Consider the following 111062-nt stretch of genomic DNA (forward strand, 5'->3'; position numbering starts at 1 on the left):
CCAGACCCTCGAAGCCGTCGGCGAGGGAGGAGCCCGTCCAGACCTCCCGGGTCGACGTGACGTCGGCGACGAGTGAGGCGTCAGTCATCGCGCCGTCCTCACCCGTCCAACCGGCTTCCCGCTCTGCTGATCAGGGTGGCGGCATCGTCGTCGACCGAGTCGTAGCTCTCGGCCGTCCGGCGAAGTCCCTCGACGGCCAGCTGCAAGTTCTCCTCGACGTAGGCGATCAGCTCGTCCTGCCGGACGTGCCTGCTCTCGAGGATCCCGGAGATCCAGCCGCACAGCAGCCCGTACGCCGCGTCGTCCTGCCTGACCTGCGCGCTGGCGGCCTTGACCGACCCAAAGCGCGCCTTGAGCGCCTCGATGTGGTGAGCGTGCGTGCGGATCTGCTCCGCGTCGACCGCGAATCCGTCGCCCATCAGCCTGATCACCAGCTTCGGTCGGTGTCGGTGCTGTCCGCGACCGGATCCGGGCCGCGCAACTGCTGCCCGACTCGCTCGGCGATCGCGCGCGCTGCCGTCGACTCGGTCCCCATGGTCTCCGCGATGATCTCCTGCGACCGGGCGGCCAGGTTCACCTTCGCCTCACGAATCGTGTCCATGATCGTCCTCGCGACGACATCAGGTGCGACCCGCTGAATTTGCCGGCCCAACCGCAGGTCTACCAGCGCACCAGCGGAATCGATCGTGACCTCGACCAGCCCGTTGCTGTCGACCGCGGTCACCCGCAGTTGCTGAAGGCGGTCGCTCATGGCCTTGGTGTCGGCCGCTGCCTTGTCGATCCGCCCCTTCCAGGCCGACAGTCGGTCCATGGCACCGTCGGGGTCCAGCACACCGCCACCGCCCGCAACGCCGGCGTCCATGATCCCTCCCCGCGATGATCGTGGATGGCGGAGCTTAGCAAGGGCGAGCCGCCGAGGCGTTCCCGTAGCCTATGAGGACTGTCGCCCTTCCCACTATGGACACTTTCCACGGGTGCGGGTCTCTCCGACGGTTGACCGGATGGGATTTCACAGGTCCGGGCGGTGGAGGAGTGCAGCGCCTGCCATGGATCTCGATGAGAAGAGCTGTCGGGGGTAGGGTTTGCGGTACGAGATCCACTTCGAGAGGGAACTGCCCGCGGAGGCTCTGCGTCGCTTCCTCCATGAGGACTACGGCATCGCTCCGGACTCCCTCTACGTCGGGCGGATCCGGGACCGAGCGGCGGATGATGCCCGACCGGTCGCCATGCTGACGCCGCCCGACGAGGATGAGGGCTTCGGCTGGATCCTCAGCGGTGACACCGAGCTCGCGGACGCCACGGGCTTGAACGAACGCGATCTCGCTGTCGCCCTGGCCCGCACCTTCGGGGTGCGGGCCCTGGTCGACGACGGCAGCCTCTTTCCCAACCAGTGGCTGCTGGTCAGCGCGGACGGAAGCAGCGGGCGGGTCACCATCGACGAGGACGCGGCGACCGACGGGGACCTCCGCATCGTCCACGCGTGGGCGCCCATCAGTGGTGAGCCGCAGCTGGCCGTGGTGCCACCACCGGACTGGGCGCGGGACTGGTAGGTCGCAGGCGAGCGGCGGTGCGATAGCCCGGTGGGAATCGTGGCGGAGCACGTGGGATGCTGCTGCCCATGCGTCAGCCCGGGAGCGTGGTCTCCGTCATCAACTACAAGGGCGGCGTGGGCAAGACGACGTTGACGGCGAACATCGGGGCGGAGCTGGCGACGCGCGGCCTCACCGTACTCCTGATCGACCTGGACCCGCAGGCGAGCCTGACGTTCTCCTTCTACCAGCCGCATCAGTGGGAGCAGGAACTCGCCGACGAGCGCACCATCCTCCAGTGGTTCGGCGACGTGCTCGGCAACGGCGGCTCCCAGCCGCTTGATCCGTACGTGGTGACCCCGCCCGCCGTGAACGACGTGATCGCCCGCAGCGGCTCGGGCCGGCTCGACCTGGTCCCGTCGCACCTCATGCTGGTCGACGCAGACCTGGATTTCGCCTACCAGTTGGGCGGCTCCCGGTTTCAGCACGGAAGTCCGCGCTATCTGCCGCTGCACCGAGCGCTGGCCGACGCGCTCGACGGAAAGGCCTTCCAGGCGTACGACGCCATCCTGATCGACTGCCCGCCCAACTTCACGATGGTCACCCGGACCGGGATCGTCGCCAGCGATCACGTCCTGATCCCGGCAAAGGCGGATTACCTTTCCACGCTCGGCATCGACTATCTCCGCAAGAAGCTCTCCGAACTGGTGCGGGACTACAACCGGGTCGCGGGCGGCGTCGTTCCGCAGATCAATCCCACCATTCTCGGTGTGGTTCTTACGATGATCCAGTACGCCGGCACCGGGCCGATCATCGCCCAGCGCAACTTCATCGACCAGCCCAGCAGCGTCGAGCTGCCGGTGTTCCGGCAGATGATCCGGGACAACAAGACCCTCTTCGCCCCCGCCGGCGAGCACGGAATACCCGCCGTCCTCCTGCCGAACGCGAACCCTACCGTCCAGTACGAGCTGCAGCAGCTCGCCAGCGAGTTTCTCGCCCGGATCCGGAACTAGGAGCACCCGTGACCAGCCCAGCCGACCTCAGCCACGCCGTACTTGTGCGGGTGGCGGAGTTCCTCCGTACCCTTCCGGCGGACCAACTGGCCGCGCTGGCCGACGGGTCCGCCCGGCTGCAGATCGCGGCGACCGGCCCGACGTCCGACCGGCCGTCGGTGGCGCCCGAGAGCAGGGGTACGGCGAAGGCCGCGCCGGCGCCGGCGGTGGAACCGGAGAGGGTCCGCGCTGATCTGGCCGCGATCGACGACCGGGCGGCCGCCGGGCGCTACCTCGACGACCTGCGGATGACCGTGCCGCAGCTCAAGGGGCTCGCCAAGAACCTCGGCATCGCCGTGCCGAGCCGGGCGACCAAGGCCGACGTGCGGCGCGACATCGTGCAGTGGACGGTCGGGCGCCGGCTCGACTCCTCGGCGATCAGCAGGCCGGCGCCGACGCGCGGCTGATCGCAGAGCGGGGTCAGTCCGTCGCCTCCAGCACTCGGCGTACCTCGTCAAGGACCGCACCCCACGACGCGCGCGGCGCCGCGCCGCGCACCTGGCCGGCGAGATGGTCGGCGAGCCGGCGGAGCGCTCGGTCGGTGAACAGTGCTGGCCCCTCGTCCGCAGCCGGTGGCCTCCGCTGCGGCGGCACGGTCAACGGCAGCGGATCGGCGACACAGACGATGTCCAGATATGCCGTGGTACGGGTCAAGGCCACGTAGAGCAGCCGGTGCCCGCGATCGTCCTCGGCCACGATCTGTTCCGGCTCGACCACGACTACTGCGTCGAACTCCAGCCCTTTCGCCTCCTGCGGACTCACCAGGTTGACCGAGCCGCCCAGCTCACCGCGTTGCGCGCTGCTCCAGCCGACGCCGTTGTCAGCCAGCGCCGCCTCCACCTCGCGGCGACAGCGTGCCGGGCAGACGATCCCGACGAAGGCGCCCTTGTCGACGTGAGCGGCGGCCAGAGCGACCACCCGCCCGGCCCGCTCGGTCAGCGAAACCCGGTGGATCTCGGGCTCGGCCGGACCCGTCCGCACCACCTCCGGAGGCGTCACGCCGGCAGCGGCCACCGGCAGCAGCCGGGCGGCGAGCCGGTACGCCTGTGCGGGCACCCGGTAGCCGTACCGCAGCGGGGCGATCACCACGGGATGGACCGCAGGCAGGTGATCGGTCACCTCGGCCCAGTCGTCACGGGCCCACGAGCCGGTGGACTGAGCGAGATCACCCACCAGGGTGAGTGAGCCGCCCGCGCAGCGGCGGCCGATGGCCCGCAGCTGCATCGGGGACAGGTCCTGTGCCTCGTCGATCACCACGTGCGCGTACTGGCGTCCCGGACCGTCGATGAGCTGTTCCAGCTCGTCGAGGAGCGGCAGGTCCGCTGCGGACCAGACCTCCTCGGAGAGCCGGTCCGCGCCCTGGCGGTGCAACTGGCCGACCTCCTCAACGGTGAACTCCGTGCCGGCCGCGGCGCTCAGCCGCGCCCGCGAGCCGAACAACTCGCGCAGGAACGCCGCCGCCGACTGCTGCGGCCACAGCCGCTCGACGAGATTCGCCACCGCCGGCGTCCCGGCCGCTTCGACGCCGGCGCGCTGACCTACCAGGTGACTCACCCGGTCTGAGAAGAGGCGCCGCTGCTGGGAGTACGGCAGCTTGGCCGCGCTCGCCACCGCCATCGCCTCGGCCAGTTCCGTCCCGGGCACGGTGACGAACCGCCCGCCCAGCAGGAGCCGTTCGGCCGTCTCGGACACACCCACCCGGCTGCGCAGTGCGCGGGAGAGCAGGCCGGCCATCCGTGCCTCGCCCTTGAGCCGGCTCACACTGGCCGGCTCGGTCCGGCCCCGGCGTACGTCGGGTGCCAGTCGGGCGATGTCACGCATCAACACCTCGGCGTCGCCCAGATCGGGCAGCACCCGGCCGATGTAGCGCATGAAGGTCGGGTTCGGTCCGACCACCAGCACGTCCTCCGGTACGAGGTCGGGGTTGTTGAAGAGCAGCCAGGAGACGCGGTGCAGGGCGACCGCTGTCTTGCCGGTGCCCGGCCCGCCCTCGATCACCAGCACCTGCTCCATCGGCGCCCGGATCAGCTCGAACTGGGCCGCCTGGATCGTCGCCACGATGTCGCGCATCTCGCCGGTACGCGCCCGGGCCAGTTCGTCGAGCAGGCGCTGGTCAGGCCCGTCGATCGCGGCCGCCAGCTGGGCGAAGAGCACGTCGGTGAAGTCCTGGATCGTGTTGCCGTCGCACTGGTAGCTGCGCTTGCGTACCAGGCCCCGACGGTCGACATGGGTCGCCTCGAAGTAGGGTGCGGCCGCCGGCGCCTGCCAGTTCGCGATCAGCACCTCGCTGCGTTCGTTGAGCACCACGTGCCGGCCGATGTAGAGCACATCGTCCGACTCGTCGTCGGTCCGGCCGAACGCCACCGCCTCGTCGTTGTCGCCGAGGATTTCGCCGGCCTTCTCGGCGTACCGCTTCAGGTGCAGGGCGGCGCCGGGATGCGCCGCCGCCGCGATCACCTCGGCCAGCCCGTCCCGTCGGCGGGCCCGATGCCGGGCCGCCGCGTCGAAGAAGGTCTGCTCGCTGGCGATCTCCGGCGAATTGCTGCCCACGTATGCTCCTGACTCCGGCGGAACCGCCACACCCTAACCGGACCGGCAGCTTGACGAACGTGGCGATCGCCACGACAGCCACGACTGGTCGGTGAGTGAGCAACCTGTGCGGCGGCGGTGAAGGCGGACCATGCCCGCGGTGCGAAGGTCAGCGCCGGGTCGTCCGGGTCCTTGGAGTCGGGTACGGCGACGATGAGGGGAAGGTTCGCAGACGACTCTGCTCGTCGTAGCAAGATGCCGCCGCAAGCTGCGACTGCGTCGGAGCCGACACCGGCCCCTGCGGCGCCGACGCCAGCGGCCTCAGATGGATCCCGTTGCTACGGCCGATGGAGGTGTCTTCATGCCCAGGACGAAGGTCATCTGGGCGGCGATGCCTCGGGTGCGTCCCGCGTGCGGATAATGACGTGTTCCAGGTGGACATCAGCCAGTAGGGCAGATTGTCCTGAGTGAGGACAGCCGTGGGAACACGTGGACGATGGCGCCGACCGCTCCAGCAGCCAGGCATTCCTCAAGAGCTGCTTGAGCTCACGCACGTCGTACCGTTCCAACGGTCATCCCTGCTTCGGCGGGAACGAGATCGTGAACATGAGCGGCACGGACGCGTCGTCCTTGAGCAACCAGCCGGATCTTCTGCGACCGGCTGATGCCCGGCGGAGACCACCGTCTCCGCCGAAGACGACCAGAACGTACGCCATCGGGTCTCGACCCGCTGATGCCCGGCGGCCGGCGCTGCCTGCTCCGCGTTGCAGTTGACGATTCGCCCGATCGGGATGAGGCAGGGTCACCCCCCGTCCCGGAAGGCTGTCGAGGTACCACTTCGCTGCGCGACAACCAGGCGAGGATGACGAACCGAACTGCAGCGCATTGGGGTCAGAGGCTCGTAACTGGCGGTTCGACGGCGATCAGGCCGGAGAGGGGAATCAGGTGGAATACGAGGACTTCATCAACGCGGTGGCCACGCGGGCTAAGGTGTCGACCGATCAGGCGGCGACACTCACCCGCGCGACGTTGGAGACATTGGGAGACCGGATCAGCGCCGGCAAGGCTGACGACCTCGCCTATCAGCTTCCCGAGGGGCTTGACGACCTCCTGCGCAAACCGCCACCGCTTCAGGGCAGAACCGAACACGCGAAGTCGTTCGGGTTCGAGGAGTTCGTGCGGCGGGTGGCGGACCGCCACACCGTCGACCGTTCCCTCGCCGGTGTCGGGGTCGGCGCGGTGCTCACCACGCTACGTGAGGCCGTCTCCCGTGACGACTTCGAGAACGCGATGGCCCAGCTTCCGAAGGAGTTTCGCCAGCTGGTCGAACCGGTGGGTGCCGCTGGCGGGCGGCGCCCCGGCTCGTAGCGCGCACAGCTGAGGCAGAAGCCGCGGGCACGACGCTGCCGACTGAACTGGGACGCGACGCACGGCCCGGAAGGAGAACGCGTGAACCACGCCGAGTTTCTGGAAGCGGTGGGCAAGCGGGCGGGAATCCCGGCGGCGGAGGCGGCGAACGCCATCCGAGCCACGCTCACCACACTGGGGGAAGGAATCAGTGGCGGCGAGGCCCGCCACCTGGCCACCCAGCTCCCTGAGGAGTTTCGGGGCTACCTGTACAAGGAGGTGGACTTCGCCGAGCAGCTCGATCTCGTGGAGTTCCTCAACGAGGTACAGGCGCGCGCGGGAGTGGATGACCAGCGGGCCGCCGAGAGCGCCCGCGCGGTAATGACGACCCTGCGCGAGGCGGTGACCGCCGAAGAACTTCAGACCCTGGAAGCCGAGCTGTCGAAGGACATCCGGCGGCTGCTTCATCCGGTGGGTCGCGGAGTCGGCGCCTGACCCGGGACGTTCGCACTCGGCAGCCGGCATCACGGAAGGGTCGTCGGCCTCGACTTCGATCCGGAGATCGGCTCACCCCGCGCCGACGCGCAGGCGTCGCTGCGCCGGGCTGACGAGGTGCTCGACGCCCTCGCTCCGGCCCGCTGACACCTCCGGTCGGCGCTCACCCGGCCGGGTCGGCTGCCGCGTCCGCCGCGGACCACGCCGACCAGGCGGTCACCGTCACCGCGATCACCGGCCCGGCCGGTGGTCGCTGGACGTACTGCGGGTACTTGTCGGCCAGCGCCGCGCGGGCCGCGGTCTCCTCCGCGCGGTCCTCCACCAGCCGGCCGTGCCCGTCCAGGCGGACCCACCACAGCCGCGACCAGTCCTCGTCGTACTCGTCGACGAGCAGGCAGGCATGCCCCGTCGCCCGGATGTTCTCCAGCCGGCGTAGCCGCCGGTGGCGCTTGGGCTTCTCGTCCACCGCGTGGTAGACGACGTCGTCGAGCAGGACGAAGCACACCGGCACCAGGTGGGGACGCCCATCCGCTCCGACGGTGGTCAGCCGGGCCACCCGGGCCGACCGGACCCGATGCCGGATTTCGTCGGCGGGCACAAATCCGACCGTAACAGTGGGCTGTCGCCGTCGTCAGCGCGGCGGGACGGTGAGGCTGGCCCGCCTCGTCCGCGACCAGCAGCTTGCGCTGCCCGGACGGCTGCCCGTTTTGCTGCTCTTCGGGGCCGTCCGCCACGGAAACGTGCGCCTCGGCGGGGCCGGATCGCAGCCCGCACCGGCGCACGCCATCGGCCTTTCCGGCAGTGGTTCATCCAATTATTGGTGGGGCCGCTCCCCGCGATTCAATCGAAATTGATCTGTCACCGACCTGATAGACCCGGCTGCGGATCTGCGTAAGCTGTAGATCGCTGAATCGGCCGATTCACTTTCCTGATCCCAGGCTTTCACCTCACACGTTCTCAACTTCGATGGACAGGACAAGGAGGTGGTGCTGTTGTGATTACCCAGGCGATGTGGACTCACGGACACACCATGCGGGTCGAAAATCCGGCAGCGTTGGCCAGCACGTGGCGCGCTGGATTCTTCGTCCGGGCGGTAGGAAAGCCCAATACGACCAACTGGTTCCATTTCGCGATACCGACGCCGGTCATCGTGAAGGACAAGCGACAGATGACGGATTCGGTCATGCTGCGCTTTCGCGCCGGCTCCACCGCCGCGGTGGTGACGAACGTGCACGTGTACGACGGTGAGCGCCGCATCGCCACGCACGACGGGCTCAACCTCTCACCCTCGGCGTTCGGCCTGAACAGGTTCGACGTGCCCGGAAAGCCCGATGTGCTGTGGGGAGTGGGGATCTCGGTCGGTGTCCGCTTCTCCGGCGGCAGCGACGCGCAGAACACCCTGGAGTTCACGGCCGCGGGCTGCGACTTCAAGCTGCTCGAGACAGTCCGGCTGCACGTCAAGGTCCTCACCGCGCCGACGGAGTTCACGATCGACCAGATGGTCGCCGGCATGCGGGAGTCGTACGAGCCGGCGGGTTTCCGGGTGGTTCGCGCGAGCGACGAGAACCTCAACCTACCGGCGCTCAACGTCGTCGACGTCGGCGAATGCCGGCGGGGGGCGACGACGGAAGAGCAGCGCACGCTGTTCGGCAACCGCAACAACGTCGGTGCGAACGACGTCGTCGTGTACTTCGTGCAGGCGACGAACCCGCCGTTGAACGGCTGCGCGGCGCACCCCGACGGGCGCCCGGGCGCGGTGGTGGCCAGCGGCGCGAGCCGGTGGACGCTCGGGCACGAGGTCGGGCACGTCCTGGGCCTCGGCCACGTCAACGACAACAACCGGCTCATGACGGGCAACGGCACGGACAACATCACCAACCCGCCCCCTGACCTCGCCAGCTCGGAGGTCACCACCATGCGCGGCAGCGCACTGACGATCAACCCGTGAGGCGGGAGAAGACATGGCGATTTCCCTTGACGAACTGCGCCGTCGGCTGGGCGCGGACGAGCCGGACTACCCGGCCATCGCCTCCGCCGCCGGTCCGGAGGCGGCCGAGCACCTGCGGGCCCTGGCCCGGGACGAGAACGTGATGCTGGCCAGCAAGGCCGTCTACGCCGCCAGCCTCCTCGACGACGCCGCCGCGCAGGAGGTGGTCGACGAGGCGGCCGCGAGCGACAAGCCACTTCTGCGGATCGCGTCCGCGTCCGCTCTGGTGAACCTGCCGGAGGACGCCCGCAACCGGGTGGCGGAGCGGCTCATCGACGCCGGCGACGTCGGTGTCGAGAAGCTGGTCATCCGCTCGCTCGGCCCGTCGCTCACGCCGACGCTCGAGCGATCCCTGGAGCGGCTGGCCGACACCAGTGACTCGGAAACCATCCGCGATCTGTCTCGCGGCAAGCTGAGCGACCGCTGAGCGACGACCAGGAACGCGACGAGAGGGACGGCAATGGCTTTGGAAAAGGCGATGTGGGCCCACGGTCACAGTCTGGCCGTCGAATTCCCCGACCGCATCAAGAGCGAATGGCGGGCCGGTTTCTTCGTACGGCTGATCGGCAAGCCCGGGACGACGAACTGGCTGCATTTCGGCATCCCGACCCCCGTGATCGTCAACGGCAACCGGCTCACGTTCGATTCGGTGCTCGTGCGGCTGCGATGCGAGTCGAACCAGGCCGCGGTGACCAACGTCCACGTATTCGACGGCGAGAGGAGAATCGCCGCCCACGACGGGTTGTCGCTCGCGCCGTCGGGCTGGGGAATGCATCGGTTCGGTGTCCCGAATCGGCCCGAGGTCTTCTGGGGTGCCGGGGTGACGCTCGGGGTTAGGTTCAGTGGTTCGACCGACCAGCAGAACACCATGGAGATCAGCGCTGCCGGCGTGGACTTCCTGCCCTAGCCGGCTGATCCTCGCCCGTCGGCGTAGCCGGCTCTGATACCTCCATACGCGACGGCCACCACCTGACGCGCCTTCGGCGAACGTGAAGGACCGGGCGGTGGCCGCCGCCGCGCGTGGCGCGGGGTCTGATGCGGGGAACCCAGCCCGGGGTAGCCACGTCGTAGGGGGCATGACGGGTAGCAGCGCCCACGTACTCCCTCCACCGGCCGCCACCGGCGTCCCCCGAGTCATGACTCCAGCTCGCGTCGTGGGACTGGCCCTGGTCGCCAGCCTGGCGCTGGTCACCGGCTGTACGGCGGAGCCGGTCCCCGCGCCGCCCCGTGACCGGGGAGTGCCGGCCGGCGGGTTCCGGCTCGTCGCGTTCGACTCCTGCCCGGAGGCGCTACGGCAGCTGAAGACGGCTGCCAAGGCCTACGTCGGGCCCTGGGGGTTCGGGTCGAACGGGGACCTCCGTACCTTCGGCCGCGCCGAAGCGGCTGCCGCGCCCGCCGCGGCGGGCGCGGCGGGGCGGGCGGACGCGGCGGCCAAGGGTTACTCGGGCACCAACACGCACGAGGCCGGGGTCGATGAACCGGACCTGGTCAAGACCGACGGCAGGCGGATCGTCTCCGTGAGCCACGGCAAGCTGTACGTGGTCGACCCGGCCACTCGCCGGCTGACCGGAGAGCTGGAACTGGCGCCGGGTGCCGATGAATCTGGCGGGGCCGAGGACGGCCTGCTGCTGCGCGGTGACCGGGCGCTGGTGCTGCGCCGCGACGGGTGGGCCGGGATGGGGAAACCGGCCGTCCGCGAGGGCGGCCCGCGCGACGCCCCGTTGCCGGACGGCATCGTCGGTCCCCGGCTGATCATGGTCGACCTGTCCCGCGAGCCGAAGATCATTGGCGAGTACCGGATCGACGGCGATCTGGTGGACGCCCGCCAGGTGGGCACGACTGTCCGGGTCGTGGTCCGCTCCGCGCCCCGGCTGAACTTCCCGTATCGGGAACGGGCCACCGATGCGCAGCGCACCGCGGCAAACCGCGAGATCATCGACAACGCCACCGCCGACGACTGGCTGCCCCGGTACGAGGTCACCTCCGGCGGGCGAACCAGCGCGGGACGGGTCGGCTGCGAACGGGTGAGCCGGCCGGCCGCCTACTCCGGCACGTCGCTGGTGACCGTACTCAGCTTCGACCTCGGCGCGGCCACGCTCGGCGCCGGCGACCCGGTCACCGTGATCGCCGACGGCGACACCGTCTACAGCAACGGACCCCGGCTGTACGTCGCCAACGACCAGCGCTGGCGGGTACTGCCGATGCTGACCGCGCGGAACGTCGCACCCGATCCCAGGGACGAGAGCACCGAGATCTATCAGTTCGACATCTCGGGCGCGGGTGCCCCGCGGTACGTCGCCGCCGCGTCCGTACCGGGCTGGCTCGTCAACCAGTACGCCATGTCGGAGTGGGACGGGCACTTGAGGGTGGCCACCACCAGGGGCCGTACCTGGGGCGACAAGCCGAACTCGACGTCGAGCGTCTACGTCCTGCGCGCCGACGGCACGGCGTTGACGCAGGTCGGCAAGGTCACCGGACTGGGCAAGGGGGAACGGATCTACGCGGTGCGGTTCGTCGGCGGCACCGGGTACGTCGTCACCTTCCGGCAGACCGACCCGCTCTACACCGTCGATCTGCGTGATCCGGGGGCGCCGACGGTGAGCGGCGAACTGAAGATCAACGGGTACTCGGCGTACCTGCACCCGGCCGGCGAAGGACGGCTGCTCGGTGTCGGGCAGGAGGCCTCCGACCAGGGCCGTGTCCAGGGCACCCAGCTCTCGCTCTTCGACGTCTCCGAGCCGGCCGAGCCGACCCGGATCGCCCAGCATCACGTCGAGCAGGGGCACTCCGAGGCGGAGTTCGACCCGCACGCGTTCCTATACTGGCCGCCCGAACGACTGGTCGTGGTCCCACTGACCGTCCATGACGCGGGCGCCGTGGGCGAGCCTGGTGCGGTGAACGACCAGCGGGTGGCGGGCAGCCCGGGCCTGCCGAGCAACGTGGCGCTGGCGCTGCGAGTCGGCGACGGCGGGTTCACCGAGGTCGGCACGGTCGACCACACGCTGGGCTCGGGGCGTCCCGAGGCTCTGACGCCGATCCGCCGGTCACTGGTGGTCGACGGCGTCCTCTGGACCGTTTCCGACGCCGGCCTCAAGGCGACCAGCCTCTCCACCATGAAGACCCTCGGCTGGCTGCGTACGGCGTGACCGGCAGGGTGGTGTCCGGGTCGGGCGGGACCGCGAGCGCGCGGGTGAGCGCGAGGAGGTCGCCCGGCACGGCTGGCACGGCGCGCCAGGTTTGTTCGTCACGATTCGGGTCATTCGTGAGCCCGGGCAACATCAGGTCGGGGAGACGGTGAGGTGACTGGTTGTGAGCCTCGAGCTGATCGCGTGGATCATCGGCTGGGACCTCATCCTGGAGTTCGTCCTCGCCGCCGCGGTGGTGGCCGTGGGCTGGTCGCTTCCCGATGAAGGACCAGTGCGTCGCAGGCAGGGCCAGGCACCGAGAGGCGGCTGCCGCCGGGGCGCCCTCCGCGGCCTGAGCGTGACCACAGCCATACGCCGTACGGTGGCGCGGCTGGGCCGACCGGGGGACCAGGGCACAACGGCGTTCAGCCGAGATCCAGGCCAGGCTCACGGCCCTCCCTCGGCGACCCGAGGCGCGACCTCGGGCACCATCGCCGGCATGCAGCGGCATCAGCGGGCGCTTCGGCGGCGAGCCGGCGTACCGCAGACACGACCAGGGCGCCTCGGCCCGGCGGCCCCGCTTCTGCGGAAGCCACAAGCTTGACAGAGTTTCAGACGCAGTGATGGAGGTGGCAGTGACGAACGAGGCACCCCGCACCTACGACGTGGTCGTCATCGGCGCTGGCCCGGTCGGCGAGAACGTCGCCGACCGGGCCAGCGCCGCCGGGCTCAGCACCGTGATCGTGGAGCGCGAACTGCTCGGCGGCGAGTGCTCGTACTGGGCCTGCGAGCCCAGCAAGGCGCTGCTGCGGCCGGTGCTGGCACGCGCCGACGCCCGCCGCGTCCCCGGGCTGCGCCAGGCGGTGGCCGGGCCGCTGGACGTCGAGGCGGTCCTCGCGCACCGTGACAAGATGTCCGCGTACTGGAACGACGAGAACCAGGTCGAGTGGCTGGATGCGGTTTCCGTCGACCTGATTCGCGGCCACGGCCGGCTCGACGGTCCCCGCCAGGTGGCGGTGCAGACCCCTGACGGCGACACCGTCCGGCTGAACGCACGGCACGCCGTCGCCATCTGCACCGGCACCAGCGCGGCCCTGCCCGACACACCCGGACTCGACACCGTACGTCCCTGGACCAGCCGTGAGGCCACCAGCGCCGACCACGTACCAGGCCGTCTCGCGATCGTCGGCGGCGGCGTCGTGGCCGTCGAGATGGCAACCGCCTGGCAGGCGCTCGGCGCCCAGGTGACCATGCTGGTCCGCGGCGACGCCGGGCTGCTGCCGAGGATGGAGCCGTTCGCCGGCGAGCTGGTCGCGGACGGGCTTCGGGAGGCCGGCGTTGACGTCCGGTTCGGGGCCTCGTTGACAGCCGTGGCGCGCGAGGACGGCGAGGTGCGGATGACGCTGGCCGACGGCGCAGAACTGGTCGCCGACGAGATCCTGTTCGCCACGGGCCGAGCCCCGCGGACGGCGGACCTCGGCCTGGAGACCGTCGGTCTCACCGCGGGCGACTGGCTGACCGTGGACGACACCGGCCGGGTGACCGCCGTCGCCGACGGCTGGCTCTACGCCGCCGGCGATGTCAACCACCGGGCACTGCTGACCCATCAGGGCAAGTACCAGGCGCGGATCGTCGGCGCAGCCATCGGCGCCCGCGCCAAGGGAGAGCCGGTCGACGACGCCAGGTGGGGCGCGCACGCCACGACCGCCGACGGCGCGGCCGTGCCGCAGGTCGTCTTCACCGATCCGGAGGTCGCGTCCGTCGGCCTGACCACGCGCGAGGCGGATCGGGCCGGACGCCGGGTCGATGTGGTCGACTACGACATCGCACGCGTCGCGGGCGCGCACCAGTATGGCGAGGGCTATCGCGGCCAGGCCCGCATGCTGGTGGATGTGGACCGTGGCACGGTGGCGGGAGTCACCTTCGTCGGGCCCGGCGTCGGGGAACTGCTGCACTCGGCCACCGTCACGGTCGCAGGCGAAGTGCCGGTGGAACGGCTCTGGCATGCCGTGCCCGCGTTCCCGACGATCAGTGAGGTCTGGCTGAGGCTGCTGGAGACCTACCGGGGTCGGCAGCAGGATCAGATGCTGCCCCCGGAAGCCTGAGTTGTTGCCGGCTCTGTTCGACCGCGAGCATGTGTTGGATGTCGACTTGGTGCGCCACTGTGACCAGCGCAGACGGTGAGCGAGGTCGCGGATCGGCTGGATGATGAAGGTGTTGATCAGACGGCGGACTTCGTTGACGGTCAGCTTGATCAATGTGCTGTCGGTGGGATCGTCGGCTCCGTCGGTGGCGGCGCAGACCGCCAGGACGGCGAGGGCGGCCAGGGCGAGGGTGGCGTGGCGGTGCCAGGAGTCCCAGCGGCGGACCTGGGATGTTCGAATCACCCGCCTGCCGCTGGCCGGCCGATCAGCCGCCCCACGATGTCCCGCAGTGCCCGGCGGTGACTGCCGTCGCGTCATCACCCGGCGCCAACCGGACAGCCTCCAAACGGCGCGGCCCACGAACCAGGGCCTCACTCCAACGCCACGACCATCGACCACGGCCAGCCAGGGACCATGACGGTCTGGTCCGTGCCGCTGACACGTGCGGCGGCACGGCCGGCGCGTCAGACCTGCGTGATCACGTTCTTGCCGTACGAGGTGAGGGTCCTCTCCTTGTCGTCGTGCATGAGGTAGAGGGCGAAGTTGTGCACGCCGAGCTCCTTGAGCTCCTGGAGCCGGTCGACGTGAGCCGATTCGGGGCCGACGAGGCAGAACCGGTCGACGATCTCGTCGGGCACGAAGTCGGTGGACGGATTGCCGGCGCGGCCGTGGTGTGCGTAGTCGTAGCCCTCGCGGCCCCTGATGTAGTCGGTGAGCGCCTTCGGCACGACCCCGGAGTCGCCGTAGCGGGCGACCAGGTCGGCCACGTGGTTGCCGACCATGCCGCCGAACCAGCGCAGCTGATCCCGTTGGTGCGCGAGGTCCGTGCCCACGTAGGCCGGCGCGGCCACGCACATGGTGATCGAGTCGGGATCCCGAGCCGCTGCGCTGGCCGCGTCGCGCACCGCGCCGATCGTCCAGCGGGCGATGTCGGGATCGGCCGTCTGCAGAATGAAACCGTCGGCCTGCTCGCCGACCAGCCGCAGCGCTCTCGGCCCGTAGGCGGCCATCCAGATCTCCAGCCGGCCGTTCCGCACCCACGGGATGCGCACCGGCGTGCCGTGGTGTGCGACCTCGTTGCCCTCGGCCAGCTCTTTGATCACGTGCATCGCTTCTTTCAGCGTGGCCAGGCTCGCCGGCGGCTGGCCGATGACCCGCCGGGCCGAGTCGCCGCGGCCGATACCGCACACCGTGCGGTTGCCGAACATGTCGTTGAGCGTGGCGAAGAGCGACGCGGTGACCGACCAGTCGCGGGTGCTCGGGTTGGTCACCATCGGCCCGACGACCAGGTGCTTGGTCGCGGCGAGGACCTGCGAGTAGATGACGAACGGCTCCTGCCACAGCACGCAGGAGTCGAACGTCCACCCGTAGCGGAACCCGTTGTCCTCGGCGGCGGTGAGGCCGGCGACGACGTCGCGAGCCGGCGGGTCGGTCTGCAGTACGACACCGAAGTCCACCGCTCCTCCTTCTCAAACCAGGTACTGACTGAGATCGCGCTTCAGGAACCTGCCGTGTCCGGCGGCGCCGTGGAAGGCGTTGTCGTCGACCACGACCCGACCTCGGGACAGCACGGTGGAGACCTTCCCGGTCAGCTCCATGCCCTCGTACGCGGAATAGTCCACGTTCATGTGGTGCGTGCTGGCCGATATGGTCTGCTGGGCCGTGGGGTCGTACACCGTGATGTCCGCGTCGGCGCCCGGCGCGATGACGCCCTTGCGCGGGTAGAGGCCGAACATCCGGGCGGGCGTGGTGGAGCTGATCTCCACCCAGCGCGGCAGGGTGATCTCGCCCTTCACGACGCCCTGATAGAGCAGGTCCATCCGGTGCTCGACGCCGGGCATCCCGTTAGGGATCTTGGAGAAGTCTCCCCGGCCCAGCTCCTTCTGGTCCTTGAAGCAGAAGGGGCAGTGGTCGGTGGAGACCAGCGACAGGTCGTTGGTGCGCAGGCCCCGCCACAACTCCGCCTGGTGCTCCCGGGGGCGCAGCGGGGGAGAGGCGACGTACTTCGCGCCCTCGAAGCCGGGCCTGGCCAGATCCTCGAGTGAGAGGAACAGGTACTGCGGGCAGGTCTCGGCGAACACGTTCTGCCCGGTGTCGCGGGCCTGGGTGACGGCGTCCAGGGCGTGCGCGGCGGACAGGTGCACGATGTACAGCGGCGCGCCGGTGACCTTGGCCAGCGCGATCGCCCGCGAGGTGGCCTCGCCCTCCAGCTCGGGCGGCCGGGTCAGGCCGTGCTGCACCGGGTCGGTCTGGCCGTTGGCCAGCGCCTGCGCGACGAGCTGGTCGATGGCGATGCCGTTCTCCGCGTGCATCATGATCATCGACCCGGTGTCCCGGGCCTTCTGCATCGCCCGCAGGATCTCCCCGTCGGTGGCGTAGAAGACCCCCGGATAGGCCATGAACATCTTGAACGTGTTGACGCCCGCGTCGACGCAGGCCTCCATCTCCTTCAGCGACGTGTCGTTGACGTCCGACACGATCATGTGGAACGCGTAGTCGATCGCGCAGTTGCCGTCGGCCTTGCTGTGCCACTTGTCCAGCGCGGACAGCACGGACGTGCCCTTGCCCTGTACGGCGAAGTCGACGATGGTCGTCGTGCCGCCCCAGGCTGCGGCGATCGTCCCGGTCTCGAAATTGTCCGCCGAGAACGTGCCGCCGAACGGCATCTCCATGTGGGTGTGGCCGTCGATGCCGCCCGGCACCACGTACTTCCCGGCGGCGTCGATCACGCGCTCGGCACCAGCCGCCCACTGCTCGGCCAGACCCGAGTCGGGCGCGGCGAGCGCCGCTATCCGCTCGCCCTCGACCAGCACGTCCGCCGGGTACGCCCCGGTGGCGTTGACGATCGTTCCGTTGCGGATGACGATGCTCACGGCGTCACCAGCGATTCGTACGTGTCGGGACGGCGGTCGCGGTAGAAGGCCCACAGGTCGCGGACCTCGGCCAGCCTGTCCATGTCGAGGTCGCGGACGACGACCTCCTCCTCGGTGTCCGAGGCGGCGTCGCCGACCAACTGACCCCGCGGGTCGACGAAGTAGGACTGGCCGTAGAAGTCGTTGTCGCCCAGCGGCTCCACACCAACCCGGTTGATGGTGCCGACGTAGTACTCGTTCGCCACCGCCGCCGCCGGCTGCTCCAGCCGCCACAGGTACTCCGACAGGCCGCGGCTGGTCGCCGACGGGTTGAAAACGATCTTCGCACCGGCCAGGCCGAGCGCCCGCCAGCCCTCGGGGAAGTGCCGCTCGTAACAGATGTAGACGCCGATGCGCCCCACGGCGGTGTCGAACACCGGATAGCCGAGGTTTCCCGGCCGGAAGTAGAACTTCTCCCAGAACCCCTTCACCTGCGGAATGTGGTTCTTCCGGTGCTTGCCGAGGTAGGTGCCGTCGGCGTCGATCACCGCGGCGGTGTTGTAGTAGACCCCGGGCTGCTCCTGCTCGTACATCGGCACGATCAGCACCACGCCGTGCTGCTCGGCGACCTCGCGCATCAGCGCGGTCGTCGGCCCGTCCGGGATGGCCTCCGTGTACGAGTAGTAGTCCGCGTCCTGGATCTGGCAGAAGTACGGGCCGTAGAACAACTCCTGCAGGCAGACCACCTGTGCGCCCTGCGAGGCGGCGGTGCGGATGGCCTCGACCGCTCCTGCGATCATCGACTCCTTGTCGCCGGTCCACTTCTGCTGCACCAGCCCGGCTCGGATGATGTTGCTCATTTCTCCCCCTTCGCGTGCGCGGTGCGCGGCATCGACAGCGCCAGGTAGACGAGGAACCCGGCGATCAGGCCGACCACCCAGCTGTAGTCGTAGAGCGGCTTGAGAAACGGGATGAGCCCGTCGGACGGGAACGGCCCCTTACCGGGTGCGGAGTAGGCGCCACCCACCGCGAGGACCGCGCCGACGACGGTGGCGACGATGGCGGCCCGGTTCCACCCGCCGGAGAACCAGTACCTGCCCTCGGGGCGGTAGAGGGCCGGCAGGTGGAGGCTGGTGCGGTAGCGGATCCAGTACCCGGCGATGAGTACGCCGGCGACCGCGCCGAGCAGGCCGCCGTAGAACCCGAGCCAGACGAAGATGTAGATGTTGGGGTCCTGCACCAGGCGCCACGGCTGGATCAGGATGCCGAGCACGCCGGTGATCAGGCCCCCGGTCCGGAAGCTCACCAGTCGGGGCGCGGCGTTGGAGAAGTCGTACGCCGGGCTGACGGTGTTCGCCGCGACGTTCACCGACAGCGTGGCGACCACGACGGTGAACAGGCCGAGCGCCACGACCACCGGGTTCTCGAACTTGGCCGCGAGCTGGATGGGGTCCCAGATCGCCTCACCGTAGATGACGGCCGTGCCCGAGGTGATCATGATCGACAGGATGGCGAAGAACGACATCGTGGTCGGCAGGCCGAGGACCTGGCCGTACGCCTGCTGCCGCTGACTGCCGCCGAACCGGGTGAAGTCGGGGATGTTCAGCGACAACGTCGCCCAGAAGGCGATCATCCCCATCAGTGACGGCGCGAACAGCTTCCAGAAGTCGGCGCCCCACCCCAGCTTCGACGGCTCGGACAGGATCGGGCCGAGCCCGCCCGCCTCGACCAGCACCCAGATCAGCAGGGCGACGGCGACCACGATGACGAACGGGGCGGCCCAGTTCTCGAAGCGCCGCAGGGTGTCCATGCCCCGCCAGATGATCGCCATCTCGATCGCCCAGAACAGGAGGAACGAGGCCCACAGCGTCCACGGGTAGTCCATCACCGTCGCCGCGTCGACCCACCAGGAGCCCAGCAGCTTGCCGGCGATCGCGTAGATCGCCTCGCCGCCGATCCAGGTCTGGATGCCGAACCAGCCGCACGCGATGAAGGCGCGGAGCAGGGCCGGGACGTTCGCGCCGCGGACGCCGTAGAACGCGCGGGCGAAGACCGGGAAGGGGATCCCGTACTTCGTGCCCGCGTGGCTGTTCAACAGCATCGGGATCAGGACGAGCAGATTGCCCAGCGTGATCGTGAGGAACGCCTGCACCCAGTTCATGCCGAGCTGGATGAGCCCGGCGGCGAGCAGATAGGTGGGGATGTTGTGCGCCATGCCGATCCACAGCGCCGCGAAGTTGTACGTGTTCCAGGTGCGCTTCTCGATGGGAACCGGGGCGAGTTCCTCGTTGAAGTAGCGGCTGTCGGCGATCGTCGAGAAGTCACGCAACTCGACTCGGCCGTCCGGATGGGTGATCTGTGTGCCCGGCTCGGCCGCGGTGGTTTCGGCGGGGGGCAGGGGTTCAACGGCCATCGGTCACCTCCCTGTCACGCTGCCGCAACAGTGGCCGTCGAACCGGCGCGTGCTGCGGGTGGGGGCGGATCAGCACGATCTTTACCGGAATGGTGGGTGTCCCGGACCCGTCACGGGCAGCGGCAAAGTGTCCACGCTTGCCATGATCAGGGCACACTCTGTCCACGGGCACGTCCGCGCGGAGCTGTCAATCGCCGCGGTGGATGGATTCGGGCCTCCTGCCGGACCCTTGACCTGTCAGGCGTCGTCGAGTTCGTGCACCAGCAGCGCCACGTACAACGACAACATCGACTCCGGGTCCTCCAGCGACACCCCGAGCACCTGCGCGATCCGCGACAGCTGCTGGTAGTAGGCCGTACGCGACAGGTGCGCCACGGCGGCCGCCGCCGACTTGTTCCCGCCCTGCTCGCAGAAGCAGCGCAGCAGCTCCACCAGCCGGCTGCCCTGGCTGTCGTCGCGCGCCAACAGGGGTCCGAGCTCCCGGTGCGCGAAGGCCCGGACGCGCTCGTCCTCGCGCAGCAGGTGCAGCAGGCCACGCAGTCGCACGTCATCCAAACGGTGGTAGAGCTGGGTGCCGGGGGAGCGCAGCGCGGCACCGGCGACGTGCGCGGCCTCTCCCAGACTGCGCCGCACGTCCGACACCTGCGACACCGTCGTCCCTACGGCCACCACCACGGCACTGGCCGCCGAGCGGTGCACCTCTCTGGCCAGGCGCCGCAGGACCGCGTCGACCGCCGCCTGCGCGGGCAACGACAACAATGCGCGCACGCTGGTGTCGTCCACGACGCCCACCAACGCCGGCACACTCACCCGCCGCGCGGCCAACGCGGTGGCCTCCGCGAGGTCCCGCAACACCTCCTGCGTGGCCAGTGCGGGGGCGCGCGGCGTGATGCTCCCCGGCCGGATCGCCACCCCGACCAGTTTCCGCCGCTCCAGCGCGACGCCCAACGCGGCGGCGCGGGTGGTCAGATCAGGAGGAGGCAGGGCCTGGCCGAGCAGTTGCGCGAGCAACATCCGGTGCGTCTGCCGCTCCAGGCTCTCCCGATCCCGTGCCACGAGCCGGTGCACCGCCAGTGCCGACGCGGCCCGCTCCGCGACCACCACGTGACGGTGCGGGGGAGGGGCGGGCGAGAGCAGCACCAGCCGTCCCCAGTCGGCGCCCTGCGCGCCGACCGCGGTGATCAGCCAGCCGGCTTCCTCGTCGTAGGCGGTCCGTTGGGACACCGCCACGGACCGGGATCGCCGCCCCCAGTCGGTCAGCAGCTCGATCGGGTCCTGCCCGGCCGCGTCGTACGCGAGCACGTCGTGCCCGAGCGTCTCCAGGACGACCGGCAGCCCGGAGATTCTCGCGACCTCGCGCAACACCTCGGCCGGCTCCGCCCCGGCGACCGTGAGCGCGGTGAACGTCTCGTGCACCTGCTCAGCCGCCCGCAGCTCGGCGAGCTGCGCGTCCACGATCAACGCCACGACCGCCTCCGTGACGGAGACGAACTGGGTCTCCCGCGCCAGGGTGATCAGCGGAAGCCCGTGTCGTTCCGCGGCCGCCACCAGCGCGTCCGGCACGTGGTCGCTCCAGCGCCGGACCAACTCCACCACGAGCCCCGCCGCGCCGACCGCGGCCAGGTCGTCCACGTACGCCGTCAGGGCCGTTTCCTCGTCCGGCAGCGCGATGCCGGTGGTCAGCACGAGCTCGCCGCCGCGCAGCAGATGAGCGATGTCGGCGACCTCCGCCGCGTGGACCCAGCGGACGGGTCGCTGCATGCCGGCGGACCCCGCGACGACGCGGGGCCGACCGCGCCGGATCACGGGCAGCGCCACCGCTTCTGCGACCGTGGGGTACATGCCGCCTCCCCTGCGACGGTTGCACACAACGTAGCGCCATCGATACCGACCCGTACAGGTTGTCGGTGGCGGCGGACACCGAAGTCTCGGGACACTCGGCTGAGGTACGAGATACGGAGGACGCGATGGCGCATCGGGAGCTGCTGCATCGACACCGGTCCGTGCTGCCGAAGTGGCTGGCCCTCTACTACGAGGAGCCGATCGAGATCGCCAGCGCGCGCGGTCGCCGGGTGACCGATCGCGAGGGCCGCACCTACCTCGACTTCTTCGGCGGCATTCTCACCAACTCGGTCGGCTACGACGTGGCCGAGATCAGCGACGCGGTCCGCGCGCAGATCGACACCGGCGTGCTGCACTCCTCGACGCTGTACCTGATCGAGTCGCAGGTCGCGCTCGCCGAGAGGATCGCGCAGCTGTCCGGGATCCCGGACGCGAAGGTGTTCTTCACGAACTCGGGCACCGAGGCCAACGAGACCGCGTTGATGCTCGCCACGCAGTACCGGCGCAGCGGGCAGGTGCTCGCGCTGCGCAACTCGTACCACGGGCGCGCGTTCGCCACCGTCGCGATCACCGGCATCCGCGGCTGGTCGGCCAGTGAGCTCAGCCCGGTCAGGGTGAGCTGGGTGCACGGTGGCTACCGGTACCGCAGCCCCTTCAAGGACCTGTCGGACGCTGATTACGTCAAGGCGTGCGTCGCCGACCTGCGCGAGGTGATCGAGACCGCGACCGCCGGCGACGTGGCGTGCATGATCGTCGAGCCGATCCAGGGCGTGGGCGGCTTCGCCTCCCCGCCCGACGGCCTGTTCCGCGAGTTCAAGAAGGTGCTCGACGAGTACGGCATCCTGCTCGTCTCCGACGAGGTCCAGACCGGTTGGGGCCGCACCGGCGAGCACTTCTGGGGCATCCAGGCGCACGACGTCGTGCCGGACGCGATGACCTTCGCCAAAGGACTCGGCAACGGCCTGGCGATCGGCGGTGTCGTCGCGCGCGCGGAACTCATGGACTGCCTGCAGGCCAACTCGATCTCCACCTTCGGTGGCAACCCGATCTCCACCGCGGGGGCCCTCGCCACCCTCGACTACCTCCTCGACCACGACCTGCAGGCGAACGCCGCGAAGCTGGGAAACCGCCTGATCCACGGCCTTCGCTCGGTCGCCGCGACGCATCCGGTGGTCGGCGACGTACGCGGCAAGGGCCTGATGCTCGCCCTCGAACTCGTCGGCCCGGCCGGCGAACCCCACCCCGCGGCCGCGACCGCCCTGTTGGAGGAGACGCGCAGTCGCGGACTGCTGGTCGGCAAGGGCGGCCTGCACGGCAACGTGATCCGGCTGGCGCCGCCGATGACGCTCACCGAGGACGAGGCCGACGAGGCGCTGGGCATCCTCGCCGAGGCGGTCGAGACGGTGTCGACATGAGGATCACGCACCGGATCGGCGGCAAGGCATGGACCGGCACCGCCCAGCGCACGGGCGACGTGTACGACCCCGCGACGGGTCAGGTCGGCGGGCAGGTCGACTTCGCCAGCGCCTCGGACGTCGACGAGGCGGTCCGCGCCGCCGGCGAAGCCTTCTCCCGGTGGCGCAACGCCTCCCTCGCCCAACGGGCGAACGTGATGTTCTCGTTCCGCGAACTGCTCAACGCCCGGAAGTCCGACCTCGCCGAGATCATCACCGCCGAGCACGGCAAGGTGCTCTCCGACGCGGCGGGGGAAATACAGCGTGCGCTGGAGGCGGTGGAGTTCGCCTGCGGCATCCCGCAGTTGCTCAAGGGCGGGTTCAGCGAGAACGCCTCGACCCAGGTGGACGTGTACTCGATCCAGCAGCCGCTCGGCGTGGTCGGGGTGATCTCCCCGTTCAACTTCCCGGCGATGGTGCCGCTGTGGTTCGTGCCCAACGCCATCGCCTGCGGCAACACCGTGGTGCTGAAGCCGAGCGAGAAGGACCCCTCCGCAGCGAATTTCCTGGCGGAGCTCTTCGCCGAGGCCGGGCTGCCGGACGGCGTGTTCAACGTCGTGCACGGCGACAAGGAGGCGGTCGACCGGATCCTCGAGCATCCGGAGATCAAGGCGGTCTCGTTCGTCGGGTCGACGCCGATCGCCCGGTACGTCTACGAGACCGGAACGCGTAACGGCAAGCGGGTGCAGGCGCTCGGCGGCGCGAAGAACCACATGGTCGTGCTGCCCGACGCCGACCTCGACCTCGCCGCGGACGCCGCCGTCTCGGCCGGTTTCGGCTCGGCCGGTGAGCGCTGCATGGCGATCTCCGTCGTCGTGGCGGTGGATCCGGTCGGCGATGAGCTGGTCGGCAAGATCAGCGAGCGGATCGCCGGGGTGCGTGTCGGCGACGGTCGCCGCCCGGGCTGCGAGATGGGACCGTTGGTCACCGGGGCGCACCGTGACCGGGTGCGGTCATATCTGGACGCCGGCCGGTCCGCGGGCGCGAAGCTGGTGGTCGACGGACGGGGTCATCCGATCGACGGTGACGACGCCGGCTTCTGGCTGGGGCCGACCCTCTTCGACCACGTCGACGTGGACATGTCCATCTACACCGACGAGATCTTCGGTCCGGTGCTCTCGGTGGTACGGGTCCCCAGCTACGACGCGGCGGTCGAGGTGGTGAACGCCAACCCGTACGGCAACGGCACCGCCATCTTCACCAACGACGGCGGCGCCGCGCGGCGGTACCAGAACGAGATCGAGGTCGGCATGGTCGGCGTCAACGTGGCGATCCCGGTTCCGGTCTCGTACTACTCGTTCGGGGGTTGGAAGGACTCCCTGTTCGGTGACTCGCACGCGTACGGGCCGCACGGCGTGCACTTCTTCACCAGGGCCAAGGTGGTCACCAGCCGGTGGCTCGATCCGTCCCACGGCGGCGTGAACCTCGGCTTCCCACAGAACAGCTGAGCGGGCTCGTCGGCGGACCGGGGCCGCTGGGCCGATCCACGCCCGGGCAGCCTGCCGGTGGGCCAGACTGCACGGGTGAGAGTCACCGCGCTCACCACCAGGTGGACGCCGTGGCGGTTCGTGACCGCCTTCGGTGTCGTCAGCCTGCTGTCGGACGTGGTGTACGAGGGCGCCCGGTCGGTCATCGGCCCGTATCTGGCCACCTTCGGCGCGTCCGCGACGGTCGTCGGGCTGGTCACCGGCGCCGGCGAGGCGACCGCCCTGGCCGGGCGGCTGGCCACCGGACCCCTCGCGGACCGGACCCGCGCCTACTGGCCGCTCGTCCTGGTCGGCTATGCCGTGACCATGGTCGCCGTGCCCGCCCTCGGGCTGGCCACCGCGTTGTGGCTGGCCGCGGCGCTGTTCATCGCCGAGCGTGCCGGCAAGGCGATCCGTGGTCCGGCGCGGGATGTCATGCTCTCGAACGCCGCTGCGGCAGTGGGCCGTGGCAAGGGCTTCGCCGTCCACGAGGCCCTCGACCAGGCCGGCGCCGTTGTCGGGCCGCTACTGGTGGCCGCCGTACTGGCCGCCACCGCTCAGAACTACCGACCCGCGTTCCTCACCCTGGCCGTACCCGGCGTGGCGGGAGTGCTCCTGCTGCTGTGGCTACGCGCCGGCGTGCCCGACCCGCGTCGCTTCGAGCCGGGCCCGCGACCCGGCGCAGCGCCGGCCCCGCCGTCCGCCCGGCTGCCCCGCGTGTTCTGGACCTACCTGGCGTTCACGGTGCTGACCACGGCCGGCTTCGCCACCTTCGGCGTGCTCAGCTTCCACCTCGCCACCCGACACGTCGTACCGGTGGCGGCGGTGCCGGTCGTGTACGCCGCCGCGATGGGCATCGACGCGATCGCCGCGCTGGCCTCCGGGTGGCTGTACGACCGGGCCGGTTTCCGGGTACTGGCCGCCGTACCCGTCCTGACCGCCCTGATCCCGCTGGCGGCGTTCACCACCACCACGGCGACCGCGGTCGTCGGGGTCCTGGCCTGGGGCGCCGTGCTCGGCATCCAGGAATCGACCATGCGTGCGGCCATCGCCGACATCGTCCCCGCCGCTCGACGGGGCACCGCGTACGGCGTCTTCGCCGCCGGGTTGGGCGGGGCGACCCTGGTCGGTGGGCTGCTCACCGGCGCCCTCTACGACTACTCGATCACCGCCGTGATCGTCACCGTCGCCGCCATCCAGGTCGTCGCCCTGGCCATGTTCCTCGTCGTTGTTCGACCGGGCGCGCAGGCCCGAGTTGTTCGCCGGTGATGCCAGTGGTCGGCGCTGCCTGCTCCGCGCCGACCACGACGGCCTTCGCACCCGCGGCCAGGGCCGCTGACCAAACCCGCCGGCGTCGCGTCGGGATGCCCGCCTCCACCACGGCCTCAACAGTCGTAGCGGTGTTCCCGCAGCAGTCGCCGTACCGTCTCCGGGCCGGGACTCTCCCCGCCCCAGCCCTCGACGTCCTCGTCGTTGACCTCCTCGATGTTCCAGTGGTCCCCCCGCAGGCTGCCGGACGAGTAGGCGGGATGCCGGAGGGTGACCTCGCAGGTGGCCGGGTCGGCGTCGGTGTTCGCGGTCCAGGTGAAGTTGTAGGCGATGGTCTTCGTGCGCTTCCGGTTCTTGCGCATCGACGTCTTCGTCTCGGGGGACACCTTCACCGAGTCGAACCCGGCCTTGGTCAGCTTTTTGACGTACTCCTTCTCCGCGTCGCCGTCGCTGCCGCATCCCGTGAGGGCCACGAGGGCGATGGCTGTCGCCACGGAACTGAACTTCCTGCTTCTCACCGGGGGCTCCTGATACGTCCATCTCGGGGTGGGCCTGCCGTCCGAGATCGACCACCCGGGACGGCAGCGCCATCACGGTAGGAGGTGCCAGCAAGCGTCCCCGCTGACCGGAGACTCGGGATCCTGGCGCATGTTGACGCCGGGAAGACCAGCCTGACCGAACGCCTGCTGCACGCCGTCGGCGACATCGGCGAGCTCGGCACCGTCCGCGACCGTCGTCGGGCTGGTCACCGTCGCCGCCATCCAGGTCGTCGCCCTGGCCATGTTCCTCGTCACCGTTCGACCGGCCGCGCAGGCCGCAGTCCTTCGCCGGTGACTTTCCGGTCGACTCGGCACCCCCGGACGCGGGGATGCCCACGTCAGGCCAGCCCGTGCAGGCCGACGAGGCGGGGGACGGCGACGCGGCCCAGTTCGGTGCCGGTGCCGGGATCGTGCCAGCTCACGCCGGCGTTCTGGCCCACGTAGAGGCGTCTGCCGTCCCGGCTCAGCACGAGGCCGGAAACGGGTTCGCGGGCCCGCCAGTCAGCCGCGCGGCCGGGGCGCGTGAGATCCGTCGTCCGTACCGCCGTGCCGGCGCCGATGAAGAGGCGGTCGCTGTCGGCGGCGGCGTGTGCGGTCCCGACGCCCCTGGGCTGCGTGTCCGTCCGGCGTACGCTCAGCTCCGCGGTGTCGATCTCGGCGATGGTGCCCGACGTGACGTCGGCGACGAAGAGCCGACCGCCGTCGGGGCTGATCGTCATGGCGTGGCCGATCGCCGCCGCCGCACCGAACGGATGGGGCAGGTCGATGCAGTACGCCCAGCGCTCGCTGAGGTGCAGCGTGTGGACGAATGCGTGCACGTCGCCCGGCCGCCCGCTGACCAGGTCGCGGGTGTGCCGGTGGTCGGGCTGGTGGGTGTAGAGCGTGTAGAGGGTGGTGCGGTCCGGCGAGAGCACGGCCTGGCGTCCGTCGCCGCGCATCTCCTCCTCGGCGCCGGGCGGCACCGGCGCCTTGGCACGGGTGTGGAGCGGGCCGGGCGCCCCGGTGGCGAGATCGACGACGCGGACCCGGTAGCGGTCCGGCGCCGTCGCCGGGAGCCACTCGAGGACGAAGAGCCCGCCGAGATCCGCGGTGAACGTCTCCGGTACGAAGTTGCCCCGCAACTCCAGCCGGTGTCGGACGCCGGTGACGTCGGCGATCAGCACGGGGGTGACGTCCCGCCCCGCCGGGCGCCCCTCGGTGGCGCTCACCTCGTTCGACGTGAGCGCCACCGTACCGTTGGCCGAGACGGCCTGCGGCACCCAGCGTCCGGGCAGCTTGACCCGGGTGGAGGTGCCGCCCGTGGCGGTGTCGATCCGCCACAGGGCTGTGTCGGCGCGCTCGGGCGCGGTCGCGTAGATCGCCCGCCCGTCGGCGGTGGCGAGAGCACGCGGGAACGTCTGCCGGTCCGCACCACGCAGCAGGCCGAGCCCGTCGTCGACCTCGACGAGCAGTGGGTCGGGGATCGTGACGGCACCGGCCTGACCCGGGTGCCGAGCTCGATCGCAGCCGACCAACGCCGCGGTGCCCGCACCGGCGAGCACGGTCAGAAGTGTGCGACGCGAGATCCTTGTCGTTGCCAGCATGTCCCGGTGACACCGCCACACCCGCCGAGGTTCCACCCCCGTCCCTGGAACCCGTCAGGCGCGGGCGGTGTCATGAGTGTGATCCAACTGGAGGTTCCACTGGACGACGAAGAGCTCGTCACCGGCGCTCGGGCAGGTGACCTGGGGGCGTACGACCTCCTGGTCGCCCGGCACACCGCGTCCGCCTACCGGACGGCGGTGCTGCTCGGCGCGGGTTCGGACGCGGAGGACGTCATCCAGGAGGCGTTCGTGAAGGCATACCGCAAGCTGTCCCGCTATCGGGGAGAGTCGTCCTTCCGCGCGTGGCTCCTCGCGATCGTCGCCAACGAGACCCGCAACATGCACCGCTCACGCAGCCGGCGGGACGGACTCGTCCTGCGCGCGGCGGCGGCGAACCCGGAGTCGCAGATCGCCGAGGACGGCGCGGTGGGGGGCGTCCTCGCCGCCGAGCGCCGGGCCACGCTGGTGCGGGCCCTGCGGCTGCTGCCGGTGAAGGACCGTGAGGTCATCGTCTGCCGGTTCCTCCTCGATCTCAGCGAGGAGGAGACCGTGACGATGCTGGGCTGGCCCAGAGGCACGGTGAAGTCGCGGACGTCCCGAGCGCTGACGAAGCTCCGCGCCCTGCTCGACCGCGAGGAGGTGCGCCGTGGATGACCTCGAACGGGAGTTGCGTGACCTCACCGAGTGGCTGGACACACCCGCCACGCCCGACGTGGCCGACCGCGTACGCGCCCGCCTGGCCGCGCCCGCGCGGAGGCGACGCCGGTGGCGCTACTACCTCGCCGTGGCGCTCGTCGCCCTGCTCGTCGCGGTGCTGCCGCCGGGGCGGGCCGCCCTCGCCGACGCCGTGGCGGGGCTGCTGCGCTTCTCCGGAATCATCATCGACACGTCGTCGGCGCCGATCTCGCCCACCGGCAGCCCGTCGCCGCTGCCGGCGCAGCGGCCCGCCTCCCTCCACGAGGCGCAGGAGAAGCTCCGCTTCCCGATCCGCCTGCCGGCGAAGCTGGGCCCGCCCGAGCAGGTGCTGGTCGCCGACGTCGACGGCGCCGGCTCCTACCGGGTGGTCACCCTGCTCTACCGCGGGGGAGCCCTGCGCGTCGATGCCTTCGACGGTCGCCTCGACCCGGTCTTCCAGAAGCAGGCCGCCGGGCCAGGAGTGGAATGGGTCCAGGTCGACGCGGGCTTCGCGGTCTGGATCGGCGGCCCGCACGCGCTGGCCTACGTGGATCGGGCGGGCACGGTCCGTGTGGAGAGCGCGCGGCTCGCCGCCTCGACCCTTATCTGGGAGGAGGCCGGCGTGAGCTACCGGCTCGAAGGCGACCTGACCAAGGGCGAGGCGATCGAGATCGTCAACTCGCTGAACTGAGCGAGGGACGGCGGTCGCTCTCGTGATGACGGGAACCCCGAGGGCCCGAGCGGTGTCCTGGATGGTGCGAGGCACGAACGGGACCGTTTGTCCGGAGGGGGCGAGATGGGTTCATGGGGCAGGGTGTTGCTGGGGTCGGCGGTCCTGCTGGCGGCCTGCACGACCACGGAACGGTCAGGCACGCCGGTCGGCGCTCCGGCCACCACGGCCCCGGCGAATCCTCCGGCGAGCGCCGCGTCGGGCTGCGGCTCACGGGTCGAGACGGGTGTCCTGCCGGACTGGGCGGACGCCGGGTTCAGCGGGGAGGCCCGGATCCCGCACGTCTTCGGCGCGAAGGGCGAGATCGTCGCGGTGCTGTTCGGTCACCCGCTGGCGCTGCGCCGGGACGAGGGGCCCACCAACAAGATCCTCTGGGTCTCCAAGCCGGCGGCGACGTCGTCCGACCCGGCGTCGCCCGCCACCCTGGCGATCACCGCGACGCTGGACGGCACCGACACGCGGGTGACCCGGGAGGTCGCCGGCGGCCCCGGCCCGTCGATCATCGACCTGCCGCGGGCCGGTTGCTGGCACCTCGAACTCCGCTGGTCGGGACACACCGACACCATGGACCTCGTCTACGCCGAAGGCTGACGTGACACCCAGCACCGGTGTCGACGGCGTGGCGGGAGGCGCAGAGCCCACGGCGGGCCGGCCCGCCCGTTCCTCGCCGGTGGTTTCGGGTACGCGGGGCGGATGGCGGAACTGCTCGAGGACGGCGACATCTACTTCCTCTACCGTCCCCGGATCGAGGAGGAGCACGTCGACTCCCTGGACGAGGTGCAGCGGCTGCTGGTGGTGATGCACCCGTGGCGGGGGCGGCACCTGCGACTGCTGGTGGTGGGGCGTAAACGGCTGCCGGGCATCGAGGAGCACGACCGTTTCTGGGCGTTCGTCGACGCGGTGGTGGACCGGCCGGAGCAGCTGCACGAGGCCCTGCGGGCGCACACGTACCGGACGAGGACCCGCGGCGAGCGGGAGCAGCCGCCGGCCCGACCCGTGGCGGAGGGCGCGTACGTGATCGCCCGGCACGACGACCACACCCATCTCGCGTACGAACTCGAACTTCCGCTGCGGCTCGGGGAGGCGCAGCACGAGCTGAGCATCGAGTCGGAGCCGAGCTACATCGTCACGGTGAAGAACCCGCAGGCACCCTCCCCGCCCGGGGTCGGGCTCGGCGGGTCCCGAAAGGTCACGCTGCCCGCCGCGCTGCGGGAGAAGTTCCACGGTCGTCGTTTCGCCCCGCTCGACCCGCCCGGCTTCCTCGATCACCCCGGAACCGAACTCGTGCTCATCGGCGCCGCCCACGACGCGTCCGAGGAGCTGCGGATCGACCTGGACGCGGAGGTCGAGCGCGCGGCCCGGAGCACCATCTTCGGGGATCTGCGGATCAGCCGCCGGGAGCGCCCGGTCGCGCCGCTGTACTCCGGCGAGTGGGCCTGACCCCGGTGTCAGCGATCCGGGCTGCCGGCCGGGGCCAGCACCCGCAGCGCGTTCGGGTCCACGGCGACCCGGATCGGCGTCGTCCCGCACAGCTCGCCGTCGACCTCGAAGCGGGCCGGCCGGTCGGTCTCCAGCCAGAGCTCGTCCACGGCGAGGAACGGCTCCTCGTGCAGGGTGCGGCGGTGGCCGGTCGCGGCGTTGCGGACGGTGGCGCGGACCAGGCCGCGGCGGGTCGCCCCGCCGACCGGGTACGCCACCAGCAGCCGGTCGTCGGCGTCGGCGTCGGCGGTGATCGGCCGGCCGGCGTGGAAACCGCCGTTGGCGACGTAGAGCTGGTGGGTGAGGAACTCGTAGGCGGTGCCGCCGGCCCGGACGGTGGCGCGCAGCGGCCGGTGCCCGCCGAGCAGCGCCAGCGCCGTCAACGGGTACGCCAGCCGGCCGGAGACCCGCTTCAGTCGGGGCGGGGTCCGGCGCATGATGTCGGCGGAGAGGCCGACGCCGAGCTGGTTGGTGAAGCGCATCCCGCCGGCGATCCCGAGGTCGACGTCGATCACCGTGCCGCCGGTGAGGACCGCGACCGCGTCGTCGAGGTCCAGCGGGAGGCCGATGGTCCGGGCGAAGTTGTTGGTGGTGCCCAGCGGCAGCGCGCCGAGCGCGATGTCCAGGTGGGCGAGCAGCCGCGCGGCGGTGCTGAGCGTGCCGTCGCCACCGCCCACGACGAGGACGTCCGGCCCCAGGTCGGTGGCGGCGGCGATGCTCTCCTCGAGCTGCCCGGGCCGGTGCACCGGGTACGTGCCGAGCAGGTCGAAGCCGGCCGCGGTCAGTCGGGTCCGGGCTCGCTCGAAGTTCTCCTGGCCGCGACGGGAGCGGGCGTTGATGACCAGGGCCGCTCTCCGGTCCCGCCGGATGGCCGCGGTCAACTCCTGCTTCGTCCGCATGAGGCCCGACCCTATCGCCCCGCCGTCCCGCCGCCCGTCCGCCTCGGGTCACCGGTCCTGTGACTCCGGGTACGGCCGGGGCGCGGTGCGCGCCCCCAGCGCCGTCGGGGTGTTGTCCCACCGGGTGCGCGGGGTGGCGGCGCGGCGCGTACGTCGATCGGGACCGTGGTCAGCGTCCGGTGAACGTCGCCCGGCCCGGCCCGTCGGTGAGGAACGAGCGCACCGCGTTGCGGAGGTCCTCGGTGCGGTAGAGCTCGGCGGCGATCTCCGTGACGTGCCGGTCGGCCTCGGACACGCCGCCGGCGGCGAAGTGGTCCAGCACCCGCTTCGTGGCGGCGTGGGCGCGGGTCGGCCCGGCGGCGAGCCGCCCGGCGAACTCCCGGGCCGCCTCGTCGAAGCCGTCGTCGGGCAGGACCCGGTTCACCACGTTCCAGCGCTCCAGCGCCGAGGCCGGATACCGCTCGCCGGTCATCACGAACTCCTTGGCCCGGCCCACCCCGGCACGTGCGGCGAGCCGTTGGGTGCCGCCCATGGTGGGTGTCAGCCCGACCACCCGCTCCACCAGGCCGAAGCTGGCCCGCTGTGCGGCCAGGATGATGTCGCAGGCCACCGCCACTTCGAACGCCCAGGTCAGGCAGAGGGCGTGCGCGGCGAAGACGGTGGGGAACTCGTACCCGGCGATCCGCTGCGGCAGCGTCAGCATCCGGTCGAAGAGCACCTTCGCCTGCTCCGGTGACTGCTGCGCGTCGAAGAGGCCCACGTCCACGCCGGCGCTGACCACCCGCCCGTCGAACCGGATCAGCAGAGCGCGGGTGTCGCTCGGCAGCCCGTCGAGCGCCGCGTCGATCCGCTCGTGCAGGTCGAGGGTGTAGAGGTTGAGCGGCCCGGCGTCGACGGTCAACACGGCCAGCCCGGAGGGCTCGACCTCCAGGCGCGTCAGGGCTGGCGGTTCGGTCACCGGCGCAGCCTAGCCGGGGTGACGCGGCCACGTCGGCGGCCCGGCCCGTCGGGGGGTGTGGCACCGGGGGCGCCGGGGTCCGTACAGTTCCCGGGTCGGTCGGTGGGTCGACCCAGTGGACGAGGACGAGACGGTAGTGGCAATGACGGTGGACAACGTCGCACAAACAGGTCACAACGGGGACCCGGTGGGCATCGACCGGGACCGGTTGCAGACCTGCCTGGACGTCTTCGAGGCGCTGGAGGCGTTGCCGCCCGAGCACCCGGACGTGGTGCGGGTGCAGCGCGCCACCGCCAAGCTCTACAAGATGATCAAGCAGCGGCGGCGCGAGGAGCGGCGCGACGCCGTCCTGGCCCACGACCGGGCCGTGACGGCCGCCACCGCCACCGGCGCGCCGGGGCGGATCGACGACGAGACGCGCGGCATCCCGCTCGCCTCGCCCACCGCGGGCGCCACCGCCGGCACCCTGATCAATCCGCGTGGCTGCTACATCTGCAAGGAGCGCTACCGCGAGGTGGACGCCTTCTACCACCAGCTCTGCCCGACCTGCGCCGCGCTGAACCGGGCCCGCCGCGACGCCCGCACCGACCTGACCGGCCGGCGGGCGCTGCTGACCGGCGGCCGCGCGAAGATCGGCATGTACATCGCGCTGCGGCTGCTGCGCGACGGCGCCCACACCACGATCACCACCCGGTTCTCGCACGACGCGGTCCGCCGGTTCACCGCGATGCCCGACAGCGCGGACTGGCTGCACCGGCTGCGGGTCGTCGGCATCGACCTGCGCGACCCGGCCCAGGTGGTGGCGCTCGCGGACTCGGTCGCCGCGCAGGGGCCGCTCGACATCCTGATCAACAACGCCGCGCAGACCGTACGCCGCAGCCCCGGCGCGTACGCCCATCTCGTCGCCGCCGAAGCGGCGGCCCTGCCGGACGGGCCGCTGCCGGAGCTGCTCACCTTCACCGGCCCCGCGAGCCGGGGCGACACCGCCGCGCTGCCGGAGGGCGCCCCGACGTCGCCCGCGCTGACCCCGCACGCCCTCACCGCGCTGGCGTTGACCAGCGGCTCGGCCTCGCCCGAGCGGATCGCGGCCGCCACCGCCGTCGACGCGGGCGGCCTGACCCCCGACCTCGCCCCGGTCAACAGCTGGGTGCAGCGGGTGCACGAGGTCGACCCGGTCGAGCTGCTGGAGGTGCAGCTCTGCAACGTGACCGCGCCGTTCGTCCTGGTCAGCCGGCTGCGACCGGCCCTGGCCGCGTCGCCCGCCGGGCGCGCCTACGTGGTGAACGTGTCGGCGATGGAGGGCCAGTTCGCCCGGGGCTACAAGGGGGCGGGGCACCCGCACACCAACATGGCCAAGGCGGCGTTGAACATGCTGACCCGCACCAGCGCCGAGGACATGCGCGCCGACGGGATCCTGATGACCAGCGTCGACACCGGGTGGATCACCGACGAGCGCCCGCACCCGACGAAGATGCGGCTGGCCGACGAGGGCTTCCACGCGCCGCTGGACCTGGTCGACGGGGCGGCCCGGGTGTACGACCCGATCGTCCGTGGCGAGCAGGGCGAGGAGCTCTACGGCTGCTTCCTGAAGGACTACGCCCCCTGCGCCTGGTGACCCGTCCGGGGTGACTGGTCGCGGGAGCCGCGCACCCGCCCGTCCCCGCCGAGGCCGATCGGTGCCCCGACCGGCCCGGCGGTGCGCCGTCGGCGGCGTACGGCGAGGTGCAGCGCGACCAGCGGCGCCACCCCGGCCGGGTACCAGGCCAGGTCCACCGGATCGAACTGCACTCCCAGCGCCAGCCGCGCGGCCACGCTGCGGGCCGACAGCTCCGCCGGAGCCCCGGTCAGCTGCGCGCACTCCACCAGCCAGCAGAACACCACCGCGACCACCCCGGCCGGCACCGGCGACAGCCGGGGCCGGACGAACAACACCCCGGCCCACACCATCGACGCGTACAGGGCGGTGCCGGAGTGCTGCCGCAGCGGCCCGTCGTCGACGGCCCGGATCGCCAGCGCGATCGCCAGGAACAGCGCCGCCGCCGGCGGGGTGAGCAGCCGTACCGTCCTCGGCGTGATCGACATTCGGGCGATGCTAGCCGCCGATCGCACAACGCTCGCTCAGGCGACCCGGGGCGGCGGCGCGACCGGCAGCGCGACCCGCCGCGCCGTACCGGAGATGTCGCCGGTCCGGACGACCTCCGTCGCCTCCGCCGGCACCGTGCCCCCGGCGGCGGCCCCGGCCCCGGGCCCGTCCGCCGGCGCGGCGGCGGCGAGCTCGATCGCCGTGAGCAGCTCCCGTAGCCGCCCGACGTCGTCGGCGGCGAGCCGGAAGGAGCCCCGGCAGATGGCCCCGCTCCACAGCGACAGCACCACGGCGCCGCGCTCAGGGTGGTAGCTGACCCGCATCGTCCGGTCCTCGCCCCGGGTGTCGGTGAACAGGTCACCGAAGCTGGGCATCGGAAGCACCTCTCCCATTTCCCCAGGATGCCCGACGGCGGCAGCGCGCGGAAGGCGCGGCGGGTGGGGGACGGGCGGACTAGAGGTCGCTGAAGGGCCGCGCGTACGCGAACTCGCCCCGGATGCCCGGCTCCCAGGCGCTCAACGTCCGCGCCATGAAGTACGCCGGCCCCCACGGACCCGGCGGGGTCACGCTCAGGTCCACCGCCGGCACGAACCCGAAGCGGGGGTAGTACCCGGGGTGTCCGAGCAGCACGACCAGGGGCACGGCCAGCGCGTCGGCGGCGCCGAGCACCGCGTGCATCAGCGCGGAACCCACCCCCCCGGCCCTGCCATGCCGGCAGCACGCCGAGCGGCCCGAGCCCGACGGCGACGGGCTGCCCGCCCACCGTGCCCCGGGTGGCGACCACGTGCCCGACGACCGTCCCGTCGGCGGCGACGGCGACGAGGGAGAGGGCGGGCAGCCAGCCCGCGTCGGCGCGGAGCGCGTCGACCAGGCCGGCTTCCACGGGTACGGCGTCCGGAGCGTCCGCCTTCGCGAAGGCGGCGGTGTGCACGGCGCGGACGGCGTCGACGTCGGCGGTGCTTTCTCGTCTGATCAGCATCGGTCGCAGATCATGCAGCAGCCGCCCGGCGGCGACCACCCGTTTCCGCTTGGCCGCCGCCGCCCGCCGGCGTGGCGATGAGCCGGGCCGGTCAGCCCTGCGCGGTGGCCGACGGGGTGGCGCTGCCGCCCTGCGGCGCCTCGCCAACCATCAGCCGGGCGATCTCGGCTCGGTCCGCCGCCGACGGCAGCCCCCACTCCGGCCGGTACCCGTAGACCTCACGCAGCGGGGTGGAGGCGGTCCGGCCGTCCAGGATCTCCACCGCGTCGGTGTCGATCAGGCCGGGATGCTCGACGCCGCACGCCTCGGCGACCTTCACCAGGTCCCGCCGGAGGGTGCGGAGGTAGTTGGCGGCGCGCACCGCCTTGAGGGTGGGGTCGAGGCCGCGGGCGAGCCACGGGTTCTGGGTGGCCACGCCGGTGGGGCAGGTGTCGGTGTGGCACTTCTGCGCCTGGATGCAACCGATCGCCAGCATCGCCTCCCGGCCCACGTTGACCATGTCGCAGCCCAGTGCGAACGCCACGATCGCGTTGTCGGGCAGGCCCAGCTTGCCGGCGCCGACGAAGACCACCTGCTCGTGCAGGTCCTTCTCGGCGAAGGTCCGGTAGACCCGGGCGAAGCCCTGCTGGAACGGCAGCGACACCGAGTCGGTGAAGATCAGCGGCGCGGCGCCGGTGCCGCCCTCGCCGCCGTCGACGGTCACAAAGTCCACGCCTCGGCCGGTGTCGCGCATCAGCGTGGTCAGCTCCTCCCAGAAGCCGAGGTCGCCGACGGCGGACTTGATGCCGACCGGCAGCCCGGTCTCGGCGGCGAGCAGCTCCACCCAGTCGAGCAGGCTGTCGCAGTCGGAGAACTCGGCGTGCCGGGACGGGCTCACGCAGTCCTTCCCCTGCGGGATGCCCCGGGTCGCGGAAATCTCCGCGGAAACCTTCGCCCCGGGCAGCAACCCGCCGAGGCTGGGCTTCGCGCCCTGGCTGAGCTTCACCTCCAGCGCCCGCACGGGGGCGCCGGCGACCAGCTCCTTGAGCTTGTCGAGGCTGAACCGGCCGCGGGAGTCCCGGCAGCCGAAGTACGCCGTGCCGAGCTGGAACACCAGGCCACCGCCGTTGCGATGGTACGGCGACAACCCGCCCTCGCCGGTGTTCTGCAGGCAGCCGGCGAGCGCCGCGCCCTTGTTCAACGCGGTGATCGCGTTGCCCGACAGCGAACCGAAGCTCATCCCGGAGATGTTGACCACCGACTCGGGCCGGAACGCGTGGGCACGGCCCCGCGCGCCGCCGAGCACCTTCGCCGCGGGCAGCCGTACGTCATGTCCCGCCGTGGGCGCCGACGGCGGCACCGCCCGGCCGAAGGTGCGGTGCTTGATGATCGGGTAGCCGGGCGTGTACTCGATGTCGTTGTCCGTGCCGAAGCCGAAGTAGTTGTTCTCCTGCTTCGCCGAGGCGTAGATCCAGCGTCGCTGGTCGCGGGTGAACGGCCGTTCCTCGTTGTTGCCGGCGACGATGTACTGCCGTAACTCCGGCCCGATCGCCTCCAGCAGGTAGCGGGCCCGCCCGATCAGCGGGAAGTTGCGCAGCAGCGCGTGGTCGCGCTGGAGGACGTCGCGCACGGCCAGGCCCGCGACGGCGGCGGCGACGACGGGTACGGCTCGACCGGTCCAGTTCATGCCCGGCACTCTTTCCGGTCCCGCCGCCGTCCAAACGGAAGCGGCGCGCGCGGTGGCGTCGATCCAGGGCCCCCCCGCCGTGCCGGCGGCGTCGGCAGGGGGCGCGGCCCTCAGCTCTGGGGCTGGGAGATGTTGACCATCCAGCCGACGCCGAAGCGGTCCTCGCACTGGCCGAACTCGTCGCCCCACATCTGCTTCTCCAGCGCCAGCGCCACGATGCCGCCCTCGGAGAGCCGCTGCCAGTAGCCGCGCAGCTCGTCGGCGTCGTCGCCGCTGAGGCTGATGGTGTTGCCGTTGCCCCGCCGCAGCTCCACGCCGGGTGGCAGGTCCGAGGCCATCAGCACGTGCCCGCTGGTGGTGCGGAGCAGGGCGTGCATGACCTGGCCGGCGAGCGCCGGGTCCTCGGTGCCGAACTCGCCGAACGTGGTCAGGTTCAGGTCACCGCCGAACACCTGCTGGTAGAACTCCATCGCCTCGCGGGCGTTGCCGGCGAAGGCGAGGTACGGGTTGAGCTGCGACGTCATTGCCGCCCCCTCGTGGTAGGTCGAGGACATCGTCGCACCGCAGCGGGGTGCCGTCGGGGCGTACGCGCCGGAAAGACAGCCGGCGGGTTCAGCGCCGTTCCAGCGCGCCCCGGTCCACCTCGCCGACCCGCGCCGCCCGCCGCGCGTCGCGCTCCGGGGCTCCCGTGGCGGTGCCGCTGTCCACCGCCGGGCTGCCGGCGGCGAGCCGGAAGTCGGCGTCGCCGGGGTCGACGAACCGGGGGTCGGCCGAGGTCAGGGCCCGGTCGGTGACGCCCAAGGTCCGCCCGACGAGCAGGTTGTGGTCGAAGGTGACCCCGGTGGAGCGGGACAGCGCGGCGGCGGGGCTGCCCGGGCCGGCGACCACCACGCTGTTGGCCACCCGGACGTCCCGGCACTCGGTGACCGTCAGGTCGATCTCGATGTCCGGGTGGGCGGCGTTGCGGTAGAGGGTGTTGTTGACGACGTCGACGTGGGCGGCCCGGTAGACGTTGACGCCCCGGCCGCCGTTGCGGTACGAGATGTTGTTCTCCACCAGCGTCCGCCCGGTGTAGGGGGTCTGGAACAGCGGCGCGCCCCGGACGTCCCGGTTGTCGTTCGACTCGACGATGATCCCGTTGCCGTCCTGGATCCTGCCGGTGGCGGCGGCCGGCACGAGGTTCTGGTTGTCGTGGCTGACGTTGCCCCGGACGATCATCTTGACGCCGGTGCCGGCGTCGGAGTTCCAGCTGCTGTGCACCGAGATGCCGCTGCCGGCGTACGGCGACCACCAGGCGTTGCGGGCGGTGACGTTGTGGGCGATCGTCACGTGGTCGGCGAACTGGGTCGAGATGCCGTTGAGCGTGCAGTCGGTCATGGTGTTGCCCCAGACCACCACGTGGTGCGGGCGCCGTGGGGTGGCGGCGTTCCTCAGCTCGCTCACGGACAGGCAGTTGGTGGAGAGCGCCGGGTCGGTGACGTCGCCGCGCCGGGCCGCGGCCCGCTGCGCCGCGGTCAGCTCCTCGCGCGGCCCGGTGATGGTGAAGCCGGACACGGTGACGTAGGAGGCGTGCACCCAGATGCCGTGCCAGGCGGTGGCCCGGACGACCGGACGGGCTCCGGGATGGGCGGCCCAGGTGATCCACTTCTGCGGGCTGCCGGAGCGTTCGATCGCCACCACCGCGAACCGGTCGGGCTCGCGGTACTCGCCGTCGTCGACCAGCACCGTGTCGCCGGGTTCGGTCAGCGCGGCGGCCCGGCCCAGCGTCCGCAGCGGCCGGTTGCGGCTGCGCCCACTGTTGCCGTCGTCGCCGGTGCCGGAGACGTACAGGTAGCGGCCGGTGGTGGGCGGCAACTGCCCGGCCGGCCAGGTCGGCCCGCCGATCCCGGCGCCCGCCGCGGGCCCGGCGGGCACGGTCGCGGGCGGGCGGGGCCGCGCCGACGGCGACAGCGACGGCGTCGGCGCGGCGGTCGGGCTCGCCGGGGGCGCGACCGCCGCGTCCCGCTGCGGCGGCCGGTCGCGCAGCGTCACCCCGACGCCGAGCGCCACTACCAGCACCGCCACCACGGCGGCGCCCGCGCGGACCAGCCGGGACGCCGCCGGGGCACCCGCCGCGCCGGCGGCGGTGAGCCGGCCGGAGACGGTGTCGGCCAGCTCGGCCGGCGGCGCCAGCAGGGGTACGGCGGCCAGCAGCCGCTCCGGTGGCAGCAGCGGGCCGCCCGCCGACCGGCAGCGCGGGCACTGGTCGAGGTGGCGGGCGAGTCGTTTGCGCCAGGCCGGCGTCGGCCGGCCGTCCCAGCGCCGCAGCAGCTCGCGCAGCGGCGGGCAGCCGTCCGGCCCACCGGCCCGGTCGACCGCCTCGGTGATCCGCCGCGCCGACTCCACCCGGGCGTGCAGCCGGTGCAGGCGGACCCGGGCGTGGGCGGGGGAGACGCCGAGGATCCGGGGCAGCTCGGCCCGTTCCAGGGCGCCGACCTCGGTCAACCACCACAGGTTGAGCAGCTCCCGGTCGCCGGCGTCGAGCCAGCGGGCGGCGGCGGCCATCCGCCGGCGTTGCCGGCTCAGCTCCACCCGGTGCACGGCCGTGTCGTCGGCGCCGCCGCGCTCGTCGGCGTCGTCGGCGTCCAGGGCGGTGAGGCGCTGCCGGTCCGCGCCGATCCGCCGCCCGTGCCGGCGGGTCTCCCGCAGCGCGATGGCCACCAGCCAGGAGCGGAAGCTCGTCGGTTGGCGCAGCCGCCGTAGCCCGGTGAGGGCGCGGATCAGCGTCTCCTGGGTGACGTCGTCGGCGTCGGCGGCGCCGAGGGTACGCGCGGCGACGTTGTGCACCAGCGGCAGGTGCTCGCGCAGCAGCCGGTCGAGCGCGCCGCGGTCACCGCCCTGCGCCGCGACGACCAGCCGTCCGGTCTCCTCGCCGGAACCGCCCGGCCGGACCGGCCGCTCGACGTCACTGGACACTCGCTCCCGCATCCGGTCTCGGTGGCGGGCAACCGCACCCGCCGGGGCGGCGAGCATAACCGTCCGATGTGTGCCGGAGGCCGGCCGAGAAGGCGACTTATGCGCTCGCTAAGGGTGACCGCGCCTCCGCCGCCGCCGTTCATGTCGGATCGAACATGACTGCGCGCGGCCCGGCCGTCCGGACAGGAACCGGCGACGGACCACCTTTGGGGATCACGCCGCTCCGACCGGTGAGCCGTTCCGTCCGCTGACGATGGAGTGCGGCGGGCGACGCGGCGCCCACCCGCCGGACACCGCCGGGTGGGGCGTTCCCGGCGCGGGGCAGGACGATGGACGGGCCCGTTGCCCGGCCGGTTCCTGGGCGACGGCGGCCCGCAGCGCGGCCTGGGCGCCCCGGGGGAGTGACTCGGGGACGGTCCGGGGGTTCCAGGCCAGTTCCAGGATCGGGCGGGGCGCGTGGCGGAACGGCCGGCGCACGGTTCCGGGTTCGGCGTCGGTCAGGGGACCGGCGAGGGCGATCGCGCCGCCGGCCGCGCCGGGCCCGGGCCCGTGGGTCAGCCGGGGTACGAAACCGCCCACCCGCAGGCACGTCTCGACCAGGGCGGCCCGCAGCCGGGCGTCGGGTCCGGCGGTCCACTCCTCGTCGGCCAGATCGGCCAGGTCGAGCAGCGTGGCGCCGGCGAGCCGGTGGCGCCGGGGCAGGACGACCCGCAGCGGCGTGCCGCCGATGGCGCTGCTGGCCAGCCCGGCCAGGTCGACCGTCTCGCCCGCCGGCCACCGGCACCACAGGGCGAGATCCACCCGGCCGCCGCGCAGCAGCGCGACCAGGTCGGCCGGTGACCCGCCCCGCCCCACCTGCCAGTCCGTCGCGGGGCGGGCCAGCAGGTCGGGCAGGCGGTCCGGCTCGACCCCGCAGATGCCCAGCCGGACCGTCCGCCGGGTCGCCGGTCCCGCCGCCGGTCGCCGGGCCGGCGGGGTGGCCCCTGGCGCGGTGGCCGCTGGCGGGGTGGCCGCCAGCGGGGTGGCCGCCGGCCCGCTCGCGGCTGCCGCGGTGGCCGCCGGCCGGGGGGCTGGTGGGGGCGCGGCCGGCGGCTGTGGATCCGTCCCGGCGGCGGCGTGCCGGGCGACCTCCGCCTGGACCCGCTGCCAGCCGGCGGCGGTCTCCGTGACCCAGTCGGCGAGGACCCGGCCGGCCGGCGTCAGCGACGTGCGCCGGGTGCTGCGGTCGAGCAGCCGCGCCCCCAGGGACGTCTCCAGCCGGCGGATCCGCACCGACAGGGCCGGCTGGGTGATGTGCAGCCGGGCCGCGGCCCGGGTGAAGTTCAGCTCCTCGGCCACCGCGCCGAACGCGACCAGGTCACCCCAGTTCACCGCCGCCTCCCGGTGGTCCGGTCGGCGGTACCGGGCCCGGCGGCCCACGCTGCTCGCACCCTGCGGTGTGTCACTTCTCCTCCTCCGGCCGGCGCCCGGGTAACCGGGCGGGTCGGATGGAGACCGCGGCGGACCGGGCCGCGTTACCGAAACCGGGAAATTCGTCGCGGCGCGACGGCGGTGTCGGCCCCAGCCGGCTCGCGGTTTGCGGCGTGTCGCCGTATCCGCTGGTAGGGACACCGCAACACACCGCAAACGGTGAGTCGGGCCGCGGGCGGGCGGGCCGGTGTGCCCCCGCCACCGTTCGCGGCATGTCGGGGTGACCGCGCGCGGGGCGGCCGCCGGCGTCCCGGGCGGGCCGGGACGCCGGCGGCGCTCAGCGCGCCGTCGCCGCGGCCGGCTCCCGCAGCCGCCCGTCCACCCGGCGGGGCAGGCCGAGCGGGTTGGCCTCGCGCAGCGCCTCGGGCAGCAGCGCGTCGGGCAGGTTCTGGTAGGCCACCGGCCGCAGGAAGCGGCGGATCGCGGCCACGCCCACGCTGGTGTGCAGCGGCGCGGTGGTCGACGGCCACGGCCCGCCGTGGTGCATGGCCCAGCCGACCGTGACACCGGTCGGCCAGCCGTTCCAGACCACCCGGCCGGCCCGCTCGGTGGCCAGGTCCAGCACGGCGCGCACCAGGTCGGCGTCGTCGCCGGACTCGCCGTGCACGGTGGCGGTCAGCGAGCCGGGGACGGCGGCGAGCGCCGCCAGCAGGTCGGCGCGGTCGGCGTACTCGATGACCAGCGACGCCGGGCCGAAGCACTCCTGGGCCGTCGCCGGCTCGGCGGCGAACCGGGCCGCCGGCACGGTGAGCAGCGCGGCCGACGCGGTGTGCCCGTCGCCCGGCGCGGGGGCGACCAGCCCCCGGACGCCGGGCAGCGCGGCGAGCGCGGCGAGCCGTTCGTCGAAGCCGGTACGGATCCACTCGCCCAGCAGCGGCCCCGGTCGCACCGCGGCCACGGCCTCGACCAGCGCCGCCTCCAGTCCGTGCCCGGCGGGCAGGAACAGCAGCCCCGGCTTGGTGCAGAACTGGCCGCTGCCCAGCGTGAAGGAGGCGACGAAGTCGCGGGCGACGGCCTCGCCGCGGGCGGCCACCGCGGCCGGCGTGACGACGACCGGGTTGAGCGAGCCCAGTTCGCCGTAGAAGGGGATCGGGTCCGGGCGGCCGGCGGCCAGGTCGAACAGCGCCCGGCCGCCGGTGAGCGAGCCGGTGAAGCCGACCGCCCGGATGGCCGGGTCGCGCACCAGGGCGCGGCCGGCCTCTCGGCCGTGCAGCACCGTGACCGCGCCGGCCGGCAGCACCGTGGCCAGCAGCCCGCCGACCAGGTCGGAGAGCCGGGGGTGGCCCTCGTGCGCCTTGACCACGACCGGGCAGCCGGCGGCCAGGGCGGACGCGGTGTCGCCGCCGGCGACGGAGAAGGCGAGCGGGAAGTTGCTGGCGGCGAAGACGGCGACCGGGCCCAGCGGCCGCATCATCCGGCGTACGTCGGGGCGGGGGACGTCCGGGTCGGCGTGGTCGATGGTGACGTCGAGGAAGGAGCCTTCCTCCACGGCGTCGGCGAAGAGCCGCAGCTGTCCGGTGGTGCGGGCCAGTTCGCCGGTGAGCCGGGCGGCGCCGAGGTGGGTCTCCTCGTCGGCGAGCCGGACGATCTCATCGACGTGCCCGTCCAGGACGTCGGCCGCGGCGCGCAGCCAACCGGCCCGGTCGGTGAGGGAGCTGTCGGCGAGCACGGCGGTCGCGGTGGTGCTGGTCAGAACGGCGGCGGGGGTGGGGGATGGGTGGTCCACGTCGGACTCCTGTGTCGAGGTGATGACGGGGCGGTGAGCGGTCCGTGAAGAAATTCCGCCTCGAAGGGTTGCCACTGGCATCGTGGTATACCACGATACTGCCATGCCGCGATCGCTCCTTCCGACCACAGCGGACCCCGCCGCCGCCCCGGTCACCGCACTGCCGCTGGAACAGCCCGCCTCCCGGGCCGACCGGGTCCGGGACGCGCTGCGCCGGGCCATTCTGGACGGCACCCTCCAACCCGGACGCCCCCTCGTCGAGCGGGAGCTCGCCGAGCTGCTCGGCGTCTCCAAGACCCCGGTCCGCGAGGCGCTCAAGCAGCTGCACTCCAGCGGCCTGGTCGAGATCAACGCCTACCAGGGGGTCAGCGTCCGCCGGATAGACGCCGAAACCGTCCGCCAGCTCTACACCGCCCGCGCCAGCGTCGAACCGGCCGCCGTCCGGCTGGGCGCCCAGGCCGCCGGCCGCTTCGACGCGGCCCGCACCGCCCTGGCCGACGCCGCCGCGCTGATCGGCACCGGGGAGACCGCCGGGCTCGGCATCGCCAACCGGCGCTTCCACCGGGAGCTCTACCTCGTCTGCGGCAACACCTTTCTCTGCGGCTTCCTCGACCAGCTCCAGGACCTGACCGCCTTCGTCGCCACCGCCGGCTGGCGGCTGCGGGCGACCTTCGAGCAGGAGTCCGCCGAGCACGAGGCGATGCTGGAGGCCGCCGAGTCCGGCGACGCCGAACTGGCCGAGCGGCTCACCCGGGCACACATCGAGAAGGCGGCGGCGACCCTGGTCGCGGTCCTCGGCGAACAGGCCGACCGATGAGACCCGAGGTCTACGCCCACCCGGTCTCGTTCCGCCGCGACGCCGCCGGGCAGGCCGCCCGGCTCGCCGACGCCGGCGTCTCCCGGGTCCGGCTCGCCCACGCCTACCACAGCGGACGCTGGCTGCTCAGCAGCAGCGACCCGGCGGCCGTGGTGGACCTCGACGCCGGACTGTGGTTCACCACCGGACCCGCCGCGTCGATCGGCGCCGGCCCGGCCGGCCGCCCGCCGCTCTGGCCGGCCACCGTCGCCGCTCTGGCCGACACCGCCACCGCAGCGCTGACCGCCCGCGGCGTCGAGGTCACCGCCTGGCTGGTCGGGCTGCACCAGTCCACCCTGGCCACCGCCCGCCCGGACCTCGCCCTGCGCAACGCCTTCGACCACCCGTACCGGCACGCGCTCTGCCCGGCCCACGGGGAGGTGGTCGACTATGCCGCGACGCTGGCCGGGCGGGCCGCCGCTGCGCCCGGCGTCACCGGGCTCGACCTGGAGGCGTTCAGCTGGCTCGGCTGGACGCACCAGGGCGCCCACGACAAGTTCGGCGTTGCGCTGCGCCCCGTCGACCGCTGGCTGCTCTCCCTCTGCCACTGCCCCGCCTGCGCCGCCGCGTACACCGGGGCCGGCGTCGACCCGGCGGAACTGGCCGGGCGGGTCCGCGCCGCCGTCCGGGCCCAGCTCGACCGGCCCCGGCCGGCGGCCCCGGAGATCGCCGCCGACGCCGCCGAGGCCCTCGGCGCGCAGCTGCGTGACGCGGTGCGGACCGTCCGCGCCCGCGTCGTGCGGCGCCTCGTCGGCGCGGCGGTCGCCGCCGCCGACGGCACCGGTGTCCAGCTGCGGGTTACCGCCGACCCGTACGCCACCGACGGCAAGGCCGGCGGCGACCTCGCCGCCCTGGCCGCCGTCGCCGGCGGGCTCACCGTGACCCACCTCGGCGGGGACCTGGCCGCCCTCACCGCCGACCTGGCCGCCGCCCGCCCGCACGCCCGCACCCTCACCGCCGGCTGGAACGGGGCCGGCACACCCGCCGAGGCGCGGGCGGCGATCGCCGCGGCCGGCCGCGCCGGCGCCGACTCGATCGCCCTCTACGCCTACGACCTGATGCCCGCCGACCGCGTCGACCTGCTGCGCGACGTCCACGCCCCACCGGCACGGCCCCCGGCGCGACGGCGGACGGAGGTGGCGGTCCGATGACCGGTTACCTGCTGCGCCGGGTAGCGCAGCTGATCCCCGTGCTGTTCATCGTCTCCGTGCTGCTCTTCGTCCTGCTGCGGCTGCTGCCCGGCGATCCGACCACCTCGATCCTCGGCCAGGAGGCCAGCGCCGCCGACCGGGCCGCCCTCCGCGCGGACCTGGGGCTCGACGCCCCGCTCTGGCGGCAGTTCGTCGAATGGATCGGCGGGGTCCTCACCGGCGACCTCGGCAGCTCCTGGCTGACCGGCGAACCCGTCGCCGGGGTGATCGTCGACCGGCTGCCCGCCACCGTCGAGCTCGGACTCATCGCGCTGCTGCTCGCCGTCGCGATCGGCATCCCCGCCGGCGTCCTCGCCGCGGTACGCCGCCGCACCGCCACCGACCACGCGCTGACCGGGATCGGCGTACTGGCGCTGTCCACCCCGCACTTCTACCTCGCCGCGCTGCTCATCGGGGTCTTCGCGATCTGGCTGCGGGTCGTTCCGCCGTCCGGGTACGTACCGTTCACCGAGGACCCGGCCGGCAACCTGGTACGGATGGTGCTGCCCGCCGTCACCGTCGGCTCCACCGTGGTCGCGGTGGTGCTGCGCCAGACCCGCGGCTCGCTGCTCGCCGCGCTCGGCGAGGACTACATCCGCACCGCCCAGGCCACCGGAATCGGCCGGCGCCGCATCGTCACCGTCTACGCGCTGCGCAACGCCATGGTCCCCGTCGTCACGGTCACCGCGTTGCAGATCGGCGCGCTGATGAGCGCCACCGTGGTCACCGAGACCATCTTCGCCCTGCCCGGCATGGGCACCCTCATCGTCAACGGGATCTTCAGCCGCGACCTGCCCGTGGTCCAGGGCGCCGTGCTGGTCGTCGTCACCTTCGTCCTGCTGGTCAACCTTGTCACCGACCTGATCTACGCCTGGCTCGACCCGCGCATCACCTACTGAGAGGAGGCCGCCATGCCCGTCGACACCACCCCCACCCGGGCCGCGCGCCGGCCCGTGCTCACCCGGCTGCTGCGCGACCGTCGCGCCCGCTTCGCCCTCCCGGTGCTGGCGGCCGTCGTTCTCGCCGCCGCGGCCAGCCCCCTGATCTCCGCCCGCAGCCGGGCCACCGACACCGAACGGCTGCTCGCCGGCCCGAGCGGCCGGCACCCGCTCGGCACCGACGAACTCGGCCGCGACGTGCTGGCCCGGATCGTCGACGGCGCCACCGTCACCGTCGCGGTCGCCACCGTCGCCGTCGGCGCCGCCCTCGTCCTCGGCACGCTGCTCGGCCTCTTCGCCGGCTACCGCGGCGGCTGGCTCGATGCGGTGCTGATGCGCACCGTCGACGGGCTGCTGGCCTTCCCGCTGCTGGTGCTGGCGCTGACCGTGGTCGCCGCGCTCGGTCCCGGGCTGCGCAACGCGCTGATCGCCATCGCGGTGGTCACCACCCCCCGCTTCGCCCGGGTGGTCCGGGCGGAGGTGCTCTCCCTGCGTACCCGGGAATGGGTCTCCGCCGCCCACATCGTCGGCCTGCCCACCCCCGCCCTGCTGCGCCGGCACCTGCTGCCCCACCTGGCCGGCACGCTGTTCGTCTTCGCCGCCCTCCAGGCCTCCACCGCGATCATCGCCGAGGCGTCGCTGAGCTTCCTCGGCCTCGGCGTCCAGCCGCCGCAGCCCAGCTGGGGCGCGATGGTCGCGGCCGGCACCGACCACCTCGACGCCAGCTGGTCGCTGAGCGTCTTCCCCGGCCTGGCGATCCTGCTCACCATCGCCGCGTTCAACCTGCTCGCCGACGCCCTGCGCGACGCGCTGGACGCCCACCGCCCGGACCTCACCCCGGCCCGGTAGCTCCCCCCACCCCGCAACCCCACCACTTCCTCCCGGAAGGGATCCCCCACCATGGCCGCACCTTCCTTCCCCCACCCGTCCCACCGGCCGGCGCTCACCCGCCGGACGCTGCTCGGCGGTGGCGTCGCCCTCATCGCGGCCGGCGCCCTCGCCGGCTGCGGCGGCAGCGGTGACAGCGCCGGCGCCAAGGGCCGCGGCGGCACCCTCACCGTCGGCTTCGACAACGAACCCACCACCCTGGACCCGGCGCTGAGCAGCGCCATCTCCTCCGACCGCAGCGTGCTCAACCTCTTCTACGACACCCTGCTGCGCCAGCAGCGCGACGGCTCGTTCGTCCCGGCGCTGGCCGAGAAGTGGACCGTCGAGGGCACCACCGTCACCTTCACCCTCCGCGCCGGGGTGACCTTCCACGACGGCACCCCGTTCGACGCCGAGGCCGCCGCGTTCAACCTGCGCCGGGTCATCGACCCGGCGACCAAGTCCACCAAGGCCGGCGCGTTGAAGAAACTCGCCGCCGTCGACGTGGTCGACCCGAGGACGCTGCGCCTGACCCTCAAGGCCACCGATCCGCTGCTGCTGGTCCAGCTCGCCCACGAACCCGGCATGATGGCCTCGCCCACCGCCGTCAAGGCCGGCGAGTACGGCCGCAAACCGGTCGGCACCGGCCCGTTCGTCTTCGACGCCTGGCGCTCCAAGGTCCAGCTCACCGGCAAGCGCAACCCGAAGTACTGGCGCAAGGCCGCCGACGGCACCGCCCTGCCCCGCCTCGACCAGGTCGTCTACCGCTTCGTCACCGACACCAAGGTGCTCCGCGCCGAGATCTCCACCGGTGGGGTGCAACTGCTCCGGGTGCTGCCGCCGGAGGAGTTCGGCCAGCTCAAGAGCGACCGGCAGGTGGTGCTGGAGGACATCGGCGTGCGCCGCTCCTACTACGTCGCGCTCAACACCACCCGCGCCCCCTTCAACGACCCGAAGCTGCGCGAGGCCTTCGCGATGGCCGTCGACCGGGCCGGGGTCGGCAAGGCCGCAGCGGCCGGCGAGTTCGACCTCGCCCCCTCCTTCGCCACCCGCAACGACTGGTTCTTCGACGGCTCCATCACCCCGCCGCCGCTGGACCCGGCGAAGGCGAAGGCCGCCCTCGGCGGCCGGCCGGTGCCGATCACCGTCGTGGCCCGGCGCCGGGCCCCCGACCCGACCATCGCCGAGCTGCTCCAGTCCCAGCTCACCGCCGCCGGCTTCGACCCGAAGGTCGAGGTGCTGGAGGCCCAGACCCAGCTCGACCGGATGCGCAAGCAGGACTTCGACGCCGCGCTGCTGGTCATCGACGTCCCCCGGCTCGACCCGTCGCTCTCCTTCGACCCGTACTTCGCGAGCAAGGGCTCCAACAACTGGTCCGGGCTGGCCGACGCCGAGCTGGACGGGCTGCTGGAGAAGGCGGTCGGCACCGAGGACCGGGCGGTGCGCAAGCAGGCGTACGTCGACGTGCAGCGGCGCATCGTCGGCCAGAACTACTGGGTGTTCCTGCACCAGCCCCGCTCGCCGCTGATCCACAGCGCCAAGCTCACCGGGATCGTGCTCAACGTCGACGGCCAGTGGCGCCTCGACGAAGCCGAGCTCGCCTCCTGAGGGCCGGCGCATGTCCCTGTTGGAGATCACCGGCCTGACCGTCACCTTCACCGGTGACGGCGGCCCGGTCCGCGCCGTCGACGGGGTGGACCTGCACGTCGAGGCGGGGGAGACCCTCGCCGTGGTGGGGGAGTCCGGGTCCGGCAAGACCGTCACCGCGCTCAGCGTCCTCGGCCTCACCCCGCGCCCGCCCGGCTGCGAGACCGGCGGCGCGATCCGGCTCGACGGCGTCGACCTCACCGGCCTGGACGCCCGCGGCTGGCGCTCCGTCCGCGGCGGCCGGGTGGCGATGGTGTTCCAGGACCCGTCCGCCGCGCTCAACCCGCTGCTCACCCTCGGTACCCAGATCGCCGACGCGGTCCGCGCCCACGAGCCGGTCTCCCGCGCTGCCGCCCGGGACCGGGCCGTGGCCGCCCTGGAGCTGGCCCGGCTGCCCGACCCGGCGTCCCGGCTCGGCCAGTACCCGCACCAGCTCTCCGGCGGCATGCGGCAGCGGGCGGCGATCGCCCTGGCCATCGCCGCCCGGCCGAAGCTGCTCATCGCCGACGAGCCCACCACCGCCCTCGACGTCGGCGTGCAGGCCGAGATCCTGGACATGCTCGACACGCTGCGCCGGGACCTCGGCATGGGGCTGGTCCTCATCACCCACGACCTGGGCACGGTGGCCAGCCACGCCGACCGGGTCGCGGTGATGTACGCCGGCAGGGTGGTGGAGACCGGCCCCACCCGGCAGGTCCTCGACGACCCCCGGATGCCCTACACCCGGGCGCTGCTCGACGCCACCCCCCGGCTCGACGCACCGGCCCGGCAACGGCTCGCCTCCATCGGGGGCCAGCCGCCCGACCTGAGCGTGCCGGTGCCCGGCTGCGCCTTCGCCCCCCGCTGCCCGGTCGTGCGGGACCGTTGCCACCACGAGCGGCCGGCGCTGGAACTGCACGCGCCCGAGCAGCGGGCGGCCTGCCTCAACCCGCTGCCGGCCGGCGCCGTGACCCTCGGGCCGGTCGGCGGGGAGCACGACGCGCCGGTCGACGCCGCCGCGCCGGACGGCGAGCCGATCGCCGAGTTCGACCGGGTGGCGCTGCACTACCCGGTCCGCAAGGGGCCGCTGCGCCGGGTCGTCGACCACGTCCGGGCCGTCGACGGGGTGAGCCTGCGGTTGCACCCCGGGCGGACCCTGGCCCTGGTCGGTGAGTCCGGTTCCGGCAAGACCAGCCTCACCCGCACCCTGCTGCGGCTGGAACGACCCACCGGCGGCGCCGTCCGCTACGACGGCATCGACGTCACCCGCCCCGACCGGGAACAGCTGCGCCGGTTGCAGCGCGAGGTCCAGGTGGTCTTCCAGAACCCGTACGCCAGCCTCGACCCCCGGATGACCGTCGGGCAGATCCTCGCCGAGCCGCTGCGGGTGCACGGCCTGGAGGCCGGCCGGGCCGAGCTGGCCCGGCTGCTGGCCCAGGTCGGCCTGGACGACGCCGCGCTGGACCGGTACCCGGCCGCCTTCTCCGGCGGGCAGCGCCAACGCGTCGCCATCGCCCGGGCGCTGGGCCTGCGCCCCCGGCTGATCGTCTGCGACGAGGCGGTCAGCGCGCTGGACGTCTCCATCCAGGCCCAGGTGCTCAACCTCCTCGCCGACCTGCAACGCGCACACGGGCTGGCGTACCTGTTCATCACCCACGACCTGGCGGTGGTCCGGTCGGTGGCGCACGACATCGCGGTGATGCGCGCCGGTGTCGTCGTCGAGCAGGGCCCCGCCGAACGCATCTACGACCGGCCCGCCCACGAGTACACCCGGCGGCTGCTGGCGATGGCCCCCGGCCACCCCACCCACGCCCGGACCGGAAGGACAGCGCAGTGGTCCAGATAACCCAGGTACGGCTCACCCCCGTCAACACCCCCCGGCACGGCAGCATCACCTGCGGACACGTGCTGGTCGAACTCCACACCGACGACGAACAGCTGGTCGGGGTGGGGGAGATGTCGGACTTCCAGCACCTGCCCCGCTACCACGTCGACGTGGCCGACCTCGAGGGCACGCTCAACGAGCTGCTGGTCGGCCTCGACGCGCTCGCCATCACCGAGGTCGAGGCGCGGCTGGAACGCAACTTCCCGCAGGCCGGCTACATCTACGACAAGAGCCGCACCATCAAGTGCGGGGTCGACGTGGCGATGTGGGACCTCGCCGCGAAGCGGCTCGGCGTCCGGGTGGTCGACCTGCTCGGCGGGCCGGTCCGCGACTCCGTCCCGATCGCCTACCCGGTGTTCCGGCAGCAGCGCGAGGACGACGTCGAGCGCAACCTCGCGATGGTCGCCCGCCGCGTCGCCGAGGGCTTCGACCACTTCCGGGTGTACGTGGGCCGCCGCCTCGACCTCGACGAGGCGTTCCTGCGCGCCGCCCGGGACCGGTTCGGCGACGCGATCACCCTCAAGTCGCTGGACTTCTCCAACCTGCTCGACCCCCGCGCCGCCTGCCGGTTCGTCGACCGGGTCGCCGACGTCGGCTTCGACCTGGTCGAGTCGCCGGCGCCGCACCACGACCTGCGCGGCCTGGCGTACGCCCGGGACCGGCTGCCGGTGCCGGTCAGCGAGCACGTCTACAGCTTCCGGTGGGCGCTGGACCTGGCCGCCGCCGACGCGGTGGACGTCTTCAACGTCAGCGTCATCGCCATCGGTGGGATCACCCCCGCCCGGCGGGTCTTCGCCATCGCCGAGGCGGCCGGGAAGTCCTGCCTGGTCGGCACCACCCAGGAGCTCTCCATCGGCACCGCCGCCGCGGCGCACGTGGCGATGGCGACGCCCTCGGTCACGCTGCCCAGCGACCCGGTCGGTCCGCTGCTCTACACCCGCGACGTGGTCCGCGAGCCGGTCAGCTACGTCGGCGGGCGGCTGCGCGTACCGGACGGTCCCGGCCTCGGCATGGTCCTCGACCCGGAGCGGGTGGCCGCCTGCGCCGGCCCGCTGACCTGGGCGGCCACCGACGCGGCGGCCGTGGTCGACCGCGCCCCGGCCGCCGGCCCGGCACCGGACGGCGCCGCGCAGGCCGGCGCGGCGGGCCGGGGCGGGCTGCCGCAGGCCGTCGTCGGGGCGGCCCGGTGAACCGGCTCGACGGGCGGGTCGCCCTGGTCACCGGAGGCGGGCGCAACATCGGCCTGGCCATCGCCCGCCGGCTCGCCGCCGACGGCGCCGCGGTCGCGGTCAACGGCCCCGACGCCGACGAACTCGCCGTCGCCGCCAAGGACCTCGGCGGGGACGCCGCGCCGTTCCCGGCCGACGTCTCCGACCCGGCCGCGGTGGAGGCGATGGTGGCGGCCGTGATCGACCGGTACGGCCGGCTCGACGTGCTGGTCAACAACGCGGCCGTACCGATGGCCGGCCGGGTGCCCCTGCTGGAGCTGGACCTGGCCGACTGGGACCGCAGCTTCGCCGTCAACGCCCGCGGCGTGTTCCTCTGCACCGTCGCCGCCGCCCGGGTGATGCCGGCCGGCGCGTCGGTGGTCAACATCTCCTCCGTCGGCGCCACCCGGGCCCACCGCAACGCGGTCGCCTACGACGCCACCAAGGGCGCCGTCGAGGCCGCCACCCGGGCCATCGCCCTGGACCTCGCCCCGCGCGGGATCCGGGTCAACGCCGTCGCCCCCGGCGCCATCGCCAACGACCGGTTCGACGCCCTCGACCCGGCCGCGAAGCGGGCCCGGGCGCTGCCCGTCCCGCTCGGGCGGGTCGGCACCGGCGCCGACATCGCCGCCGCCGTCTCCTTCCTCGCCTCGGACGACGCCGCCTACATCACCGGCCAGGTGATCACCGTCGACGGCGGCCTCTCCGTCCAGGCCCGACCACCGGGGATCGACTCGATCCTCGACTCCGCTCCCGCAGAAGGCCAGCAGCCATGACCAACCCGCCCCCCGCCCTCTCCGACCTCGCCCCGCTCGACCCGGACGACCTGGCCGCCCTCGGCGCCGCCAGCACCGCCACCATCACCACCCAGCTGTTCAAGCACGGCCTGCGCAACACGTTCCTGGCCGGGCTGCGCTGCCAGAGCCCGCACGCGCCGAGACTGCTCGGCGAGGCGTTCACGCTGCGCTACATCCCGGCCCGGGAGGACCTCGACGTCCTGGACGTCTACGCCGACTACGACCACCCGCAACGCCTGGCCGTGGAGTCCGTCGGTCCCGGCCAGGTCCTCGTCGTCGACTGCCGGGAGCAGGGCCGCGCCGCCTCCGCCGGGCACATCCTGCTCACCCGCCTGGCCGCGCGCGGCGCCGCCGGCATGGTCACCGACGGCACGCTGCGCGACATCGGCGGCATCGCCGAGCTGCGCCTGCCGGTCTTCGCCGCCGGCGCCGCGGCGATGACCAACCTGGCCCAGCACCACGCCGTCGACCTCCAGGTGCCGATCGGCTGCGCCGGGGTGGCCGTCTACCCGGGCGACGTCCTCGTCGGCGACGCCGACGGGGTGGTCTGCGTACCCCGGCACCTGGTCCCGGTGATCGCCCGGCCGGCCCGCGAGCAGGAGGAGCTGGAGACGTACCTGCAGCAGCAGGTCGCCCTCGGCGCGCCGCTGCGCGGCACCTACCCGCCGGACGCGCGGACCCTGCGCGCGTACGACGAGAGCCGATCCGTGGTCGAGCCTCGGTGACCCGGCGCCGTTGCCCGTCCGGCGCACCCCTGGCGGACCGGCGGACCACCGCGGGGGTCGCCCGGTAGTCCGTCCGGCAGCACCCGCAACACCCCACCCGTCCCGTCCCAGGAGGTACCTGTGCCCCGACACACACCCCTGCACCTCGCCCTGGCCCTCACCCTCGTCGGTGTCACCGTCGCCGTGCCCGCCGGCCCGGCGCACGCCGCCGACCTCGCCGACACCTTCGACGGCGCCACCGTCGGCACCACCCCCGCCGGCTGGACCGTCGGCGGGGGTGGCGGCGGCGCCACCGTCGCCGACGTCGCCGGCACCGTCGACCGGAGCCTGCGTCTGACCGACACCTCGACCGCCGCACCGGTCACCGCCACCCGGTCCTTCGGCGCCACCTCCGCCACCGTCGTGGCCAACGCCCGGCTGCGCGCCGCGCAGACCACCGCCGTCATCGGCCTGCACCTGGACAGCGCCGCCGGGCACACCGTCACCGTCGCCATGGACGGCGCCGGCCGCTTCTACACCTACTCCGGCGCCACCCGGGTCGACCTGGGCGCCTACACCGCCAACCGGTGGTACGACGTCCGCGTCGTCGCCCGCCCCGGCACGTCGACCGCCAGCGTGTGGATCGACGGGCAGCGGCGGGCCACCAACCTGTCGTTCCGGGTGGGCGCCACCAGCCTCGCCGCCGTGCAGGTCGGCGTGGCCGCCGGCGACACCGGCACGGCCTGGGTCGACGACGTGCGGACCAGGACCGAGCCGAACCCGGTGAGCTGGCCGCAGGTCGGCACGGTCGCGCCCCGCAGCGCCGCCCAGATCGGCTCCTCCAAACTGATCGTCGGCGCGGAGACCCTGGACCGCGACTACACCGACTACCAGTCCTACAAGGGCTACCTCGGCCCGCTGGGGGCGACCCGGGCCCGGTTCCAGGCCGGCTGGGCCAAGACCGAGAAGGTCAAGGGCAGCTACGACTGGGCCTGGCTGGACACGGTCGTGAACGACGCGGTCTCCCGGGGCGTCCGGCCGTGGTTGCAGACCTCCTACGGCAACCCGATCTACACCGGGGGCGGCGGCGCCGGCCTCGGCGGGCAGGTGCCCAGCTCGGCGGAGGCCCTGGCGGCCTGGGACGCCTGGGTCAGCGCCCTGGTGAACCGGTACAAGGATCGGGTCGACGAGTGGGAGATCTGGAACGAGCCGAACCTCGGCGGGGTCGACACCACGGTGTACGCCGACTTCCTCGTCCGTACCGCCACCCGGATCCGGGCGGCGCAACCGGCTGCGGTGATCTGGTGCTGCGCCCTGGCCGGCGTCGAGCGCTCCTACGCCGACGCGGTGCTGACCCGGGTGCGTTCCCTCGGCAAGCTCGACCTGATCGACGGCATCACCTACCACCCGTACAACCCCAACCCGGACGCCTCCTACGAGCAGGTGCGGCTGCTGCGGGTGACGGCGGACAGCTTCTCGCCCGACCTGCTGATCCGCCAGGGCGAGAACGGGGCGCCGAGCCGGCCGAACAGCTTCGGGGCGCTCGGCGAGCTGAACTGGACCGAGCTGGCGCAGGCCAAGTGGATGCTGCGCCGGACCATCGCCGACCTCGGTCGGGGAATCAGCACCAGCGTCTTCAGCATCTCCGACCTGCACTACCCGTCGAAGGTCAACTCCAAGGGCCTGGTCCGCACCGGCACCGACAGGAAGGTCCGCTACGCCAAGCCGTCCTACTACGCCATCCAGTCGGCGGCCGCGCTCTTCGACGACACGATGACCCCGATCAGCGGGTACGGCTACACCGACGACACCGCCTCCCCGGTGGCGGTGCAGGCGTTCCGCAAGTCCGGCACCGGACGGCAGTCGGTGGCGCTCTGGTTCAACTCGGCCACGCCCGGCGACGACAACACCCGTACGCCGGTCACGGTCACCTTCAGCGCTGGCAGCTTCGCCGACCCGGTCTACGTCGACCCGCGCACCGGCGCGGTCTACGACATCCCGGCGGCGAACTGGTCGCAGTCGGGCACCTCGTACACCTTCACCGGGGTGCCGCTCTACGACTCGCCGATCCTGATCGCCGACCGGTCCGTCATCGGCCTGTGACGGCCGCCGGCCCTCCGGCCGGCCCCCGCTGAGCCGGCGTGGCGGTCCCCGTGCCCACCCTCCACGGGGACCGCCACGCCATCGAGGGAGAGAGACCCGTGACCCTGTCCCCGCCCGTCCTGGCCGAACTGCGGGCGATCGTCGGCGCCGCGAACGTGCACGACGCCGACGGCGACCTCGTCGCCTACGCCCGCGACGCCACCCCGCTGTTCCACCACCGGCCCGACGTGGTCGTCTTCCCCGCCGACACCGCCCAGGTGGCGGCGGTGCTCGCCACCGCCACCCGGCACGGCGTGCCGGTGGTGCCGCGCGGCGCCGGCTCGAACCTCTGCGCGGCCACCGTGCCGCTGCACGGCGGAATCGTGCTGGTGCTGACCCGGCTCGACCGGATCCTGGAGGTCAGCGCCGACGAACTGCTGGCCCGGGTGCAGCCCGGCGTCACCAGCGCCCGGCTGGCCGACGCCGCCGCCGCGCGGGGGCTGCTCTGGGCGCCCGACCCGGGCAGCCGCACCGTCGCCACCGTGGGCGGCACCATCGCCACCTGCGCCGGCGGGCTGCGCGGCCTGAAGTACGGGGTGACCCGCAACTACGTCCTCGGGCTGGAGGCGGTGCTCGCCACCGGCGAGGTGATCCGCACCGGCGGCCGGCTCTGGAAGGACGTGGCCGGCTACGACCTGACCCGACTGCTGACCGGCTCGGAGGGCACCCTCGCGGTGATCACCGAGGCGACCGTGGCGCTGCTGCCCGCGCCTGCGGCGTCGAACACCGGGGTGGCCTACTTCCGTACCCTCGCCGAGGCCGGCGCGGCCGTCGCCGCCGTGATCCGCGCCGGGCTGGTCCCGGCGACCCTGGAGTTCCTCGACCGCGCCTGCATGGACGCGGTGGAGGACTTCGCCGGCCTCGGGCTGCGCGCCGACGCGGGTGCCCTGCTGCTCTTCGGCGACGACGGCTCGCCGGAGACCGTCGAGCGGCACCTGGCGCGGATCGGCGCGGCCTGCGCCGAGGCGGGCGCGATCGAGGTCACCACCGCCCGGGAGGTGGCCCAGGCGGAGGCGCTGCTCGCCGCCCGGCGGTGCGCCCTGCCCGCGCTGTCCCGCCGGGGCGGGGTGACCATCCTGGAGGACGCGACGGTGCCGCGTCCCCGGCTGGCCGAGATGGTCGACCGGATCGACGCGATCGCCGCCCGGCACGGCGTCGCCATCGCCACCTTCGGCCACGCCGGCGACGGCAACCTGCACCCCACCTGCGTGCTGGAGTCCGCCGGGGACGCCGACGCGGTCCGGCGGGCCGAGGCGGCCTTCGCCGACATCTTCGCCGCCGCCCTCGACCTGGGCGGAACGATCACCGGCGAGCACGGGGTGGGCGCGGCGAAGCTGCCGTTCCTCACCGCCCGGCTCGGCGCCGACCAGATGGCCCTGCTGCGGCGGATCAAGACCGCCTTCGACCCGGCCGGCATCCTCAACCCCGGAAAGGTGGGCTCGTGAGCGGGAACTTCTTCGACCCCGGGCAGTTGTCGCGCTGCATCTCCTGCGGCTTCTGCCTGCCGGCCTGCCCCACGTACGCGATGACCGGCGACGAGGCGTCCTCGCCGCGCGGGCGGATCACCCTGATGCGGGCCCTGGAGGAGGGCGTCCTGCCGCCGGACGACGAGACCCTGCGCGAGCAGGCCTCGTTCTGCCTGGGCTGCCGGGCCTGCGAGCCGGTCTGCCCGGCCGGGGTGGAGTACGGCAGCCTGCTGGAGCAGTGGCGGGTGCACCAGTGGCGGGGCCGACGGCGGCCGCTGCTCGCCCGGGCGCTGATCCTGGTCGCCGGGTGGCGTTGGTTGCTGCGCCTGCTCGGCGTGGTGCGCCGCGCGGCCCGCGGCGGCCCGGTGGCCCGGGACGGCGGCGCGCAGCTGATGCTCGGCTGCTTCGAGCGGGGTCTCTACCCCGGCGTCAGCCGGGCCGCCCGGACGCTCGACCCGGAGCTGGCCGTGCCCGCCGGGCAGGGCTGCTGCGGCGCGCTGCACGCGCACAACGGCGACCTGGCCGGCGGCGAGCGGCTGGCCCGCCGCCTCGGCGCGGACCTGCCCGGCACCATCGTGACCACCTCCGGCGGCTGCGCCGCCCACCTCGCCGCCGTGCTGGGCCGGGACCGGGTCCGTGAGCTGTCCACCTGGCTGGCGTCGGACCCGCCGGTGGGCCAGGTGCGGGTCGGCGACCGGCGGGCCCGGGTCGCTCTCCAGGACTCCTGCCACCTGCGCAACGGGTTGGGCGTGCACGCCCAGCCGCGGGCGCTGCTGCGCGCGGTGGCCGACCACGTCGAGCTGCCCTCGGCCGCCACCTGCTGCGGCGCCGCCGGCACCTACGCCCTGCTGCGACCGGCGGACTCCCGGCGGATCCTCGACGCCAAGATCGACGAGATCGAGGCCGCCGGGATCGACTACGTCGTCGCGGTCAACCCGGGCTGCCTGCGCCAGCTGCGGACCGGCCTGCGCCGGCGCCGCTCCGCCGTCCGCGCCGTGCACCTGGCCGAACTCCTCGCCGCCGCGCGCTGAACCCGCGCGCCGTTGTGACGGCGGCGGGCGGGCGTCCCGGTGAGCTGGGGCATCTGGCCAACCCGCGACGGCGGACCCGACGACCGTGCCAGAATCAGCTTCGCCGGCGGTGTGGCAGTCCGGCGGGGACGGCCGGCGCGTCATGCGAGACGCCCCGCGGCCACCGCGGCCCGCCGCTGCTCCCGGCTACCGGCCCGGTCTCGCCGACGGTGCGGCCGTCCACGACCGGTTCGCGCCCACACCTGATGACGGAGAGCCTGGTGGACACTCAGACCGCGACCGGCAGCATGCACGTCGACCTGCTCGTCATCGGCTTCGGCAAGGGCGGCAAGCTTGTGGCCGGGGCCATGGGCCGTCGCGGCAAGCGGGTGGTGATCGTCGAGCGGTCGGACCGGATGTACGGCGGTACCTGCCCCAACGTCGGCTGCATCCCCTCCAAGGGGCTCGTCCACCACTCCCGCAAGCGCCGCCCGGACGACCCCCCGCAGGAGTTCTACGAGCGGGCCGTGCACAAGGTCCAGGACGTCCGGGAGATGATGCGCAGCGGCAGCTTCGCGGCGTTCGACGGTGTGGACAACATCTCGGTCGTCACCGGTCCCGCCACCTTCGTCGATTCGCACACCGTCCGGGTGGACTCCGGTGGCGATCCGCTCACCATCAGCGCCGAGACGATCCTGATCAACACCGGTTCCGAGCCGATCATCCCCGACATCCCCGGCCTGCGCGCGAGCACCCACACCACGGACAGCACCGGTCTGATTGAGAACCCGACCCTGCCCGGCCGGCTGGCGATCATCGGCGGCGGATACCTCGGCCTCGAGTTCGCCTCCATCTACCGGCAGTTCGGCTCCCAGGTCACGGTCTTCGAGATGGCCCCGAAGATCCTGCTGCGCGAGGACGACGACGTCGCCGCCGCCGCCGAGGCCATCCTCACCGGCGAGGGCATCGAGATCGTGGCGGGCGCGCGGGTCACCGAGGTCCGCGACACCGACACCGGCGCCACCGTCAGCTACGAGCGGGACGGCCGGCAGCACACCCTGGAGGTCGACACCATCCTCGCCGCCCCCGGCCGCGCGCCGGCGACCCGTGGCCTCGGCCTGGACGCCGCCGGGCTGCGGACCACCGAACGGGGGGCGGTGGAGGTCGACCAGCACCTGCACACGAGCCAGCCGCACATCTACGCCCTCGGCGACGTCAACGGTGGCCAGCAGTTCACCTACATCTCCCACGACGACAGTCGGATCGTCCTGGACCAACTCGTCGGCGAGGGGCGTCGGTCGCTGCCCGACCGGGTCGCGATTCCCCACACCCTGTTCATGACCCCACCGCTGGCGACCGTGGGGCTGAAGGAGAAGGAGGCCGTCGCCGCCGGCCACCGCGTGAAGATCGCCAGCCGGCCGGTGGTCGACATCATCGGGATGCCTCGCGCCCCTGCCGTCGAGGAGACCCGGGGTTACATGAAGTTCGTGATCGACGCCGAGACCGACCAGATCCTCGGCGCCGCCCTGCTGAGCATCGACGCCCAGGAGCTGATCAACACGGTGGCGCTGGCCATCCGGCACGGCATCACCGCCACCGACCTGCGCGACGCGATCTACAGCCATCCCAGTTCGACCGAGGCGTTCAACGACCTGCTCGGCACCACCCTGCCGGCCGAGGAGCGGCTACCCGCCGGGGCCTGACGGCGACGCCCCGACCCTCCGCCGAGGATCGGGGCGCCGCGCACAGCCGGTCGATGCTGGGACGGGGCGGCGTCGCCGCCGCGGGCTCAGCGCTGGCGGAACGACTGCCGGACCACGCCGCCGACCAGCGCGCACCAGGTGCTGGTGCTGACCTTGCCGGTGAGCGGCAGGCCGTGCAGCCGCTGGATGTCCTCGACGGCCTTCTTCGTCGCGTGGTCGTACTCGCCGGTGACGGTGACCTCGGCGTAGCCCTTCCAGTTGAGGATGAACTGCACCGCCTCGACCGGCAGGCCGGTCGCGTCCTTCTCCAGCTCCGGGGCGAGCGTCTCCCAGGTGGGGCCGGTGATGGTGGCGTCGACGTCGACCGGGATGGCGTTGCGGGCCTGCCAGTCCTGCACGGCGGCGATGGTGGCGGCGTCGAAGGCGCTGTTCGGCGTGACCGCGTAGCCGCGGTGGGCGAGCAGGTACTGGGCGACCCGGACGGCGGGGGAGCTGACGAAGCGCCACAGGTCCGGCCAGCGGCGGGCCGGCACGTCGGCCAGGTCGGTGCCGAGCTTGCGGAACACCTGGCGGCGCACGTCCGGGAAGAGCCGGTAGAAGGCCGCGCCCGGGCAGAGGGTGGTGCGGAAGTCCCAGTGGCCGAAGATGTCGTGCGCGTGCAGGCCGTACTGCTGGCAGATGGTGGTGCAGAGCCGTACCAGCGAGTCGAGCAGCTCCTCCGGCGGCGTCTCGGTGACGTAGGTGCCCTCGTTCTCGATGCCGATCGACCGGCCGTTCTCCCCGGGGCAGTGGGCCGAGACCATCTGCCGGTCGCCGGCCTGGAGCCGCTCCAGGCTGCCGCGCCGCCCCTCCATCACGTAGCCGCCCCGGCTGATCGTGAAGTGCTGACCGGTGTCGGACCAGCCGTTGCCGTCCATGTGCAGGTCCTGGCAGTCCCGGGCGAGCTTGATCGCCTGCGCCTCGGAGTAGTCCGTGACGTTCGGGAAGGCCATGTGGTGCACGATGATCTTGTTGGTGGGGATGGCGCTGATCACCAGCGGGCTGGCCGGTGGGCGGGCGCCCCACTCGTCGCAGCTGTAGATCCAGTCGAGGTCCGCGCCGGGGTCGGCCTGCGCGGTGGCCGGAAAGGCCAGTTCGGACCCGACGACCGCGACGGTGGCCGCGCCCAGGCCGGCGCGGAGCAGGGTACGACGGTCGTATGCGGGCTGGTCGACGTGCATGGCATCTCCTCGGCGGGGGCCGGCGGGGCTGGGGGGGCGATGAAAAGGAACTCCAACGGTCGTGCGTGACGTGGAGGATATTGCCATCGACGGCCGGAGCGCTAGAGGCCCACGTTGATCAGTTGCGAATGGACCGACCCTGGCCCGCGAGGGTCGACGCGGCGCGGGATCGCGTCGCGGTGGAGGCTGGGGTCAGTCGCCGGCCGTCGCCGGCCGGGCGCGGCCGCGGCGGGCCAGGGAGGCTCGGCGCATCTTGACGTAGTTGCCGCACCCGGCCATGGAGCACCAGCGGCGGGCCTGGTTGCGGGAGGCGTCGTAGTAGGCCCAGCGGCACGTGTCGCGGTCGCACACCTTGAGCCGCGGCCACGTGTGGTCCTCGCCGCACCGCCGGATCGCGTTGACGAGCTGCGCCAGGGCCTGGTCGAAGGCGGTGGCTCCGGCGGCGACGAACTGGTGGCCGCCGTCGGTGAAGGTCAGCCGGACGGGCACCCCGGCCAGGGCCTGGTTGAGCGCCGCGACCGCCGTGGGATCGGTGGGGTGACCGGCGTGGCCCAGGAGTACCGCGCGCAGACCCTCCCGAATCGTCCTGGCGACGGCGAGGTCCGCCGGGCGCAGGCGCGCGTCGGCGCGGATCAGCCCCTGCGCCGCGAACCAGTCGCGCAGCCGGTCGGGCGTGGTCAGGGACTCCTCGTCGACCTGCGGCTCGAAGGTGTTGACGAAGTCGCGTACCAGTCGGGCGGCGGGCGGGACCGCTGCCTCCTCCGTCACGGGCGACCTCCCTCGTCACACCAGCGTAATGCCTTGACAGGTGTGACTGGCTCTTGCCATGGTCTCTTGTGTACACCGGCAAAACGGTTTCGCCGGTGTGAGATGCCGGGGCGGCACGGGCGGGAGGGGGAGTCATGGGTGCCACGCTCAGGGACGTGGCACGGCTCGCCGACGTGTCGGTGAAGACGGTCTCCAACGTCGTGAACGGCTATCCCCACGTCAGCGCGGCCGTCCGCCACCGGGTCCGGGCGGCGGTCGAGGAACTCGGCTACCGGCCCAACGCCGCCGCGCGCCACCTGCGCACCGGACGCAGCGGAATGCTCGCCCTGGTCGTGTCGGCGGTCGACCTGCCGTACGCCGACGAACTCGCGCGGGAGGTCACCGACGCCGCCGCGCGGCGCGGCTACCGGGTCAGCGTCGAACAGATCGCGGCCGACCCGGAGCCCTCACCCGCCCGCCCGACGCCGGTCGACGGGGTGCTGCTGGGCGCCGCTGCCCCGGCGCCCAGGCTGGTCGAGGCGCGCGCCGCGGCCGGGACCCCGGTCGTGCTGCTCGGCGAGAGCGGCGACGGGCGCTGCGACCACGTCGCGATCGACCACGCCCGCGCCGCCCGGGACGCGACCGAGCACCTCCTGGCCTCGGGCCGGCGCGACATCGCCGCCATCGGCGCCCACCCACCCGGCTCCGCCGCCACCGCCCAGCCGCGCACCGCCGGCTACCGGGCGGCGATGCGCCGCGCCGGGCTCGCACCGCCGCCGGGATACCTGCGACCGGCCCGGCGCCACCGGCGCGCCGACGGCTACCGCGCCGCGCGGGAGCTGCTGGACCACCGGCGGCGCCCGGACGCCCTCTTCTGCTTCTCGGACCTGTTGGCGATCGGCGCCATGCGGGCCGTCTTCGATGCCGGACTCAGCGTTCCCGAGGACCTCGCCGTCATCGGCGTCGGCGACCTCGAGGAGGGGCGCTACTCCCGCCCGGCCCTGAGCACCGTCTCGGCCGACACCGCCTTCATCGCCCGCGAGGCCGTCGCCCGGATCGTCGCCCGGATCAGCCACCCGGACGCCGCCGTCGTCCAGGTCACCGCCCCGCACGCGGTGCTGGCGCGGGAGAGCTGCGGCGTCACGGCCTCAGCGCGGGCGGGCCGTGGCGGTCCGGGGCGGGGCGGGCGCGGGTAGTCGCGGTCAGCCGCCGGCGGCGAACCGGTCCAGGGCGCGCACGACGTGGTGCCGCGTCTCGGCGGTGCCCAGGTGTCCCGCCTCCTCGACCACGATCAGCTCCGAGTCCGGCCAGGCCTGGTGGAGCTCCCACGCGGTGACGATCCCACCGCCCAGGTCGAGCCGGCCGTGGATCAGCACGCCGGGGATGCCGGCCAGCCGGTGCGCGTCGCGTAGCAGCTCGCCCTCCTCCAGCCAGACGCCGTGCGAGAAGTACCAGGAGCAGATCCGCACCATGGCGGTGCGGGCGGCCGACGGGCGGTCGCCGTACGGGTTGTGCGCGCCCTTCGTCTCCGCCGAGACCACCGCGTCCTCCCAGGCGCACCAGTCGATGGTGGCCCGCTCCCGCACCGCCGGGTCGGGGTCCTCCAGCAGCCGGGCGTACGCGGCCACCACGTCGCCGTCGCGCGGGGTGCCCGGGGCGCCGGCGAGGAAGCGGTCCCACTGCTCGGGGAAGAACCGGCCGACTCCCCGGTAGAGCCAGTCGATCTCCGAGCGGCGGCTCATGGTGACGGCGGCGATGACGATCGCGGAGACCCGGTCGGGGTGCCGCTCGGCGTACGCGAGGATGAGGGTGGACCCCCACGAGCCGCCGTGCAGCAGCCAGCGGTCGACGCCCAGGTGCTCGCGCAGCCGTTCCATGTCGGCGACCAGGTGGTGCGTGGTGTTGTGCCGCATCGGCGTGGCCGGGTCGCTCGCGTGCGGCGTGCTGCGGCCGCAGCCGCGCTGGTCGAACAGGATCACCCGGTAGCGGTCCGGGTCGAAGAAGCGGCGGACCTCGGTGCCGCAGCCCGACCCCGGCCCGCCGTGCACGACGAGGGCGGGTGTGCCGTGCGGGTTGCCGCAGGCCTCCCAGTGGACGGCGTTGCCGTCACCGACGTCGAGCATGCCGTGCTCGTACGGTTCGATCGGCGGATACCGCTCGTCCATCGCGCCTTCCCCTCGGCCAGATACAACAGCGCTGTTACATTACGCCACATGTCCGAACGCCCGCCCGGCCCGGAACTGCTCGGCACCCGGCTGCGCCACCTGCTGGAGCTGCTCGACGGGGCCGTCGCCGCCAGCTACGCCGATGTGGGCCTGCCCGGGTTCCGGCCCCGCTTCACCCCGGTGATCCGGGCGCTGGCCCGGACCGGCCCCGCCGCGATCCGCGACCTGGCCCGGGCCACCGGCGTGACGCACTCCGCCGCCAGCCAGACGGTGGCGCAGATGGCGAGGGAGGGCCTGGTCACCCTCGCTCCCGGGGACGACGGCCGGCAGCGCATCGTCCACCTGACCGGCCGCGCCGAGTCGCTGCTGCCGGTGCTCGACGCGGAGTGGGCGGCGACCACCGAGGCGGCCGGCAGGCTCGAGGCGGAGCTGTCGTACCCGCTGAGCCGGGTCGTCGACGAGGCGCTCGCCGCCCTGGGTCGGCGTCCGATGCGCCAGCGGATCGCCGACGTGCTGTCCGAGTCCACGACCTGACCGACCCGACGGCCGCACGGGCACACCGGACGTGGGCCGGCAGGATGCGGGCATGGCCGGTGCCGGGGTGGGTATGCGCGGCGCCGGGAGGCGGGCGCCTCCGGGATCGAGGGGGTCATGGGAGCCGCCACCGGTGTCGTCGGCCTGGTCATCGTCGTCGCCGTCGTCGCGCTGCTGCTGGCGCTGAGCGTACGGATGGTGCAGCAGTACCAGCGGGGCATCGTGTTCCGCTTCGGACGGGTGCTGGAGGGGATCCGGGAACCCGGGCTGCGGTTCATCGTGCCGATCGCCGACCGGATGGTCCGGGTCAGCATGCAGACCACCGTCATCGGGGTACCCGCCCAGGGCGCCATCACCCGCGACAACGTGACCCTCACCGTCGACGCGGTCGTCTACTACCGGGTCGTCGACCCGGTGAAGGCGCTGGTCAACGTCCACGACTACCCGTCGGCGGTGCTCCAGGTGGCGCAGACCGCGTTGCGGTCGGTCATCGGCAAGGCCGACCTGGACACGGTGCTCGGCGACCGGGACCGGGTCAACGCCGAACTCAAGGCCGTGATCGACGCGCCCACCGAGAAGCCGTGGGGGCTGCTGATCGAGCGGGTGGAGGTGAAGGACGTCTCGCTGCCGGAGGGGATGAAGCGCTCGATGTCCCGGCAGGCGGAGGCGGAGCGGGAACGCCGGGCCCGGGTCATCGCGGCCGACGGCGAGTTCCAGGCGTCGCGGCGGCTTGCCGACGCCTCGCGGGCGATGGCCGAGACGCCCGGGGCCTACCAGCTGCGGCTGCTGCAGACCGTGGTGGACGTGGCGGCGGAGAAGAACAGCACCCTGGTGATGCCCTTCCCGGTGGAGCTGCTGCGCTTCTTCGACCGGTTGGCGCCCGGCGGCGCCGGCCCGGTGGGTCCGGCGGAGTCGGCGGAGTCGGCGGAGCCGCCGCTGCCGAGCGTCGCCGGGGACGGCCACCGCCGCGAGGAGCGGCGCTGACGGGACAGCGCATATACCGGTAGCGGATATATGCTGTCGCCATGAGTGACGCCCCGATGCGGGAACCCACGTTCCTGATCCTCACCGCCCTGGCGGAAACCCCCCAGCACGGCTACGGCGTGGTGGAGGACGTCCTGCGCATCTCCGACGGCCGGGTCCGGCTCCGGGCCGGCACCCTCTACGCCGTGCTCGACCGGCTGCGCGCCGACGGACTGATCGAGGTGGACCGGGAGGAGGTCGTGCAGTCCCGGCTGCGCCGCTACTACCGGCTCACCGCGCTGGGCGCCCGCCGGCTGGCCGAGGAGGCCGCCCGGCTGCGGGCCAACGCCGACGCCGCCGCGGCCCGGCTGCGCCGCCGGGACCTGCTGCCCTCCGGCGGTGCCGCGTGACCCACCGCGACCTGGAGACCCGCTACCGTCGGCTGCTCGCCGTCCACCCCTGGGAACACCGCCGGGTGTACGAGGAGGAGATGCTCGCCGTGCTGCTGGCCGGCGCCCGACCGGGGCAACGCCGGCCCTCACCCGCCGAGACGGTCGACCTCGTCGCCGCCGGCCTGCGCGCCCGGCTGCGGATCACCGCGCGCGGGCTGACCGACCCCGCCTGGGCCGACGCCTCCGCCGTCACCGGCCTGGTCACCGGCCTGATGCTCCTCGCCCTGGCCGGGCACGCGCTGCTCACCCGGCTGGCCGTCGACCCCCGGCTGCCCCCGACCGCCGTCGTGCCCGGCGCCGACGCGGTCGACTGGCTACGGCTGCTCGGCTGGGCCGGGGTCTGCCTCGCCGCGCTGCTCGGCCGGCGGCGGGTCGCCGCCGCGCTCGCCGCCACCGGCGTGCTCGCCTGGGCGGTGCTGGTCGCGCCGCAGGTCACCGACAACCCCACCTACGTGGTCGACACCCTGCCGCAGCTCCTGCTCGCCGTGGTCACGGCCGGTGCCCTCGTCGTGTCGGCGCCCGGCCGCCGCGCCGTCGAGGTGCTGGGGGTGCGCCGGCTCGTCGTCCTCGCCGCCGCACCGCTGACCATGGCGGCGGTGCTGCTGCTCAACCGGCACACCAGCCCCGCGTTCGACAACACCGGCCCGACCACCCTGTACGTGCTTTACGGTCTCGAGGCCGGTGCCGAGTGGGTGATCTGGCTCTACGTCGCCGCCCTGGCCGGCGCCGCGCTCGCCCTGCTCGGCAGCCTCGCCACGCTCGCCCCGCCGGTACGACGACGCGTGGTCGTCCTGCTCATGCCGGTGCCGGCGCTGATCGTGTCCATCGACACGACGCTCGGCGGGTGGATGACGTCCACCCGGCACCTGGGTCACGCGATCCCGCTCGTGCCGGCCCAGTGGGCCCTGCTCGTGCTGGTGCCCCCGGTGACCTTCCTGGCCGGGGTGCTGATCGTCCGGCGTCGGGAGGAGACCCTGCGGATGCTGCGCCTCGGCCGGGCCGCGGACCGCGAGCGGCCCGCCGACTGAGCGGCCCGCCGACTGGGCGGCACCCGGTCCCGGCCCGCCGTCGTCCGGACCCGGGGAAGGCAACGGTTGCGTGAATGGACCACAATGCTCGGGTGCCCCTGATCCGTGTCCATTTCCGACCGAGTGGGGAGACCGTCGCGTGACCGGCGACTGGCAGCTGTCCGGCTACACCCCGGTCCGGCAACTCGGCGCCGGTGCCTCCGGCCGGGTGCTGCTGGCCACCCACGACGCGACCGGCACTCCCGTCGCGATCAAGTACCTGACCCGCGCCGTCGGTGACGACCCGTCGTTCCGGGAAGCCTTCCGCGCCGAGGCCCGCCTGCTCGTCGAGGTCGACGACCCGAACGTGTCCCGGCTCTACGAGTACGCCGAGTCGCCGGCCGGCGCGGCCATCGTGATGGAACTCGTCAACGGCGTCAGCCTGCGGCAGATGCTCCGCGCCCACGGCCCCACCGAGCCGGAGGCGGCGCTCTGCGTCCTCAAGGGCTCCCTCGCCGGGCTCGCCGCCGCGCACGCCCGTGGCGTGGTGCACCGCGACTACAAACCCGAGAACGTGCTGGTCGGCGTCGACGGGCGGAGCAAGCTCGCCGACTTCGGCATCGCCGTGCCGGTGGGCGAGGACTCCGGCGGGTCGGTCAGCGGCACCCCCCGTTACCTGGCCCCCGAACAGTGGACCGGCGCGCCGGCCGGTCCCGCCTGCGACATCTACGCCGCCACGGCCACCTTCTACGAGTGCCTCACCGGCCGCCCCCCGTACGACGGGCGGGACCTGATCACCCTGCGCGACCAGCACACGCAGGCGCCGATCCCCACCGATCCGGCCCCGCCGCCCGTGCACGACCTGCTCCGGCAGGGCATGGCCAAGCAGCCCGCCGACCGACCGCAACCGGCCGACGTCTTCCTCGCCCGGTTGGAACAGGCCGCCGGCGACGCGTACGGCGAGGACTGGGAGGAGCGGGGCCTGCGCGAGCTGGCTCGCCGGGCCGCCCTGCTCGCGGCGCTCTTCCCGTTCCCCGACCGGGTCGACGGCACCACCAGCCTGGCCAGCACCACCCTCGGTGCCGAGCAGCCGACGCCGGCGCGCGGCAGGGGCCGGGGCGCGCTGCTCGGGATCGGACTGGTTGCCGCCCTGCTCGTCGGGGGAGCGGGCCTGACCTACGCTGCCCGGAACGACTCGTCGGCGTTGACCGCGGCGGGCAAGGGCTCCTCCGCCATCACCCTGCTCACCCCGAGCCCGCCCACCGCCGCGCCGGCCAGCACGGGCGCGCCGTCCCCTTCCGGCGCCACCGCCGATTCCAGCGAGAGCGCCGGCGCCAGGGCGACGCCCACCCCCCGCCGCACCGCGATTTCCGGCTCGCTCCCGCCGGCCAGTCCGTCGGCGCCGCAGGACGCCACCGCGCCGATCGTCGGCAAGGTCGACGCCAGCCCCACCCAGCTCGAACCCCGGGGGTGCCCGTTCGGGGACCGGTCGAGCACGGTCACCGCGACCGTCTCCGACGACCGCACCACCGCGGACAAGCTGCGCGTCGTCTTCCGCTACACCCTGGAGGGCGTCACCCGTGAGGTGCCCATGGGGCCCGTCGGGAGCGACGTGTTCCAGGGCACCCTGGGCGACCTGCCCGCGCCGAGGTCGGACACCCGCATCCCGATCGAGGTGACCGCCGTTGACGCCGCCGGCAACGCCTCCCCGCCGGCGGGACCGGTGTACGTGTCGCTCGACTCGCTCTGCGTCCTCGGCTAGGGGACGGCCGTGCAACCACGACGGTCCGTGACGGAAGGTGAACCGGGATGACCACGCCGGACGAGCGGGGCGGGGCGCTGCCCGCCCGGGACGAACCCACCGCCCACCTGTCGGAGGTGCCGGAGCGGCCGACCGCACGGCCGACGCCCGGGCCACGGTCGGCCGGAGAACCCACCGTGCAGCTGGCAGCGGGCGAGCCGACCGCCCACGTCGCGGCGGGTGACCTCGCCGGTGACGCGACCGTGCGGCTGACGGCGGCGGAGGCCACCACCCTCGGCCGCGTCGACGAGACCGTGCGGCGGGAACCGGTCGCGGTCACCCACCTCGACGACACCACCGCCGGGGCGACCGCGTCGACGGTCGGCGCGGCGGCCACCGGCCGGGGCGTACCGGCTGCTGCGGCGCCGGTCACCCACGTCGGCGAGGTGCGGTTCGGGCCGGGCGTGCCGGCGGCTCCCGCCTGGCCGGTGGCGGCGCCGCGCCGGTCCCGCCCGCTGCGCCGGCGGATCACCGCCGTGCTCTCCGCGCTGCTCACCGTGGCGCTGGTCGCCGCGGTCGGGTTCTGGCTGTGGGAGCGGCTCAGCCCACTGGAGGTCACCGGTGTGCGGGTGGCCGTGCCGCAGCCCGCCGGCAACCGGTGCGACGTGACCGTGGAGGTGGTGGCCACCGTGGACACCAACGGCCGGGGCGGCGTCATCGAATACCAGTGGCTTCGCTCCGGCTCGTCGCCCGGCGCGATCCTCACCGAGCGCACCGGTTGGCGACAGCGGACCGCGACGTTCACCCTGAAGTGGACGTTCAGCGGCGTCGGCAGCACCACCGAGACGGCCACCGTCAACATCGTCTCGCCCACCCCGACCCAGGCCGCGACGCAGGTCAGCTACACCTGCCGCCGGCCGTGAGAACGTTTCCCCGGATCCGGGCCGGGGTAGGTCCCGGACCGACCGACCCGACGGACCGTGTGGAGGGCCTACATGAAAGACAACTTCGGCGACGCGGTAGGTGACGCCCTCCGCGCCGTGATGCTCTTCCTGCCCAAGGCCGTCGCCTTCGTGGCGATCCTGGTGGTGGGCTGGCTGATCGCCAAGGCCGTGCTGAAGATCGTGGACAAGGTGCTCGAGCGGGTGCACTTCGACAAGGCGGTCGAGCGGGGCGGTATCAAGACCGCGCTGGCCCGCTCCCGCTACGACGCCAGCGACATCGTGGCCAAGCTCGCCTACTACGGGGTCCTGCTGGTCACCCTCCAGCTCGCCTTCGGCATCTGGGGGCCGAACCCGATCTCCGACCTGATCGCGGGGGTCATCGCCTGGCTGCCGCGGGCGTTCGTCGCGATCGTCATCGTGGTGGTGGCCGCCGCGATCGCCACCGCCGTGAAGGACATCATCAGCAGCGCCCTCGGCGGCCTCTCCTACGGGCGGGTGCTGGCCAACATCGCCTCGGTGTTCCTCCTCGGCCTGGGCGTCATCGCCGCGCTCAACCAGATCGGTGTCGCCACCGCGGTGACCACCCCGGTGCTGATCGCCGTCCTCGCCACCATCGGCGGCATCCTGATCGTCGGTGTCGGCGGCGGGCTGGTCCGGCCGATGCAGAGCCGGTGGGAGTCCTGGCTGACCCGCGCCGAGCAGGAGTCGCAGCTGATCGCGACGCACGCCCGGGCGTACCAGGCCGGCAAGCGGGACGTGCGCGCCCACCTGGCGCCGCCGGTCACCGCGTACGACGAGGCCGAGCGCACCCAGCCGGTGCCCCGCGACGACGACGCGGACCGTACCCAGGTGGTGCCCCGCGCCGACGAGGCGGAGCTGACCCAGCCGGTCGCCCCGTACGCCGGCCCGGACGCCACCCAGCCGGTGGCGCCGCGGCAGTCGACCCCGACGCACGACGAGCCGACGCCGGCCGACAACGAGTCCACCATGATCATCCCGCAGGGGGACGTCGACAGGTCCCGCCGCTGACCGATCCGCGCCGACCGGGGTGGGGCCCAGCAGGGGTCCCACCCCGGTTCGCGTCCGGCCGGCGTCCCGCGTAACGGGATCGCCGCCGGGCCCGACGCCGTTTAGCATCGGCGGCATGACCTGGCGATGTTGATCCGTAACCGAAGGCCGCACCCGCGGGCCACCGCGGACGCCGTACCTCTCCGGCGTCCGTACCGTCCCGTGGAAAGGCCGTCATGCCCATCACCGCCACGCGGGTGTCCGACCCCCGCGTCCGCCGCCTCGCGGCCACGCTCTACGCCTACGCGTTCCTCACCGACTGCGTGCTGCTCTACCCGGTCTACGCGCTGCTGTTCAGCGACACCGGCCTGTCGATCGGCGAGATCTCCGCGCTCTTCGTGATCTGGTCGGCGACCAGCATCGTGCTGGAGGTGCCCTCCGGCGCCTGGGCCGACGCGGTCTCTCGCCGGCTGCTGGTCTGCCTGGGGCCGGTGCTCGCCGGCGCCGGCTTCGCCCTGTGGGTGCTGACGCCGTCCTGGTGGGCGTTCGCCGTCGGGTTCGTCCTCTGGGGAGCCGGCGGGGCGCTCACCTCCGGCGCCCTCGAAGCGCTGGTCTTCACCGAACTGGACCGCCTCGGCGCCGCCGGCCGGTACGCCCGCACCATGGGCCGGGCGAAGACGGCCGGGGTGCTCGGCGCCCTCGCCTCGATCGCCCTCGCCGGTCCGGTGCTCGCCCTCGGCGGCTACCCGGCCGTCGGCGCGGCCAGCGTCCTGGCCGGCCTGCTGGCCGCCGCCGTCGCCACCCGCCTGCCCGAACACCGCCCGGCAGCGGCCGCGCCGCCGGGCGCCCCGGACGACGGCGACGAGCTGGGCTGGCTCGCGAGCCTACGGGCCGGGCTCGCCGAAGCCCGGGCCGACCGACGGGTACGCGCCGCGCTGCTGCTGGTCCCGGCGGTGAGCGCCGTCTGGGGCGCCCTCGACGAGTACACGCCGCTGCTGGCCCGGGACACCGGCGTCGCCGGGTCGACGGTGCCGCTGCTGCTCCTGCTCCTCTGGGTCGGGGTCACCGCGGGTGGGCTGCTCGCCCCGGCGGGGGCGCGGCTGACCACCCGCGGGTACGCCGCGCTGGTTGCCGTCGCCGCTGGGGCGCTGGCCGCCGGAGCGCTGGTCCGGCACCCGGCCGGCTTCGCGCTGATCGGCGTCGCGTTCTGCGCCTTCCAGCTGGCGACGGTGCTCGCCGACGCCCGGTTGCAGGCCCGGATCGCCGGGCCCGGCCGGGCCACGGTCACCTCGGTGGCGGGAATGGCCACCGACGTCGCCGTCATCGCCGTCTACGGCGGCTACGCCCTGCTCGCCGCCGCGGGCGGCAACGCGTTCGCCTTCGCGGTGGCGGCCGTGCCGTACCTGGTGGTGGTGCTCTGGTTGCTGCGTCCGGCGGACGGGCAGCCGCCGCCTCGGGCGCTGCCGGAGCCGGTGGCCGGGCACGGCGGCCGGCCGGTCTGACCCGCAGCGTTCCGCTTTCGGCCCTCGGCCCCGCCTCGGCCTGGCCCCGCCCTGGCCCCGCCCCGGCCCTGGCGTCGGGGCGCGCGGTCGTCCTTGGCTGACCTGGTCGGTGCCTGCCGGCTGTTGGCAGGGACGGTGGTGCGTGCCGCGTCGACGGCGTGGGGAGGGGATGCCGGGTGAGGCGTGATACCTCAGGGGCATCAATATGCCTGTGAGGTATCACGCCTCTGCTGGTGTCCGATTCCGTTCGGGCCAGGGGGCGGAGCGGCCCTGGGCGCGCCCGGTCAGGCAGTCGCCGGCTGGTGCCGGTTCACTTCCCGGACTCCAGCAGTTGCTTGAGCGCGGCCAGCCGGTCCCGCCAGTAGCCCTTGAGCCGGGCCGCCTCCTCGGCGTCGGCGAGCTTCTCGTGCACCACCGCCACCTGTGCCTTCGCCTCGCCCTTCGCGGTGAACCCGGCCACGATCCGGGTCGGCCCGCCCGCCCAGTCGGCGCGGAAGGTCTTCGGCGCGGTCGCCGTCCGTACCCGGATCTCCACGTCGGGCAGCCACCGCCGGCGCAGCGTCTCGTCGGCGAACGCCTCGAACAGACGCTGCACCGGTACGGCCACCGTCCGGCTGCCGCCGGCCTCCCACCGGCCGTCGCGACGCTGCCCGGGGGCGCGGAGCCCGCGCGCCTGCTCGTACCCGACAGTGAGGGCCTGCGCCCACCAGCCGGGCACCTCGTGGGCGGTCACCAGCCAGCGGGCGATCTCGGTGTGGGTGCGCTGGGTCCCGCCCCACTCGTCGAGCAGGGTGAACCATCCGTCCCAGGTGCGGCCGGTGCGTTCCCGGATCATCGCCTCGGAGATCCGGTCGGTCTGTCCGGCCCCGGCGGCTGGCGCGGAGATCCCGGCCGCCGCCGGGCCCGACTCGGCGGAAGCGGCCGGGGCCGGTTCGACGGAACCGCCCGGCGTCGGGGCCGGTTCGGCGGGACCGGCCGGCGTCGGGACCGCCTCGGCCGGCGGCTGGCCCGCCTCGGCCGGCGTCGGGACCGCCTCGGACGGGGGCTGGGGCGACTCGGCGGGTGTGGCTCCGGTGAGCAGGTGCCGGCGGGCGGTCGTGTAGCTTTCGCCGGTCTTGTCCATCCGGGCGCGGATCCGGGACTTGAAGGTCTTCTGGCGCGTCATCACATGCTCCCTGTCGACGGCGCGGCCGTGGGACTCACGCTCCCGTTGACCCCGCCGTTGCCTGGGCATGCGGCACGGCGTCCCGAGGACCCGAGGTCCCCTCTGCCTCCGCGACGCCGGCGGCGTGAGCACCGGTAAGGAGGTTGGGCGCGGGACGGCGCCGAGGTCATGTTAACCCGGGGCCGGCGGCGTCGGCGAGCAGGTCGGCCCGTCAGTCGGGCAGGGCGTCCAGGTAGACCCAGCGGCCGTCCTCGCGGACGAATCGGCTGCGTTCGTCGAGCGTCCCCGCCCGTCCCGACTCGCGGTAGTGCGCCCGGAACCGCACGGTGCCGGTGGTGTCGAAGAGGCCACCGGCGTCGGTGTCCAGGATCTCCAGCCGGGTCCACCGCTCGCCGGGGTCCAGGCGCAGCCGGGCGGGCCGGGTCGTGGAGTGCCAGCTGCGCAGGAGGTAGTCGGCGTCGCCGACGGCGAAGGCGCTGAACCGGGAGCGCATCAGCGCCTCGGCCGTCCCGGCCGTGCCCTCGCCGCGGTGTACCGGGCCGCAGCAGTCGGCGTACGGCAGCCCGGAGCCGCACGGGCAGGGCCGGTTCGGGTCGTCGGCCGCGCTCCGGCGGGCTCCTCGTTTCGCCACCCGGCCATCCTGCCCCACCCGGCCCGCACCCGGACCGGCAGGCAGGCGGTTCCGGCGCTCCGGAACCGACGAGCGATGGCCGGGGCGGGCCCGCTCGGGCAGGGGCGGGCCAGGAGGACCGGTCAGCCGAAGACCGCGGCGAACGGGCGGCGGTTCGCCTCGTCCGGCACCGCGAAGACCACCAGGTCGAACCGGCCCGCGTACGGGCCGTCCGGGCCGAGCAGGGCGGCGAACGCGCCGGCCACCTGGACCGGGTCGTTGCGGAACATCCCGCACCCCCAGGCGCCGAGGACCAGCCGCCGGTGCCCGTGCGCCAGCGCCACGCCGAGCACCCGCCCGGCCCGGCGCCGCAGCATCCCACCCAGGTCGGCCGGCTCCCGCAGCGCGCCCGCGTTCGGCGCCGCCGCGGTCAGGAACGCCATCCGGTAGGGCGGCACCAGTCGCCCGGAGTCGTCCCGGAACACCGGCACGTCGGGGGAGTAGATCACCCGGTCGCTGTAGAGCGGGTCCCGGTGCTCCCGGTGGTACGCGTAGAACTCCGGCACCGTCCGCAGGGCGGCGGCCAGCGCCGACGACCGGGCGAGGCTCTCCTCCTGGGCGTGCGCGCCGGTGGCGTACCCGCCGCCCGGGTTCTTCGCCGAGGCGAAGTTCAGGCAGGCGACCTGGTCCGGGCCGGCCACGGCCAGCCGGTGGCCGGCGGCGAGGCTGGTCTCGCCGGTCACCTCCACGCTCGACGGTCCGGCCGGGCCCGGTTCGGGCAGCGGCTCATCGGGCAGGTGCAGGGTCGACGGCGGCACCGCGCCGTAGTCGCCCGCCGCGACGAGGCGGTCGGTCTCGGCGGCCAGCGCCGCCCGCTCGGTCCGGTTCACCGGCCCATCATGCCGGCCCGACCGAGAAAGGTCCGTCCCGGACCGGCGTGACCCGGTCCGCCACGGACCGGCGTGGCTCAGTCGAACGCCACCGGCAGCGGCACCGGTCGCTTCGCCACCCGGTCGTCGCCGGAGGAACGGCCCCGCAGGTGCCGGGCCACCCACGGCAGCAGATGCCGGCGACCCCAGGCCAGCTCGGCCCGCAGCACCTCTTGCCCGCGCCGACGCGGCGCGAGGTCCAGCGGGCGGGTCCACGAGTCGTCGTACCCAGGCAGGCCGGCGGTGTGGGCGAGCGCCGCGGCGATCCGCTCGTGTCCGGCGCTGTTGGCGTGCAACCGGTCCTCGCTCCACAGCCGCGGGTCCGACGCGACCGGGTGCGCGGCGAAGTCCAGCAGCGTGGCGCCGGTGTCGGCGGTGACCCGGCGCAGCGCCGCGTTGAGCGCGACGATGCGCCCGCGCAGCGGGCGGGCCAGCGGCATCACCGGCACCGGGTCGGGCAGGGTGAAGGTCAGCACGGTCGCGCCCTGACCGACCAGGGCCCGCTGCATCGTCGCCACGTCCGCGGCGATCCGGCCGGCGTCGAAGGAGGGGCGCAGCACGTCGTTCATCCCGGCCACCACCGTGCACAGGTCCGGGGCGAGGTCGAGGGCGACGGGCAGCTGCTCGGCGAGGATCTTCGCGGTGGTCCGGCCCCGGATGGCCAGGTTGGCGTACTCCAGCCCGCCCTGCGTGCGGGCGACGGCCTCGGCGAACCGGTCGGCCCAGCCCCGGTAGCCCCCGTCGCCGTCCGGGTCGTCGAGCCCCTCGGTGGTGCTGTCCCCGATCGCGACGTAGCGCTGCCACAACATGATCGTCAGCTTAGGCCCGCCCGTCGACGACCGGGCTCGCGCCTCCGCCCCTACCTCGGTAGCCTGGGCCGGTGCCCGGACATCCACGGACGTCACGCGCCGCGGCCGGATGAGCCCGACCCAGCGCCTCCTCGACCCGGACCAGGTCCGCCGGTACGTCGCCGCGTCCCTCGGCCCCCGGCCCCGGGTGACCGATTGCGGTCCGTTGACCGGCGGCGGCTTCGCCGCGGTCTGGTGGGTCACCCTCGACGACGGGCGCGGCGTCGTGCTGAAGGTCGGTCCGCCGCCGCGGGTGCCGCTGCTGCGCTACGAACGCGGCATGGTCGCCGCCGAGGCGCGCTACCTGCGCCTGGTCGCCGCGCGCGCCCCGCAGGTGCCGGTGCCGCCGCTGCTGTACCACGGCAGCGACCCGGTCCTCGGCGACTGGCTGCTCACCGCCCTGCTCCCGGGCCGGGCCCTGCCCGCCCTCGCCGCCGACGGCGTCGATGTGGCCGGGGTACGCGCCGAACTCGGCGCCGCGCTCGTCGCGCTGCACCGGGTCACCGGCGAGCGCTACGGCTACGACGGGCAGCGGGCGACCGGTCCGACCTGGCGGTCGGCGTTCACCGCGATGCTGGACGACCTGCTCGCCGACGCGGCCGACTGGCAGGTCCCGCTGCCCGTGCCGGCGGCCCGGCTGCGGGCCCTGGTCGACCGGCACGGGCCCGTCCTCGACGCGGTACGCCGCCCGGCGCTGCTGCACTTCGACGGCTGGGCCGGCAACGTGCTGGCCGTCGCCGACGTGGACGGCCGGTGGCGGCTCAGCGGGCTGGTCGACGGGGAGCGTCACCTGCACGGCGATCCGCTGCTGGACCTGGTGTCGCCGCTGCTGTTCCGGCGGGCCGAGGACGAGCCCGACGACCCGTTCCTGCACGGCTACCGGGCCGGCACGCCGGTCGACCTGGGCGACGAAGGGGTGCGCCGGCGGCTGGGCCTGTACCGGCTGTACCTGTACCTGCTGATGACCGTCGAGATGCCCAGCCGCGGGATGACCGCGCACTCCCACCCGGAGCGCTCCCGCCTACTGGCGGAGCTGCTCGACCGTGAGCTGACCGACCTCGGCCGGCCCTGACGCCGTCGCGCGGCGGCGGCCGGCCGGGGCGGCGCCGCTCAGAGCCAGCCGGAGCGGCGGAACAGCCGGTACAGGGTGACCGCGGCGCTCGCCATCAGCAGCAGCGCCGCCGGATACCCGTACTTCCAGGTCAGCTCGGGCATGTGCGCGAAGTTCATGCCGTAGACGCCGGCGACGGCGGTCTGCGTGGCGGCGATCGCCGCCCAGGCGGCGATCTTGCGCATGTCGTTGTTCTGCTCCACGGCGAGCTGCGTCAGCCGGGACTGGAGGATCGAGTTGAGCAGGTCGTCGTACGCGGCGACCCGGTCGACCGCCCGGGTCAGCCGCGCCTCGACGTCGGCGAACCAGCGGCGCAGCCCCGGTGGCGGTCCGTCCGTGCGCTGCTCGACCAGTCCGCGCAGCGGCCCGTGCAGCGGCAGCACCGCCCGTTTGAACTCCACCAGCTCCCGTTTGAGCTGGTAGATGTGCTGGATGTCGGCGTCCCGTTCGCGGGCGAAGACGCTCTCCTCGACGCGTTCCAGGTCGTGCTCCAGGTGGGCGGCGACCTCCAGGTAGAGGTCGACCATCCGGGCGGCGACGGCGTACGCCACGGCCCACGGTCCCTCGGCGAGCAGCGTCGGACGGTTCTGGATGTCCTCGCGGACCGGGGCCAGGGCGCCCGAGGCGCCGTGCCGCACGGTGACGACGAACCGGTCGCCGAGAAAGACCATCACGTCTCCGGTGTCGACCACCTCGGAGGTGGCGGTCAACTCGGCGTGCTCGACGTAGCTGGCGGTGCGCAGCACCAGCAGGGTGACCTGGCCGTGTCGCTGCACGGTCGGGCGGTGTCCGTCGGCGAGCGCCTGCTCCACGGTGAGTTCGTCCAGGCCGAAGGTGCGGCCGACCGCCGCCATCACCGCCGCGTCGGGCTCGTGCAGCCCCAGCCAGGCGAAGGAGTTGCGGCCGTGGCGGGCGCGGGCGTACGCGTCGGCGTAGTGCGGCCGGCCGGGCTCGCGGCGGCCGTTGACGTACACGGCGCAGTCCACCACGGCGTCCGGGTTGGACCGTCGGGGGCGGGGCGGGGTGACCTCGGCGTCGCGGCCGAGCAGCCGGCCGACCACGGATTCCAGCCGGGGCACCAGTCGTGCCACACCCGGTCGCCGATCCACCCTGCCTCCTCCGCCTCGCCCGGACCCGAGGGCCCACCGTAGTACGGCGGTGCCGGTGGGGGTGGAGGCGGTGTCAGGCGACGGCGGTGGCGCGCACCACCACGTTGTCGGAGTAGTCGCGGGCGCGAGCGTCGAAGCGGCCCCCGCAGGTCACCAGGCGCAGCGCCGCGCCCGGCCCGCCGGGACCGTAGACCAGCGCGGTGGGGAAGTTCTTCTTCGGGTACGCCGCGACGCCGTCCACCGCGAACGTCGCCACCCGCCCGTCGGCGCGGGTGATCCGGATGGTGTCGCCGGGCCGCAGCCGCCCGAGGTCGAAGAAGACGGCCGGCCCGTCGTGGGTGTCGACGTGTCCGACGACGACCGCGTTGCCGGCCTCGCCGGGGCTGACGCCGGGGCGGTACCAGCCGGCGACGGTGGGCCGGTCCAGCGGCGGCACCTCCAGGGTGCCGTTCGGGTCGCCGGCCACCGCGACGAGCTCGGCGTGCACGCCGATCGCCGGGATCTCCAGGCGGACCGGCTCGGACCGGGTGAGCACCGGCACGGGGGAGCGGCTGCGGCCGTCGCCGGTGGCGTCGGCCCCGGGCTGCGGCGGCCCGGCCGGCGTGGCGGTCAGCCCCACCGTGATCAGGGTCAGGCCGGCGGTGCCGGCCACCGCCAGCGCCGCCACCGCGGCCCTGGCCCGCGTGAACCTCGTCGCTACGCCCATCGCCTGACCTCCCCGACGGCGATGCGGTCCGGGTGCCCGCCCCGGTCCTCACCGGTGCGGGCACCCGTCCCAAGGGATGGTGTGTGTGTCAGTGGTCAGGCGACGGTGGCCGCCGCCCGACGCCGGCGGCGGATCAGCACCGTCGCTCCGAGCGCGGCCGCGCCGGCGAGTACGCCGCCCGCGGCCAGCAGGCCGGTGGGGTCGCCGTCGCCACCGGCACCGGCGGGAGCCGCGCCGATCGGGGTGACGGTGAAGGTGGCGGTGCCACCGGGGGTGCCGTCACCGCAGGTGGTGGTGACGGTGTAGGTGCCGAGCGTGAAGCCGGCGGTGAAGAGTTCCGCGCTCAGCCCACCACCGGCCCGGGCGGTGGTGGAGCGGACGTTCTGGTCCCGGTTCGGCCCGGTGACGCGGAAGATCGCGTCGCCGGTCCTCGGGTTGCAGGTGGTCGTGGTCAGCACGACCGTCCCCCCGACCGGCGTGGTGGCCGGTGACACGGTGGTCTGCGCCAGTGCGGCGGCCGGGAGCAGAAGCGTGCCGAGTCCCACGCCGAGCGCCGTCGATACGAGAACTGACTGTGCCTTCATCCGTCTTCCCTCACTTTTCGTCCGCTGTCTGCGTGGGACGTCGTTCGGGTGGCCAACTCCGTGACTAGCACCGGTGTGGCCAACACTAGGAGGGATGGCACCTCGGTCCGGTGTAAATGAGAAATCTTCGTTGCCGTCACGTGTTTTCCCTCCCGCCGGGGAGGTGCGGATATGCCCGCACAGGACCGCCCACACTGCCCGCTGGCGGGTCCGACCCGGTACCGGCCGTCCGGTTCGGGGCGCGCCGGGCCGTCCGGGGGCGACGTACCAGTTGGTGAAATGCCGTCCGGTAGGTCCCAATCCGGCATGGCGGGCCGGGTGACCGGACGATGCGCCAGCATCGGGCACGGCCGGGGCGGACGCCGCGAAGGGGATGGTCGGCGCTGCCCGGGAGGAACGGGGCGGTGCCCTCCACTGTGGTGGCCGGCGCGCCGGGGCGCTCGCGGTCACCGGGGATCGGCGCGCACCAGACCCGTCTCGTACGCGAAGACCACCGCCTGCACCCGGTCGCGCAGGCCGAGCTTGGCGAGGATCGCCGACAGGTGGGTCTTCACGGTCGCGGTGCTCAGGTGCAGCCGTGCGGCGATCTCGGCGTTGGACAGCGCGCGGGCGGTCAGGGTGAGCACCTCGACCTCCCGGGCGGTCAGCGTCTCCAGGCCGGCGATGACGGCCGGCGTGCCGGGCAGACGGTCGGCGAACCGGTCCAGCAGCCGCCGGGTCACGGTGGGGGCGAGCAACGCCTCGCCGCGCGCCACCACCCGGACCGCCTCGGCCAGGTCCGCCGGACGGGTGTCCTTGAGCAGGAACCCGCTGGCCCCGGCGCGCAGCGCCGCGTACACCGGCTCGTCGAGGTCGAAGGTGGTGAGCATGACGATCCGGGCCGGGTTGCCGGCGGCCACCAGGTCCCGGGTGGCGGCGATGCCGTCCCGGCGCGGCATCCGGACGTCCATCAGCACCACGTCGGGCCGGGTCCGCCGGGCGACCGCGACCGCCTCCACCCCGTCGGCGGCCTCGCCGACCACGGTCAGGTCGGCCCGCGAGTCGATGATCATCGCCAGGCCGGCGCGGACCAGGTCCTGGTCGTCGGCGACCACCACCCGGATCGTCATCGTTCCTCCCGTACCGGCAGCCGGGCCCGGACCCGGAAGCCCCCGGTGGCCAGCGGCCCGGCGTCGAGGTCCCCGCCGAGCAGCCGGGCCCGCTCCCGCATGCCGAGGATGCCCTGACCGTCGGCGTGGTCGGGCCGCCGTGGCGGCGCCGTGCCGTCGTCGACGACCTCCAGTCGCAGCTGGCCGTCGGCGTAGCGGACGGTGACGTCGGCCCGCCGGGCCCGGCCGTGTCTCAGCGCGTTGGTCAGCGACTCCTGCACGATCCGGTACGCCGACAGCTCCACCCCGTCGGGCAGGGCCCCGCCGACGCGGTCACGGTGCAGCTCCACCCGCAGGCCGACGCTCCGGACCGCCTCGGCCAGAGCGTCGAGCTGCGCCAGCCCGGGTTGCGGCCCGGCCGCGTCCACCTCGTCGCCGGAGGCCAGTGTGTGCAGCATGGCGCGCAGCTCGGTCAGCGCCGACCGGGCGGCCGTGCCGATCGAGCCGAGCGCGGCCTGGGCCCGATCGGGGTGCAGGTCGAAGACGTCCTCGGCGGCGGCGGCCTGTACGGCGATGACGGAGACGTGGTGGGCCACGACGTCGTGCAGCTCCCGGGAGATCCGTTCCCGCTCCCGCACGACGGCCCGGCGACGCTGGTCCTCCCGGCGTCGGGCCTGGCCACGTTGCAGCTCACCGAGCGCCCAGCCGAGGGTCACCCCGGTCACCGCGAGCAGCAGGTCCCGCCTGTCACCGGTGACCAGCTTCCACGGGGTGGGGGCGACCAGCAGTGCCAACGCCGGCACGGAGACCCGGGGCGGGCGCAGCCGGGCGTAGTAGCTCAGCGGCACCGCGACCAGGCCGAGCCAGCCCAGCTCGGGGCAGACCAGCTCCAGGCCGACGCCGGCCAGCGCCGCCGCCGTCAGGGCGTACTCCGGTCGGCGCCGGAACCACAGCAGGCAGCCGGCCTGCGCCACGGCGAGCCCGACCCCGACGGCGGTCGCGGCCGGGCCCGCCCCCGAGGCGGCCAGCACGCCCAGCATGACGCCGAGGGTCACGGTGGCGATCCCGCCGTCGATCAGCAGGTGGACGGTGGCTCCGGTCCGGCGACACATACCCGGATGCTAGGCCGGCACGTCCCCGGTCCTCATCGGTCGCGGGACGGAGATCGCGGCGGCGGCTGGTCCGCTGGTCGTACCCGGGAACCCCACCGCGGCCCGATCCGGCGGCGGCCCGCGCGGGCATAGCGTGCGGTCAGCGCCGCCACACCGGTAAAGGCCAGTCCTGAAAGGTGGATCCGATGAGCACCCTCACCAGTGGAGTGTCCCGCACCGACCGTGCCCGGCGTCGACGGGACCGGCTGCTGGCGGTCGTGGCCGCCACCGTCGCCGCACTCGCCGTCTGGGTGGTGGCCGTCCCGCTCGGCGGGGTCGACCTGGTCGCCCGCAGCGGCGGCACGGATCGCCGGATCGGCCCGGTCGCGGTCGTCCTCACCGCGCTGGCGACCGGCCTGGCCGGGTGGGCGCTGCTCGCCGTGCTGGAGAGGTTCACCCGACGCGCGCTCACGGTTTGGACGGTGGTCGCCGTGGTGGTGCTGCTGGTGTCGCTGCTCGGCCCGCTGACCGCCCGGGCGGGCGCGGCGGCGACGGTGACCCTGGTGGCCCTGCACGCCGCGGCGGCTGTGCTGATCCCGGCGCTGCGCCGCACCCACCTGCCGACCGGGCCGGTCGGAGAGCGTGTCGGGGCACCGACGGCTCCCTGACCAGGCCCGGCCCCCGCACGCTCCTGACCCGCCGTGACCGCGGAGGAACCGGACACCTCAACAAGCCTGATACCTCAGAGGCATCACGATGCCTCTGAGGTATCAGGCTTCATCGGACATCTGCCTACCGTGCGTCGACGACGCTCCGATCCAGGCGCTGACCCCGGATAACTAGCCTCCTAGGACGCCCTACGGATGGTGACGTGATCGGGAGAGACACGGCTCGACCTCGACCGGTACGTCTACTGAGCGGCCCAGAGGAACCGGCGGGGGCGTGGCCGGGACGCCACGCCCACCACCGGTAGCATCACCGTTTGCGGGCCTGGAGGGTGTACGTCTGCGCGAGCCGCCAGGGCCGGTCGGTCAGCCGCCACTCGCCGTCGGCGTCGCGGACCTGCCGACCCGGCAGCGCGTCCCACGGGGCGGAGTCGTGTTCCTGGAGCATCGTCAGGTCGAGGCCGGCCTCGATCAGCGCCGTCACCACCTCGCCGAGGCCGTGGTTCCACTCGTGGGTGGTGTTGTGCTGGAACGTCGCGTCCGTCTCGACGTAGGTGCCCGGTTCCTCCCACACCAGCGGCTCGGATCGCTCGAAGTAGGAGTGTTCCACCGTCAGGAGCCCGTCCGGGTGCGTCTCGTCCAGCGCCCAGAGCATCGGGTGGCCCTCCCGCAGGAACAGCCGGCCACCGGGGCGCAGCAGGGCGGCGACCACCCGGGCCCAGCGGCGGATGTCCGGCAGCCAGCACAGCGCGCCGACGCCGGTGTAGACCAGGTCGAAGCCGCCGGCCGGCAGCACGTCGGGCGCGTCGTACACGTCGGACTCGACGAAGTCGACGGCGGCGCCGGCCCGGTCGGCGAGGGCGCGGGCCTGCGCGAGGGACGCCGGCGAGAAGTCCAGCCCGGTCATCCGCGCGCCGAGCCGGTGCAGCGAGACGGTGTCGGTGCCGATGTGGCACTGCAGGTGCACCCCGCGCAGCCCGGCGACGTCACCCAGGCGCGGCAGGTCGAAGCGGACCACGTCGCTGAGGTATTCGGGGTCGACGGCGAACCGGTCCACCGCGTAGTCGGGGGAGGCGGCGTGGGCGGGCGCCCGCTCGTCCCAGTTGGCGCGGTTGAGGGTGCGGTAGTCGGTCACCGGCAGACCGTCGCACACACCCCCGCCGCCGCTCAACGGCAATTCAGCCGGACGTGACCGCTACGACCTCGCCCCGAGCGGCGGACCGGTGCGCCAGCTCGATCAGCGCCACGGTGTCGACGGCGTCGCGCGGGTCGACCGGCAGTGGCGTGCCGTCCCGCAGCGCCGTCGCCACCTCGGCGTAGAAGTCCTGGTAGCGGCCGGGTGCGGTGGGCACCGGGCGCAGCTCGCCGTCGACGCCGAGCTGGCCGTACCGGTCGGGGGTGACCTCGCCCCAGCCCGGCCGGTCCGGCCGGCCGCCGTCGCGCAGCGCCTCCTCCTGCACGTCGAGGCCGTAGGTGGTGTACGCGGCGCGGTCGCCGAGGATCCGCAGGCGCGGTCCGAGCTGCGCGGCGACGGCGCTCATCCACAGGTGCGAGCGGACCCCGCCGGTGTGGGTGAGCGCCACGAACGCGTCGTCGTCGACCTGTGCGCCCGGCCGCCGGCGGTCCACCTCGGCGTACACCGATCGGACCGGCCCGAACAGCTGCACCGCCTGGTCGACGAGGTGGGCGCCGAGGTCGTAGAGGACGCCGCCGGCCTCCTCCGGGGCGCCGAGCTCCCGCCAGCCCGGCTTGATCGCCGGCCGCCAGCGCTCGAAGCGGGACTCGAAGCGGGTCACCCGGCCCAGCTCGCCCTGTTCGACCAGGCGGCGGGCGGTCAGGAAGTCGCCGTCCCAGCGGCGGTTCTGGAACACCGTCAACGGCACGCCCCGCCGTTCCGCCTCGTCGACCAGTTCCCGGCCCTGCGCGGCGGTCGGCGCGAGCGGCTTGTCCACGACCACCGGCAGGCCCGCGGCGATGGCCGCCCGGGCCATCGGCACGTGCTGGCTGTTCGGGGTGGCCACCACGACCAGGTCCAGCGCCTCGGCGGAGCGCCACAGCAGGTCGGCGTCGTCGACGAGGCGGGCGTCCGGGTGCTCACGCCGGGCCTGCTCGCGCCGTTCGGGGCTGGCCGTGACGATGGCGTGCAGCCGCAGTCCGGGGGTCGCGGCGATCAGCGGGGCGTGGAACACCCGCCCGGCGATGCCGTACCCGAGCAGCCCGACCCGCAGTGGTGCCCGCGTCGTGTCCGCCATGATGCCCCGCCTTCCGTTCCGTCGCTCTGCTCAAGAACCTACGCGGCGGGCCGGGCGGCCCGACGTGAGGGACGCCGGTCAGCTCCGGGTCGGGTCGGTGACCCACCCGGCGACCAGCACCAGCCCGGTGCGGCGGTGCACGGCGAGGAACCCGAACGGGCGGTCGACGTCGAGGCGGACCCGCCGCTTGCGCACGGTGGCCGGTGGCGGCGCGGAGCCGGCCAGGAAGCCGAGCGCGGTGACCGCGGCGGCCCGGAACCCGGTGTCGCTGAACTCCGCCTTCGCGCTCTGCCGCGCCTGGGAGATGGAGAGCAGCGGGCAGATGCCGGGGAAGTGGTCGCCGTCGGCGTCGCTGGCGGCGGCGAGGCCGAACAGCTCGGCCCGCTCCAGCAGGTCGTGGTCGGCGTCGACGGTGAACGCGACGGTGTTGACCAGCAGCTCGGGGCGGTCGTCGAAGGCCTGGACCAGCTCGTCGGTGACGCCCGGCCCGCTGCCCTGCGGCAGCGTCGGGGCGCCGGCGAGGGCGCCGATCGCGGCCGGCAGCACCGCCGACGCCGGGCGCCGCGACTCGCCGAGGGCCAGCACCACGTCGACGTCGGCGTTCCCGGCGACGGTCAGCAGGCTAAGCGGGCCGGCCGGCGTGTCGGCCACCCGCAACGCCCCCAGGTCGGCGGTGACCCGGTGCAGGCCCACCAGGTCGCGCCCTCGCCACGGCCCGTCCGTCGGCGCGCACCACCCGCGGATGAACGGATCCGCCCAGTCGAGGAGCACCGACAGGGCGCTGGCCAGCACCATCGCCGTGTCGGGCCCGGCGGTGACCGGCATCCGTCCGATCATGCCGGCGGTCTCCTCGCTGGCCCAGTGGTCCAGCACCGGCTGGTCCACCACCGGGTCGCCGGTCAGCTCGCCGCGCATCGACGCCGGGATCTCGTCCCGCCACCGCCGGCTCAGGGGCAGGCCGCGCTGGGACCAGAAGCCCACCGCGAGGCGGGTGCCGGGGGAGTCGGCCAGGTCGTACGGGGTGGGATCGGGGGCGACGGCCAGCAGTTCGTCGCGGGCGGGCCCGGCCGCGTACCGGGCGAGCCGGGCCAGCAGGGGGTACGCCCCGGCGCCCGAGAGGACCGTCTGCCGGTCCTCCAGGTGGGCGGCCCAACGGGCGGTGAGGGCGTTGGCGTGCCGGGTGCTCATGGGGCCCTCCGTCGGGGTGGTTGTGATCATCGGCACCGTACCGGTCGGTCGGCCGCGCCGTGGGCCCCCCGCCGGGCGGCGGGCCGGGTGTGACAGCGTGGGCCGGTGAACGAAGTCGACCTCGTCCTGGTCGGGGGCGGCGGCGCGGGTTCGCTGCTGCTCGCCGCGCTCGACCGGCACGACGTGCGGGGCCTACGGGTCGCCGTCGTCGACCCGGTGCGCAAGCGCGGCCAGGACCGCACCTGGGCGTTCTGGGGCAGCCCCGACGCCGACCTGGACCCGATGCTCAGCGCCAGCTGGCAGCGGGTGGAGGTGACCACCTCGGCGGGGCGGCGGCTGCTGGACCTGGCGCCGCTGCGCTACGCGATGGTGCGCTCGGCCCCGGTCTACGAGCGGGCCGCCGAGGCGGAGCGGCGGCTCGGCGTGACCCGGATCGACGCGCCGGTCGGCGCCCTCGACGACGACGGAACCACGGTGACCGTCCGGGACGACGACGGGCGTACGCTGCTGCGGGCCGGCTGGGTCCTCGACTCCCGGCCGCGACCGCCCCGCCGGCCGGGGCGGACCAGCTGGTTGCAGCACTTCCGCGGCTGGTGGCTGGAGTCGGCCACCCCGGTGTTCGACCCGGACCGGGCGGTGCTGATGGATTTCCGCACCCCGCAGCCGGCCCGGGGCGTCTCCTTCGGCTACGTGCTGCCGGTCAGCGACCGGTACGCCCTGGTCGAGTACACCGAGTTCTCCCCGGAGCTGCTCGGCGACGCCGGGTACGACGCCGGGCTGCGCGGCTACGCCGACCTGCTCGGCCTGGACCTCGCCGCGCTCACCGTGCGGGAGGTGGAGAACGGGGTGATCCCGATGACCGACGCCCCGTTCGACGGCCGGCCGTCGCCCCGGGTGGTACGCCTCGGCACCGCCGGCGGCGCCACCCGACCCTCCACCGGCTTCACCTTCGCCGCGATGCACCGGCAGGCCGACGAGGTGGCCCGGGCGCTGGCCGCCGGCCGGGCGCCGGTGCCCCGGCCGGCGTACCCCCGTCGTCACCTGTGGATGGACGCGGTGGCGCTGCGGGCGCTGGACCGCGGCGCGGTCGGCGGCCCGGAGTTCTTCGACCGGCTCTTCGACCGCAACCCCGCCGAGCGGGTGCTGCGGTTCCTCGACGGCGCCACCTCCCCGGCGGAGGACCTGGCGGTGATGCGGTCCAGCCCGCTGCTGCCGATGACCTCGGCGGTCCTCGGTGACGCCGCCGGCCGGCTGCGCGCCCGACTGCGGCCCTCGTCGGCGGATCTTGCGGAGTAGCTTCCTCCGGACACGGCGAGACATCGGGAGGCGGGCATGCGGCGGAGCTGGGTCATCGTCACGGTCGTGGGTGGGGTCGTCGTCACGCTGCTCTGCTGCCTGGGACTCGCGGTCGGTGCGGTGGTGCTGTGGTGGCGGCCCGACAACGCGCACGCCCTCGCGTACGCGGACCGGTTGACCGTCGGGCAGGGCTACCAGCGGCTCCCCGGTTCGGACTCGAGTGACGGCACCTGCGGCTGCAACCTGGTCCGGTTCTACGTCGGTCCCGCCGGTGCCGACCCGACAGCGGTTTTCTCCGGGCCCGGGCTGACCCTCGGACCGGCCAGCCGGGGCCCGGAACGAGGCTGGGACCACCTGGTCGAGGGTGAGGGGCGTACCACGGACACCGGCGCCTGCGAGGTGGTGGTGAAACGGCTGCGCCACGGGGGGAGCCTGGGCCGGGTCACGGGGCTCTCGGCCGAGCAGGCGCGGGACTGGTACGCCGGCGCGGTGGACGTCCTCAGGGTCTACGTCGACTGCGCACGGGACCACGGCGGTGCCTGGTGAGGTGATCCCCCCGGTGGGCCGCGCCGTCGCGGGCCCGGCGGCGGGCGGTAGGTTCTGCGGCATGGTGGACGCGACGGCCGGCAGGGTCGTGGAGATCTGGACCGACGGGGCGTGCAGCGGCAACCCCGGCCCGGGCGGCTGGGGCGCGGTGCTGCGCTACGGCGGCCACGAGCGGGAGATCTGCGGCGGGGAGGCCACCCCCACCACCAACAACCGGATGGAGCTGACCGCCGCCATCGAGGCGTTGGAGACGCTGACCCGGCCGGTCACGGTCCGGCTGCACACCGACAGCACGTACGTGCGCAACGGCATCACCAGCTGGCTGGCCTCGTGGAAGCGCAACGGCTGGCGTACGGCGGCGAAGCAACCCGTGAAGAACGCCGACCTGTGGCAGCGGCTGGAGGCGGCCTGCGCCCGGCACGAGGTGAGCTGGCACTGGGTGAAGGGGCACAACGGCCACCCGGAGAACGAGCGGGCCGACGCCCTGGCCAACCGGGGGATGACCGAGGCACGGTCGGCGGTCGGCGCGACCCGCTGACCAGCGGCGGCTGCTACACCTCCCGGGACGGGTGGTCGGCCTCCTCCTGCGCCGGGTCGACCGCGCCGGAGAACTCGTCCACGTCGTAGCCGGCGCGGCTGGTCGCCCGCGCCGGCAGGTGCTCCTCGGCGGGCAGGTCGGCGAAGTCGTCGCCGGTGTCGTCGGTGCTGTGCAGCGTTTCACCCGGCGGGCGCAACGACGCCCCGTACGCCGGCACGCCGTCCGGCTCGTCGGTGCTGGCCAGGTCGGTGCGTCGCCTATCCCTCATGCCGCCCTACCTGCCCGCCACGCCGGTCGGCAAACCCGCCGGGGGTGTGGTCAGCGGCGGGGACCACGTTCCCGCCGGGCTCCGGCGGCGGCCCGCCGGTCACCGCGTGGCGCGCGGGACTGTCGCACGGGGGTGAGGGTGAGCCCCGACCAGTGCCCGGGTCGGCGCAGCGCCGCCGGCAGCCCGGTGCGCTGGTCACCGCGGGCCGCGTCGAGCTGCGACTGGTGCAGGAAGAGGGTGCCGGACAGGTCGGTGCCGCGCAGGTCGGCGCCGCGCAGGTCCGCCCCGGTGACGTCGGCCAGCCGCAGGTCGACTCCGCGCAGGTCCGCGCCGACCAGGCACGCGCCGCGCAGGTTCGCGCCCACCAGGCGGGCGGCGCGCAGGTCGGCGCCGAGCAGCATCGCCCCGCGGCGGTCGACCCCGCCGGTCCCGGCCCGGGCCCGGTCGCCGGCCCGCGACAGCAGCGGGTTGACCCGGTTGCGGTAGCCGTCGACGTCGACGGCGCGCAGCTCGTCGGGGCCGGCCCCGACCAGGCGGCGGGTCTCGGCCACGGCGGCGCGCAGCTCGTCGCGCAGCGCCCCGGGCGGGGTGAGGGCCACCGCCTCGGTGAGGTACCAGAGCAGCTCGTGCAGCGGCCGGGCGACGGTGAACGCGGCGAACATGGCCGCCGCGGTGGCCGGGTCGTCGCGCCAGTTCCGGCCGGGGAAGGTGACCTGGGTGACCCGCTGGCCGGCGCCGAAGCAGTCGAAGACCGTGCAGCCGGGGAAGCGCCGTTCGCGGAGCTGGTCGTGGATGCCGCAGCGGGAGTCCGGGCGCAGGTTCGGGCAGGGCTGACCGGCCGGCTTGTCCAGGGCGAAGTCCGACGAGGCGGTGAAGGCCGGCGCGACGCAGCACAACCCGACGCAGCGGGCGCAGTCGGCGCGCAGCTCCGCGTCGACCCGGGGTGTTTCCGACACGCTGACCGTTCTCCCGGTGTTCTCCGCGCCCGCCGGAGCGCGGGCTGACGGGACCATTGTCCCCGCCCGCTGGCGGGCCTGACGTGACGGGGCGCGGCGCCCGTACCCCCAGGTACGGGCGCCGCGCCCCGCCGGGTCAGAAGGCGAACAACGTCCCGGTGTCGCGCAGCATCCGGCACCGGTTGTCGTACGTCTCCGACCAGGCCACCGGCCGGTCCTGCCAGAACCCCCAGGCGTGGACCATGACCGGGGCGTACTCGAGGGTGCAGGGGCCGTCGTCGACGGCGAGGGCGGCGAGGTCGCCATTGACGCGGGCCACGGTGCGGCAGGCGGTGGCGGCGTCGGGGTGGGTGCCGCCGGCGGGGTCGCAGATCAGCACCGCCGTGCGGTGCGCCGCGGTGGCCGGTCCTTCGGTGCGCAGGACCAGCACCGACGGGGTCTGCGCGCCCGACCGGGGCGCGGCCTCGGCGGTGCGGGGCAGCAGGGTCGCCTCGGTGGCGAGGCCGGCGGCGGTGAGGGCGGCGGCCGCGGTGAGCGCGGCGGCGCGTCGGGTGAAGGGCATCGTGGTGTCCTCCCGGTTGCGGGGCCCCGGGTGGGGGCCGGTGGACGGCCCGGTCGTCGTGTGTCCGGGCCGTCGAGAACCCTAGGTGGACGGTGTGAACGCGAAGCGTCACCGCTTGTTACAGCACCCGTCGCCCGGAAGGCATCGGGTGTGACAACCTGCGCGGTTGGCGCACGCCCACCGGCCCCACCGTCGCAAAGGTCGCGGCCTCGACCAACACGTTGCCGCCGTGTTACCGCCGACCCACGCCGCCGACCGGCCGGGTCAGACCGACCGCCAGTCGTTCGAGGTGAGCGCCGCCGCCTGCGGCCCCATCAGCAGCATGCCGCCGTCGACCGGCCAGGACGCCCCGGTCACGTACGCGGCGGCGGGGGAGGCGAGCAGCGCCACCACCGCGGCGACCTCCCGCGCGTCGCCGGGCCGCCCCACCGGCACGCCCGGGCGCTCCTCGGTGAACGGGTCGACGTCCTCCTGGCCGGTCATCGGGGTGGTGATCTCGCCGGGGGCGACCGCGTTGACGGTGATGCCGTCGGCGGCCAGCTCCTGGGCCATCACCCGGGTCAGCAGCCCCAGCCCACCCTTCGCCGCGCAGTACGCGGCCGAGCCGACCCGCGGCGCGTGCTCGTGCACGCTGGTGATGTTGATGATCCGGCCACCCGCCCCGGCGGCCCGCATCCGCCGGGCGGCCCGCTGCGAGCAGAGGAACGGTCCGTCCAGGTCCACCGCCAGCACCTCGCGCCACTGCTCCCACGAGGTGTCCACGAACGGGGCCGACGCGCCCACGCCAGCGTTGTTGACCAGCACCCCGAGCCCGCCGAGCCGGTCGGCCAACTCGTCGACCACGGCGGCGGCCCCCGGCAGCCGGGTCAGGTCCAGCTCGGCGACCTCGCAGCGGCGCCCGGTCGCGCGCACCTCCGTGGCGGTGCCCTGCGCGCCCTCCGGGTCGCCGTACCAGGTGATGCCGATGTCGAAGCCGGCCTCGGCCAGCGCCACCGCGCAGGCCCGGCCGATCCCGGAGTCCGCGCCGGTGACGACGGCGATCCGCGGATAGTTCTCGTAGCGCTGCGGCATGCTGGCGCACTACCCGGCGCGGACCGGACCAACCATGTCAGGTGTGACGGGCGGCGCGACGGGTAGCCGCGGGGCGTGGAACTGGTCGAGGAGTCGCCGTACCGGTTCCGGATCGACCGGCACGATCCGATGCGGGTGCCCGGCGTGGTGTTCGCATCCCGGTCGCTGCTGCCCGATGCCGGAGCGGACAAGTCGTTGGAGCAGGTGGCGAACGTGGCCACGCTGCCGGGGATCGTCGGCGCCTCGTACGCCATGCCCGACATCCACTGGGGTTACGGCTTCCCGATCGGTGGGGTGGCCGCCACCGACGTGGACCACGGCGGGGTGGTCTCGCCCGGCGGGGTGGGCTTCGACATCTCCTGCGGCGTCCGGCTGCTCGCCGCCGACCTGCACCGCGACGAGCTGGACGGGACGCTCAAAGAGGTGATGGACGGCCTCGGCGCGTCCACGCCCCGAGGGATGGGCCGGGGCGCGGTGTGGCACCTCAGCGGCCGGGCCGAGCTGGACGCGGTGCTGCGCGGCGGCTCCCGGTACGCGGTGGAGCGCGGCCACGGGGTGGAGCGTGACCTGACCCGGTGCGAGGACACCGGCGCGGTCGACGACGCCGACCCCGCGCACGTCAGCGAGCGGGCGGTGCAACGCGGGCAGCAGCAGGTCGGCAGCCTCGGCTCCGGCAACCACTTCCTGGAGGTGCAGGCCGTCGAGGAGGTCTACGACGACGAGGTGGCCGCCGCGTTCGGGCTGCGGCCCGGGCAGGTCTGCGTCATGATCCACTGTGGGTCCCGGGGTCTGGGGCACCAGATCTGCACCGACCACGTCCGGGCCATGGAGAAGTCCATGCCGCGGCACCACATCCAGGTGCCCGACCGGCAGCTGGCCTGCGCGCCGGTGTCGTCGGCCGAGGGCCGGGCCTACCTGGCGGCGATGGCCGCCGCCGCCAACTACGCCCGGGCCAACCGCCAGGTGCTCGCCCACGCCGCCCGGCGGGTCTTCGCCGACCGCACCGGCCGCGACCTCGACCTGGTGTACGACGTGTCGCACAACCTGGCCAAGATCGAGACACACGAGGTGGACGGGGTCGACCGCCGGCTCTGCGTGCACCGCAAGGGCGCCACCCGGGCGCTGCCGCCCGGGCACGCCGAACTCCCCGACGACCTGCGCCCGGTCGGCCAGCCGGTGCTCATCCCCGGCTCGATGGGCACCCCGTCGTACGTGCTGGTCGGGGTGCCCGGCGCGCCCGCCTTCGCCTCCAGCTGTCACGGGGCGGGCCGGGTGCAGAGCCGCCGGCAGGCGGTCCGGGCGGCGCACGGCCAGGATCCGCGCCACGAGATCGAGGCGCGCGACGTGGCGGTGCGCGGGGCGTCCCGACGTGGCCTGGCCGAGGAGATGCCGGCGGCGTACAAGGACATCACCGCGGTGATCGAGGCAACCGTGGGGGCCGGGCTGTGCCGGCCGGTGGCCCGGCTGGTCCCGATCGGCGTGGTGAAGGGCTGACCGTCAGACGTCGACCGTGACCAGCGCGCGCCAACCCTCGTCGGTGCGGCCGAAGCGCAGCTCGTGCAGGGAGACGGCCTTGGGCACCGCGCCGACCAGGTCGACCGCGTCGGTGCCGACGGTGCGCCAGCGCACCCGCGGGCCGGCGCCGTCGCCGGGCTCGACGGCGGTGCTCAGCGGCAGCGTGCCCTCGATCTCCAACCGGAAGATCACCTCGTCGAGGACGGCGACCAGCAGGTCCTCGTCGGGCCCGGCCGGCACGTCGAACGTCGTGGACCCGTCGGCGCTGGCGCCCGCGGTGTCGACGAACGTCTCCACCAGCGCGGTGACCGCCTCGGCCAGGCAGCCGTCCCGGTCTGGCGCCCACGCCTCGATCCGCACGTCCGCGGTGTGCGGCACCCGGCGGTGCCCGCGCGCCGGTCGTCGTCCCATGCCCCGATCATGCCGCCCGCGCGGCTCGCCGTGCGCGGAACCGTCGCACCGGGACGCTACGGTGCCCGTCATGATCGCCGACGACGTAGACGCCCTGGTCATGGCGGAGGACGACGGCCCGAGCAGCAGCTGAGGGCCGGTCGGCGGGCAGCGCCGCCGGCGGCTGCGGCGCTAGGGTCGGCCGGTGCGGATCACGAAGTACACCCACGCCTGCGTACGACTCGAACGCGACGGTCGGGTGCTGGTCATCGATCCCGGCACCTGGAGCGAGTCGGCCGCCCTGGCCGGGGCCGACGCCGTCCTGGTCACCCACGAGCACAGCGACCACCTCGACGTGCTGCGGCTGGCCGGGCTCGGGGTGCCGGTCTTCGCCCCCGACGGCGCCGACCTGCCGGCGTCGCCCGCGCTGCCGGTGACCCGGGTCCGGGCGGGGGAGCGGTTCACCGCCGCCGGGTTCACGGTGACCGCCGTCGGCGGCCGGCACGCCGCCATCCACGACGGCCAGCCCGACTGCGCCAACCTGGGGTACGTCGTGGACGACGAGCTGTACCACCCGGGCGACTCGCTGCACCCGCCGGACCGGCCGGTGCGGACGCTGCTGCTGCCGGCGCAGGCGTCCTGGCTGAAGCTCACCGAGGCGATCGGGTTCGCCCGGGCGGTCGGCGCGCGGCAGGTCTACCCGATCCACGACGCGCAGCTCAACGACCGGGGCCTGGCCAGCGTCAACGGCTGGTTCGGCGAGACCCTGGGCGGGTCCTACCGCTATCTCGCCCCGGGCGAGACGGCCTGACCGGGCCGGGTGACCACCGGTCAGCCGGTCGCCGGGTGGTACAGCGCCGCCAGCTCGGCGCCCGTGGCCGCCAGCATCTCCCGTAGCTCCGCCGGTGCCAGCACCTCCACCTGCGCCCCCAGGCGCAGCAGGTCGCCGTGCGCGTGGGTGGTCGACTCGATCGGCACCACGGTGGTGACCCACCCGTCGGCCTCCGGTGGTCCGGCGTTGGCCTCGGCCGCGGCGACGACCAGCTCGCTGCCGACCTCCCGCAGCCGTTCCCGCCCGCGCGGGGAGAGCCGGATGGTCGCCTCGCCCCGGTGCAGGCGGTTGCGGAAGTCGAGCACGGACGCGCGCCACCAGGCGGCCAGGTCGAAGTCGGCCGGCCGGGCGAAGGTCTCCGGCAGGGTGGTCAGTTCCAGGATCTGGTTGACCCGGTAGCTGGCCGGCCCGCGCCCGCCGTCGGCGACCAGATACCACCGGCCCCCCTTGAGCACCAGGCCGTACGGCGCCAGCTGCCGGACCCGCTCGCCCTGCCAGCCGCGGTAACGCACCCGCAGCCGCCGCTGCCGCCACACCGCCTCGGCCACCGGCGCCAGGTGCGGTGAGGCGTCCCCGTCGGAGTACCAGTTCGGGGCGTCCAGGTGGAACCGTTGCCGCACCGCCTCGGCGCGGTCGCGCAGCACCGGCGGGAGGGCGGCGTCCAGCTTCAGCTGGAGCGCGGCGACCACCGCCCCGTAACCCAGTTCGGCCGCCGGCCCCGGCAGTCCGGCGAGGAAGAGCCGCTCGGCCTCCTCACCGGTCAGCCCGGTCAGCCGGGTCCGCCAGCCGTCGACCAGCCGGTAGCCGCCGGCGTGGCCGGCCTCGCCGTACAGCGGGATGCCGGCGGCGTGCAGCGACTCCACGTCCCGGTAGACGGTGCGGGTGGAGACCTCCAGCCGTTCGGCGAGCTGGGCGGCGGTCATCCGGCCGTGCGTCTGGAGCAGCAGCAGGACCGAGAGGAGCCGACTGGCGCGCATATCTGCTGACAGTAGTTGTCAGGGGAGGGCTCCTACCGTCCCCGGCATGCCTTTCCGAGACAAGACGCTGCGGGTGCCGGGACCGACCACGGTCGCCGGCCGGCAGCTCAAGCGCTACCACATCGACCAGCCGGAGGTGCCGCTGACGCCGGAGGTGGAGCGGGCCGCGTACGCCGTCCTGCCCGACCTGCTGCCGCCGGCCGACCCGGCCACGCCGCCCGCGGGGTGGGTGGTGCTGCACCGGGGCGCGGACACCGGCGCCTACCTCCTGGCGTACACCTGGTTCTGGGACAACGTCGTGCGGTGCCGGATCGCGGTCGCCGGCCAGCCGGCACTGGACTGCCCCGACGACGACCCGACGCACTTCGTGCCGTTGGACCGGCTCGAGGTGGGCTGCGTCTGGGAGTTGGGGGTGCTGGAGCACGAGCGGGTCGCCTGGGTGCGGCACGTGCTGGCCCCGGACCGGCCCGACCTCGCCGGCTACCTGGCCGACAGCCGGGCGGAAGGGCCGGTGGGCCGGTGAGCGGCGACTTCGACTTCCTCGTCGGCCGGTGGGACGTAGCCAACCGGCGGCTGCTGCGGCGGCACGTCGGCTGCGACGAATGGGACGAGTTCCCCGGCGTCTCCGTCGCCCACCGGTTCTTCGACGGCGCCGGCAGCTTCGACGAGATGACCTGCCCGACGAAGGGCTTCTCCGGCTCGTCGCTGCGGCTCCTCGACCCGGCCACCGGGGACTGGTCGATCTGGTGGATGCACAGCCGGCGCGGGGTGCTGGAGCAGCCCCCGGTGGTCGGCCGGTTCACCGACGGCCTCGGCACGTTCTTCGCCGACGACACCGACGCGGGACGCCCGGTGCGGTGCCGGTTCGTCTGGTCGGGCATCACCGCGACCTCCTGCCGCTGGGAGCAGGCGTTCTCCACCGACGGTGAGCGGACCTGGGAGACCAACTGGGTCATGGACTTCAGCCGGGCGGGCTGACGGTGGCGAGGGCGTGGCGGGCGCCGCCACGCCCTCAACCCGGCGAGGTGGTCCGGTAGATGCCGGTCAGCCAGACGTCGAGCAGCACGTCCACCACGTCCCGCTCGGCGACGGCCGGCCCGTCACCGGCGAAGGTGGCGTACCAGACCCGCTCGTTCATCGAGTTCAACGCGATCGCCAGGTCGCGGGCGGGCAGCCCGGGCGGGGCCGCGCCGCGTCGGCGCTCGGCCAGGATGGCGGCCTCGACCGCCTGCACCCAGCGTTCCAGCACCCGGGCCCAGAGCCGGCGGACCTCGACGTTGGTGCCGCGGACCTCCGCGCAGGCCAGCACCACCGCGCGGTGGCCGCCGAAGGTGGCGTGGAAGCGGCTGATCAGCTCCCGCCAGCGGGCCCGCGGGTCCTCGGCCAGGTGGTCCAGCACGTCGCCGGCGGCGGCGTCGGCCTCCTCGGTGACCCGGTCGAGCAGGGTCAGCAGCACCGCGTCCTTGGACGGGAAGTAGAAGTAGAACGTCGGCCGGGAGATGCCCGCGCCCCGGGCCAGGTCGTCGATGGAGATCTCGGCGAAGGTGCGCTGCCGCAGGAGCCGCTCGGCGGTGGTGAGGATGGCCAGCTCCCGGTCGTCGCCCGCGGACCGGCCCACCCGGCGGCCACGTCCGGGCGCGGCACCGGCGGAGGTACGGGCGGTCGCCATGAGCGTCGATGCTACACGCGCTCGACAGGGTGTCGACCGATCTCGACAGAGTGTTGACGGCGTCGACGGTGGTGGATAGTGTCCGGTCCACTGTCTCAGCCAGGGAGCTGCCATGGCCTCCGACCACGTCGACGTGCTCATCGTCGGAGCCGGCCTGTCCGGCATCGGCGCCGCCGTCCACCTGCGGCGCAACTGTCCCGACAAGACGTACGCGGTGCTCGAGGCGCGGGGCGCGATCGGCGGCACCTGGGACCTGTTCCGCTACCCGGGCATCCGCTCCGACTCGGACATGTTCACCCTCGGCTACTCCTTCAAGCCGTGGACGAACCCGAAGGCGATCGCCGACGGCGACGCCATCCGCGGCTACGTCCGGGAGACCGCCCGCGAGTACGGCGTCGAGGAGCACATCCGCTTCCACCACCGCGTCGTCCGTGCCGAATGGGACAGCGCGACCGCCCGCTGGACCGTGCACGCCCGCCGCGACGACACCGGCCAGGAGGTCCGGCTCACCTGCGCGTTCCTCTTCACCTGCTCCGGCTACTACCGCTACGACTCCGGTTACACCCCCGAGTTCCCCGGCGTCGACCGGTTCGCCGGGCGGCTGGTGCACCCGCAGCACTGGCCCGCCGACCTGGACCACGCCGGCAAGCGGGTGGTCGTCATCGGCAGCGGCGCCACCGCGGTGACGCTGGTGCCGGCGATGGCCGAACGGGCCGGACACGTCACCATGCTCCAGCGCTCGCCCACGTACGTGATCTCGCTGCCCTCGCGGGACGTCATCGCCGACGCGCTGCGGCGCTGGCTGCCGGAGAAGGCCGTCTACCCGGTGGTGCGGTGGAAGAACGTGCTCCTCGGCACGGCGAACTTCCAGCTCAGCCGGCGCGCGCCGAAGGTGGTGAGAGCGCTGCTGCGCCGGGCCGCCAAGGGCCGGCTGCCGGCCGGCTACGACGTGGACCGGCACTTCTCGCCCCGCTACGACCCGTGGGACCAGCGGCTCTGCGTGGTCCCCGACGGGGACCTGTTCGAGGCGGTGCGCGGCGGGCGGGCCGCCGTGGTCACCGACACCATCGACACCTTCACCGAGCGCGGCATCCGGCTCACCTCCGGCGCGGAGCTGCCGGCCGACGTCGTCGTCACCGCCACCGGCCTCAACCTGCTCGCCTTCGGCGGGATGACGATCGCCGTGGACGGGGTCGAGGTCGACCTGGCCCACACCGTCGCCTACAAGGGCATGATGCTCTCCGGCGTGCCGAACTTCGCCATGACGATCGGCTACACCAACGCCTCCTGGACCCTGAAGGCCGACCTGGTCGCCACGTACGTGTGCCGGCTGCTGCGCCACCTCGACCGCACCGGCCAGCAGATCGTCACCCCGGTCGCGCCCACCGACGGCGAGCTGGAACCGATCATCGACCTCAAGTCCGGGTACGTGCTGCGCAGCGTCGACGCCCTGCCCAAGCAGGGCGCCCGGGCGCCCTGGCGGCTCCACCAGAACTACGCCCGGGACGTGGTGCTGATGCGGCACGGGCGGCTCGCCGACGAGGGGGTCCGCTTCTCCCGCGCCGCGCCGGCCGCCGCCGACTCCCGTACCACCGAGGCCCCGGTCGCCTGACCCGGGCTCCGCCACCCGTACCGCAGAGGAGAGCGCGTTGCGTACCTTCGTCTTCCGCGCCGGGACCGCCGTGGTCACCGGCGCCGCCAGCGGGATAGGTGAGGCCGTGGCGCACGGCCTCGCCCGCCGCGGCAGCGACCTCGTCCTGCTCGACCGGGACGCCGACCGGCTCGACGCGGTGGCCGCGGCGATTCGCGCCGCCCACCCCAACCTGCGGGTCGAGACCCACCTGGTCGACCTCGCCGACCGGGCGGCCACCGCCCGGGTCGCCGAGCAGGTCCGGGCCGCCCACCCGCGGATCCGGTTGCTGGTCAACAACGCCGGGGTGGCCCTCGGTGGCCGCTTCGACCAGGTCACCCTCGACGAGTTCAACTGGCTGCTGGACATCAACTTCCACGCCGTCGTGCAGTTGACCCACGCCCTGCTGCCGGCGTTGAAGGCGGAGCCGGGCGCGCACCTGGTCAACGTCTCCAGCCTCTTCGGACTGATCGCCCCGGCCGGGCAGGCCGCCTACTCGGCCAGCAAGTTCGCCGTCCGCGGGTTCACCGAGGCGCTGCGCCACGAGCTGGCCGACGACGGCATCGGGGTGACCTCCGTGCATCCCGGCGGGATCGCCACCCGGATCGCCCGCAACGCCCGGGTGGGCAGCGGCGTCGAGCGCGAGGAGTACGAGACCGGCCTGCGCCAGTTCGAGAAGCTGCTTTCCATCCCACCGGCGAAGGCCGCCGAGGTGATCCTGCGCGGGGTGGAGCGTCGCCGCGGACGGGTGCTGATCGGCTGGTCGGCGAAGCTGCCCGACCTGCTGGCCCGGGTCGCCCCGGCCGCGTACAACCGGGTCCTCGTCACCGGCCTCAACCGGGGGGCCGGCGGCCCGGCCCGGCAGGCCGGCCGAACGCCCCTCGTCCCCCCGACCGCCACTCCCTCCACGGCGGACCGGGCATGAGCGCCGGGACCGCCCCGCGCCCCCGGCACGTCACCGTCGACGGCCGGCGGGTGTGCCACCGGGTCGACGGCGACGGGCCGCCGGTGGTGCTGCTGCACGGCATCGCCCGCAGCCAGCGCGACTTCGCCGAACAGCACGAGCTGCTCGCCCGCGGGTTCCGGGTGCACAGCGTCGACCTGCCCGGCTACGGCGGCTCCCTGCCCATGACCGAGCCGTACACCCTGCCGGCGCTCGCCCGGTTCGTCGGGCACTACCTCGACGCGGTGGGCGTGGACCGCCCGGCGCACCTGGTCGGCAACTCCCTCGGCGGCGCCATCGCCATGCGGCTGGCGGTGGCGGAGCCGGACCGGGTGGCCAGCCTCGCCCTGGTCAACCCCGCCGGCTTCGGCCAGGAGGTGACCATCGCGCTGCGGCTGCTGGCGCTGCGCCCGCTGGGCCGGCTGCTGCTGCGCCCCAGCCGGGGCCTCGCCCGCCGCACCGAACGCGCCCTCTTCCACGACCCGGCGTTCGTCACCGACGAGCGGATCGAGCACGCGCTGACCCTGGCCCGGCAGCCCTGGACCGCGCGGGTGCTGCTGGAGACCGTCCGCCACCTCGGCACCGTCAAGGGGGTGCACCCCGCCTGGCGGGAGGAGCTGCTCACCGAGGTGGCGCGCCTGGACATCCCCACCTGGATCGTCTGGGGCGACCGGGACCTCATCCTGCCCGCCACCCACCTCGACGCCGCGCGGGCCCGGCTGCCCCGGGCCGGTACCCACCTCTTCCGCGACTGCGGGCACATGCCGCAGATCGAGCACGCCGAGGAGTTCCACCGCATGCTCGTGGACTTCCTCACCGCCGCCGAGACGGGCGAGCGCGCCGACCGCGCCCCGGCCGGCGACCGCGCCGCCGCCGGGGAGGCCGGCTGAGGGCTCAGGGCGGGCCGTCGCCCCGCTTCTCCTCCTGGGCGAGCACCGCCTCCCGGTGCTCCGGGTCGTCGCGCGCGGCCAGCTCGGCGGCGAGTCGCGGGTCGGCGGCCAGCCGGGCCCGGTTGCGGTGCAGGAAGGCGTCGAACCCGCCGGTGTACGGGCAGGCCAGCTCGCCCAGCGCCCGCTCCGGCTGGTAGCGGCAGCCCACGCAGTAGTCACTGATCTCGTCGATGTACCGGCCGTCGACCGCGTACGGGCGGGTGTCCACCCGGGCGAGGTCGGCGTACTGGCTCATGCCGATCACCGTCGCGTTCATCACCCAGTCGGTGCCGTCCACGAAGGACCGGTGGAACCAGTCCACCAGCTCGGCGGGGCGCCACCCGCGCTGCAACGCGTAGTTGCCCAGCACCAGCAGCCGCTGCGGGTGGTGCGCCCAGGCCCGGTCCCGGACGCCGGCGAGCACCTCGGAAAGGCAGCGCGCCTCGACCGCGTCGGCGTCCAGCTCGACGAACCAGTCCGGCAGCGGCGTCGTCGCGGCGAGCCAACCCGTACCCCGGAACCCGGGATCGAAGTACCAGTACAGCTGCCAGAGGAACTCCCGCCAGCCGAGCAGACCCCGGACGAAGGCCTCCACCGCCGACGGTGGCGCGGTCCCCGCCTGCTCGGCGGCCTCGGCCCGCCGGATAGCCGGCTCCGGATCCAGCAGCCCCAGGTTGAACGAGGAGGAGAGCACGCTGTGCGCGAGCAGCGGATCGCCGGCGCTCATCACCTCGCCGTAGCGGCCGTGTTCGGGCAGCCGGTACCGCAGGAAGTGCGCCAACCGCGCCTCGGACTCGGCGTGGGTGGCGGGATAGCGGCGCGGGCCGTCCCGGCCCACGAAACGCACCCCGTCGCGCTGCCACCGGTCCAGGTCGGCGCGGACCTCGGCGTCGATGGCGTCCTCCACGATCGGCGGCGGGGGCGGCACGTCGAGGACCCGGGCCGCAGCGGGGGAGCGGCGGCGGGCGGCGCCACGGGACGACCCCGCGACGATGCCGTGGCGGCGCCGGGCGTGCCGGTAGAAGTCGCCCATCCGCAGCTGCCCCTGCCGGCTCCGGTCCGCCCAGGCGGCGAAGTCCGCCCGGTCGGTGACGAAGCCGCGCGGCGGCAGCACCGTCACCCGCTCGTCGGAGTTCACGAAGCGCAGCGCGGACCGGGTCGTCGGATGGCAGACCTCCACCGGCTCGCCGACCGCGTCCAGCGCCTCGCGGAAGGTGTCGGTGCGCAGCAGCACCGCCCGGTCGCCCAGCTCGGCGGCCCGGTGCCGCAGGGCGCTGAGGATGAGGTGCGCCTTCTGCCGGTGCAGGGCCCGCCGCCGGAACAGCTGCGCGGCCTCCACCAGCAGCACGGGCTGGTCGTCGTCGTCCAGGAAGTGCGGCCCGAGTTGGTCGGCGAGCAGCCACCGGCGGGTAGACATGGATCAATTCTGCCCAGTCGGCCGATCACGCCCGGTGGCGGGGTCGGTGGTGTCGGGTGACCGTTCAGGCCGGTGGACGCGCCGCACCGACCACCGCCGCCGGATCCACCGGCGGCCCGGCCGGGCGGCGCGGCGGGGCGGTGTCCTCCAGCACGGCCAGGTCGGCCTCGACCGCCGCGGGCAGCCGTCGACGCGCGCGGATCACCCACCCGATCTCCCGGGCCGCGTCGAGCAGCCCGCCTCGCCGTTGCGGGTCCCGCCAGGTCTGCGCCAGCACCGCGCGCACCACCCGCGGCGGGCGGCGCAGCGCCGCGGTCAGCACCCGGTTGCGGGCCTCCGCCCGGTGCCGGGCCCGCCGGTCCCGCCCCGCCGGCTGCGGCAGGTGGTGGACCACCAGCTCCGGCACGTACGCCAGCTGCCAGCCGGCGGCGGCCAGGTCCATCGCCAGCAGCGCCTCCTCGCCGTACGTCCCGAGCCGTGGGGCGAAACCACCGGCGGCGTCGAACGCGGCGCGGCGCAGCACCACCGCGCAGGCCAGGAAGCCCAGCACGGACGCCCCCGGCGCGTCCGGCGCGGTGCCCAGCGGCGCACGGGCCATCTCCGTCGAGATCGGGTCGACGCGCGCCTCCCGCCCGACGAGCACCTGCCCGGTGAGCAGCCCGGCTCCCGGATGCGTGGCGAGGATCTCCGCCGCCCGCCCCAACGCCCCCGGCGCCCAGTACGAGTCGTCGTCGGCGAAGGCCACGTACGGGGTACGGGCCAACGCCACCCCGACGTTGCGGGCGGCCCCGGCGCCCAGGTTGGACCCGAGCGGCACGACCCGGACCTCCGGAAAGGCCCGGGCCACCGCCGTCGGGGTGCCGTCGTCGGACCCGTTGTCCACCACGATCACCGGCCCGGGGTGCCGGGGCAGCACCTCGAGCAGCTGGACCCGCCGGTTCCTGGTGGCCACCACCACCGTCACGTCCGCCGTCATGGCCCGCCCGGTACCCCGCGACCGGGCTCCTCACGCGAACTGCGCGCAATTCCCGGCCGTCGTGAGCTAAAGCGGCGCCGCGCGGGAAAGCGGCGGCATGGCCGGTGCCGAGGTGACCCTCTTTCTCAGCGGCGACGTGATGACCGGTCGCGGCGTGGACCAGATCCTGCCCCACCCCGCCCCACCGGAGCTGCGGGAGGGGATCGTCACCGACGCCCGCCGGTACGTGGAGCTGGCCGAGTCGGTGTCCGGCCCGCTCCGCCGCCCGGTCCCGCCCCGCTGGCCGTGGGGGGAGGCGCTGCGGCTCCTCGACGAGCTGCGGCCGGACGTGCGGATCGTCAACCTGGAGACCTCGGTCACCGCGCGGGGCGAGTTCGCGCCCGGCAAGGGGATCCACTACCGGATGCATCCGGAGAACCTGGCCTGCCTCACCGCCGCCCGGATCGACGTCTGCGCGCTGGCCAACAACCACGTGCTCGACTTCGGCGCGCAGGGGCTCACCGACACCCTCGACGGGCTGCGCCGGACCGGCATCACGCCGGCCGGGGCGGGCGCGGACGCGGCGCAGGCGTGGCAGCCGGCCCGGGTCGACCTGGGCGGGGGCCGCCGGCTGCTGCTCTGGTCGGTGGGCGCCCCGTCGAGCGGGATCCCGCCGTCCTGGGCGGCGACCGACCGGCGGCCCGGGGTGGCGTACCTGCCGGAGCCGACCGAGGCGTCCGCCGCCGCGCTCACCGAACGGATCGCCGAGGCGGCCGACCCGGAGGACCTGGTGGTGGTCTCCGTGCACTGGGGTTCGAACTGGGGCTACCGGGTGCCGCCGGAGCACGTGGGTTTCGCGCGCCGCCTGGTGGAGGGCGGGGTGCACCTGGTGCACGGCCACTCGTCGCACCATCCGCGTCCGGTCGAGGCCCACGGCCGCGGCCTGATCCTCTACGGCTGCGGTGACCTGGTGGACGACTACGAGGGGATCGGCGGGCAGGAGTCGTACCGTCCCCACCTGCGGCTGCTGTACCTGCCGACCTTCGACGCGGACGGCCTGGTGCGGCTGCGCCTGGTCCCGGTGCGGATGCGCCGGATGCGGCTGGAGCCGGCGGCGCCCGCCGAGGCGCGCTGGCTCGCCGAGCTGGCCGACCGGCTCGGTTCGCCGTTCCGGACCCGGTTCCGCCTCGACGCCGACGGCCTGATCTCGCTGGACCACGGCGACCCGGCCCGCCCCTCCTGACCGGTGTGGCCCGCCGCACCCCTGGACCGGCCCGGCGGGCCCGCGTCCGGCCCGGGACGCATCATGGAGGCATGACTCGTCCCAGCTCGCCGGCCGGCCGGACCGGATGCGTGCGGCGGGCGCATCCGGCGACCTGCGGGCCCTGATGGCGGCCGACCGGGCGTTCCACACCGGTGTGGTCGATACCGCCAGGAACGGGATCCCCGCCGAGCGGCACGGCCGGCTGCGCGGCCCGCGGTGAGCCAGGTCGCGCCGATTCCGCGCCGCGCCGCGGCCCTGGTCTGGACGGTCGCGCTGGGCGCGTACGTGGCGGCCGTGTTCCACCGCAGCTCGCTCGGCGTGGCCGGGGTCGACGCCGCGCACCGCTTCGACATCGACGCCGCCGCGCTGGCCACCTTCACCGTCGCCCAACTCGCCGTGTACGCCGCCATGCAGGTGCCGGTCGGCGTGCTGCTGGACCGGTACGGCTCCCGCCGGCTGCTCCTCGCCGGCGGGGCGCTGATGGTGGCCGGTCAGCTCTGCTTCGCCGTCGCCACCGACGCGCGACTCGCGGTGGCCGCCCGGGTGCTGGTCGGGCTCGGCGACGCGATGACCTTCATCAGCGTGCTGCGGATCGTCGCGTTCTGGTTCCCGGGGCGGCGCAACCCGTTGATGGTGCAGCTCACCGGCACCCTCGGTCAGCTCGGCGCGATCCTGGGGGCGGTGCCGCTGGTGGCGCTGCTGCACGGCGCGGGCTGGACGCCCGCCTTCCTCACCGCCGCCGCGGTGGGCGCGACGGTGCTGCTGATGGTGGCCGCCGCCGTCCGGGACGCCCCGCGCCGCGAGCACGCCGCCGCCGTCGCTCCCGACCTCGCCACCGTACGCCGGCAGCTGGCCGCCGCGTGGGCCCAGCCGGGCACCCGGCTGGGACTCTGGACCCACTTCGTCACCCAGTTCTCCGGCGCGGTCTTCGCGCTGCTCTGGGGCTATCCCTTCCTGGTGCAGGGGCAGGGGCTGACGCCCACCGCCGCCGCGTCGCTGCTCACCCTGATGACGGTCGGCACGCTGCTCTGCGGGCCGGTCATCGCGCACCTCTGCGCCCGGCACCCGTTCCGCCGTTCGGTGGTGGTCTTCACCATCACCGCCGGCACCGCCGCCGTCTGGGCGGTCGTGCTGGCCTGGCCCGGACGGGCGCCGCACTGGCTGCTGGTGACCCTGGTGCTGGTCCTGGCCGTCAACGGCCCCGGTTCGGTGATCGGGTTCGACTACGCGCGCACCTTCAACCCGGTGCACCGCATCGGCAGCGCCACCGGCATCGTCAACGTGGGTGGCTTCGTCGCCTCGATCGTGCTGGTGCTGGCGATCGGCGTGGTGCTCGACGTCGCCACCCCGGGAACCGCCGCGACCCCCACCCTGGACGCCTACCGCTGGGCCTTCGCCGCGCAGTACCTGCTCTGGGCGCTCGGCGCGGTCCAGGTGTGGCGCTACCGCAACGCCGCCCGCCGTCGGTACGCCGCCGAGCGCGCGGCGGCCCCCGTCGCCGCTGTACCCGGCGGCTGAGCACCGACCCGCGGCCGGGCGGTCAGCGGAGGAGCCGGCGGTGGGTGAGCGAGTCCAGCATCAGGGTGAGGCCGGCGCCGACCAGCCAGACGTCCTTGGCCAGGCCGGTGCCCGCCTGGGTCGGCTTCAGGCTGTTCTGCTCCCGCATCCCGGGCGTGCGCAGGTACAGCTGGACCAGGCCGGCGCCGAACGCGGTCAGGCCCAGGCCGCCGATGAAGGACGGCACGAAGGGGATGAGCAGGGCGGCGCCCACTGCCACCTCGCTGGCGGAGAGCAGCTTGGCGAAGCGCGCCGGCTCGATCTGCCGCAGCGGTGGGATGGCACCCACGGCCATGCCGTGCATGCCCACGGCGGCCTCGCCCTCCAAGGTCCGCTTGCTCAGCCCGGAATTGAGGAAGAACGCGCCGATGCTGACCCGCAACGGCATGTGCGTGAGCTTCATGTGTACTCCCGTCCCAGCGGAGAACCGTGCCCCCGCCTACCCGGCGACGTCCGGGATAACCGCCCCGCCGGGCTGGGCGTACGCGGTGACCGGGCGGTAGGTTCGCGGGAAGACATGATCGTGGACGTAGCCGGGAGGGCACCGTGAGCCAGGAGGTCCGGGGAGTCGTTTCACGGCGCAGGGGCGCGCCGGTCGAGGTCACCACCATCGTGGTGCCCGACCCCGGGCCCGGCGAGGCGGTGGTGAAGGTGCACTCCTGCGGGGTCTGCCACACCGACCTGCACTACCGGGAGGGCGGCATCAACGACGACTACCCGTTCCTGCTCGGCCACGAGGCGGCCGGCGTGGTGGAACAGGTGGGGGAGGGGGTCACGGAGGTGGCTCCCGGCGACTTCGTGGTGCTCAACTGGCGGGCGGTCTGCGGCACCTGCCGGGCCTGCCGGCGCGGTCGCCCCTGGTACTGCTTCAACACGCACAACGCGGCCCGGCGGATGACCCTCACCGACGGCACCGAGTTGGCGCCGGCGCTGGGCATCGGCGCCTTCGCCGAGAAGACGCTGGTCCACGCCGGGCAGTGCACGAAGGTCGACCCGGCCGCCCGGCCCGCCGCGGTGGGCCTGCTCGGCTGCGGCGTGATGGCCGGCCTCGGCGCCGCCATGAACACCGGTCAGGTGACCCGGGGCGACTCGGTGGCCGTCATCGGCTGCGGCGGCGTCGGCGACGCCGCGGTGGCCGGCGCGGCGCTGGCCGGCGCGACCACGATCATCGCGGTGGACACCGACGCCCGCAAGCTCGACTGGGCGCGCAGGTTCGGCGCCACCCACACCGTGGACGCCTCCGCCGAGGACCCCGTCGCGGCGATCCGGGCCGCCACCGGCGGCTTCGGCGCCGACGTGGTGATCGACGCGGTCGGCCGCCCGGAGACCTGGAAGCAGGCGTTCTACGCCCGCGACCTGGCCGGCACCGTGGTGCTGGTCGGGGTGCCCACCCCGGAGATGACCGTCGACCTGCCGCTGCTGGACGTCTTCGGCCGGGGCGGCGCCCTCAAGTCCAGCTGGTACGGCGACTGCCTGCCCAGCCGGGACTTCCCGCTGCTCACCGAGCTCTACCTGCAGGGCCGGCTCGACCTGGACGCGTTCGTCACCGAGGAGATCGCCCTGGACCAGGTGGAACAGGCGTTCGACCGGATGCACCGCGGTGACGTGCTGCGCTCGGTGGTGGTCTTCCCGTGACCGCCCGTATCGACCACGCCGTCACCTCCGGCAGGTTCTCCCTCGACGGGCAGACCTTCGACGTCGACAACAACGTCTGGGTGGTGGGCGACGACGCCGAATGCGTCGTCGTCGACGCCCCGCACGACGTCGCGGCGATCCTGCGCGCCGTCGGCGACCGCCGGGTGGTGGCCATCCTGGCCACCCACGCCCACGACGACCACGTACGGGTGGCGCCCGAGCTGTCCCGGGCCACCGGCGCGCCGGTGCTGCTGCACCCCGCCGACCGGGTGCTCTGGGATCTGGTCCACCCCGACCTGCCGCCCGGCGGCGAGCTGGCCGACGGGCAGAGCCTGTCCGTCGCCGGCGCCACCATGCACGTCCTGCACACCCCCGGCCACAGCCCCGGGGCGTGCAGCTTCCACGCCCCGACGCTCGGCGCGGTCTTCACCGGCGACACCCTCTTCGCCGGCGGGCCCGGCGCGACCGGCCGCTCGTACAGCGACTTCGGCACCATCGTCGAGTCGATCCGGGGCCGCCTGCTCACTCTGCCACCGGAGACCGTGGTGCACACCGGGCACGGCGACAGCACCACCATCGGGACCGAGGCGCCGCACCTGCCCGAGTGGCTGGCGCGGGGCCACTGACCCGGGGGTTCAGCGTTCGCCGCGCCGGCCGAGGACCGGCTTGACGTCCAGCACGGGGGTGCCGTCCAGCGCCTCCAGGTCGGCCACCCGCACCCGCGGGCCGTCCACGGCCAGCACCCGCACCCGGTGCAGCCCGATCGGGTTCGGCCGGTCCGCCGACCGGGTGCTGAACACCCCGGTCTCCGGCCGGGCGTGGTCGTCGCGCGGGTGCACCGCCAGGACGTCCCGCCGGGCCCGGTCCAGCCAGGTGAGGACCAGGACCTCGGTGCCCGGCCGCAGGTCGCGCAGGCCGACGGCGACGGTGGGGGAGAAGACCAGGCACGCCTCCGGCGCACCCTCGTCGCCCTGCTTCGGCGCGAGCTCCGGATCGGTCAGCGGCGACTCCACCCGACCGATCGGGCGCAGCTCGTACGGCCCGTCGCCGATCACGTCGTGGTCCCGCCGTCGAGGCGCATGTGCAGCCGTACGGTGGTTCCGCCCGCGGTGGTGTGCAGCAGCACCAGGTCGCAGAGCGCGTGCACGATCACCAGCCCTCGGCCGCCGATGCCGTCGTGCCGGGGCGCGAGCCGACCGGCGAGCGGGTCGGCGAGCCAACCGTCGTCGTGGATCTCACACACCAGGTGTTCACCGGTGTGCCACGCCCGCAGCACCCCGGCGCCACCGGCGTGGGCGACGCTGTTCGCGGCCAGTTCGGTGACGGCGATCTGGAGGTCCGCGATCCGGTCCGGGTCCAGGCGCGCGGCCTGCGCCCGGTCGGTGACGAACCGGCGCACGTCGGCCAGGGTGTCGAGGGCGTACGGGAGGACGGAGACCGGCTCGTCGGGGTCCGGCAGCGGCTTGTTGTGCCCGGTGACGACCTGCTCCGGGGCGAAGGTGGGGCTCGGCCGCCGGCCCGCCGCGTCGACCAGCACCGGATGGGTGCGGCCGGCGTCGACGAGCACCTCGGCGTCGAGCCGCGCGGTGTCGTACGGGCAGAGGATGTGGGCGTCCCGGTCGGCGAACGCCGCGTTGATCAGCGCCTCGTGCTGGGCGCACGCCGGCTGCTCGGCCTCGGTACGCCCCGCCCACACCGGTTCGCCGATGATGCGTACCCGCTGGCCGGGGTGCCGCTCCAGGAAGGCCTGCAACACCCAGGGGATGATCCGGCCGGGGTTGCGCCCGGCCTCGGTCATGTCGGCGTAGCGGACCCGGTCCTCGTCGGCGCCCACCCGGTCACGGATCAGCGCCAGCCGGTCGGGAGGGGCCGCCACCAGCACCGGCTCCCCGTGCGCCAGGCCCTCCGTCACGAACGGCACGGTGCCGGCGAGCAGCTCCGCGTGGTCCCGGTAGAACAGTCCCTCGTGGACCAGCCGGGTCGACCCGGACGGCGTCACGTCGCGTACCCCGGGCGGTCCGTGGCGTCGACGAGGTCGAGCAGCCGGTGCAGGGCCGGCCGGCAGCCGACCAGGCGGACCCCGGCCGGGGTGACCCGTCGGGCCCGGACCAGCGCGCTGGCGGCGCTCACGTCGGCGAAGCTCAGCTCGGAGACGTCGACCACGCAGGTCTGCTCGGTCGGCCCCCGACCGGTGAGCTGCCCGAGCAGGGCGGCGAACGCTTCCCGGTTGCTGCGGTCGACCTGGCCCACCAGGCGCAGGCCGTACGGTTCGAGGGTCCGGTACGCCCGCAGCATCGGCGTCCAGGTGCGCGTGGCGTCCGGCCCCACCGTCGCCGGGTGCGCGGCGGCGATCGGGCGCAGGTACTCGGCGGGGAAGAGCCGCCGGTCGTACAGGCACATGCCGGCCACGTCGCCGTCCAGGAAGACGCGGTTCGTCTCGGCCTCGTACCGGCACAGGTCGGCGACGGGTACGCCGTGCCGCACCGCCCAGCCCATGTCACCGATCAGGCGCAGCCCCGGGCGCTCGTCGCGCCGGGCCCGGGCGACCTCGGTGGTCAGTTCGTCGACCATCGCGTCCGCCCTGAACCGGCCGCCGGTCAGGTAGCTCTCCACCGCCGGCACGATCCGCAGTCGACCGCCCGCCAGCGCCGCTTCGGTCGGCACGCCGGCGCCGTCGAGGTGGGCCCGCACGACGGTGGGGGAGGTCGCGTCGGTGAACCAGACGACCTTGTGGCCGAGGCTGAGACCGTGGGCGGCGAACCGCCCCCCGGCGTCGAGTCCGCCGGCCTCGCCGTCGTGCGCCCAACAGACGTGGTCGCCCAGGCTGACCTGGTCGGCCACCGCGCTCGCAGTCACCCTTATCGCCCTCCGGTCGGCCTCACTGTAGCCCGTGGTCGACCCTCAGCGAACGCCGGTGCGCGGCGAAGTGGTTGCCGGCCGTTCCACCGGAGGCTAATCTGCCGGTGGACCCGGACGTCGGCGCACGGCGCCGCCCGGATGTCCCTCTCCCCCCGCTCCCGATCGGTGTCCCTACGACGCCGTCGGGCCGCACGCCGTCCACCGCGATCCGCGCGCCGGCGGTCCCTCCACTGTGGTCCGGCGCCGTGGCGCGTCCCGGGCCCGCTTTACCCGAAAGGCACCCGATGCACCCTGACACCCTCATGCCCGTCGACGGCGTGGTCGACCTCGACGACCGCCGCGCGCTCGTACGGGTCGACGGCTACCTGCCGTCCCGGCGCGACGTGCTCCTCTCCCCGGCCCAGCTGCGTCGCCACGGGCTGCGCCGGGGCGACGTGGTCACCGGCGTGGCCCGTTCCGGCCGGCTGGTCCGGCTGGACAGCGTCAACGGCACGGACCCCGCGCAGGCCCGGGACCGGCCCGACTTCCACGCGCTCACCGCGGGTTACCCGCGGGAGCGGTTGCGGTTGGAGACCGAGCCGCACATCCTGACCACCCGGGTGATCGACCTGGTCATGCCGATCGGCAAGGGGCAGCGGGCGCTGATCGTGTCGCCGCCGAAGGCCGGTAAGACCATGGTGTTGCAGGCGATCGCGAACGCGATCACGCACAACAACCCGGAGTGCCACCTGATGGTGGTGCTGGTCGACGAGCGGCCCGAAGAGGTCACCGACATGCAGCGGTCGGTCAAGGGCGAGGTCATCGCGGCCACGTTCGACCGTCCGCCGCAGGACCACACCACGGTGGCGGAGCTGGCGATCGAGCGGGCCAAGCGTCTGGTCGAGCTGGGCCACGACGTGGTCGTGCTGCTCGACTCGGTCACCCGGCTGGCCCGCGCCTACAACCTCGCCGCCCGGCCCGTCGGTCGTACCCTGTCCGGCGGGGTGGACGTGGCCGCGCTGCACCCGCCCAAGCGGCTGCTGTCCGCCGCCCGCGCCGTGGTGGGCGGCGGCTCGCTCACCGTCCTCGCCTCCGCGCTCGTGGAGACCGGGTCGGCGGCGGACACGCTGTTCTTCGAGGAGTTCAAGAGCACCGGCAACGCCGAGCTGCGGCTGGACCGGGGGCTCGCCGAGCGGCGCACCTTCCCGGCGGTGGACGTGCGCTCGTCGGGAACCCGGCGCGAGGAGTTGCTGCTGACGGCGGACGAGCGGACCCGGGTGGGCGCGCTGCGGACCGCACTGTCCCGGTTGGACCGACAGCAGAGCCTCGACCTGCTGCTCCGCCGGCTCGCCGGCACCGCCGACAACCGGGCCCTGCTCGCCCGGTTCTAGGATCGACAGGGTGAGCACTGACCCCGCCGGCCGCCCGACCGTACGACAGCTGCGCCTTGTGGTCGAGGCCGAGGACTACGAGGCCGCGGTCGCCTTCTTTCGCGACGCGCTCGGCCTGCCGGAACAGGCCGCGTTCTCCGGCGAGGGCGATGCCCGGGTGGTGATCCTCGACGCCGGTCGGGCCACCCTCGAGATCGCCAATCCCGCCCAGAAGCGCATGATCGACGAGGTGGAGGTGGGGCGACAGGTGGCGCCGCGCATCCGGGTGGCGTTCGAGGTGGACGACACCCAGGCCGCGACGGCCCGGCTGGTGGCCGCCGGGGCCACCGAGCTCGCGCCGCCGACCGTCACGCCCTGGCACTCGCTCAACTCGCGGCTCGACGCTCCGGCGGGGCTCCAGCTCACCCTCTTCCAGGAGCTGCGCGACCTCGACGACCGCGCCACCCTGGACGGTTTCGGCACCGACCGGGACCGCGCCGGCTGACACCCACCAGGGCGAAATCGGGCTGCGGCGACCAGAGGTGACGTGCCGCGATCCTCCGCGTGTCCGTCTCCGAACGGCCGGTCGTACCCGCCGGTGACCTGCTCACCCCGGCGCAGTCCGCCGCCGTGCGTC

At 73.9% G+C, this 111062-nt stretch carries 110 protein-coding genes and 3 pseudogenes (2 of these 113 cut by a window edge); 61 read left to right on the forward strand and 52 right to left on the reverse strand.

The annotated features are described in order from the left end of the window. The 3 genes in view from AC5L3Z_RS20455 to AC5L3Z_RS20465 are tightly spaced (at most 10 nt apart) and all read right to left on the reverse strand, a layout consistent with a single transcriptional unit that may run on beyond the window. Positions 1-88, reverse strand: the beginning of a protein-coding gene (locus AC5L3Z_RS20455; protein WP_494844236.1) for a WXG100 family type VII secretion target. Its footprint begins 614 nt before the window's first position; 88 of the gene's 702 nt are visible here — the first part of the coding sequence; it begins with the start codon at positions 86-88; its stop codon lies off the left edge, out of view. Between the two features lie 10 nt (positions 89-98). After that, a complete protein-coding gene (locus AC5L3Z_RS20460; protein ID WP_494844237.1) occupies positions 99-419 on the reverse strand; it encodes a hypothetical protein in 321 nt (106 codons plus the stop codon). A gap of 8 nt (positions 420-427) precedes the next feature. Next, entirely contained in the window at positions 428-862 is a 435-nt protein-coding gene (locus tag AC5L3Z_RS20465) for a YbaB/EbfC family nucleoid-associated protein (RefSeq protein WP_494844238.1), read from the reverse strand. Between the two features lie 220 nt (positions 863-1082). Between AC5L3Z_RS20465 and AC5L3Z_RS20470 the strand changes: the two genes are divergently transcribed. Genes AC5L3Z_RS20470 through AC5L3Z_RS20480 form a run of 3 tightly spaced genes read left to right on the forward strand, consistent with a single transcriptional unit; the run spans position 1083 to position 2988 of the window. Beyond that, positions 1083-1550 carry a hypothetical protein gene (locus tag AC5L3Z_RS20470; protein WP_494844240.1) on the forward strand — a complete coding sequence of 156 codons (468 nt, stop codon included), beginning with the start codon at positions 1083-1085 and terminating at the stop codon, positions 1548-1550. Positions 1551-1606: 56 nt separating this feature from the next. After that, entirely contained in the window at positions 1607-2542 is a 936-nt protein-coding gene (locus tag AC5L3Z_RS20475; protein WP_494844241.1) for a ParA family protein, read from the forward strand. A gap of 8 nt (positions 2543-2550) precedes the next feature. Beyond that, a complete protein-coding gene (locus AC5L3Z_RS20480; protein WP_494844243.1) occupies positions 2551-2988 on the forward strand; it encodes a hypothetical protein in 438 nt (145 codons plus the stop codon). A gap of 13 nt (positions 2989-3001) precedes the next feature. Here the strand turns inward: AC5L3Z_RS20480 and AC5L3Z_RS20485 are convergent, their stop codons facing one another. Then, a complete protein-coding gene (locus AC5L3Z_RS20485) occupies positions 3002-5131 on the reverse strand; it encodes a HelD family protein (RefSeq protein WP_494844244.1) in 2130 nt (709 codons plus the stop codon). After that, positions 5035-5364 carry a DUF397 domain-containing protein gene (locus tag AC5L3Z_RS20490; RefSeq protein WP_494844246.1) on the reverse strand — a complete coding sequence of 110 codons (330 nt, stop codon included), beginning with the start codon at positions 5362-5364 and terminating at the stop codon, positions 5035-5037. The genes AC5L3Z_RS20485 and AC5L3Z_RS20490 overlap by 97 nt, the downstream gene beginning before the upstream one ends. Positions 5365-6055: 691 nt before the next feature. Here AC5L3Z_RS20490 and AC5L3Z_RS20495 point away from each other — a divergent pair. Both AC5L3Z_RS20495 and AC5L3Z_RS20500 read left to right on the forward strand, forming a co-directional pair. Then, entirely contained in the window at positions 6056-6478 is a 423-nt protein-coding gene (locus AC5L3Z_RS20495; protein WP_494844248.1) for a DUF2267 domain-containing protein, read from the forward strand. 81 nt (positions 6479-6559) lie between these two features. Beyond that, positions 6560-6952, forward strand: coding sequence for a DUF2267 domain-containing protein (locus AC5L3Z_RS20500; protein WP_494844250.1), 393 nt, complete (start codon positions 6560-6562; stop codon positions 6950-6952). Between the two features lie 163 nt (positions 6953-7115). On the opposite strand, the gene AC5L3Z_RS20505 is transcribed toward AC5L3Z_RS20500, so the two are convergent. Further along, entirely contained in the window at positions 7116-7550 is a 435-nt protein-coding gene (locus tag AC5L3Z_RS20505) for a TIGR03668 family PPOX class F420-dependent oxidoreductase (RefSeq protein ID WP_494844251.1), read from the reverse strand. A gap of 396 nt (positions 7551-7946) precedes the next feature. Here AC5L3Z_RS20505 and AC5L3Z_RS20510 point away from each other — a divergent pair, with 396 nt between their 5' ends. The 5 genes from AC5L3Z_RS20510 (at position 7947) to AC5L3Z_RS20530 (ending at position 14169) form a co-directional block, all read left to right on the forward strand. Then, the gene (locus tag AC5L3Z_RS20510) at positions 7947-8900 is read left to right on the forward strand and encodes a DUF6623 family protein (protein WP_494844253.1); all 954 of its coding nucleotides are present in this window, start codon (positions 7947-7949) and stop codon (positions 8898-8900) included. A gap of 13 nt (positions 8901-8913) precedes the next feature. Further along, a complete protein-coding gene (locus AC5L3Z_RS20515; RefSeq protein ID WP_494844255.1) occupies positions 8914-9366 on the forward strand; it encodes a hypothetical protein in 453 nt (150 codons plus the stop codon). A gap of 33 nt (positions 9367-9399) precedes the next feature. Then, positions 9400-9846, forward strand: coding sequence for a DUF6623 family protein (locus AC5L3Z_RS20520; protein WP_494844256.1), 447 nt, complete (start codon positions 9400-9402; stop codon positions 9844-9846). Between the two features lie 229 nt (positions 9847-10075). After that, entirely contained in the window at positions 10076-12085 is a 2010-nt protein-coding gene (locus tag AC5L3Z_RS20525) for a beta-propeller domain-containing protein (protein ID WP_494844258.1), read from the forward strand. A 614-nt stretch (positions 12086-12699) separates the two neighbouring features. Next, entirely contained in the window at positions 12700-14169 is a 1470-nt protein-coding gene (locus tag AC5L3Z_RS20530) for a dihydrolipoyl dehydrogenase family protein (protein WP_494844260.1), read from the forward strand. 268 nt (positions 14170-14437) lie between these two features. Here the strand turns inward: AC5L3Z_RS20530 and AC5L3Z_RS20535 are convergent. The 6 genes and pseudogenes from AC5L3Z_RS20535 to AC5L3Z_RS20560 form a co-directional block, all read right to left on the reverse strand. Continuing rightward, positions 14438-14642 (reverse strand): annotated as a pseudogene (locus AC5L3Z_RS20535) (NF041680 family putative transposase); the annotation flags it as partial. A 30-nt stretch (positions 14643-14672) separates the two neighbouring features. Beyond that, positions 14673-15665, reverse strand: a complete 993-nt coding sequence (locus AC5L3Z_RS20540) for a TIGR03842 family LLM class F420-dependent oxidoreductase (protein WP_494844262.1) — start codon at positions 15663-15665, stop codon at positions 14673-14675. Between the two features lie 12 nt (positions 15666-15677). Then, positions 15678-17081 (reverse strand): dihydropyrimidinase, encoded by a 1404-nt coding sequence (gene hydA, locus AC5L3Z_RS20545; RefSeq protein WP_494844264.1) that lies wholly within the window; start codon positions 17079-17081, stop codon positions 15678-15680. Beyond that, a complete protein-coding gene (locus tag AC5L3Z_RS20550; RefSeq protein WP_494844266.1) occupies positions 17078-17920 on the reverse strand; it encodes a nitrilase-related carbon-nitrogen hydrolase in 843 nt (280 codons plus the stop codon). Before AC5L3Z_RS20550 ends, hydA begins: the two co-directional genes overlap by 4 nt. Then, entirely contained in the window at positions 17917-19473 is a 1557-nt protein-coding gene (locus AC5L3Z_RS20555) for an NCS1 family nucleobase:cation symporter-1 (RefSeq protein ID WP_494844268.1), read from the reverse strand. The genes AC5L3Z_RS20550 and AC5L3Z_RS20555 overlap by 4 nt, the downstream gene beginning before the upstream one ends. A gap of 237 nt (positions 19474-19710) precedes the next feature. Continuing rightward, positions 19711-21315, reverse strand: coding sequence for a PucR family transcriptional regulator (locus AC5L3Z_RS20560; RefSeq protein ID WP_334616655.1), 1605 nt, complete (start codon positions 21313-21315; stop codon positions 19711-19713). Positions 21316-21440: 125 nt separating this feature from the next. On the opposite strand from AC5L3Z_RS20560, the gene AC5L3Z_RS20565 reads away from it, so the two are divergent. The 3 genes from AC5L3Z_RS20565 to AC5L3Z_RS20575 all read left to right on the forward strand — a co-directional run bounded on the left by AC5L3Z_RS20565 (position 21441) and on the right by AC5L3Z_RS20575 (position 25504). Further along, a complete protein-coding gene (locus AC5L3Z_RS20565) occupies positions 21441-22730 on the forward strand; it encodes an aspartate aminotransferase family protein (protein WP_494844270.1) in 1290 nt (429 codons plus the stop codon). Then, positions 22727-24217 carry a CoA-acylating methylmalonate-semialdehyde dehydrogenase gene (locus AC5L3Z_RS20570; protein ID WP_494844272.1) on the forward strand — a complete coding sequence of 497 codons (1491 nt, stop codon included), beginning with the start codon at positions 22727-22729 and terminating at the stop codon, positions 24215-24217. The genes AC5L3Z_RS20565 and AC5L3Z_RS20570 overlap by 4 nt, the downstream gene beginning before the upstream one ends. A 75-nt stretch (positions 24218-24292) precedes the next feature. Next, positions 24293-25504, forward strand: coding sequence for an MFS transporter (locus tag AC5L3Z_RS20575; RefSeq protein ID WP_494844274.1), 1212 nt, complete (start codon positions 24293-24295; stop codon positions 25502-25504). A gap of 116 nt (positions 25505-25620) precedes the next feature. On the opposite strand, the gene AC5L3Z_RS20580 is transcribed toward AC5L3Z_RS20575, so the two are convergent. Beyond that, positions 25621-26022: a hypothetical protein gene (locus AC5L3Z_RS20580; RefSeq protein WP_494844275.1), complete on the reverse strand. Its 402-nt coding sequence runs from the start codon at positions 26020-26022 to the stop codon at positions 25621-25623. A gap of 84 nt (positions 26023-26106) precedes the next feature. On the opposite strand from AC5L3Z_RS20580, the pseudogene AC5L3Z_RS20585 reads away from it, so the two are divergent. Further along, positions 26107-26229, forward strand: a pseudogene (locus tag AC5L3Z_RS20585) (GTP-binding protein); the annotation flags it as partial. A 152-nt stretch (positions 26230-26381) separates the two neighbouring features. Here AC5L3Z_RS20585 and AC5L3Z_RS20590 read toward each other — a convergent pair. Continuing rightward, positions 26382-27584, reverse strand: coding sequence for a YncE family protein (locus AC5L3Z_RS20590; RefSeq protein WP_494844276.1), 1203 nt, complete (start codon positions 27582-27584; stop codon positions 26382-26384). Positions 27585-27698: 114 nt separating this feature from the next. On the opposite strand from AC5L3Z_RS20590, the gene AC5L3Z_RS20595 reads away from it, so the two are divergent. The 4 genes from AC5L3Z_RS20595 (at position 27699) to AC5L3Z_RS20610 (ending at position 30471) form a co-directional block, all read left to right on the forward strand. Beyond that, entirely contained in the window at positions 27699-28280 is a 582-nt protein-coding gene (locus AC5L3Z_RS20595; RefSeq protein WP_494844278.1) for an RNA polymerase sigma factor, read from the forward strand. Further along, positions 28273-28992 (forward strand): hypothetical protein, encoded by a 720-nt coding sequence (locus AC5L3Z_RS20600; RefSeq protein ID WP_494844279.1) that lies wholly within the window; start codon positions 28273-28275, stop codon positions 28990-28992. The genes AC5L3Z_RS20595 and AC5L3Z_RS20600 overlap by 8 nt, the downstream gene beginning before the upstream one ends. Positions 28993-29097: 105 nt before the next feature. Continuing rightward, positions 29098-29622: a hypothetical protein gene (locus tag AC5L3Z_RS20605; protein ID WP_494844280.1), complete on the forward strand. Its 525-nt coding sequence runs from the start codon at positions 29098-29100 to the stop codon at positions 29620-29622. Positions 29623-29724: 102 nt separating this feature from the next. Further along, positions 29725-30471 carry a hypothetical protein gene (locus AC5L3Z_RS20610; RefSeq protein ID WP_494844282.1) on the forward strand — a complete coding sequence of 249 codons (747 nt, stop codon included), beginning with the start codon at positions 29725-29727 and terminating at the stop codon, positions 30469-30471. A gap of 8 nt (positions 30472-30479) precedes the next feature. Here AC5L3Z_RS20610 and AC5L3Z_RS20615 read toward each other — a convergent pair whose 3' ends face one another. Both AC5L3Z_RS20615 and AC5L3Z_RS20620 read right to left on the reverse strand, forming a co-directional pair. Continuing rightward, positions 30480-31409 (reverse strand): diacylglycerol/lipid kinase family protein, encoded by a 930-nt coding sequence (locus AC5L3Z_RS20615; protein WP_494844283.1) that lies wholly within the window; start codon positions 31407-31409, stop codon positions 30480-30482. A 169-nt stretch (positions 31410-31578) separates the two neighbouring features. Continuing rightward, positions 31579-32367 carry an enoyl-CoA hydratase/isomerase family protein gene (locus AC5L3Z_RS20620; protein WP_494844284.1) on the reverse strand — a complete coding sequence of 263 codons (789 nt, stop codon included), beginning with the start codon at positions 32365-32367 and terminating at the stop codon, positions 31579-31581. A gap of 142 nt (positions 32368-32509) precedes the next feature. On the opposite strand from AC5L3Z_RS20620, the gene AC5L3Z_RS20625 reads away from it, so the two are divergent. Then, positions 32510-33982 (forward strand): SDR family NAD(P)-dependent oxidoreductase, encoded by a 1473-nt coding sequence (locus AC5L3Z_RS20625; protein WP_494844285.1) that lies wholly within the window; start codon positions 32510-32512, stop codon positions 33980-33982. On the opposite strand, the gene AC5L3Z_RS20630 is transcribed toward AC5L3Z_RS20625, so the two are convergent. The 3 genes from AC5L3Z_RS20630 to AC5L3Z_RS20640 all read right to left on the reverse strand — a co-directional run bounded on the left by AC5L3Z_RS20630 (position 33961) and on the right by AC5L3Z_RS20640 (position 35143). Continuing rightward, a complete protein-coding gene (locus AC5L3Z_RS20630) occupies positions 33961-34449 on the reverse strand; it encodes a ribosomal maturation YjgA family protein (RefSeq protein ID WP_494844287.1) in 489 nt (162 codons plus the stop codon). The genes AC5L3Z_RS20625 and AC5L3Z_RS20630 overlap by 22 nt on opposite strands. Positions 34450-34485: 36 nt before the next feature. Beyond that, positions 34486-34842 carry a hypothetical protein gene (locus AC5L3Z_RS20635; RefSeq protein WP_494844288.1) on the reverse strand — a complete coding sequence of 119 codons (357 nt, stop codon included), beginning with the start codon at positions 34840-34842 and terminating at the stop codon, positions 34486-34488. A 61-nt stretch (positions 34843-34903) separates the two neighbouring features. Continuing rightward, on the reverse strand, positions 34904-35143 hold the full coding sequence (locus AC5L3Z_RS20640) for a GNAT family N-acetyltransferase (RefSeq protein ID WP_494844290.1): 240 nt from the start codon (positions 35141-35143) through the stop codon (positions 34904-34906). 91 nt (positions 35144-35234) lie between these two features. Here AC5L3Z_RS20640 and AC5L3Z_RS20645 point away from each other — a divergent pair, with 91 nt between their 5' ends. Beyond that, positions 35235-35510, forward strand: coding sequence for a hypothetical protein (locus AC5L3Z_RS20645; protein WP_494844291.1), 276 nt, complete (start codon positions 35235-35237; stop codon positions 35508-35510). 10 nt (positions 35511-35520) lie between these two features. Here the strand turns inward: AC5L3Z_RS20645 and AC5L3Z_RS20650 are convergent, their stop codons facing one another. From AC5L3Z_RS20650 to AC5L3Z_RS20670, 5 genes are all read right to left on the reverse strand, one after another. Beyond that, entirely contained in the window at positions 35521-37095 is a 1575-nt protein-coding gene (locus tag AC5L3Z_RS20650) for a glutamate synthase-related protein (protein ID WP_494844293.1), read from the reverse strand. A gap of 110 nt (positions 37096-37205) precedes the next feature. Further along, the gene (locus AC5L3Z_RS20655) at positions 37206-37649 is read right to left on the reverse strand and encodes a VOC family protein (RefSeq protein WP_494844294.1); all 444 of its coding nucleotides are present in this window, start codon (positions 37647-37649) and stop codon (positions 37206-37208) included. 58 nt (positions 37650-37707) lie between these two features. Next, a complete protein-coding gene (locus AC5L3Z_RS20660) occupies positions 37708-40062 on the reverse strand; it encodes a sigma-70 family RNA polymerase sigma factor (RefSeq protein WP_494844296.1) in 2355 nt (784 codons plus the stop codon). A 201-nt stretch (positions 40063-40263) separates the two neighbouring features. Then, positions 40264-41421, reverse strand: coding sequence for a LysR family transcriptional regulator (locus tag AC5L3Z_RS20665; protein WP_494844297.1), 1158 nt, complete (start codon positions 41419-41421; stop codon positions 40264-40266). 376 nt (positions 41422-41797) lie between these two features. Next, positions 41798-43246 carry an aldehyde dehydrogenase (NADP(+)) gene (locus tag AC5L3Z_RS20670; RefSeq protein ID WP_494844298.1) on the reverse strand — a complete coding sequence of 483 codons (1449 nt, stop codon included), beginning with the start codon at positions 43244-43246 and terminating at the stop codon, positions 41798-41800. A 103-nt stretch (positions 43247-43349) separates the two neighbouring features. Here AC5L3Z_RS20670 and AC5L3Z_RS20675 point away from each other — a divergent pair, with 103 nt between their 5' ends. The 13 genes from AC5L3Z_RS20675 to AC5L3Z_RS20735 all read left to right on the forward strand — a co-directional run bounded on the left by AC5L3Z_RS20675 (position 43350) and on the right by AC5L3Z_RS20735 (position 59638). Next, on the forward strand, positions 43350-44063 hold the full coding sequence (locus tag AC5L3Z_RS20675) for a GntR family transcriptional regulator (RefSeq protein ID WP_494844299.1): 714 nt from the start codon (positions 43350-43352) through the stop codon (positions 44061-44063). Next, complete coding sequence (locus tag AC5L3Z_RS20680; RefSeq protein ID WP_494844301.1) at positions 44060-45253, forward strand: hypothetical protein; 1194 nt, start codon at positions 44060-44062, stop codon at positions 45251-45253. Before AC5L3Z_RS20675 ends, AC5L3Z_RS20680 begins: the two co-directional genes overlap by 4 nt. Then, complete coding sequence (locus tag AC5L3Z_RS20685; protein WP_494844302.1) at positions 45250-46191, forward strand: ABC transporter permease; 942 nt, start codon at positions 45250-45252, stop codon at positions 46189-46191. Before AC5L3Z_RS20680 ends, AC5L3Z_RS20685 begins: the two co-directional genes overlap by 4 nt. A 12-nt stretch (positions 46192-46203) precedes the next feature. Next, a complete protein-coding gene (locus tag AC5L3Z_RS20690) occupies positions 46204-47079 on the forward strand; it encodes an ABC transporter permease (RefSeq protein WP_334520613.1) in 876 nt (291 codons plus the stop codon). Between the two features lie 51 nt (positions 47080-47130). Beyond that, complete coding sequence (locus tag AC5L3Z_RS20695; protein ID WP_494844303.1) at positions 47131-48705, forward strand: ABC transporter substrate-binding protein; 1575 nt, start codon at positions 47131-47133, stop codon at positions 48703-48705. 10 nt (positions 48706-48715) lie between these two features. Continuing rightward, on the forward strand, positions 48716-50569 hold the full coding sequence (locus AC5L3Z_RS20700) for an ABC transporter ATP-binding protein (RefSeq protein ID WP_494844304.1): 1854 nt from the start codon (positions 48716-48718) through the stop codon (positions 50567-50569). Beyond that, a complete protein-coding gene (locus AC5L3Z_RS20705) occupies positions 50557-51798 on the forward strand; it encodes a mandelate racemase/muconate lactonizing enzyme family protein (protein ID WP_494844306.1) in 1242 nt (413 codons plus the stop codon). The genes AC5L3Z_RS20700 and AC5L3Z_RS20705 overlap by 13 nt, the downstream gene beginning before the upstream one ends. Beyond that, positions 51795-52592, forward strand: coding sequence for an SDR family NAD(P)-dependent oxidoreductase (locus AC5L3Z_RS20710; protein WP_494844307.1), 798 nt, complete (start codon positions 51795-51797; stop codon positions 52590-52592). Before AC5L3Z_RS20705 ends, AC5L3Z_RS20710 begins: the two co-directional genes overlap by 4 nt. Beyond that, a complete protein-coding gene (locus AC5L3Z_RS20715) occupies positions 52589-53338 on the forward strand; it encodes a ribonuclease activity regulator RraA (RefSeq protein ID WP_334520599.1) in 750 nt (249 codons plus the stop codon). Before AC5L3Z_RS20710 ends, AC5L3Z_RS20715 begins: the two co-directional genes overlap by 4 nt. 120 nt (positions 53339-53458) lie before the next feature. After that, positions 53459-55420, forward strand: coding sequence for a hypothetical protein (locus AC5L3Z_RS20720; protein WP_494844308.1), 1962 nt, complete (start codon positions 53459-53461; stop codon positions 55418-55420). Positions 55421-55518: 98 nt separating this feature from the next. Next, on the forward strand, positions 55519-56904 hold the full coding sequence (locus AC5L3Z_RS20725) for an FAD-binding oxidoreductase (RefSeq protein WP_494844310.1): 1386 nt from the start codon (positions 55519-55521) through the stop codon (positions 56902-56904). Beyond that, positions 56901-57956 (forward strand): (Fe-S)-binding protein, encoded by a 1056-nt coding sequence (locus AC5L3Z_RS20730; RefSeq protein ID WP_494844311.1) that lies wholly within the window; start codon positions 56901-56903, stop codon positions 57954-57956. The genes AC5L3Z_RS20725 and AC5L3Z_RS20730 overlap by 4 nt, the downstream gene beginning before the upstream one ends. A gap of 260 nt (positions 57957-58216) precedes the next feature. Then, positions 58217-59638, forward strand: coding sequence for an FAD-dependent oxidoreductase (locus AC5L3Z_RS20735; protein WP_494844312.1), 1422 nt, complete (start codon positions 58217-58219; stop codon positions 59636-59638). A gap of 86 nt (positions 59639-59724) precedes the next feature. Here the strand turns inward: AC5L3Z_RS20735 and AC5L3Z_RS20740 are convergent, their stop codons facing one another. Together AC5L3Z_RS20740 and AC5L3Z_RS20745 are read right to left on the reverse strand one after the other, a co-directional pair. Then, positions 59725-60858 carry a peptidoglycan recognition protein family protein gene (locus tag AC5L3Z_RS20740; RefSeq protein WP_494844313.1) on the reverse strand — a complete coding sequence of 378 codons (1134 nt, stop codon included), beginning with the start codon at positions 60856-60858 and terminating at the stop codon, positions 59725-59727. Between the two features lie 192 nt (positions 60859-61050). Next, positions 61051-61626 carry a CGNR zinc finger domain-containing protein gene (locus tag AC5L3Z_RS20745; RefSeq protein WP_494844315.1) on the reverse strand — a complete coding sequence of 192 codons (576 nt, stop codon included), beginning with the start codon at positions 61624-61626 and terminating at the stop codon, positions 61051-61053. Between the two features lie 155 nt (positions 61627-61781). On the opposite strand from AC5L3Z_RS20745, the gene AC5L3Z_RS20750 reads away from it, so the two are divergent. Further along, positions 61782-62801: a LacI family DNA-binding transcriptional regulator gene (locus tag AC5L3Z_RS20750; protein WP_494844316.1), complete on the forward strand. Its 1020-nt coding sequence runs from the start codon at positions 61782-61784 to the stop codon at positions 62799-62801. Positions 62802-62807: 6 nt separating this feature from the next. Here AC5L3Z_RS20750 and pip read toward each other — a convergent pair whose 3' ends face one another. Continuing rightward, a complete protein-coding gene (gene pip, locus AC5L3Z_RS20755; RefSeq protein ID WP_494844317.1) occupies positions 62808-63770 on the reverse strand; it encodes a prolyl aminopeptidase in 963 nt (320 codons plus the stop codon). A 48-nt stretch (positions 63771-63818) separates the two neighbouring features. Between pip and AC5L3Z_RS20760 the strand changes: the two genes are divergently transcribed. From AC5L3Z_RS20760 to AC5L3Z_RS20795, 8 genes are all read left to right on the forward strand, one after another. Beyond that, the gene (locus tag AC5L3Z_RS20760; RefSeq protein WP_494844319.1) at positions 63819-64304 is read left to right on the forward strand and encodes a MarR family winged helix-turn-helix transcriptional regulator; all 486 of its coding nucleotides are present in this window, start codon (positions 63819-63821) and stop codon (positions 64302-64304) included. 117 nt (positions 64305-64421) lie between these two features. Then, a complete protein-coding gene (locus AC5L3Z_RS20765) occupies positions 64422-65288 on the forward strand; it encodes an SPFH domain-containing protein (protein WP_494844321.1) in 867 nt (288 codons plus the stop codon). A 41-nt stretch (positions 65289-65329) separates the two neighbouring features. Beyond that, positions 65330-65677 carry a PadR family transcriptional regulator gene (locus tag AC5L3Z_RS20770; RefSeq protein WP_494844323.1) on the forward strand — a complete coding sequence of 116 codons (348 nt, stop codon included), beginning with the start codon at positions 65330-65332 and terminating at the stop codon, positions 65675-65677. Further along, positions 65674-66747: a hypothetical protein gene (locus AC5L3Z_RS20775; RefSeq protein WP_494844325.1), complete on the forward strand. Its 1074-nt coding sequence runs from the start codon at positions 65674-65676 to the stop codon at positions 66745-66747. Before AC5L3Z_RS20770 ends, AC5L3Z_RS20775 begins: the two co-directional genes overlap by 4 nt. Positions 66748-66886: 139 nt before the next feature. Continuing rightward, positions 66887-68488 (forward strand): serine/threonine-protein kinase, encoded by a 1602-nt coding sequence (locus AC5L3Z_RS20780; RefSeq protein ID WP_494844327.1) that lies wholly within the window; start codon positions 66887-66889, stop codon positions 68486-68488. 47 nt (positions 68489-68535) lie between these two features. After that, positions 68536-69390, forward strand: coding sequence for a hypothetical protein (locus AC5L3Z_RS20785; RefSeq protein ID WP_494844329.1), 855 nt, complete (start codon positions 68536-68538; stop codon positions 69388-69390). 72 nt (positions 69391-69462) lie between these two features. Next, entirely contained in the window at positions 69463-70440 is a 978-nt protein-coding gene (locus tag AC5L3Z_RS20790; RefSeq protein WP_494844331.1) for a mechanosensitive ion channel family protein, read from the forward strand. Positions 70441-70655: 215 nt separating this feature from the next. Continuing rightward, positions 70656-71921: an MFS transporter gene (locus AC5L3Z_RS20795; protein ID WP_494844333.1), complete on the forward strand. Its 1266-nt coding sequence runs from the start codon at positions 70656-70658 to the stop codon at positions 71919-71921. Positions 71922-72231: 310 nt separating this feature from the next. Here AC5L3Z_RS20795 and AC5L3Z_RS20800 read toward each other — a convergent pair whose 3' ends face one another. The 4 genes from AC5L3Z_RS20800 to AC5L3Z_RS20815 all read right to left on the reverse strand — a co-directional run bounded on the left by AC5L3Z_RS20800 (position 72232) and on the right by AC5L3Z_RS20815 (position 75434). Next, the gene (locus tag AC5L3Z_RS20800; protein WP_494844334.1) at positions 72232-73086 is read right to left on the reverse strand and encodes a DUF4287 domain-containing protein; all 855 of its coding nucleotides are present in this window, start codon (positions 73084-73086) and stop codon (positions 72232-72234) included. Positions 73087-73297: 211 nt separating this feature from the next. Continuing rightward, positions 73298-73717 carry a YchJ family protein gene (locus AC5L3Z_RS20805; RefSeq protein ID WP_494844336.1) on the reverse strand — a complete coding sequence of 140 codons (420 nt, stop codon included), beginning with the start codon at positions 73715-73717 and terminating at the stop codon, positions 73298-73300. 122 nt (positions 73718-73839) lie between these two features. Continuing rightward, on the reverse strand, positions 73840-74586 hold the full coding sequence (locus AC5L3Z_RS20810; protein ID WP_494844338.1) for a TIGR02452 family protein: 747 nt from the start codon (positions 74584-74586) through the stop codon (positions 73840-73842). A gap of 77 nt (positions 74587-74663) precedes the next feature. Then, complete coding sequence (locus tag AC5L3Z_RS20815; protein WP_494844340.1) at positions 74664-75434, reverse strand: SGNH/GDSL hydrolase family protein; 771 nt, start codon at positions 75432-75434, stop codon at positions 74664-74666. A gap of 109 nt (positions 75435-75543) precedes the next feature. Between AC5L3Z_RS20815 and AC5L3Z_RS20820 the strand changes: the two genes are divergently transcribed. Continuing rightward, positions 75544-76545, forward strand: a complete 1002-nt coding sequence (locus AC5L3Z_RS20820) for a phosphotransferase family protein (RefSeq protein ID WP_494844342.1) — start codon at positions 75544-75546, stop codon at positions 76543-76545. A 38-nt stretch (positions 76546-76583) separates the two neighbouring features. On the opposite strand, the gene AC5L3Z_RS20825 is transcribed toward AC5L3Z_RS20820, so the two are convergent. The 5 genes from AC5L3Z_RS20825 to AC5L3Z_RS20845 all read right to left on the reverse strand — a co-directional run bounded on the left by AC5L3Z_RS20825 (position 76584) and on the right by AC5L3Z_RS20845 (position 81183). Further along, positions 76584-77693 carry a magnesium and cobalt transport protein CorA gene (locus AC5L3Z_RS20825; RefSeq protein ID WP_494844343.1) on the reverse strand — a complete coding sequence of 370 codons (1110 nt, stop codon included), beginning with the start codon at positions 77691-77693 and terminating at the stop codon, positions 76584-76586. A 73-nt stretch (positions 77694-77766) separates the two neighbouring features. Next, complete coding sequence (locus tag AC5L3Z_RS20830; RefSeq protein ID WP_494844344.1) at positions 77767-78399, reverse strand: class F sortase; 633 nt, start codon at positions 78397-78399, stop codon at positions 77767-77769. Between the two features lie 95 nt (positions 78400-78494). After that, complete coding sequence (locus AC5L3Z_RS20835) at positions 78495-78983, reverse strand: hypothetical protein (RefSeq protein ID WP_494844346.1); 489 nt, start codon at positions 78981-78983, stop codon at positions 78495-78497. Positions 78984-79429: 446 nt separating this feature from the next. Further along, positions 79430-80092 (reverse strand): response regulator, encoded by a 663-nt coding sequence (locus AC5L3Z_RS20840; protein ID WP_494844347.1) that lies wholly within the window; start codon positions 80090-80092, stop codon positions 79430-79432. Then, the gene (locus AC5L3Z_RS20845; protein WP_494844348.1) at positions 80089-81183 is read right to left on the reverse strand and encodes a sensor histidine kinase; all 1095 of its coding nucleotides are present in this window, start codon (positions 81181-81183) and stop codon (positions 80089-80091) included. The genes AC5L3Z_RS20840 and AC5L3Z_RS20845 overlap by 4 nt, the downstream gene beginning before the upstream one ends. Positions 81184-81368: 185 nt before the next feature. Between AC5L3Z_RS20845 and AC5L3Z_RS20850 the strand changes: the two genes are divergently transcribed. After that, a complete protein-coding gene (locus tag AC5L3Z_RS20850) occupies positions 81369-81830 on the forward strand; it encodes a DUF6069 family protein (protein ID WP_494844349.1) in 462 nt (153 codons plus the stop codon). A gap of 307 nt (positions 81831-82137) precedes the next feature. Here the strand turns inward: AC5L3Z_RS20850 and AC5L3Z_RS20855 are convergent, their stop codons facing one another. From AC5L3Z_RS20855 to AC5L3Z_RS20865, 3 genes are all read right to left on the reverse strand, one after another. Continuing rightward, positions 82138-82962 carry a class I SAM-dependent methyltransferase gene (locus AC5L3Z_RS20855; RefSeq protein ID WP_494844351.1) on the reverse strand — a complete coding sequence of 275 codons (825 nt, stop codon included), beginning with the start codon at positions 82960-82962 and terminating at the stop codon, positions 82138-82140. A gap of 43 nt (positions 82963-83005) precedes the next feature. Beyond that, positions 83006-84079, reverse strand: coding sequence for a Gfo/Idh/MocA family oxidoreductase (locus tag AC5L3Z_RS20860; RefSeq protein WP_494844352.1), 1074 nt, complete (start codon positions 84077-84079; stop codon positions 83006-83008). A gap of 78 nt (positions 84080-84157) precedes the next feature. Beyond that, the gene (locus AC5L3Z_RS20865) at positions 84158-85267 is read right to left on the reverse strand and encodes a serpin family protein (RefSeq protein WP_494844354.1); all 1110 of its coding nucleotides are present in this window, start codon (positions 85265-85267) and stop codon (positions 84158-84160) included. A gap of 105 nt (positions 85268-85372) precedes the next feature. Between AC5L3Z_RS20865 and AC5L3Z_RS20870 the strand changes: the two genes are divergently transcribed. From AC5L3Z_RS20870 to rnhA, 3 genes are all read left to right on the forward strand, one after another. Continuing rightward, entirely contained in the window at positions 85373-86563 is a 1191-nt protein-coding gene (locus tag AC5L3Z_RS20870) for a lycopene cyclase family protein (RefSeq protein ID WP_494844356.1), read from the forward strand. Between the two features lie 36 nt (positions 86564-86599). Continuing rightward, positions 86600-87109 (forward strand): hypothetical protein, encoded by a 510-nt coding sequence (locus tag AC5L3Z_RS20875; protein ID WP_494844358.1) that lies wholly within the window; start codon positions 86600-86602, stop codon positions 87107-87109. A gap of 61 nt (positions 87110-87170) precedes the next feature. Then, positions 87171-87647: a ribonuclease HI gene (rnhA, locus tag AC5L3Z_RS20880; RefSeq protein WP_494844360.1), complete on the forward strand. Its 477-nt coding sequence runs from the start codon at positions 87171-87173 to the stop codon at positions 87645-87647. A gap of 13 nt (positions 87648-87660) precedes the next feature. On the opposite strand, the gene AC5L3Z_RS20885 is transcribed toward rnhA, so the two are convergent. The 4 genes from AC5L3Z_RS20885 to AC5L3Z_RS20900 form a co-directional block, all read right to left on the reverse strand. Further along, positions 87661-87915 (reverse strand): hypothetical protein, encoded by a 255-nt coding sequence (locus AC5L3Z_RS20885; protein WP_334520516.1) that lies wholly within the window; start codon positions 87913-87915, stop codon positions 87661-87663. Positions 87916-87965: 50 nt separating this feature from the next. Next, positions 87966-88928 carry a pentapeptide repeat-containing protein gene (locus AC5L3Z_RS20890; protein ID WP_494844362.1) on the reverse strand — a complete coding sequence of 321 codons (963 nt, stop codon included), beginning with the start codon at positions 88926-88928 and terminating at the stop codon, positions 87966-87968. A 79-nt stretch (positions 88929-89007) separates the two neighbouring features. Continuing rightward, positions 89008-89433 (reverse strand): SSI family serine proteinase inhibitor, encoded by a 426-nt coding sequence (locus AC5L3Z_RS20895; protein ID WP_494844364.1) that lies wholly within the window; start codon positions 89431-89433, stop codon positions 89008-89010. Between the two features lie 264 nt (positions 89434-89697). Next, entirely contained in the window at positions 89698-90504 is an 807-nt protein-coding gene (locus tag AC5L3Z_RS20900) for an SDR family oxidoreductase (protein WP_494844366.1), read from the reverse strand. A 75-nt stretch (positions 90505-90579) separates the two neighbouring features. Here AC5L3Z_RS20900 and AC5L3Z_RS20905 point away from each other — a divergent pair, with 75 nt between their 5' ends. Continuing rightward, the gene (locus tag AC5L3Z_RS20905) at positions 90580-91998 is read left to right on the forward strand and encodes an RtcB family protein (RefSeq protein ID WP_494844368.1); all 1419 of its coding nucleotides are present in this window, start codon (positions 90580-90582) and stop codon (positions 91996-91998) included. Positions 91999-92001: 3 nt separating this feature from the next. On the opposite strand, the gene AC5L3Z_RS20910 is transcribed toward AC5L3Z_RS20905, so the two are convergent. Beyond that, positions 92002-92430: an archease gene (locus tag AC5L3Z_RS20910; protein ID WP_494844370.1), complete on the reverse strand. Its 429-nt coding sequence runs from the start codon at positions 92428-92430 to the stop codon at positions 92002-92004. A 184-nt stretch (positions 92431-92614) separates the two neighbouring features. Between AC5L3Z_RS20910 and AC5L3Z_RS20915 the strand changes: the two genes are divergently transcribed. Then, positions 92615-93220 (forward strand): MBL fold metallo-hydrolase, encoded by a 606-nt coding sequence (locus AC5L3Z_RS20915; protein ID WP_494844372.1) that lies wholly within the window; start codon positions 92615-92617, stop codon positions 93218-93220. Between the two features lie 20 nt (positions 93221-93240). Here AC5L3Z_RS20915 and AC5L3Z_RS20920 read toward each other — a convergent pair whose 3' ends face one another. Then, on the reverse strand, positions 93241-94218 hold the full coding sequence (locus tag AC5L3Z_RS20920; protein WP_494844374.1) for a helix-turn-helix transcriptional regulator: 978 nt from the start codon (positions 94216-94218) through the stop codon (positions 93241-93243). 46 nt (positions 94219-94264) lie between these two features. Here AC5L3Z_RS20920 and AC5L3Z_RS20925 point away from each other — a divergent pair, with 46 nt between their 5' ends. Beyond that, positions 94265-94741 (forward strand): hypothetical protein, encoded by a 477-nt coding sequence (locus AC5L3Z_RS20925; protein ID WP_494844376.1) that lies wholly within the window; start codon positions 94265-94267, stop codon positions 94739-94741. Next, entirely contained in the window at positions 94738-95196 is a 459-nt protein-coding gene (locus AC5L3Z_RS20930) for a hypothetical protein (protein WP_494844377.1), read from the forward strand. Before AC5L3Z_RS20925 ends, AC5L3Z_RS20930 begins: the two co-directional genes overlap by 4 nt. 34 nt (positions 95197-95230) lie before the next feature. Here the strand turns inward: AC5L3Z_RS20930 and AC5L3Z_RS20935 are convergent, their stop codons facing one another. Then, a complete protein-coding gene (locus AC5L3Z_RS20935) occupies positions 95231-95887 on the reverse strand; it encodes a TetR/AcrR family transcriptional regulator (protein WP_494844378.1) in 657 nt (218 codons plus the stop codon). A 112-nt stretch (positions 95888-95999) separates the two neighbouring features. Here AC5L3Z_RS20935 and AC5L3Z_RS20940 point away from each other — a divergent pair, with 112 nt between their 5' ends. Genes AC5L3Z_RS20940 through AC5L3Z_RS20950 form a run of 3 tightly spaced genes read left to right on the forward strand, consistent with a single transcriptional unit; the run spans position 96000 to position 99350 of the window. Further along, positions 96000-97499: a flavin-containing monooxygenase gene (locus AC5L3Z_RS20940; RefSeq protein ID WP_494844380.1), complete on the forward strand. Its 1500-nt coding sequence runs from the start codon at positions 96000-96002 to the stop codon at positions 97497-97499. Positions 97500-97536: 37 nt separating this feature from the next. Further along, positions 97537-98442, forward strand: coding sequence for an SDR family NAD(P)-dependent oxidoreductase (locus AC5L3Z_RS20945; protein ID WP_494844381.1), 906 nt, complete (start codon positions 97537-97539; stop codon positions 98440-98442). After that, entirely contained in the window at positions 98439-99350 is a 912-nt protein-coding gene (locus tag AC5L3Z_RS20950; protein WP_494844382.1) for an alpha/beta fold hydrolase, read from the forward strand. The genes AC5L3Z_RS20945 and AC5L3Z_RS20950 overlap by 4 nt, the downstream gene beginning before the upstream one ends. A gap of 4 nt (positions 99351-99354) precedes the next feature. Here the strand turns inward: AC5L3Z_RS20950 and AC5L3Z_RS20955 are convergent, their stop codons facing one another. Next, a complete protein-coding gene (locus AC5L3Z_RS20955) occupies positions 99355-100806 on the reverse strand; it encodes a cryptochrome/photolyase family protein (protein WP_494844383.1) in 1452 nt (483 codons plus the stop codon). Positions 100807-100870: 64 nt separating this feature from the next. Further along, positions 100871-101782 carry a glycosyltransferase family 2 protein gene (locus AC5L3Z_RS20960; protein ID WP_494844385.1) on the reverse strand — a complete coding sequence of 304 codons (912 nt, stop codon included), beginning with the start codon at positions 101780-101782 and terminating at the stop codon, positions 100871-100873. Between the two features lie 97 nt (positions 101783-101879). On the opposite strand from AC5L3Z_RS20960, the gene AC5L3Z_RS20965 reads away from it, so the two are divergent. After that, on the forward strand, positions 101880-103004 hold the full coding sequence (locus tag AC5L3Z_RS20965) for a CapA family protein (protein ID WP_494844386.1): 1125 nt from the start codon (positions 101880-101882) through the stop codon (positions 103002-103004). Positions 103005-103241: 237 nt separating this feature from the next. Next, the gene (locus AC5L3Z_RS20970; protein WP_494844388.1) at positions 103242-104543 is read left to right on the forward strand and encodes an MFS transporter; all 1302 of its coding nucleotides are present in this window, start codon (positions 103242-103244) and stop codon (positions 104541-104543) included. 22 nt (positions 104544-104565) lie between these two features. Here AC5L3Z_RS20970 and AC5L3Z_RS20975 read toward each other — a convergent pair whose 3' ends face one another. Then, a complete protein-coding gene (locus tag AC5L3Z_RS20975; RefSeq protein ID WP_494844389.1) occupies positions 104566-104985 on the reverse strand; it encodes a hypothetical protein in 420 nt (139 codons plus the stop codon). 143 nt (positions 104986-105128) lie between these two features. Between AC5L3Z_RS20975 and AC5L3Z_RS20980 the strand changes: the two genes are divergently transcribed. Then, on the forward strand, positions 105129-106217 hold the full coding sequence (locus tag AC5L3Z_RS20980) for an S-(hydroxymethyl)mycothiol dehydrogenase (RefSeq protein WP_494844390.1): 1089 nt from the start codon (positions 105129-105131) through the stop codon (positions 106215-106217). Next, a complete protein-coding gene (locus tag AC5L3Z_RS20985) occupies positions 106214-106843 on the forward strand; it encodes an MBL fold metallo-hydrolase (protein WP_494844392.1) in 630 nt (209 codons plus the stop codon). Before AC5L3Z_RS20980 ends, AC5L3Z_RS20985 begins: the two co-directional genes overlap by 4 nt. Positions 106844-106852: 9 nt before the next feature. On the opposite strand, the gene tsaA is transcribed toward AC5L3Z_RS20985, so the two are convergent. The 3 genes from tsaA to AC5L3Z_RS21000 are packed head-to-tail and all read right to left on the reverse strand — an operon-like array spanning position 106853 to position 109073. Further along, complete coding sequence (gene tsaA, locus AC5L3Z_RS20990; RefSeq protein ID WP_494844393.1) at positions 106853-107272, reverse strand: tRNA (N6-threonylcarbamoyladenosine(37)-N6)-methyltransferase TrmO; 420 nt, start codon at positions 107270-107272, stop codon at positions 106853-106855. Then, positions 107269-108216 (reverse strand): anti-sigma factor RsbA family regulatory protein, encoded by a 948-nt coding sequence (locus AC5L3Z_RS20995; protein WP_494844394.1) that lies wholly within the window; start codon positions 108214-108216, stop codon positions 107269-107271. The genes tsaA and AC5L3Z_RS20995 overlap by 4 nt, the downstream gene beginning before the upstream one ends. Beyond that, a complete protein-coding gene (locus tag AC5L3Z_RS21000; protein ID WP_494844396.1) occupies positions 108213-109073 on the reverse strand; it encodes an MEDS domain-containing protein in 861 nt (286 codons plus the stop codon). The genes AC5L3Z_RS20995 and AC5L3Z_RS21000 overlap by 4 nt, the downstream gene beginning before the upstream one ends. A gap of 254 nt (positions 109074-109327) precedes the next feature. Here AC5L3Z_RS21000 and rho point away from each other — a divergent pair. From rho to AC5L3Z_RS21015, 3 genes and pseudogenes are all read left to right on the forward strand, one after another. After that, positions 109328-110446: pseudogene (gene rho, locus AC5L3Z_RS21005) on the forward strand (transcription termination factor Rho); the annotation flags it as partial. 10 nt (positions 110447-110456) lie between these two features. After that, positions 110457-110930 carry a VOC family protein gene (locus AC5L3Z_RS21010; protein ID WP_494844397.1) on the forward strand — a complete coding sequence of 158 codons (474 nt, stop codon included), beginning with the start codon at positions 110457-110459 and terminating at the stop codon, positions 110928-110930. 59 nt (positions 110931-110989) lie between these two features. Beyond that, positions 110990-111062 carry the start of a DUF3626 domain-containing protein gene (locus AC5L3Z_RS21015; protein WP_494844398.1) on the forward strand. 1046 nt of this gene lie beyond the right edge of the window, so the window shows 73 of its 1119 coding nt (coding positions 1-73); its start codon is at positions 110990-110992; its stop codon lies off the right edge, out of view.

It is taken from the genome of Micromonospora sp. LZ37, from assembly GCF_059359015.1.

What these genes read in the sequence shown, in the direction of transcription:
- AC5L3Z_RS20460 (WP_494844237.1), bottom strand. Translation starts at nt 419, where the DNA reads ATGGGCGACGGATTCGCGGTCGACGCGGAGCAGATCCGCACGCACGCT.
- AC5L3Z_RS20465 (WP_494844238.1), bottom strand. Translation starts at nt 862, where the DNA reads ATGGACGCCGGCGTTGCGGGCGGTGGCGGTGTGCTGGACCCCGACGGT.
- AC5L3Z_RS20475 (WP_494844241.1), top strand. Translation starts at nt 1,607, where the DNA reads ATGCTGCTGCCCATGCGTCAGCCCGGGAGCGTGGTCTCCGTCATCAAC.
- AC5L3Z_RS20515 (WP_494844255.1), top strand. Translation starts at nt 8,914, where the DNA reads ATGGCGATTTCCCTTGACGAACTGCGCCGTCGGCTGGGCGCGGACGAG.
- AC5L3Z_RS20520 (WP_494844256.1), top strand. Translation starts at nt 9,400, where the DNA reads ATGGCTTTGGAAAAGGCGATGTGGGCCCACGGTCACAGTCTGGCCGTC.
- AC5L3Z_RS20525 (WP_494844258.1), top strand. Translation starts at nt 10,076, where the DNA reads ATGACTCCAGCTCGCGTCGTGGGACTGGCCCTGGTCGCCAGCCTGGCG.
- AC5L3Z_RS20550 (WP_494844266.1), bottom strand. Translation starts at nt 17,920, where the DNA reads ATGAGCAACATCATCCGAGCCGGGCTGGTGCAGCAGAAGTGGACCGGC.
- AC5L3Z_RS20555 (WP_494844268.1), bottom strand. Translation starts at nt 19,473, where the DNA reads ATGGCCGTTGAACCCCTGCCCCCCGCCGAAACCACCGCGGCCGAGCCG.
- AC5L3Z_RS20560 (WP_334616655.1), bottom strand. Translation starts at nt 21,315, where the DNA reads ATGTACCCCACGGTCGCAGAAGCGGTGGCGCTGCCCGTGATCCGGCGC.
- AC5L3Z_RS20565 (WP_494844270.1), top strand. Translation starts at nt 21,441, where the DNA reads ATGGCGCATCGGGAGCTGCTGCATCGACACCGGTCCGTGCTGCCGAAG.
- AC5L3Z_RS20570 (WP_494844272.1), top strand. Translation starts at nt 22,727, where the DNA reads ATGAGGATCACGCACCGGATCGGCGGCAAGGCATGGACCGGCACCGCC.
- AC5L3Z_RS20595 (WP_494844278.1), top strand. Translation starts at nt 27,699, where the DNA reads ATGAGTGTGATCCAACTGGAGGTTCCACTGGACGACGAAGAGCTCGTC.
- AC5L3Z_RS20605 (WP_494844280.1), top strand. Translation starts at nt 29,098, where the DNA reads ATGGGTTCATGGGGCAGGGTGTTGCTGGGGTCGGCGGTCCTGCTGGCG.
- AC5L3Z_RS20610 (WP_494844282.1), top strand. Translation starts at nt 29,725, where the DNA reads ATGGCGGAACTGCTCGAGGACGGCGACATCTACTTCCTCTACCGTCCC.
- AC5L3Z_RS20615 (WP_494844283.1), bottom strand. Translation starts at nt 31,409, where the DNA reads ATGCGGACGAAGCAGGAGTTGACCGCGGCCATCCGGCGGGACCGGAGA.
- AC5L3Z_RS20625 (WP_494844285.1), top strand. Translation starts at nt 32,510, where the DNA reads ATGACGGTGGACAACGTCGCACAAACAGGTCACAACGGGGACCCGGTG.
- AC5L3Z_RS20630 (WP_494844287.1), bottom strand. Translation starts at nt 34,449, where the DNA reads ATGTCGATCACGCCGAGGACGGTACGGCTGCTCACCCCGCCGGCGGCG.
- AC5L3Z_RS20635 (WP_494844288.1), bottom strand. Translation starts at nt 34,842, where the DNA reads ATGGGAGAGGTGCTTCCGATGCCCAGCTTCGGTGACCTGTTCACCGAC.
- AC5L3Z_RS20650 (WP_494844293.1), bottom strand. Translation starts at nt 37,095, where the DNA reads ATGAACTGGACCGGTCGAGCCGTACCCGTCGTCGCCGCCGCCGTCGCG.
- AC5L3Z_RS20655 (WP_494844294.1), bottom strand. Translation starts at nt 37,649, where the DNA reads ATGTCCTCGACCTACCACGAGGGGGCGGCAATGACGTCGCAGCTCAAC.
- AC5L3Z_RS20660 (WP_494844296.1), bottom strand. Translation starts at nt 40,062, where the DNA reads ATGCGGGAGCGAGTGTCCAGTGACGTCGAGCGGCCGGTCCGGCCGGGC.
- AC5L3Z_RS20675 (WP_494844299.1), top strand. Translation starts at nt 43,350, where the DNA reads ATGCCGCGATCGCTCCTTCCGACCACAGCGGACCCCGCCGCCGCCCCG.
- AC5L3Z_RS20680 (WP_494844301.1), top strand. Translation starts at nt 44,060, where the DNA reads ATGAGACCCGAGGTCTACGCCCACCCGGTCTCGTTCCGCCGCGACGCC.
- AC5L3Z_RS20685 (WP_494844302.1), top strand. Translation starts at nt 45,250, where the DNA reads ATGACCGGTTACCTGCTGCGCCGGGTAGCGCAGCTGATCCCCGTGCTG.
- AC5L3Z_RS20690 (WP_334520613.1), top strand. Translation starts at nt 46,204, where the DNA reads ATGCCCGTCGACACCACCCCCACCCGGGCCGCGCGCCGGCCCGTGCTC.
- AC5L3Z_RS20695 (WP_494844303.1), top strand. Translation starts at nt 47,131, where the DNA reads ATGGCCGCACCTTCCTTCCCCCACCCGTCCCACCGGCCGGCGCTCACC.
- AC5L3Z_RS20700 (WP_494844304.1), top strand. Translation starts at nt 48,716, where the DNA reads ATGTCCCTGTTGGAGATCACCGGCCTGACCGTCACCTTCACCGGTGAC.
- AC5L3Z_RS20715 (WP_334520599.1), top strand. Translation starts at nt 52,589, where the DNA reads ATGACCAACCCGCCCCCCGCCCTCTCCGACCTCGCCCCGCTCGACCCG.
- AC5L3Z_RS20740 (WP_494844313.1), bottom strand. Translation starts at nt 60,858, where the DNA reads ATGCACGTCGACCAGCCCGCATACGACCGTCGTACCCTGCTCCGCGCC.
- pip (WP_494844317.1), bottom strand. Translation starts at nt 63,770, where the DNA reads ATGGACGAGCGGTATCCGCCGATCGAACCGTACGAGCACGGCATGCTC.
- AC5L3Z_RS20760 (WP_494844319.1), top strand. Translation starts at nt 63,819, where the DNA reads ATGTCCGAACGCCCGCCCGGCCCGGAACTGCTCGGCACCCGGCTGCGC.
- AC5L3Z_RS20765 (WP_494844321.1), top strand. Translation starts at nt 64,422, where the DNA reads ATGGGAGCCGCCACCGGTGTCGTCGGCCTGGTCATCGTCGTCGCCGTC.
- AC5L3Z_RS20770 (WP_494844323.1), top strand. Translation starts at nt 65,330, where the DNA reads ATGAGTGACGCCCCGATGCGGGAACCCACGTTCCTGATCCTCACCGCC.
- AC5L3Z_RS20785 (WP_494844329.1), top strand. Translation starts at nt 68,536, where the DNA reads ATGACCACGCCGGACGAGCGGGGCGGGGCGCTGCCCGCCCGGGACGAA.
- AC5L3Z_RS20790 (WP_494844331.1), top strand. Translation starts at nt 69,463, where the DNA reads ATGAAAGACAACTTCGGCGACGCGGTAGGTGACGCCCTCCGCGCCGTG.
- AC5L3Z_RS20795 (WP_494844333.1), top strand. Translation starts at nt 70,656, where the DNA reads ATGCCCATCACCGCCACGCGGGTGTCCGACCCCCGCGTCCGCCGCCTC.
- AC5L3Z_RS20800 (WP_494844334.1), bottom strand. Translation starts at nt 73,086, where the DNA reads ATGACGCGCCAGAAGACCTTCAAGTCCCGGATCCGCGCCCGGATGGAC.
- AC5L3Z_RS20815 (WP_494844340.1), bottom strand. Translation starts at nt 75,434, where the DNA reads ATGTTGTGGCAGCGCTACGTCGCGATCGGGGACAGCACCACCGAGGGG.
- AC5L3Z_RS20820 (WP_494844342.1), top strand. Translation starts at nt 75,544, where the DNA reads ATGAGCCCGACCCAGCGCCTCCTCGACCCGGACCAGGTCCGCCGGTAC.
- AC5L3Z_RS20830 (WP_494844344.1), bottom strand. Translation starts at nt 78,399, where the DNA reads ATGGGCGTAGCGACGAGGTTCACGCGGGCCAGGGCCGCGGTGGCGGCG.
- AC5L3Z_RS20835 (WP_494844346.1), bottom strand. Translation starts at nt 78,983, where the DNA reads ATGAAGGCACAGTCAGTTCTCGTATCGACGGCGCTCGGCGTGGGACTC.
- AC5L3Z_RS20840 (WP_494844347.1), bottom strand. Translation starts at nt 80,092, where the DNA reads ATGACGATCCGGGTGGTGGTCGCCGACGACCAGGACCTGGTCCGCGCC.
- AC5L3Z_RS20845 (WP_494844348.1), bottom strand. Translation starts at nt 81,183, where the DNA reads ATGTGTCGCCGGACCGGAGCCACCGTCCACCTGCTGATCGACGGCGGG.
- AC5L3Z_RS20850 (WP_494844349.1), top strand. Translation starts at nt 81,369, where the DNA reads ATGAGCACCCTCACCAGTGGAGTGTCCCGCACCGACCGTGCCCGGCGT.
- AC5L3Z_RS20860 (WP_494844352.1), bottom strand. Translation starts at nt 84,079, where the DNA reads ATGGCGGACACGACGCGGGCACCACTGCGGGTCGGGCTGCTCGGGTAC.
- AC5L3Z_RS20865 (WP_494844354.1), bottom strand. Translation starts at nt 85,267, where the DNA reads ATGAGCACCCGGCACGCCAACGCCCTCACCGCCCGTTGGGCCGCCCAC.
- AC5L3Z_RS20875 (WP_494844358.1), top strand. Translation starts at nt 86,600, where the DNA reads ATGCGGCGGAGCTGGGTCATCGTCACGGTCGTGGGTGGGGTCGTCGTC.
- rnhA (WP_494844360.1), top strand. Translation starts at nt 87,171, where the DNA reads ATGGTGGACGCGACGGCCGGCAGGGTCGTGGAGATCTGGACCGACGGG.
- AC5L3Z_RS20885 (WP_334520516.1), bottom strand. Translation starts at nt 87,915, where the DNA reads ATGAGGGATAGGCGACGCACCGACCTGGCCAGCACCGACGAGCCGGAC.
- AC5L3Z_RS20890 (WP_494844362.1), bottom strand. Translation starts at nt 88,928, where the DNA reads ATGGTCCCGTCAGCCCGCGCTCCGGCGGGCGCGGAGAACACCGGGAGA.
- AC5L3Z_RS20895 (WP_494844364.1), bottom strand. Translation starts at nt 89,433, where the DNA reads ATGCCCTTCACCCGACGCGCCGCCGCGCTCACCGCGGCCGCCGCCCTC.
- AC5L3Z_RS20900 (WP_494844366.1), bottom strand. Translation starts at nt 90,504, where the DNA reads ATGCCGCAGCGCTACGAGAACTATCCGCGGATCGCCGTCGTCACCGGC.
- AC5L3Z_RS20910 (WP_494844370.1), bottom strand. Translation starts at nt 92,430, where the DNA reads ATGGGACGACGACCGGCGCGCGGGCACCGCCGGGTGCCGCACACCGCG.
- AC5L3Z_RS20920 (WP_494844374.1), bottom strand. Translation starts at nt 94,218, where the DNA reads ATGCGCGCCAGTCGGCTCCTCTCGGTCCTGCTGCTGCTCCAGACGCAC.
- AC5L3Z_RS20925 (WP_494844376.1), top strand. Translation starts at nt 94,265, where the DNA reads ATGCCTTTCCGAGACAAGACGCTGCGGGTGCCGGGACCGACCACGGTC.
- AC5L3Z_RS20935 (WP_494844378.1), bottom strand. Translation starts at nt 95,887, where the DNA reads ATGGCGACCGCCCGTACCTCCGCCGGTGCCGCGCCCGGACGTGGCCGC.
- AC5L3Z_RS20940 (WP_494844380.1), top strand. Translation starts at nt 96,000, where the DNA reads ATGGCCTCCGACCACGTCGACGTGCTCATCGTCGGAGCCGGCCTGTCC.
- AC5L3Z_RS20950 (WP_494844382.1), top strand. Translation starts at nt 98,439, where the DNA reads ATGAGCGCCGGGACCGCCCCGCGCCCCCGGCACGTCACCGTCGACGGC.
- AC5L3Z_RS20955 (WP_494844383.1), bottom strand. Translation starts at nt 100,806, where the DNA reads ATGTCTACCCGCCGGTGGCTGCTCGCCGACCAACTCGGGCCGCACTTC.
- AC5L3Z_RS20960 (WP_494844385.1), bottom strand. Translation starts at nt 101,782, where the DNA reads ATGACGGCGGACGTGACGGTGGTGGTGGCCACCAGGAACCGGCGGGTC.
- AC5L3Z_RS20965 (WP_494844386.1), top strand. Translation starts at nt 101,880, where the DNA reads ATGGCCGGTGCCGAGGTGACCCTCTTTCTCAGCGGCGACGTGATGACC.
- AC5L3Z_RS20975 (WP_494844389.1), bottom strand. Translation starts at nt 104,985, where the DNA reads ATGAAGCTCACGCACATGCCGTTGCGGGTCAGCATCGGCGCGTTCTTC.